Here is a 111,826-nt window from a genome sequence, read left to right as displayed (position 1 = left end):
AACTGCTTGTCTTGGTCAACGCCGAGTCGCTCCCCACCGACCACCCCACCACCGAAGACGACGGCGACACAGACGACGTGGCCGACGACACCGCCGCCGACCATGACGTTGACCACGACGCTGGCGATGTGGCCGATGACACAGATGACACCAGCATGGACGGCGATGACAACACCACCGATGCCGCCCACGACGACGGCAACGCGGCCGACGATACTGCTGACCCGGACGATGCCGACGGCGCGGATGACAACGGCCGGGCCGACATCCGTGGCACGGAAGAGCCCAGCGCGGACGGTGCTGGTGGCTTCGGTCGGCACGGCGGCGAGAACATCGGTCACCGGGCCCGGGAGCGATCCGCGCAGGCCTCCTCCGCGACACGGCACCAACGGCAACCGGAGTCGGGTGATCGAGGGCGTCGGTTGTTGCGGTGGAAGGTGCCGGGATTGTTGCTGGCCACCGGCCAACTCCTGTCCCCGACCGACATAGCGCGGCTGGCGCGTACCTCTACGTTGATGCGTCTGGTCATGGATGCCGACGGGCAAGTGCTCGACATGGGGCGTGCCGTACGGCTGGCCACCGGTGCGCAGCGCAAGGCTGTCTTCGCCCGATACGGCACCTGCTGGATCGACGGCTGCCCCCTCCCGGCCACCCTGTGCCAGATCGACCACGCCGACAACTGGGTAGCGGGCGGGTTGACCAACCTCAAGCTCCTCGGACCGGCGTGCCAGCACCACAACCGCGACCGCTACCGGCACCCCGAACGGTACGTACGCCGCCGGGAAGGCAAAGACCGCTGGGCCTACACCTACACCGGCCCCCGCTACCGAACCCGACGGCCGCCGCCGAGCACAGCGTCACCTCGAAAGCCGGCGTCATCTCCGACCGTCGTTCCACCCATGAGCGGAGATCCGCCCTGACGTAGGCCGCCCTGACGTGGGGCCGCTGAGACATGGGCCCCTGAAACATGGGCCACTGGCCAGGTGACCGAGGGCGGGCCAGCACGAAGGCGCGCAGAAACTCGCCCAGCTGCGGGAAGCGGAGCACAACGAGCGAGATCGCACGTCGTCCAGACGAGGGGTCTTCGCTTCATGAGTGCTGCCCATCACGAGGGTCCCGCCCGACCACGCGAGAGGAGATCACGCCGTGAAGCGGGGAAAGCCGCTCGTGTGCCAGATGCGGCCGGAGGATGTGACCGCGAATGCCTCGTACCCGTCGAGGGCCTCCACCCAGTCGCGGGCGGCGTCTCCCATGGCGAATGCGGCGGTGGCGTACGCGTCGGTGAGGGTGAGGCTCTGCCCTACCAGGGTTATCGAGGCCAGCGCGGTCGCCGGCCGGCCGGTGTGCGGGTCGACGATGTGCGCTCCCCGCTCGGCTGTGCCGGATGTCGCCACCGCGATGCCTTTGCCGGTGACGACGGCGACGAGTTCACCGGGCCGCAGGGGATGGGCGACGCCGATCCGCCACGGCCGGTCGGGAGCGGCGGAGCCGGTGAGCTGGACGTCGCCGCCGCCGTTGACGCAGTGGTCGGTCGCGCCTGCTTCCGTGATGATGCGCGAGGCGCGTTCGATTGCCCAGCCCTTCACCATGGCTGACGGGTCGAGGCGTCCGGCGGGCCGGGTGGTGAAATAGCCGCCCGAGACCCGGGACACCTTGCCGCACAATGCCAGGATCTCGGCGACCTCCGGGGGGCAAGCGGCCACAGTCGTCTCGCCCCTGTCCAGGCGACTGACGGCGCTGCCGCGCCGGTAGGTCGAGAAGACCGCGTCCACCTGGTGCAGCCATTCCACGGCCGCGGACAGGCCCTCAGGCGAATGGCCGGTCCGCACGTCGAACGAGACGACGGTGCCCATGACGTGTTCGGCGTGCCGCGTCACGCCTTGTCCAGGGCGCTCTGCAGGGACTGGATGTAGCCCTCGCTGGTGTACGTGGCACCCGAGACGGAGTCGATCTGGGCGGACTGGGCGGCCAGCGCCTCCTGGTTCAGGATCGGCAGCGCGCGGTCGTTGATCTCCTGGTCTCTGCGGTTGCCGTCCGGGGCCTGCAGCACCAGAACTTTGGTGATCTTCTTGCCGGAGAGCGTGATCTGCACCTGGACGGGTCCCCAGACCGTGTCGACGGCGTCGCCCTTGACCGCGTTGCCCCCCATGCTCTTCGCGCCGCCCGAAGAGCCGCCCGAAGAGCCGCCCGAAGAGCCGCCCGAAGAGTCGCCCGAGGAGCCGCCTGACGAACCCGACGAGCCCGACGAATCCCCCGAAGAGTCACTTGAGCCGGGATCGGGGCCCGCCACCGCGGAGAGAGGCTCGTCGCCTGAGGTGAGGCTGTGCGGTTTGAACGACAACAACAAAATCAGTCCCACGGCCGTGACGAGCACGGCGAAGATCGCTCTGCGCATGGTTTCCTCAGAACTCGAACGACTCGTGGTGGATGCGGCGGCCGGGCACGCCCGCCACCAGCAACGCGGGGATCACGCGGCCGGTCATGTCGGCCGGTCCGCACACGTAGACGTCATGATCGCGAAGATGGGGCACCAGATCCGACAGCGTACGGGGTGAGAACGCGTCGCCGACCACGCTGCGGGGGCCGACGCTGTAGAGGAGCCGGGCGCCTCGCCGGGCGGAGATGTTCTCCAGTTCGGCGCGGAACAGCAGGTCGCGGGTGCCCCGGGCCCTGTAGAGGAGCGTCAGGTCGCCGGGCTCCGCCGGGATCGACTCGAACAGCGCCCGCAGCGGTGTGATGCCCACCCCGGCGGCGATCAACAGCACCCGGCGCCGCCGGCGGCGCTCCGCCGTGAAGGAGCCGTACGGACCTTCGGCGATGACGCGCGTGCCGGGGCGCAGCCGGGCCAGGCTCCGGCTGTGGTCGCCGAGGTCCTTCACGGTGATGCGCAGTTCGCCGCGGCGGGGTGCGGCCGACAACGAATAGGGATTGGCCGACCACCACAGATCCCGGGTCAGGAACCGCCACCGGAAGAACTGGCCCGGCTGGATGTCGAGCCGGTCCAAGCGCCGCCCGGCGATGTGGACCGACACGACGCCCGGGCCCTCTGCGACGACCCGGCTCACCACGAAGCGATGCCGTACGGCCCGGCGGATCGGGGTGAGGAACCGGTACCAGAGCAGCAGCAGCGCGACGGCGATGTAGAGGGCGTACCACGCGAGGCTCGCCAGGCGGTCGCCGACGAACTCCGCGCCGTCCGACAGGACGTGCCCGAACGCGAGCCACGCCGCGAGATACGTGTAGAAGTGCAGGTGGAACCAGGTCTCGTAGCGCAGCTTGGGCCTGATCGCCCGGGCCGATATGACGCCGATTCCAACCAGCAGGAGGACGGCCGCGCTCGCCTTGAGCACGTCGGGATAGGTGAGGTTCAGCGTGACGGTCTCGCTGATCACGTTGTCGCCGTCGGCCACGGCGTATCCCCAGATGATCAGAAGAGTGTGGGCGACGGCCAGCCCGACGACGTACCGCCCGCCCATCGAGTGCCAGCGTGCGAGCCGGTCGGATCCGACGCCGCGCTCCAGGGCGGGGACGCGGGCCATGAGCGCGAGCAGCACCGTGATCGCGTATCCGGCCAGCAGTCCGGTGATGCGCCCCGCGCCGGTTATCCAGTCGGCCGGCCCGGCCACGACGGGGGTGTTCGACCACCACAGTCCCAGTACGGCGACCGCACCCGCGCCGATCGCTACAAGGACGGCGATCGGGCTCAACCCCTTCAAACCGGCGTCTCCTATCGTTCTCGGACTGCTGCTGTGGATCACCACCGTGCCATCCGAACCTCTGAAATGCCTTTGAACAGGATCAAGTGGGACGATTCAGAGCATTCTCAGAGCAAACCCAGAGGCCGGCACAGCGGTCAGTAAGGATTCATGGAGGCATGCAGGCCGTTCCATCCCCGACTCCCACGATGCTCCGACCTGACGGCACCCCCGTCCGGGTCCTCGTCGTCGACGACGAGCCCGACCTGGTCGAAGTCCTCAGCGCGGTCCTGCGCTACGAGGGCTGGAGTGTGCGCACCGCCTCCGACGGGCTGACCGCTGTGGCCGAGGCCCGCGAGTTCCGCCCCGACGCCGTGCTGCTCGACGTGATGCTCCCCGACATCGGCGGCCTGGAGGTGCTGCGGCGGCTCAGAGCCGAGGCCCCGCACGTGTGCGTGCTGTTCCTCACGGCCAAGGACGCGGTGGAGGACCGGATCGCCGGCATCACCGCCGGCGGCGACGACTACGTGACCAAGCCCTTCAGTCTGGAGGAGGTCCTGGCCCGGCTGCGGGGACTGCTGCGCCGCGCCGGCATGGCCCAGATCGCGATGGGCACGCCGCTGGTCGTGGGCGATCTCGTGATGGACGAGGACGCGCGTGAGGTCACCCGCGGGGGCTACTACGTCGAGCTCACGCCCACCGAGTTCGAACTGCTGCGCTTCCTGATGCTCAACCCGCGCCGGGTGGTCAGCAAGGCGCAGATCCTCGACCGGGTCTGGTCCTACGACTTCGGCGGGCAGGCGCACGTCGTCGAGCTGTACATCAGCTACCTGCGCAAGAAGATCGACGCCGGCCGGACACCGCTCATCCATACCGTCCGGGGGGTGGGTTACGTGCTCAGACCCGTAGAGCGGCGATGAGGAGGATCATTCCGCGCACCATCCGGGCCCGCCTGGTCGCCGGGGTGCTCGTGCTGCTCGCGCTCGCCTGTGCCGCGATCGGCGTGGCCACGTCGCTCGCGCTGCACGGATTCCTGCTCCAGCGGGTGGACCAGCAGCTGCCGGTGGCGGTCGGCAGGTTCGCCGCCAGCCTGGAGCATCACGCCGACAACGGTGAGCACGGCGACAGCAGGGGGCAGTCACCCGGCACGCTCGGTGTGCGCCTCCTGAACGGGAAGGTGACCGACGCCGCCGTGGTGACCACGGCGACCCGGCGCATCGACCTGTCCGCGTCCGACGCGGCCGTGCTGGCCGCGGTTCCGCTCGACGGCCGCCCTCACTCCGTCGAGCTGTCGTCCCTCGACGACTACCGTGTGGTGGCAGTGGCGGGCGCGGACGGCGACGTGCTGATCGACGGGCTCCCGCTGGAGGGCGCCAACGCGACCATGCACCGGCTGCAGATCGTCGAGGCCGCCGTCTTCGCCGCCGTCTTGCTGGTGACCGGCGTCGCAGGGGCGATGTGGGTACGGCTGTCGCTGCGTCCCCTGCAGCGGGTCGCGGCCACGGCTCGCCGGGTGACCGAACTGCCCCTGGCCAGCGGGGAGGTCGAGCTGCCGGAGCGCGTGCCGTACGAGGATCCGCGCACGGAGGTGGGGCAGGTCGGCGCGGCCTTCAACCGCATGCTCTTCCACGTGGGCGACGCCCTGGCCAGCAGGCAGGCGAGCCAGCAGCGCATGCGCACGTTCGCGGCCGACGCCAGCCACGAGCTGCGCACGCCGCTCGCGTCGGTGCGTGCGCACGTGGAGCTCGCCCGCCGCGACACCGCGCAGGTCCCCGAAGGCGTACGGCACTCCCTGGAGCGGATCGACGCGGAGACGGCCCGTATGCGCTCCATCGTCGACGACCTGCTCCTGCTGGCGCGGCTCGACGAGGGCAGGCCGCTGGCGCGTGACGAGGTCGACCTCAGCCGCCTGGTCATCGACGCCACCGGCGACGTGCGCGTGACGGCTCCCCGTCACCGCTGGAGGCTGGAGCTCCCCGAGGAGCCGGTGACCGTGACCGGGGACGCCGACCGGCTCCACCAGGTGATCGCCAACCTGCTCGGCAACGCCCGTTTGCACACGCCGGAGGGCACCACGGTGACCGTCGCGTTGCGGGCCCCCGCGGCCGGCACCGGAGCAGGCACCAGAGCAGACGCTGTGGAGCTGACCGTGACCGACGACGGCCCGGGCATACCGGAGGAGTCGCTGCCGGAGATCTTCGAACGATTCGTCCGGGTCGACAAGGCCCGCTCGCGGGCGTCGGGCGGCAGCGGACTCGGCCTGTCCATCGTGCGAGCGGTCGTCGCCGCCCACGAGGGGACCGTCGAGGTGGACAGCCGCCCCGGCCGTACGGTCTTCCGGGTGGTGCTCCCGGCCGGGTGACACTGGCCCGTTTTGCCCGGTCACGAGGGGTCCCCGGCCGGCTCGTGGCAGAGACCTTCACCCCTCTTTGCGCCAGGGTTAGGGGCCTCGCCTCGGGGTACGGCGGCACGCAGCGCTGGAAGGGAGGCGGGTTATGACCGACCAGATGATCAAAGGATCGCCGTCCACGGGCGAACTCGTCCGGCGCCTTTCCGAGGACGTGTCACGCCTCGTCCGCGGCGAGATGCGGCTGGCCAAGCTGGAGATGACGCAGAAGGGCAAACGCGCGGGCCGGGGAGCGGGCCTGTTCGGCGGCGCCGGCGCCATGGCCTTCTACGGCGGGGCGGCCCTGGTGGCGGCGGCCATCCTCGCCCTCGCCCTCGTGCTGCCCGGATGGGCGAGCGCCCTCATCATCGGTGTGCTGCTGCTGATCGTCGCCGCGGTGCTGGGAATGCTCGGCAAGGGCCAGGTGTCGCAGGCCGCGCCGCCGATGCCGGACCGGGCGATTCACGGGATAAAGTCCGACATCGAGGCCGCCACGCACAAAGTGTCCCGGTGACAGCCCCGCTGGCGCGAGCGGTCCGAGGGAGGCGTGATGGACTTCGAGCTCGACGAGGACCAGCGGTTGTTCCAGCGGACGCTGCGGGAGTTCGTCGAGAGGGACATCGTGCCCGTCGCCTCGGAGTGGGAGCGCAGCGGGCGTTACCCCGACACGATCATCGAGCGTTTCCGCGAGATGGGCCTGTTCGGCATCACCGTGCCCGAGGAGTACGGTGGGCTCGACCTCGACCGCGTCTCCTTCGCCCTGGTGTTCGAGGAGATCGCCCGCGGGTGGATGGGGGTCGCCGGCATCCTCGGCACCCACTCCCTGTCGACCTGGATGATCGCCCGTCACGGCACGCCCGAGCAGCGCAGCCACTACCTTCCCGACCTCGCCACCGGGGCCCGCCGTACCGGGATCGCCCTGACAGAGCCGGGGGCGGGAACCGACCTGCAGGGCATCGTCACCCGGGCGGTCAGGGACGGCGACCATTACGTGATCAACGGCACGAAGACGTGGATCACCAACGCCAGGCACGCCGACCCGCTGCCCGTGCTGGTGAAGACCTCCGTGGAGTCGCCGGCGCACAAGGGCATGTCGGTGTTGCTGGTCGACGCCTCGCGTGAGGGTTTCACCGTCGGAAGGGACCTGCCCAAGCTCGGATACAGGGGCACCGAGACGTGTGAGGTCGTGCTGACCGACGTCCGGGTGCCCGCGTCCTGCCTGCTCGGCGGCGTTGAGGGCAGGGGCATGCAGCAGGTGCTGTCGGCGCTGGAACTGGGGCGCGTCAACATCGCCGCGCGGGCCGTGGGCGTCGCCCAATGCGCCTACGAGGCGGCGCTGGAGTACGCGCAGCAGCGGCAGGCTTTCGGTCAGCCCATCGCCGATTTCCAGGCCGTGCAGCTCAAGCTGGCCGACATGGCCACGGAGATCCAGGCGGCTCGGCTGATGTCGTACTGGGCGGCTATGCGCTCGGAGGCGGGCGCCGCGACCAGCGAGGCCGCCATGGCCAAATATTTCGCCTCGGAGGTCGCGCTCAAGGCCACGGTGGAGGCCATGCGGATCCACGGCGGCTACGGGTACTCCGAGGATTTCGTCGTTGAGCGGCTCTACCGCGACGCGCCCCTGATGGCGATCGGCGAAGGAACCAACGACATCCAGCGCCTGGTCATCGCCCGCGCCCTGATCCAAGGCACCACCACCCTCGGCTGGTGACCAACCCCCGCCTGCCCGTGATCATGCAGAAGTTCGCCGGCATACGGCATGAGCTGCGAAAACCCTAGTCGTGATCATGCAGAAGTTCGGCCGGATGCCCGCTGACCTGCGCGTACGGCTTTCGTGATCATGCACGTGGCGCCGTCGTGCATGATCACGAACTGTGCCATGCCTGGTCAGGGGTGTTTCCCCGAACTTCTGCATGATCACGAAACGGGTTTCCCCAGGTCGGCGGGTATCTTCACGAACTTCTGCATGATCACGCCACATGGGGTGTGTGGTCACGCCATATGGGGGGCCACCTGGGTGTGTGATCACGGCCATAGGGTGAGGGGATGGGTGACGAGCGGGGCCTGGTGGCCGGGTGCTTGTTCTGTGAGATCGCGGCCGGGGACAGGCCGGCGCAGGTCGTGCACTCCGACGAAGTCGTGACGGCCTTCCTCGACGCGCGGCCGGTGTTCAAGGGGCACGTGCTGGTCGTGCCGCGCTTCCACGTCGAAACGCTCGCCGACCTCCCCGGCGACGTGGTGGGTCCCTTCTTCGAGCGGGTCCAGGCCGTGGCCCGGGCGGTCGAGGAGGGCATGGAGGCGGCCGGCACCTTCGTGGCCATGAACAACAAGGTCAGCCAGAGCGTGCCTCATCTGCACGTCCACATCGTCCCGCGGAACAAGAAGGACGGCCTGCGCGGCTTCTTCTGGCCGCGGGTCAAATACGCCGGCGACGCGGAGGCCGAGGAGACCGCCGACCGCATCCGCACGGCCTTAAAAAAATCTACAATGTAAAGGCGCCCGCACGCGAGTAGGCTCCGGCGGCGTGGAACCGCTCGTCGCCGCTCTCGTCGTCGCCGTCCTCGTCGCGGTTCCGGCCGCCGTCCTGTGGCGCGTGGTGCGCGGGCGCCGCGATCTCGGCAGCAGCCCGGCCGAGCGGGCCACGTTCGAGACCCTGCACACCGCGTCGCTGGCCGCGCCGCCGCTGCGGGCGGGGCTGACCTCGGCGGGGGTACTCAAGGCCTCACGCCACCTGCGCGAGCTGCTCGGCTCGCCCGCGATCGCCATCACCAACGGCGAGGAGCTGCTGGTCTACGACGGCGTGGGGGAGCACCACGCCCACGAGGCCTTCGCCCACGCGGCCGAGACGCTGGAGGACGGCCGCACCCAGGTGCTGTCGCTCGACTGCGGCCTGCCCGAATGTCCCGTCCGGCACGCCGTCGTCGTGCCTCTCACCACCGACGAGCGGGTCGTCGGCTCGCTCGCCGCCTACGGCGACCACGCCTCGGCCGGTCTCGTACGGGCCGCGCAGGAGGTGGCCCGGTGGGTCGACTCCCAGCTCGAGCTGGCCGAGCTCGACCGCTCGCGGACGATGCTCATGGAGGCCGAGGTCAGGGCGTTGCGCGCGCAGATATCGCCGCACTTCATCTACAACTCGCTCACCACGATCGCGTCGTTCGTGCGCACCGACCCCGAGCAGGCCCGCGAGCTGCTGCTGGAATTCGCCGACTTCACGCGATACTCCTTCCGCCGGCACGGCGACTTCACGACGCTGGCCGAGGAACTGCGGTCGATCGACCGTTATCTCACCCTCGAACGGGCTCGTTTCGGCGACCAACTGCAGGTGACGCTCCGCGTGGCGCCCGAGGTGCTGGCCGTCGCCGTGCCGTTCCTGTGCCTGCAACCCCTCGTCGAGAACGCCGTACGGCACGGCCTGGAGAGCAAGCCGGGCGTCGGGCACATCACGATCATCGCGGAGGACGCGGGCGCGGAGTGCGGCATCACCGTGGAGGACGACGGCATCGGCATGGACCCGGCCCGGCTGCGCAAGGTGCTGGCGGGGGAGGACCGGTCGGGCGCCGGCGGAATCGGGCTGGCCAACGTCGACGAGCGGCTGCGGCAGGTGTACGGCGACGAGTACGGGCTCGTGGTGGAGACCGGTCATGGGGCCGGCACGAAGGTAACGGTGCGGGTGCCGAAGTATCACCCCGGAGTTTCAGCCAATTGACGGGCTGTGATCGGGTCGTGATGACAGGAGGCGTTGACTTTCCGATGTCCGGGTCATCACTCTCTAGGGGATTCGTCGGTGAGAGGAGCGGAGCGTGACCGGCCTGCGGATCCTGGCGGTTGACGACGAGCAGCCTGCTCTGGACGACCTGTCGTACCTGCTGCGCGCCGACGCGCGCATCGGCGACGTGCTGACCGCGCGCGACGGGGCCGCGGCGCTGAAACTCCTCGACCGCGCGATCGCCGAGGGGCATCCGGTCGACGCCGTCTTTCTCGACATCCGCATGCGCGGCCTGGACGGCGTCGTGCTGGGCCGGCTGCTGACCCGGTTCACGAGCCCGCCGAAGATCGTGTTCGTGACGGCCTACGAGGACCACGCGGTCGACGCGTTCGAGCTCAAAGCCGAGGACTATCTGCTCAAGCCGGTCAGGCCAGAGCGGCTCGCGGAGGCGATCAGGCGCGTCTGCGGGAGCCGTACGGTCGTCGACGCGGTGCCGCGGGCCGACACGATCCCGGTCGAGCTCGGCGGGGTGACCAGGTTCGTGACCAGCGCCGAGGTGAGGTACGTGGAGGCGCAGGGCGACTACGCCCGCCTGCACACGGCGACCGGCAGCCACCTGGTCCGCATCCCGCTTGCCGCGCTGGAGGAGCGCTGGGCGTCGGCGGGATTCCTGCGGGTGCACCGCAGCCATCTGGTCGCGGTCAAGCACATCGACGAGCTGCACATCGATTCGGGCAAGTGCGTGGTGCGCGTCGGCGGCACGGAGATCCCGGTCAGCCGACGCCACACCAGGGAGTTACGCGACCTGCTGGTACGGCGGGCCCGCAAGGCCAAACGGGAAGAGTGAGCGATGACGGGCAAGCCACGCAGGGTCGTCGTGACCAGCCCGCGCACGGCGGCCGCACGCAGGCCGCGTCACCCGCTGACGCGTGAGATCGACGAGCAGACGCGGCTCGGCGAGGTCTACATGGGCTCGCTGGTGCGCACCCAGTTCCGGCTCGCGTTGTTCGTGTGCACGTTGCTGGCGTGCCTGGTCGGCGGCCTTCCGCTGCTGTTCTTCCTCGTCCCCGAGTTGCGCTCCGCCCAGTTGCTCGGCCTGCCGCTGCCGTGGGTGGTGCTCGCCGGGCTCATCTATCCCGCGTTCATCGCGGGCGCCTGGCTGTACGTGTGGCAGGCGGAGCGCAACGAGCGTGACTTCGCCGACCTGGTGGAACGCCGGTGAGCATCGCCGCGATCGTCCTCGTGGCGGTGGCCACGATCCTCATCGGCGCCTTCGGCATCCGCATGTCGCGCACCACGTCGGACTTCTACGTGGCGTCCCGCACGGTCTCGCCGCTGTGGAACGCCTCGGCGATCGGCGGGGAGTATCTGTCGGCGGCCTCGTTCCTCGGCATCGCGGGGCTGCTCATCACCTACGGCGCGGACATGTTGTGGCTGCCCGTCGGGTGGACCGGGGGCTATCTCGTGCTGCTCGTGCTCGTGTCGGCGCCGCTGCGCAGGTCCGGGGCCTACACGCTGCCCGACTTCGCCGAGGCGCGGCTGGAGTCGATGGCGGTGCGCCGGGTCTCCAGCGTGCTGGTCGTGCTCATCGGCTGGTTCTACCTGATGCCGCAGTTCCAGAGCGCCGGGCTGGTCCTCCGTACGATCACGGGCGCGCCCGAATGGGCGGGGGGCCTGGTGGTGGCGGGGGTGGTCGCGGCCAACGTGCTGTCGGGCGGCATGCGCTCGATCACGTTCGTGCAGGCGTTCCAGTACTGGCTGAAGCTCACCGCGCTGGCCGTGCCCCTCGTGTTCATGCTGCTCGCGTGGCGGTCGGACGGATTCCCCGGGCTGCCGCCCGGCGACCCGTGGGCTCTGCCGCTGCACGGGCGCGAGCATCCCCTCTATGAGACCTATTCGCTGATCCTGGCGACGTTCCTCGGCACGATGGGGCTGCCCCACGTGCTGGTGCGGTTCTACACCAACCCCGACGGCCGGGCGGCCCGCCGTACGACCCTGGTGGTCCTGACGCTGCTCGGGGCCTTCTATCTCATGCCTGCGATCTACGGCTACCTCGGCAGGGTGTACGGCCTGCCGGCGACCGACACGGTGGTCCTGTCACTGCCCGGACATCTGGTCGGCGGCATGGGCGGCGACCTGCTGACGGCGCTGATCACGGCGGGGGCGTTCGCGGCGTTCCTGTCCACGTCGTCGGGGCTGACCGTCTCGGTCGCGGGAGTGATCGCCCAGGACATGCTGCGCGGGGGGGTGCGCTCCTTCCGCGTGGCGACCGTCCTGGCGGTCGTGGTGCCCTTCGCCCTGGCCGGCATGTCACGTTCGATGCCGGTCGCCACGGTGGTCGGCCTGGCGTTCGCGGTCGCCGCCTCGTCGTTCTGCCCGCTGCTCGTGCTCGGCATCTGGTGGCGCAGGCTGACGACGATCGGCGCGATGGCGGGCCTGCTCATCGGCGGGGGGCTGGCCTGCGCGGCGGTGCTGGCGACCATCACCGGCGGGCCCGACACGGGCTGGGCGGGGGCGCTGCTGTCGCAGCCCGCCGCCTGGACGGTGCCGGTGGCCTTCGCCGTCATGGTGGTGGTCTCACTGCTCACTCCGTCACGGGTGCCGCCCGGCGTCGCCCGCACGATGGTGCGCCTGCACACCCCGGAGACGCTGAACGTCGACCGCGGCGACTGGCGGCCGCGCTCGGTGTAGCTGCTCGGTTTAGCTGCTCGGTCTGACCCGCCGTTCGGCGCGCGCAACCGACCTTTCGTCGCGGGGCACTCCAGGCGAGCGAGCGGCCGGTACGGCTGGGCGACGCGGCGGCGTACGGGTCTCGTAAGAGGGAGAGCGCACTCCTACGTTGAAGTGATCCAGATCACTTGTCGAAGGAGGGCATGTGACCGTACAACACGACTCATCGGTGTACGAGGACATACAGAGCAGCGCTCAGTTCCAGGAGTTGCGCCGCCGGTATCGTTCCTGGGCCTTCCCGATGACCGTCGCGTTCCTCGCCTGGTACCTGCTCTACGTGGTTTTGTCGGGCTTCGCCCGGGGCTTCATGGGCACCAAGCTGTTCGGCGAAATCAACGTCGCGCTGGTCTTCGGCGTGTTGCAGTTCGTATCCACGTTTTTGATCGCCTGGGCGTACTCACGTCACGCGGCCAAGAAGCTCGACCCGCTCGCCGACGAGCTCCGCGGACAGGTTGAGGAGAAGAGCCGGTGAAGCACGAGACCCTCGCCACCATCCTGTTCCTCGTGTTCGTCGCGGGAACCCTGGCGATCACCTTCTGGGCGAGCCGCAACACGAAGACCGCCACCGACTTCTACGCCGGCGGCCGCTCGTTCAGCGGTGTGCAGAACGGCCTGGCGATCGGTGGCGACTACATGTCGGCCGCGTCGTTCCTCGGCATCGCCGGGATCATCGCATTGTCCGGCTACGACGGGTTCCTCTACTCGATCGGCTTCCTCGTCGCCTGGCTGGTGGCGCTGTTGCTCGTCGCCGAGCTGATGCGCAACTCCGGCAAGTTCACCATGGCCGACGTGCTCGCGTTCCGGATGTCCCCGCGTCCGGTCCGCACGGCCGCCGGAGTCTCCACGATCGTCGTCAGCATCTTCTACCTGCTCGCGCAGATGGTCGGCGCGGGCGCCCTCGTGGGCCTGCTGCTGGGCATCACGTCGGAGTCCGGCAAGGTGTGGACGATCATCGCCGTCGGCCTGCTGATGGTGATCTACGTCGTGATCGGCGGCATGAAGGGCACCACCTGGGTGCAGATCGTCAAGGCCGTCATGCTGATGACCGGCGCCGCCCTGGTGACGCTGCTCGTCCTCGGCAAGTTCGGCTTCAACCTGTCGACTCTGCTCGGTGACGCCGCCGCGCAGAGCGGCAAGGGTGACGCCTTCCTCAACGCCGGTCTCAAGTACGGCACCGAGGCGCAGGGCATCTGGGGCAAGATCGACCTGATCAGCCTGGGCCTCGCGCTCGTGCTGGGCACGGCGGGCCTGCCGCACATCCTGATCCGCTTCTACACCGTGCCGACCGCGAAGGACGCTCGCAAGTCGGTCATGTGGGGTATCGGCATCATCGGCGTCTTCTACCTGCTGACCCTGGTCCTCGGCTTCGGGGCCGCGGCCGTGGTCGGCTCGGAGAAGATCGCAGCGGCGAACGCGGCGGGCAACACGGCCGCGCCGCAGCTGGCCGAGGCCATCGGGGCGGACATCTTCGGCGAGGTGGGCGGCACGATCCTGCTCGCCGTCATCGCCGCGGTCGCGTTCGCCACGATCCTCGCCGTCGTCGCCGGCCTCACCCTCGCCTCCTCGTCGAGCTTCGCCCACGACCTGTACGCCCACGTCTTCAAGAAGGGCCAGGTCACCGACAAGGAGGAGGTGCGGGTCGCGCGGATCGCCGCGTTCGTCATCGGCGCGATCGCGATCGCCCTCGCCATCCCCGCCCAGTCGCTCAACGTCGCCTTCCTGGTGGCCCTGGCCTTCGCGGTCGCGGCCTCGGGCAACCTGCCGGCGATCCTCTACAGCCTGTTCTGGAAGAGGTTCAACACCGCCGGCGCGGTTTCGGCGATCTACGGCGGCCTCATCTCGGCCCTCGTCCTGGTGATCTTCTCGCCGGCCGTCTCCGGAGCGAAGACCGCGATGTTCCCGGACGTCGACTTCCACCTGATCGAGCTGTCAAACCCTGGCATCTTCTCGATCCCGATCGGCTTCCTGTGCGGCTACCTCGGGACGATCTTCAGCAAGGAGTACAACGCGTCGAAGTACGCCGAGATCGAGGTCCGCTCGCTCACCGGCGTCGGCGCCGAACAGGCCACCGAGCACTGACCTCCTGACCCCTACCCCTGGGCCCGGCCGCGACCTCCCCTCCCGCGGCCGGGCCTTGTGGTGTCCACAGGGTTGCGTCTTCGTGACGGCATGGTGTTGAGGCTCCAGGTATGGCATGGTCTGCCTGTGGAGGGCTTACTCGAAACGGGCGGGGCGCGCACCCGCATCCTCGACGCCGCCGAGGAGCTGTTCGCGGGCGGCGGATACGACGCGACGCCGACGGCCAGGATCGCCGAGCTCGCGGGTGTGCCTAAGGGGCTGGTCTTCCACTACTTCCCCCGCAAGATCGACGTGCTGGTCTCACTCGTCGACGAGCGCACGGCGGTCACCGAGGAGGACGTCGAGGCGGTTCCCGGTGACGCCGCGGGCGCGTTGTCGAAGCTGGCCCGCATGATTCCCCTGCGGGCTTCGCCCGACATGCGGCGCATCCTGTTCCGGGAAGCCGACACCCACCGTTCGGTGCGTGAACGGATCGGCCGGCTCAACGCCGAGATCATCAGACGGGCGAGGTTCGCCCTGGAGCTCGCGCTGCCGGGCAGCAGAGGCGACGCCGCCAGGCTGGAGGCCGCGGCGGCCACGTTCGCGGCCGTCCTGCTCTACCAAGAGAGCCTGTGCACGCTCACGGGGCACCACATCGACCCCGACGCGGTGGCCGAGTTGATCGCACACGCCCTGGGTTAGGCCGGGATCTTCTCCCGGACGGTCTCCTCGGCGGGCCCGGCCTTCCTCGACCTGGCCTGTTCCGGCACGATCTCCTCCGGTGCCGATGGGACCTGCGCCTCCGGCACCAGCTCCAGCAGTTCGTCCATCGCCTGACGCAGATGGTCGATCAGCGACCACGCGTCGGGCACCCGGGACGGGCACGCGACCACGCCGAAGTCGAGCCGCCCGCCGTACGACACGCAGGTGATGCTGATCCCGCCGGTGACATCCGTGATCACCGACATCGGGTGGTAGGAGAGCATGCGCGCCCCGCACAGGTACAGCGGGGTGCGCGGGCCCGGCACGTTGGAGACGATGAGGTTGATACCCGCCCCGGCCATGCCCGCGAGCCGGAAGATCGCGGGGGTGGCCAGCGCGGAGAACGCGGCCGGGAACATCGCGCACACGTCGCTGAGCCAGGTCCTGTGGGACATCGCGAAGCGCCGTTTGGCGGCGGCCATGGTGGAGCGCACGGTCGCCAGCCGTTCCTTCGGGCAGGCCACGTCCGTCGCCATCGGTGTGATCATGGCGGAGATGCGGTTGCCGATCGTGTCGCCGCCCGGCAGGCGGACCGCGACGGGCACGGCCGCGATCAGGGGCCGGTCGGGCAGGGCGCCGTGGTCGGAGAGCCAGCCGCGCAACGCCGACGAGCACAGCGTCATGACGACGTCGTTGGGGCTCATCCCGAACGACCGGGCCACCTTCCTGACGTCGGTCATCGGGACCGACCCGAAGGAGACGGCGCGTTCCGCGGAGATGGGCCCGTTGAACGGCGTGCGCGGCGCGACCAGGGGCGGCAACTCGGGCAGGGGCCTGTCGTCGCCCGTCACCCGGCGGGTCACCTCGGCGATGAGCCGCGCGCCCGGCAGCGCCGCCACGACCGGGATGGCGTCGAGGTCGGCCGCGGCGCGGGCGATCGAGCGCAACGTCTCGACGGGCTGCACGATCGAGCGGGCCACCGCCCCGGCCAGCATCGGCAGCAGTCCCGGCGCCCTGGGCGGCTCGGGCTCGGCGGGGGCGGGAGCCGGAGCCTCGATGAGGCGGGGTTCGGGGGAGGGGTCGAGAAGGGTGGACAGGATCTCCGACCCGGAGACGCCGTCGATGGCGCAGTGGTGGACCTTTGTGTAGACGCCCACGCGCCCGCCCGAAAGGCCGGTGATGAGGTGCAGCTCCCACAGGGGTCTGCTCCGGTCGAGCCGGCGGGCGTGGATGCGTGCGACGTGCTCGGCGAGCTGCCGGTCGTCGCCCGGCGCGGGAAGCGCGGACTCGTGCACGTGCTCGTCGAGGTCGATGTCGCGGGCCTCCACCCAGTACGGCCGGTCCAGTCCGTACGGCAGGCCCGCCAGCTTCATCCGCAGGGGAGGGGCGAGGTGGATGCGTTCGCGCAGCAGCCCGATCAGGCACTGCCGGGTGAGGGCGCCGGTCGGGGTGGACGACGGGTCGAGGATCGCCAGCCCGGCCACGTGTGCGGCGGTGGTGCTCGACTCGACGCTCAGGAACTGGGCGTCGAGTGCCGTCAGCTGGCGCATGCTCGTCCCCTCTGCTCGCCTCCGGAGAGTGACAATAATCGCGGCAGAGAGTTACCGAGACATTTCGCCGTCATCTCCTGGAGATTCCTTCAGCACGACGCGCTCCGATCTCGCGTCGTCCGCGAAACGTCGCCTGGCTGACTGCGGGTGACATTCCCCGATCTCGCTGGTGGGATGCCCCATGGTGTCGTATGCCGTCCGCAAAGAAGATCAGTGCCCGAGATGGGTGAGAAGGCGGTCGAGTGGCCAGGTGTTGACCACGTCCTCGGTGGTGAGCCAGGCCCGCTGGGCGATTCCGACGCCGAACCTCTGGTGTGCGAGGTGGGGGATGGCGTGGGAGTCGCTGTCGATGGAGAACTTCACGCCGTGGTGGCGCGCGAGCCGTACGAGGTCGGAGGGAAGGTCGGCCCGGTCGGGAAAACTGTCGATCTCCATGATCGTCCCGGTGCGCGCGGCGGCGCGGAAGACCGCGTCCCAGTCGGCGTCCACCGGAGGACGCTTGCCGATCTTGCCCGTCGTCGGATGGCCGATGATGTGGACGTGCGGGTTCTCGCAGGCGGCGATGAAGCGGCGGGTCATCTCCTCGCGCGGCTGGGTGAAGTGCGAGTGCACGGAGGCGACGCAGACGTCGAACCCGGCCAGTACGTCGGCCGGCCAGTCGACCGACCCGTCCGGCGCGATGTTGAGCTCGGTGCCGTGTAGCAACCGCATGTCCGGATATTTCAGTTGAAGGGCGGCTAGCTGGGCCCGCTGTTCGAGGGCCTTGTCGAGAGTCATGCGCTGCATGGCCAGGTCGGGCGCGTGGTCGGTGACGGCGTAGTACGCGTACCCCCGCAGCGCCGCCGCGGCCACCATGTCCTCCAGCGAGGCGATCCCGTCGGTGAGGTCGGTGTGGGTGTGCAGGTCGCCCTTGACGTCTTCCAGGCGCACCAGTTCGGGCAGTTCCCCGCGCAGCGCCGCCGCGACCTCGCCGCCGTCCTCCCGCAACGCCGGGGGCACCCACTGCATGCCCAGCGCCCGGTAGATGTCCTCCTCGGTCTCCGACGCGATGACGTTGTCGTCGCCGTCGAACAGGCCGTACTCCGACAGCTTCCAGCCCTTCTTGACGGCCATCTCGCGGATGCGGACGTTGTGCTCCTTGCTGCCGGTGAAATACACCATGGCCGCGCCCCACGACCGCTCAGGCACGAGCCGCAGGTCCACCTGGAGCCCGCGGTCGGTGCGCACCGAGGTCTTGCGCTCGCCGTTCGCGATCACCTCCGTGACGTACGGCTGCCGCACGAACGTCTCCATCAGGCCGGCCGGGCCGACCGCCAGGATGTCGATGTCGCCGATGGTCTCGCGGCTCCTGCGCAGCGACCCGGCGAATGCGATCCGCTCCGCGGGGAGCGAGGCGATGACCCGCTCGGCGAGGTCGGTCGCGATGCCGAGGTGCACCCGGCCGCCCGAGCTCTCCATCTGCTCGATGCCCTTGAGCAGGTTCTCCTCGGTCCTGGCGCCGAAGCCCCGCAGCCCCGTGAGCCGGCCGGCGCGGATGGCCTCGGCGAGCGCGTCCGGCGAGTCGATGCCGAGCTCCTGGAAGAGGAACAGCGCCTTCTTCGGCCCGAGCGAGGGGATCCGGGTGAGCCTGCGCACCCCGTCGGGCACCTTGCCGCGCAGGTCGTCGAGCTGGCGGAAACTCCCGCGCGCGAGGAACTCCTCGACCTTCTTGGCGATCGCCTCGCCCACGCCGGGGATCTTCCGTACGTCGGTGCTCCTGAGGTCCTCGGGGAAGCCCGCGATGGACTTCGCCGCCTTCTGGTAGCTGCGCACCCGGAAGGCGTCGCCACCCGTCAGCGCGAACAGGTCCGCGTACTCCTCGAGCGCCGCCGCCGCCTCGTCATTCGCCCGTCCCATGGAGATCAGCGTACGGCCCGGGGGAGTCCCCCGGGCCGGAGCGTGCCGGGATCAGAACTGCTGGGGCCGGGTCTGGTAGGGCTCCTCGAGGAAGGCGATCTCGTCCTCCGACAGCTTGAGCGAGGCCCCGGCCAGGGCGTCGGCGACGTGGTGCTCCTTGGTGGCGCCCACGATCGGCGCGACCACGGCGGGGCGGCTGAGCAGCCAGGCCAGGGCGACCGAGGCGGCGCTCGTGCCCCGGTAGGCCGCGGTCGAGGCCACCCGCTCCATGATCGCGGCGTCGCCGTACCCGCCGTAGAGCTGCTCCTGGCGCAGGCGGTCGCCGTTCATGCCTTGGCGGGTGGTTTCGGCGGGAGCGCCCGCGCGGGCGAGCAGGCCCCGGGCCAGCGGGCTCCACGGGATCAGGCCGACGCCCTGGTCGAGGCAGAGCGGGATCATCTCCCGCTCCTCCTCCCGGTGCAGCAGGTTGTAGTGGTCCTGCATGCTGACGAACCGCGTCCAGCCGCCCCGCTCGGCGGTGTGCTGCGCCTTGGCGAACTGCCAGGCCCACATGCTCGACGCCCCGATGTAGCGGGCCTTGCCCGCCTTGACGACGTCGTGGAGCGCCTCCATCGTCTCCTCGACCGGGGTCTCCGGGTCGAACCTGTGGATCTGGTACAGGTCCACGTAGTCGGTGCCGAGCCGCTCCAGCGAGGCGTCGATCGCGGACATGATGTGCTTGCGCGACAACCCCGCGTCGTTCTTGCCGGCGCCCGTCGCGAAGTAGACCTTCGTGGCCAGCACGTAGTCGTCGCGGCGGGGGAAGATCTTGCGCAGCAAGCTGCCGGTGACCTGCTCGCTGACGCCACCGGAATACACGTCGGCGGTGTCGAAGAAGGTCACGCCGCCCTCCGCCGCCTGGCGGACGATCGGTTCCGCGTGCTCCTCATCGAGCACCCAGCCGCCCCACGACGCCGGGTCGCCGTAGCTCATCATGCCGAGGCAGATCCGCGACACCTTCATTCCGGTGGAGCCGAGCCGTACGTAGTCCATGTCCGCTCTCCTTGGATCATTCGGAGACCCATGACTATCGCGGAAGGGATCATCGTGTCAGCAGAAATCCGGCGGCGCGAACCATACCGAATCCCGTAGAACTACCGGATGGGCACATTCGAGATAAGGCGGCCGGAACTCGCCGACGCGGCGGCGATCCACGAAATGGTGGCCGAGCACGACGTGGCGGTCATCGGCCGGGCGGACATGACCCTGGCCGACGTGGCCGACCTCCTGGAGGAGCTGGACCTGGCCGCCGACAGCTGGCTGGTTCTCGATGGGGAGAGGCTGCTCGGCTGGGGCTGGGCCCAGCGCCACGTGGTCAGCCCGAACGTCGACATCGACGTGCAGTCCAGAGACTCCCAGGCGGCGGCGTGGTTGTGGGACGCGGTGCTCGAACGGGCGCGGCGGCTCGCCCGGGAGGCGGGCCACGACCACGCCCGGGTCGACGTCAACGTCTACCGGCAGGACGCGGCCTTGGGGGCCGCCGCAGGGGAGAGGGGATTCGCCCCGGCGACGAGCTTCCACCGCATGCGGATCGACCACGCGGGGGCCGAGCCGGCGTCGCTGCCCGGCGTGACCGTGGAGACGGGTTCACCCGGCGACGAGGACCTGAAGCGTACGGCTCACGCGATCCAGCAGGAGGGTTTCGCCGAGCATTTCGGGTTCGTGCCGAGGACGTTCGAGCAGTGGGTCGCGGCGATCGAGTCGTCCAGCGCTCACGACTGGAACCAGCTTCTCGTCGCCCGGGCCGGCGGCGAACCGGCGGCGATGCTGCTCGGCACCGACCATTTCGTGTCCGACGACAACTGCGGATACGTCCGCACGCTCGCCGTGCGGCCGGCCTTCCGGGGGCGAGGGCTCGGCAGGTTGCTGCTTCGTGAGGCGTTCGCCGCCGACGAGCGGCGGGGGCGGGTGGGGACCATCCTGCATGTGGACGCGGGCAACACCACCCCCGCGCTCGACCTGTACCTGTCGGTCGGCATGCGCGCCGTGCTCGACATCGACGTGTGGCGTGCGGAGCTCAGCGTCTCCTGAGGAGGGGCAGCGTGGCAACGCCCGCGGCCAGGGCGGAGGCGGCCAGCCCCACGGAGGTCACGCCGATGGCGTGCGCCGACGGCGTCAGGCTGAGGAACAACGTGCCGAAGGCGGCCACGCCGACCACCTGCCCGAGTTGGAGCATCATCGCCATCAGGCCGCTTGCGTCCGGCGCCTCCCCAGGGGGAACGTGCGACAGGGCGACGGTCATCATGGGGCTGAAGGCGCCCGCCATGCCCGCGCCCAGCAGGGCGAACAGCAGCTCCATCGCCACCTCGTGGTGGCCGCCGTCGGACATGACGGCCGCGAGGCCCAGTTCGGCGAGTGCGGTGACGACGGTGGCCGTCACGATCAGCGGCCGGTGCAGCCGGGCCGGCAGCCGCTTCCAGTGGAGGCTGACCAGGCCGAACAGCGCCGCGGCGGGGATGAACAGCAGGCCGGCCCGCAGCGGGCTGTCGCCGAGCGCGCCCTGGAGGTGCAGCGCCGAGCTGAAGAGGAACCCGGCGTAGGTGACCATCACCAGGAAGATGCCGATCGCGGCAGGGGTGACCCCGGGTGTGCGCAGCAGGCGGCCGGGCACCAGCGGGTGCCGGGCACGCCGCTCGGCGAGCAGGAAGAGGCCGAACACGACGACCGCGGCCCCCATGGAGATCCAGCCCCACAGCGGCCAGTCCTCCTCGTGGCCGAGCACGAGCGGCACGACCAGCAATGACACGGCGAGCGACAGGGTGATCAGCCCGGGTAGGTCGAGGCCCTGCTCGCGGGGCATGTGCTCCTTCGGCAGCAGGCGGGCGCCCACGATCAGCAACACGATGCCGATCGGCACGTTGACGAGGAACACCGGCCGCCACGAGGTGCCGAAGAGGTCGGCGGTGACCAGCAGGCCGCCGAGTACCTGGCCCACGACGGCGGCGACAGAGATGACGGCCGCGTAGACGCCGATCGCCTTGAGGCGGGCCGCTCCGTCGAAGGCGATCTGGATCAGGCTGAGCACCTGCGGAACCATCAGGGCGGCTCCCGCGCCCTGAAGGAGCCGGAAAACGATCAGCAGGGTCGCCGACGGGGCGATCCCGCACATGAGCGAGGCGACGGTGAAGAGGGCCAGGCCGTAGAGGAACAACCTGCGGTATCCGGACAGGCCCCCGAGCCGTGCGCCGGTGATGAGAAGCATCGCGTACGCGATGGTGTATCCGGAGATGACGAGTTCCAGGGCGGAGCCGCTCGCGTTCAGATCCGCGCGCATGGTGGGCGCCGCGACGTTCACGATGGAAACGTCGAGGATGGCCATGAACTGCCCGGCGAGGATGACGGTGAGCAGCCATGTTCGGGACCGCTGAACCGGTCGGACATGTGTTGCGACAGTGGTCATAGTGTCATGATGGGGACATATGGATACCGGTAACGAGTGCCTGCTCATACTGGTACTGACACCACCTGGCAACGTGTATGAGGAGGCGGCTGTGGCGGCATCCACCGTCAGGACCAGCGGCGGGACGACCGTCAAGCGAGACGCCCTCGCCTCGTTCCTGCGGAGCAGGCGCGAGCGCATCACCCCGGCGGCCGTCGGGCTGCCCCCCGGGATCCGCCGGCGTACGCCGGGGTTGCGCCGCGAGGAGGTCGCGCTGCTGGCCGGAGTCGGCGTCACCTGGTACACGTGGCTGGAGCAGGGCCGCCCCATCAACGCGTCCGTGCAGGTGCTCGACGCCATCGCGAGCACCCTGCGGCTCGACGCCGCCGAACGGGAGCACCTGTATCGGCTGGCCGACCTTCCTGAGGTGGTCGACCACAACACCGGCGAGGAACTGGGACCCGAGGTCCACCAGATCCTCGACCATCTGAGCCCGATGCCGGCGTGCGTGTACAACAGCAGGTACGACCTGCTGGCCTGGAACGACGCCTACGCCGCGATGCTGCCCACGTTCGTGCGCCAGCCGGTGTGCCGGCGCAACGTCGTGTGGCAGCTCTTCGCCATGCCGCCCTGCTGCTGCCCGATCCTCGACCGGGAGGAGGAGCTGCCGCAGATCGTGGCCACGCTGCGCGGAGCCTTCGTCCGCCACTCGGGGGAGCCCGCGTGGACGGGACTGGTGTCCCAGCTGTCCGCCGAGAGCTCGGAGTTCGCCCGGCTGTGGGCGAGGCACGACGTGGCGCGGCCGGGCAGCCGGACGAAGATCTTCGACCACCAGGCGATGGGGATCCTCAAGTTCGTCACCACGACCATGGCGCTGCCGGCTCCGCAGGAGGCGCGCGTGGTCGTCTACACCCCCATGGACGAGCAGGCCCGCGAGCGCGTGGCCTGGCTCATCGAGCACCCGTTCGTGCCGGAGTGCGACGTCCACGCGCCTGGGGCCTCCCCCTGCGAACCGGCCGAAGACGACGCCGCCTAGTCCTCCAGGACCGTCCGGCCGATCGCCTCGTAGCGGGTCCTGTCCCTGGCCCGCAGGGTCAGGCCGATGACCAGCCCGGCGACGACGATCGCGCCGACGACGTAGGGGATGGCGGTGTAGACCGGGCTGTCGGCCGCCGCGCCCGCGGCGAACTTGAGGTTGGACACCAGCAGGTAGACGACGTAGGCCATCCCGGCCGCGCCGATCGCCGGGGCGGCGAGGGTGCGCCACCAGTTGCGCGTCTCGGGGTGCTCGCCCCTCACGTGGAAGTACCAGATGACCGCCACGGAGCAGATCGTCTGCACCAGCAGGATCATCGCCGTGCCGAGGATCGCCATCAGCCCGTAGAGGTGGAAGTAGGCCACGTCGGGCGCCGACTTGGTCGGCTTCTGCAGGATGAAGAAGGCCAGCGTGACGACGAAGGTGATCGCGGTCTGCACCATCGAGGCGACGTGGGGCGACTTGTGCACGCCGTGGGTGGCCCCGAGCGTACGGCGAAGCCCCGGCGTGAGGCCCTCGCGGCCGATGGCGTAGATGTAGCGAGAGGCGGCGTTGTGGAAGGCGAGCGCGCAGGCGAAGGAGCCGGTGACCGCCAGCACGAGGTAGACGTCCTTGGCGAAGCCCCCGAGGTTCGCCTGGGTGAGTCCGTAGAACAGGTCGAAGGCGTTGCCCGTGCTGCCGCGGGAGACCGCGATCGACTGCGCCTCGCCGTTGCCCGCGACGGTGAGCCAGGAGACGACGGTGTAGAAGACGCCGAGGCCGATGACGGCGATCATGGTCGCCCTGGGCACGATCTTCTTGGGGTCCTTGGACTCCTCGCCGTACACCGCGGTGGTCTCGAAACCGATCCACGACCAGAAGGCGAAGAACAGCCCGAGGGCGGCGCTGCCGGTGATGCCGGCGGCCGGGTCGTCGGCCACGGCGCGGAAGGCGTTGACCGGGTTGAGCACGTCGGGAACCAGGCCGTCCGGGCCACCGCCCTTGATCAGCACCGACAGCCCGAGCAGCGTGAGGATCACGATCTCACTGACCAGGAAGACGCCGAGGACCTTGCCGGAGATCGAGATGTCGAAGTACCCGAGCGCCGCGATGATCGCGATGCCGATGAGGGCGTAGACGATCCAGCTGATCTTCAGTCCGAAGAAGCCCTCCAGCATGCTGCCCGCGAAGGAGGCGAAGATGCCGATCAGGGACGCCTCGAACACGATGTAGGCGGCCGTGGCGAGGAGGCCGGAGACCAGGCCCCAGAGCTGGCCGAGCCCGTGGGAGATGAAGCCGTAGAACGCGCCCGTGGCGGTGATGTGCCTGGCCATGGCCGTGTAGCCGACGGAGAAGATGCTCAGCACCACGGTCGCGAAGAGGTAGGCGGCGGGCACGCCCGCGCCGTTGCCGAAGCCGACCACGATGGGCACGTTGCCCGTCATCGCGGTGATCGGCGCCGCGTTGGCCACGGCCATGAACAGGACGGCGAACAGGCCGATCGACCCGCTCTTGAGGCGCTGGACCTCGCCGTCGGGCCCACCGCCCCGCCGGCCTGCCGTGCTCGCTGATTCCATCGTGCTCATCGGAATGGAGCCTCCTGCCGTCCGGACCCGCAAAGGTTCGCGAATCGTCGCATTCGCCCCAAAGCACCTGCAATACTTTTCGTGTTAACCCTGTGTTGCACGGGAAAGCCCTGCCACCCTGCAAGCCGGGCTGACGGTGTGCCTCCCTGCGGCGGTAAACGCAGGTTAAGGCGCTGGTCAAGGGTCGTGGCGGGCGATTGTTGTGCGACCCTGCAATTCCTTGACACATGATCGATGGCGGGAGTACAAACCACCCAGCACGGCGCATGTAACCGCTTTCTCCGCGGTTTGGTGGTTTCCACCCGCCGGAGCCTAACCAAGCCTGCTGTACGTCACCGAATGAGGTGGACAGGATCTTCACCGTAGAAGAGGCCAGGTCACTGTTGCCGAAGGTGCTCGAGCACGTTCGCGAGCTGGTCACGTTGCGTGCCGATCTTGCGGAGCTGTCCTACGACCTGAAGCAGTCGGGCTCGTCCGACATCGGAGGGCTTGCGGAGTCCAAGGCGTTCGAGGCCAGGATGGACGAGATCCTCAGCTGGTTCGCCGCCGAAGGCATGGAGATCAAGGGCGTGGCGCCCGTGCTCATCGACTTCCCGGCCGTGCTGGACGACGGCGTGTCGGTCCGCCTGTGCTGGATGGAGGGCGAGGAGGAGTTGGGGTGGTACCACCGCAGCGAACTGGGCTTCGCTGGCCGCCGGGTGCTGCCCGCCGAGTCATGAGGAGGGCCCGCTCCGGCGGCTGAGACCGCCGGGCTAGTCCGTCAGGTCGTCGAAGTCGGGCAGCCCGCCCAGGGCGGCCCCGTACCGCACGCACACCATCCGGGCCACGGCCTCGTGGGCACCGAGCGGTTCCGAGCAGCCCGCCTCGATCGATTCGGCGGCCGCCGCGATGCGCTCGTTGTCGACCTCGGGCCCGATGACGTAGGGCGCCACCGCCAGCCGGTTGGCGCCGATCTTGCGCAGCCGCTCCGCCGCGTCGCGGACCGTCGGCACGCCGTCCAGCGCCGCGGACACCACCGGCAGCGTGAGCCGGGCGGCCAGCAGGACGACGACGCTCCTCTCGGCGTCGCGCGCCGCCTCGTCGCCCCCCGCGGTCGCCACGATGATGCCGTCGACCGGCGAGGTGACGTTGAACAGCCGCATGCGGTCGGCGCGGGCCAGCCCCGCCTCCGACAGCCGGATGTGCAGGGACTCGGCCAGCAGCGGATGCGGGCCGAGAGGCTCGGTGACCCTGACGGTCGCCTCGCTCTGCGTCACGGCGTCCCGTACGGCGCGCACCACGCGGGGGTGGGGGCCGGTGACGAGCGGGACGACCACGGCGGCCGGTCCGTCGCCGGAGCGCTCGGCGGCGATGGCGGAGAACTCGGAGACCAGGTCGGCGCCGCCGTCCCCGAGGGAGACGAGACGAAGGTCGATCTGCGGGTTGTCGAGCTGGATGACCGAGGCGACCTCGGTCGCCACGTCCTCGGCCTTCCCCGGCACCGCCAGAACCAGAGCGGGCGCGTCCGCCGGCATGGTCGCCGGCAGCGGCCGCCGGTGGCGTCCACTCCCGATTCGGGATGATCGCTCCCGTGTAGGGAGCTTTGGCGGGTCTTCGTGACCTTCGTTCACATCGGCGGATTCTAGGGCGAATTACTGCCAATGGCAGAACCAACGCGCGGCTTGTTGCCGACGGGTGATCATTTCCGGGCCCGCACCTTCTCGCTGGACCGGTCCGCGAGGCCGTCAGGAGCGTTCTCCCGATCGCCCGTGGTCGGGGCGGGATCGGGCGGCGAAACCCGCCGCAGGAGGCTCTCAGCCTCGCGCGCGGGCGTGAGAGCCTGGGCGGGCACGTGAGAGGGAGACAGATGATCTCGGTTTTCGGTAGCGCCAACATGGACCTCGTCGCCTACGCCGCGACGGCCCCCCGGCGCGGTGAGACGGTGACCGGCACGGCGTTCGCGACCGTTCCCGGAGGCAAGGGCGCCAACCAGGCGACGGCGGCCGCCAAGGCGGGCGCGTCCGTCGCGTTCCTCGGCGCGGTGGGCGACGACGCCTTCGGGCCGGTCATGCGCGGCGCGCTGGAGTCGGCCGGCGTCGATGTGAGCCGCCTGAGGGTGGTGCCCGGCTCGTCGGGCATCGCCCACATCGTCGTGGACGGCGAAGGCGGGAACTCCATCATCGTGATCCCTGGGGCGAACGGCGCCGTCAAGGGGCCCACGCCGGACGACGCCGCGGTGATCGCACGTTCCGACGCGCTGCTCCTCCAGCTGGAGCTCCCCATGCCTGCCGTCGTGGCCGCCGCGCGTGCCGCGGGCGACGTCCCCGTCGTGCTCACCCCGGCTCCGGTGCAGGACCTGCCGGCCGAACTGCTGGAGGTCGTCGACGTCATCGTGCCGAATGAGCACGAGGCCGCCGCGATCACCGGCCAGGCCGACCCCGCCCAGGCGCTGGACGCGCTGCTGGAGCTCGTCCCCGAGGCGGTCGTCACCCTCGGGTCGCAAGGAGCCCTGTACGGCTCCCGCGGCGGCGAGCGCCTGCACGTGCCGGCCGTACCGGTGCGCGCGGTGGACACGACGGCGGCGGGCGACACCTTCGTCGGCGCGTTGTGCGTGGCCCGCGCCGAGGGGCGCACGTGGGAGGCGGCGCTGCGGTTCGCGGCGACCGCCGCGGCGCTGTCGGTGCAGCGGGAGGGCGCGACCACGTCGATGCCCACCCGCGCCGAGATCGACGCCGCCATGGCGGGCTGAGGCGGCCCGGCCTCGTTTGTCGCAGGGCGCCGATTTTGGGAACCTGTGACGTTCAGGCGAGACGGGAGTGTGCATGGGGGTCCATGATTTGTCCGGAGGGGCCGCCGTGCTCGCCGACGTCGAGGAGGCCGCCCGCCGGGCGTTGCGCCGCTACGACGTGTCTCCGGAGGCGACTGTGCGCCTCACCAACGTCTCGGAGAACGCCACGTTCACGGTCGAGGACTCCGGCGCGCGGGCCATCCTGCGCGTCCACCGGCTCGGCTACCACTCGCCGCAGGCCATCGCGTCCGAGCTCGACTGGGCGCGGGCCCTGCGTGAGGACGCAGGGGTGCGCACGCCGAGGGTGATCCCGGCGCGCGACGGGTCGCGGATCGTCAGCGTGGCGTCCCCCGGCGCGGGCACCCGCGAGTGCGTCATGTTCGAGTTCCTGCCCGGCGGCGAGCCGGCGCAGGAGCGCCTGGTCGAGCACATGGAGCCGCTCGGCGCGGTCACCGCCCGCATGCACGCGCACGCGCGCGAGTGGGCGAGGCCGCCCGCGTTCACCCGTTTCCACTGGGACGTCGAGGCGGCCTTCGGCCCTGCTCCGCGCTGGGGCGACTGGCGGGACGGCGCGGGCGTGGACGGTGAGGCGCGGAAGGTCCTGGCCCGGCTGGAGGAGGTGCTGCCCGCCCGGCTCGGCAGGTTCGGCTCCGGCCGGGAGCGTTACGGGCTCATCCACGCCGACCTGCGCCTGGCCAACCTGCTCGTCGACGACGAGCACGGCACCAGCGTCATCGACTTCGACGACTGCGGCATGGGGTGGTACCTCTACGATTTCGGCGCCGCCGTCAGCTTCATCGAGCACGACCCCCGGATGCCCGAGATGATCGACGCGTGGGCGCGCGGCTACCGTACGGTGCTGGACCTTCCGGCGGCCGACGAGGCGGAGATCTGGACGTTCGTCATGTTCCGCCGCCTGCTGCTGGTGGCCTGGATCGGCTCCCACCCGGCCGTCGACATCGCCCGCGAACTGGGCGCCGGATACACCCGGGGCGCCTGCGACCTCGCCGACCGCTACCTCACCCACTTCGCGTGATCATGCAGTTCGTCAGCGTGATCGAGAGCGACGGCGACGTATCGTGGCGGCATGACGCTGGAGGTCGACGGCAGGGAAGTGAAGATCACCAATCCCGACCGGGTGGTCTTTCCGCAGACCGGGCACACCAAGCGGGATCTGATCGCCTACTACCAAACCGTCGCCGAGGGCGCGCTGCGCGGCGTCGCCGACCGGCCGGTCATCCTGAAGCGATTCGTCCACGGCGCTGACCAGGCCGCCTTCTTCCAGAAGCGGGCGCCCGCCAAACGCCCCGCGTGGGTCGACGTGGTCGAGCTGAGCTATCCCTCCGGCCGCACGGCCGACGAGGTGGTCATCCGCGACCTCGCCCACCTGCTGTGGACGGTCAACCTCGGCTGCGTCGACCTCAACCCCCACCCCGTGCGCGCCGACGACCTCGACCATCCCGACGAGCTGCGCATCGACCTCGACCCGGTGCCCGGGATCGGATGGGACCAGATCGTCCGGGTCGCCCTGGTGGCCAGAGACGTCCTGGAGGAGCACGGGCTGGCCGCCTGGCCCAAGACGTCCGGCTCCCGTGGTTTCCACGTCTACGCGCGCATCGAACCCCGCTGGCCCTTCCGTGACGTACGGCGGGCCGCCGAGGCGGTGGCGCGCGAGGTGGAGCGGCGCGCGCCCGGCATCGCCACCAGTCGCTGGTGGAAGGAGGAGCGCGAAGGGGTCTTCCTGGACTTCAACCAGAACGCGCGCGACAGAACCGTGGCCTCGGCCTACTCGGTGCGCCCCACCGGCCTGGTCTCCGCCCCCCTCCGATGGGACGAGGCCGAGGGATGCGACCCCGAGGCGTTCACACTCGTCACGATGCCCGACCGGTACGGCGAGGCCGGCGACCCGTGGGCGGGCATGGATGAGGAGGAGGGCTCACTCGACGGCCTCCTGGAGCTGGCCGACGGGCAGGAGCCGCGGCCGGCGCCGCCCAAAGGCACCGGACGGCGCACGCCGACCATGCCGGTCATCGAGATCGCCAGAGCCGAGACCAAAGACGAGGCGATGGCCGGGTTCGAACGCTGGAAGGACCGCCACCCCGGGGTCGCGGAACGCCTTCAACCGGCCGACGTGCTGGTCGACTCGATGCGCGGGCGCAGCTCCACCTGGACGCGCATCCGCGTCAACCTCCAGCACGTGCCCGAGGGCGAGCGGCCCGCCCAGGAGCCGCTCGAGGTCGACTACGACCCCTGGCGCGGCCGGTAGACGTCCCACAGCTCCCCGAGGAAGAACCCGCAGAAACGGGCGATCGCCTCCGCGCCGTCCGGCCCCGCCGTACGGAAGGTCGTCAGCATCTTGACCAGGTCGGGCAGCTGGATGTGCAGCGTGCCCGCCGCGAGGACCTTGGCGTCGTCGTCCTGGCCCTCCTCGACGTGGCCTTCCAGCAGCCGGGTGAACAACGTCGAGGTGTCCAGCCACAGCCGCGTCGGCGGCCCGTGGTGCACGTCCTTGGCGCCCGCGAGCGTGCGCGGCCGGTTCTGGTCGTCGTAGAAGTGCAGCCGGTAGCGCATCTCCCTGCGGTCGGGGGAGCCGCCCGCCACGAACAGGTTGAACGTGCCCCGCGCGATGGGGCGCCTGCCTCCGCACATGCCGGTCTCGATCCACCCCTCCGCCCTGGCCTCGTGATCGGGCTCCGACAGGAACCGCTGCACGTCGTCGGCGGTGATCGTGATACGGAACATGAACCGGTCGGTCTCCGACGTGCCCATCCGCGAATGCGGGTCGGTACGGCCGACGCCGAGGGTTCCGCGCATCTCCTCGACGAACCATAACGAGGTGGGGTCGCCGGGGGATCCCGCGTCCCAGGCGGGAGGCACGACCGGGGCAGGAGCGGTGCGCCGCTCCCTGGTCTCCAGGATGCGCGTGGCCATGCGGTCCGACAGCGCGGCGATGGTGAGTGCGGGGTTGGCCCCGACGGGCCCGGGCATGGCGGCGCCGTCGGCGATGTAGAGCCCGGGATGGCCGAAGACCTCGCCGTAGGGGTCGCACACGCCCTCGCCCGGATGGCGGCCCATCGGCGCGCCGCCGAGCGGGTGCACCGTCATGACGCGCTCCCGGCCCCACGACGGGCTGTCGGCGTATTCGGCGCCCAGCACGTCGCCGATCCGCCGCATCGTCGCGCGCACCCGTTCGAAGTAGGCCCCACTCGTCTCGGCCGTCCAGACGACGTCGAGTTTGCCGTCGCGCAGGCGCAGGCTTCCGTCGGGCACGTCGCGGCCCATGCCGAGCAGCGGCAGCGAGCTGCCCGACAGCTCGCCCCTGCCGATGAGTCCCGAGATCTCGGCCGACAGGTTGCTGTCGTGCCGCATCAGGGCGCGCAGCCGATCCATGACGAACCGGGCCGCGCGGCCGAGCTCGCTGCCCATGTCGGCGCCCTCGACCAGGTAGTCGACGAATGCCGGGTAGCCGCCGTCCTCGATGTAGGCGCCCCGGCCCTCCTCGCCGTCGGCCAGCCTGATGGCGCTGGTGATGACCGGGCCCCTGCTCGCGGAGATCGGCCGGGTCCTGGTCCTGTCCGTGGCTCTGAGCAGGAACGACAGCAGGTCGCCGTTGCCCGAATAACGGGATCCGAGCATCGAGCTCAGGCCGGGGAAACGTGTGCGGTTCTTCAGCAGCAGCGACGACGTTCCGTACGTGCCCGCGGCGAGAATCAGGCGGTCGCAGCTGATGGCGTGCGGGCCGGTCCACCGCGGCGCGCCGGGGGAGTCGTCGCCTTCGGGCCTCGGCATGTGCTCGACGTACTCGACGTCGTAGCCGCCGCCAGGCCGGGGCCTGATGCCCCGCACCTCGTGGAGCGTGCGCAGGTCGGCGCCGCTGCGGCGGGCCGCCGCCAGGTAGGTGTGGTCGAGGCTGTTCTTCGCGCCTTCGTTGCAGCCGATGTTGCACTCGCCGCACAACCGGCATGTACGGCGGGGCACGCCGTGCGCGCTGCCGTACTCGGGATCGACGATCGGCAGTCCCAGCCCGGGCTCCTCGCCGGGGGCGGGCGCGAAGCTGACCGCGAGCGGCGGCAGCCGCCAGTCGAGCCCGAGTTCGGCCGCGGCGTCGCGCATCGCGAGCGTCTTCAGGGTGTCGCCGTAGGCCGGCCGCCCCAGCGGGTACGGCGTGGCCCCGATCATGCGCTCGACCACGTCGTAGTGCGGGTCGAGGTCGGCCCGGCTCACCGGCCAGTGCTCGTACCCTCCGCCGGGCACGGCCTCCTCATGGACGAACCAGCTCTCCTCCTTGCGGAGCAGCACGTTCGCGTAGATGAGCGAGCCTCCGCCGAGGCCGCTGGAGACCACCGAGTCGCAGTCGCGGAAGCTCCAGACGTCGAACATGCCGTACAGGCCGGCGTCGGGATCCCAGAACGCCTGGCCCAGTTGCGACGGGCTACGCGGGAAGGACCCCGGCGGGTACGGCCGGCCCCGCTCCAGCACCACGACCGACAGACCCGCCTCGGCCAGCCGGTAGGCCGCCACCGCACCGCCGAACCCCGAGCCGACAATCACCGCGTCGACGTGTTCCATCTATCCGCTTTCCGTTTCGTTCGAGCAAACCGGTGCCGCCCCCCCGGCGGCACCGCCCCCTCTGCGTGTCCTGGTCCGGATCAATGGCGTTTGATGAAGTCCAGGATGTGCGGGAACACGTCCACGTGCGCGTCTTTGCCGATGAGCGGGTCGATGTGCCCATATCCGGGCAGGATCCGGAGCTCATGCAGCCCGGGCGCCGCCCTGGACACCAGCTCGTGGCACACGATGTTGGAGTCGGTGAAGACGTCGTTGTGGTCCCCGGTGATGTACAGGATCGGGGTGGTCACGCCGGCGGCGCCCGTGAGGTAGTCGTCGGGCAGGTCGGCGTGACGGGGATCGGCCGGGTCGAACTTCACGGCCCGGCCCGCCGCCACCATCTTGTGGACGTGGCGGTAGTAGTGCAGGTCGCACGCGCCGTTCAGGTCGGCGAGCCGCTCGTGGACATGGGTCTCCGGGCGCAGGTTCCCGTGCCGGTACATCGCGGGTTTGCCGCTGCCCCACATGAAGCTCTGCATGTGGCAGGCCGGTTCCGCGCACTCCGGATGCATCGCCGACACCGCCTTGGCGAGCAGCCACCTGCGGGTCAGCAACGGCGCGTCCTTGAACCTCGGATCCAGGTACGACAGGCCCGTGCCGTACTCCATCAGCACGGGCCCGAGTGACAGCTTGACCTTGGCCCACGGGTGCACACGCGGCACCAGCCCCACGCTGTTGGCCACCAGGCTCGCTATCCCGTCGACCATGCCGGCGAACAGGCTCATCTGGAACGACACCGACCCGAGGCAGTGGGCCACCACGTGTATCCGCCGCGCCCCCACATGGCGGCGGAGTTCACGCAGTGCTGCCGGGTAGTCGAAGTGGGCGATGTCGTCCAGCGTGTGCCGCCGGGTCTCCACGTTGTACGGAAACCGGTTGCTCATCCGGAAGTCCAGCGCCCACACGTCGTCGTACCCGTTGTCATGCAGGAACCCGACCAGGTTGGTGTGCTCCGGCATGATGAACATGTCGCTCGACGAGGTCAGGCCATGGATGAGCAGGACCACGTCGTCCGGCGACCCCTCGTCCGGACGGTCGGCCCGGCAGTACCGGGTCAGCGTGAGTCCCAGCTCATCCTCGGTGGCGAACGGATGCACCGAGACCTCGGCACCCCGCACGCCGTCAAGCGTGAACCGGGGAATGCGGTGCTCCATGTGATCGACCTCCTTGGCCCAGGAGAACCCTCCCAATACGGCAGGGTCCGGCGGCATCGTGGAAAACCCGTACTTACGGGAAGGGGTCCGTGCGGCCCGTTCAGTGGTGCCGGTTCAGGGCCGCCGGTTCAGGGCCGTGGCCACGCCGACCCGGGACGACACCTCGAGCTTGGTGAAGATGCGCGACAGGTGGGTCTCGATCGTGCGCACGCTGAGGAACAGGCGCTGCGCGATCTGCTGGTTGGTCAGCCCCTCCGCGACGAGCTGGGCCACTTGCAGCTCGCGCGGCGACAGGCCGAGCGCGTCCTGCCCCCGGCCCTGCTGCCCCGGCTGCGAGCCCGACGCGGAACCGCTCACGCGCACGCCGAGACGGCGCAGCTCGCGGTCGGTCTGCGCCTTGAGGCCCCGCGCCCCGCACGCGTCGAACGCGGCGGCGGCCGACCTCAGGCTGTCGCGCGCGAGGGAGCGCTCACCCGCCTCCAGGTGGGCGAGGCCGGCGACGAGCAGAGCCCGCCCGGCGTCGAGGTCGCGCTGCCCCTCCGACAACATCCGGGCGGCCTGCGTCGCGGCGGCGGCCGCGGCGGCGGGATCCTTGCCGCGCAGCGCGTGGGCGCGGGCCAGCGGCACGGTGCCGGAGAACGCGGGCAACCCGGGATCGTCGAGCGCGGCCGCGCGCGCCGCCCACGCCATCGCCCCGGCCTCGTCGCCGCGCGCGGCCGCGGCCTGCGCAAGCACCTCGCACGAGACCATCAGCGTCGCCCGGTCGAGCCGCGGGGAGTCGAACCGGTCGCACGCGTCGAGCACCGCCTCGGCGCCCTCGTCGAGCCGCCCGGAGTTGACGAGCGCCTGCCCCCGGGCGTAGCGGGCGATCGCGCCCCAGACCTCGCCGCCGCCGACGCCGCGGTGCACCGCCTCTTCGCCCGCGAGGATGGCCGCGTCGTCCTCGCCCGCCCACGAAGCGGCCAGGCAGACCTGAGTGAGCGCGAAGACGAGCTGCTGGCCGGAGTCGAGCAGCCGGGCGCCCTCGACCGACTCCTCCGCGGTCGCCCTGGCCTGGGGCAGCCGGCCCATCATCACCAGCGCCCGCGCCTTGCCGGCGAGCAGGTTGGTGAGGATGTAGCTCTGGCCGGTCGCGCGGGCGACCCCGGCCGCCCGGTCGAAGTGCCGCAGGGCGTCGCCGTACCGGCCGAGGTTGATCTCCGCCCAGCACAGCCAGGCGATGGCGTCGAGCCACTCGGCGAGGTGGTCGTCGGGGACGGCGGCGAGCAGCCGGTCGGCGGCCTGGGCGTAGGTCAGGGCGTCGGCGGCCCGTCCCGCCGCGTAGGCCGGCATCGGGCGCAGCGCGGCGACGGCCACGGCGAGCCCGGGCTCCCAGTCGTCGGCCGCGTCCGGCATCAGGTCGAGCACGGCCTGCGCGGCACGGAAGTCGACCCGCATCAGGCTCTCCGCGACCAGCCGCATGCGCAGGGGCACCGCGGCGGCGGCCCGGGGGTTGGGCATGCGGCTCAGCTCGTCGAGGAGGAGGGCGCGGGCCTCCTGCGGCCGGTCGAGCTGGCGCTCCATCAGGGCGCACACGCGTGCGGCGCGGCCACGCCGCGCGTAGTCGTCGTAGGGGAGCAGCCGCAGCAGCTCGCGCGCGGTGTCGCGGCCCTCGGCCAGCCTGCCGCTGACTCCTTGCGCCCAGCTCAGCTCCATGAGCACGGCGAGTCGCTCCTCGCGCGTCGCGAGGTCGTCGGGCATCAGCCGGAGCGCCGCCTGCAGCCAGTGGGCCGAGGTAGAGGGCGCCTGCGCGATCACCGAGCGGGCGGCGGCGAGGAGCACGCCGACCGCATGGGTGTCGCCGAAGGCGCCCGAATGCTGCACGTGATGGGCCTGCACGACGGGCGGCGCGCCGACCTCGGCGAGGTGGGCGGCGATGCGCGCGTGCGCGCCGACGCGCCAGCCCGCCGCCGCGGACTCGTAGGCGGCCCGCCGCACCAGCGGATGCCGGAAACGGAACCGGCCCCCGCGTGCCCGGACGATGTCACGCTCGACCAGTTCGTCGATGGCCCCCAGTGCCGCGTCCTGCGGCACCTCGGCCGCCACGGCGGCGATCGCCGGCTCGAACTCGTCGGCGGAGACGGCGGCGGCCTGCGCGACCCGCTGCGCCGTGGACGACAGGTGTTCCAGCTCCACCCGGAGGACGGCCAGCACGGTCGGCGGCAGCTCGCCCACGTCGGTGTGGTCCATCCGGGCGAGTGCCTCGAGGTAGAAGGGGTTGCCCCCGCTGGCCTCGTACAGCGCCCTGCCCCTGACCCGGCTGATCTCGTCGCCGAGGAACTGCTCGACCTCGGCCTGGCTGAGCGGGCCGACCACGACCTCGTGCCCGCGCTGCCCGGCGGCGCCGACGAGCATGGCCAGGCGGGGCGGGGCCTGCGCCGGGCGGTAGGCCGCGGCCAGCAGGACGGGCCCGGCCGGGGGGTGCCTCACGATGTGGTCGAGGAACTCCATCGAGCCCTCGTCGGCCCAGTGCACGTCGTCGAGGATGAGGACGAGGCCGGTCGTCCCGGCCAGCGTGTCGATCATCTCGCGCAGGGCGCGGAAGAGGCGGTAGCGCGCCAAGCTGCTGCGGTCGGTGATGGGGACCTCGCGGCCCTCTTCGGACGCCAGCGCGGGGAAGACGCCGGCCAGCATCTCCGCCTGTGCCGTCCCGACCGCGCCCACCACGTCGGCGCGCCGGGAGTGGAGGTGGTCGTCGAGCGCGTCGACCAGTGCGCTGTACGGCAGGACCTGCTCGTATTCGGCGGCGCGCCCCCACAGGGTCGTGAAGCCCTCCTGGCCCGCCAGGGTCACCAGCTCCGACAGGAGCCGGGTCTTGCCCGCGCCGGGGTCGCCCACGAGCGTGAGGAACCGGAATCCGTCGCCGATGCCGAGCGCGCCGCGCAGGGCGCCGAGCGCCTCCTGCCGGCCCACCAGGGGGGAGGGGGATCCGTTCACGGGAGCGCCGACTACGGCCGGCGTGGTCGTACGACCGTCCATTCCCACCCCACAGAGCCGGGGAACCGTGCGCGGTCCCGACCGGCGGCACCGACATTCGTTAGTAAACGCACTTTACAGATCATGCTCCCCCCACACCGGACACACAACGCCATTAACCCCCGAGGGAAATTATTCGAAAAGAAACCGGTCAGTTCATCGGTTTCCGGGGTCAGCGGCTCGGCGCAGGGTACGGGGAGCGCGTCCGAGCAGCGTTGTCCGCAGCAGTGTGTGACCAGCCGTGTGAACAAGGTCGTTCGAGCGTTCCCTCGGAGGTGCCAGGTGCCGGAGCCCATCGCCGACGGCTGGGGGAGGCGCACGCCGTACGGGCCTCCGGGTGGAGTGGAACGGCTGGCCGCCGCGTTGCCGGGACGCCTTCGCGACTGCCTGCCGGCGGAGATCGGCCTGGGCAGCCCCTGGCCCGTCCGGGTCGACATCCTGCTGGACGAGGGCGTCACCGAGGCCGACGTCGACATGTGGGTGCAGGGCGTCTCCCCGGTCCACGCCGACGCGCTGGACATCGCCGTCAGCGACGGCCGTGTCGTGGGGCTGCGCGGCAGTGCGGCCGACCGGGCGGGCCACGGCAGGCTCGACCCCGGAGACCGGCACGGCGGGCACGCCGACGCGGGCCGGCTGACCCGCCCCCTGGTCAGGGAGGGCGGCCGGTTGGTCGAAAGCGACTGGCAGACCGCCATGGGCAGGATCGTCTCACGCTCGAAGGAACTGCTCGACCGTCCCGGAGGATGGGGTCGCTTCGGCTTCTACACGGGCGGGCGGCTGCTGCTGGAGGAGCACTACACGCTCGCGGTCATCGCGAGGGCCGGGATCGGCACCCCGCACCTCGACGGCGGCACCCGCATCTGGGCGGCGACGGCGGCCGCGGCGTTCACGGCCAGCTTCGGCGCCGACGGGCAGCCCGGCTCCTACACCGACGTCGACCACTGCGACGCGATCGCGCTGTGGGGCCACGACATGGGCGAGTCCCGCGTGTTGTGGGAGCGCATGCTCGACCGCAGGCTCGGCCCCCGGCCGCCCGCCATGGTGGCGGTCGACCCGGGCGACTCGCGGGCGGCCAAGGAGGCCGACGTGCACCTCGCCGTACGGCCCGGCACCTACGTGGCGCTGGCCGACGCGCTGCTCCACGAGCTGATCGCCGGGAACCGGTACGACCCGGCGTACGTGGACGCCCACACCGTCGGCTTCCCCGAGGTCTGGCGCGTCGTGGAGGCCTACCCTCCCAAGCGCGCGGCCGAGATCTGCGGCGTGAGCGCCGCGCAGATCGAGCAGGCCGCCGAGATCCTCGGCTCGTCGCAGCGCCTAGTGTCGGCGATGTTCCAGAGCTTCTACCGGTCGAACCAGGCGACGGCGGCGGCCTGCCAGGTCAACAACCTCCACCTGCTGCGCGGCATGCTCGGCCGCCCGGGGGCGGGGGTGTTCCAGATGCGGCCGTCGGCGCAGCACGCGCGTGAGACGGGAGTCGGCGGCGACCTGCCGGGGATGCGCAACTGGGACAACCCGCGCCACGTGGAGGAGCTCGCCGAGCTGTGGAACGTCGACCCCGCCGTCGTCCCGCAGGGGCCGCCGACCCACGCCATGCAGATCTTCCGCTACGCCGAGCAGGGGTCGATCGAGCTGCTGTGGATCTCGGCCGCCGATCCCGCCGTCACGCTGCCCCACATCGACCGCGTCCGCAGGACGCTGGAGGGCGCGGACCTGTTCGTCGTCGTGCAGGACACGGTGCTGACCGAGACGGCGCGGCTGGCCGACGTGGTGCTCCCCGCCGCGGGATGGGCGGAGAAACGCGGCACCGTGACCGGCGCCGACCGCACCGTGCACCTGTGCGACAAGGCGGTGGAACCGCCGGGTGAGGCCCGACCCGACCTCGACATCTTCCTCGACTACGCGGGCCGGATGGGCCTGTGCGACCGCGACGGAGCCCCGCTGGTCGGCTGGCACGATCCGGAGTCGGCCTTCGAGGCGTGGAAGGCGTGCTCGAAGGGCCGCCCGTGCGACTACACCGGCATCACCTACGAGCGCCTGCGTGCCGGCGGCGTCCAGTGGCCCTGCACGCCGTCGTCCGGGCACGGGGCCGAGCGCCTGTACGCCGGGGGACGCTTCCCCACCGAATTCGAGCACTGCCAGACCTTCGGCCACGACCTGGCGACGGGAGCCGAGTGGGGGGCCGACCGTTACCGCGCCACCGACCCCCGCGGGCGCGCGTTCCTCCACGCCGCGGAGCACGAGCCGTCGCCCGAGGCGCTCGGCGACGGGGTTCCGCTGTATTGGGACCCGGTCTCCAAACAGCCGGTGTTCAACGTCGCCGCCGTGCCGGCGACCAAAGCCGCCGAAGCCGCGGAGATCGGAGGTGAGCAGGCGGAGGGTGTCGTGTCCCTTGAGGTCTCCCAACGGCTAGAGGAGGTATGAGCGATGCATCTCGCCCACTACCTGCGGCTGCTCCACCGGTCCCAGACCGCGCTGGCCGAGGCTTTCCGCGAGATCAGACGTGGCCATCCTCACGAACCCGATATGTACGGCGTATGCGAGCGCCTGGCCGTACAGTGCGGCGACCACGCGCGGCGGGTGGAACCGTTCGTCCGGCGCTATGAGGCGTGGACGTCGCAGGAGCCGGAACGGCTGCACCGTCCGCTGTTCGCCGGTACCCGGCCCGGAGGCCTCGGGCTCCTGCGCGACCTGCACGACCTGTACCTCCTGGCCACCGAGTGCGACATCGCCTGCACGATGATCGCCCAGGGGGCGCGCGGCACCAGAGACGACGAGCTGCTCGACGTGGTCCGCCGCTGCGGGGGCGAGCTCGCCGTCCAGCTGTCGTGGCTGCGCACCCGGATGAGGCACGCGGCGCCCCAGGCACTGGTCGTCGCGACCTGACCCCGGCTCCGCGAGGTAGCGTGAACGCCGTCCAAGCAAGATCCTTCGAAGGGGGATCAGGGTGGCGGAGGACGGCGCGGAGCCCGCGGTGCCGCTGCGCGGCAACCGGGGATTCCTGATCTTCCTGGTCGTTCAGACGTTGTCGTCCGCCGGCGACTCCTTCTCCCTGGTGGCGCTGCCGCTGCTCGTGCTGCACACCACGGGGTCGGTCACTCAGATGGGCCTCGTGACCGCGCTCGCGGGCGCGGCGGCCATCGTCTCCGGCATGTTCGCCGGGGTGCTGGCCGACCGGGCGGACCGGCGCCGCCTGCTCATCGCCTGCGACGCCCTCCGCGCCGTCCTCTACGCCGTCGTCCCGCTCGCCTGGGTGCTGGCGGGGCCGCAGATGTGGCTGATCTACCTTGTCGTCCCGCTCGGCGCCGCCCTCGGCATGGTCTTCCAGGTGACCTACGTCGCCGTGGTGCCGGCGCTGGTCGACGAGAGCCAGATCATGACGGCCAACAGCCGCCTCTACGGCGCCTACGCCGTGGCAGGAGTCGCCGGGCCCGCCCTGGCCGGGACGGTCTCCGCGCTGACGGGTCCCGCCGGGGCGATCGCCGTCGACGCCGCGACCTTCGCCGTGTCGGCCGCCGGGTTGTGCCTGGTACGGCTGCGCACGCGGGCCTCGTCGCCCTCCGTGCCCGTCGAGAGCCGTACGAGTGTGGTGGGGGGCTTCCTGGCGGGTGTGCGGTTTCTGTGGCGGCACCCGGTGCTGCGCGCCCTGACGGTGCTGTTGTCGGTTCTGACCTTCGTGACGCACGGCATGACCGACGTGGTGATCTACCACCTCAAACACGACCTGGAGCAGCCCGACACCGCGGCCGGATATGTGCTGGCGGTCGCGACCGCCGGGACGCTGGCCGCCGCGCTGCTCGCACCGCGTGTGCGCAGGACGCTGGGTTTCGGCGTCTCGTGGATCGGCGCCTGGGCCGTGTGCGGCGTCGCCGCGGGCGGGATCGGCCTGGCCACGAGTGTGCCCCTGGTGGCGCTGCTGACCTCGGTCTACCTTTTCTGCACGGCCACCGCCGGGATCTCCTCGATGACGCTGCGCCAGGAGGTGACCCCCGACGCTCTGCTCGGCCGGGTCACGTCGGCCTTCTGGACGGTGCACTCGGCGCTCGGGCCGATCGGCGCGGCGGCGCTCACCTTCGCCGCCGGCCGGTGGGGCGTCGCGGTGGCGGCCCCGGCGGCCGGGCTGGTGTGCGTGCTGATCGCCGTGTGCGCGACCCTGACCCCGGTCCGGTCGTCGCGCCCGGAACAACTCAGCGGCGAAGCGACATGATCCTTTGAGGAAAGAAAGATCCCCGCGCCGGACCGGCTCGGGGATCGGGTGAATCATTTCCTGTGGGCGATACTGGGATTGAACCAGTGACCTCTTCCGTGTCAGGGAAGCGCTCTCCCGCTGAGCTAATCGCCCGGGTGCAGTTGCCTGCTTACTACGAGCGGAAGACGGGATTCGAACCCGCGACCCTCACCTTGGCAAGGTGATGCTCTACCACTGAGCCACTTCCGCATTGTCGCGAGATGAATCTCTCGCAACGCCCGCCTAACTCTAGCGGACTCGGCGCGGTGCCGTCGCCATCGCGCCGGGCCGGGACACGGGACGGATCTTGTTCCACGTGATGTCACCGGGATGTCACGGCGGTGGTGCCCCGCCTGTTTACCTTCGGGCAGTCGTGCTTGGAGGTTGGAGATGCGCAGACTGACGGGCGTGCTCGCCGCCGCCCTGATCGCCGGCGTTCCGGCGTTCACCGGTGGGACGGCTTACGCCGACGATTCCCACAGACACGGGGTTCCCCCCGGTTACCAGACGACCGTCCCCGGCGAATCGGTCGAGGCGGACAGGTCCGACCGGACGATCGCACCGGGCATCGTCCTGACCTCGTTCGACACGTTCGGGCGTGCGGGGTGGATGCGGGCCCACGTGCTCAATGCCGACCTGTCGGATTCACGGGTCGACGTCGGGCTCGTCGGCGGCAAGCTGACCGAGACCCAGGCGTTGTCCAAGGCGGCCGACGCTCAAGGCGCGGTCGGGGCGGTCAACGGCGACTACTACGACATCAACCAGACCAACGCCGTCATCGGCCCCCAGGTCAGAGACGGCCAGTTGAGCAAGGCGACCACCCAGGCGGGCACGGTCGCGGCGATCGGCGAGGACCGGGTGGCCCGGCTGGCGAACGCCCTGCTGGAGGGCACCGTCACGGTCGCCGGGACCGCCCGCCCCGTCGCCTCCCTGAACACCGCCTCGATCCCGGCGAACGGGATCTCGGTCTTCACCGACCAGTGGGGCTCCGGCCTGCGCACGCTGATCCCGCACTCGGGCTCCCTCGTCGAGCTCGTGGTGACCGGCGGCGCCGTCAGCGCGGTGAACCAGACAGTCACCACCGCACCGGTGCCGAGCGGCGGGCTCGTGGTCGTCGCCCAGGGCGGCGCGGCCGCGCAACTGGCCGCCGCCAAGGTGGGCGACCCGGTGAGCCTGGACGTCGGCCTGCGGACCGACTCCCCGTCCACGCTGCGCACCGCGCTGGGCAGCGGCGAGGTCCTCGTCAGGAACGGCGAGCCGGTCGACTTCCCGCCGTCCACCGGCAACGACGCGCCGAAGCCCCGCACCGCCATCGGCTGGGCCGACGGAGGCCGGCGCCTCCTCCTCGTGACCGTGGACGGCTCCGCCAACTTCTCGGCCGGCCTCAGCTTCGACGAGACGGCCAGGCTGCTCGTACGGCTCGGCGCACAGGAGGCCTTCATGCTCGACGGGGGAGGCTCGTCCGACATCGTGGCGCGCACGCCCGGCGACGCGGGCGTCAGTGTGGTCAACACGCCTTCGGATGGCGGTGAGCGGCCGATCCCGAGTGGTGTCGGCCTCTTCGCGAAGAAGGGTTCCGGCACGCTGAAGGGCATCGCCGTCAGCACGGCCGCCGACCGCGTCTTCCCCGGCCTGACCCTCGGCGTCTCCGCCGCCGGGCACGACGAGTCGTACGCTCCGGTCGCCTTCGGCCGGAACAAGGTCCACTGGGACGCGGGCCGTCTCGGCACGGTGCGCGACGGCGTGCTGCGCGCCGAGCGCCCGGGGGAGGGGGCCGTCGAGGCGGAGGCGGGCCGGGCGCACGGCAGCGCGGACGTCCGCGTGCTGGGCGACCTCGCCTCCGTGAAGTTCAGCGCCCCCAGCCTGACCCTGGACCCCGGAGGTTCCGGCTCCGTACGGATCACCGGGTTCGATGCCGACGGCTTCGACGCGCCCGTGGCCGCCCGCGACGCCGACCTGTCGTATGACTCGGCCGTGGTCAAGGTGGAGCCCCAGAGTGACGGGTCGCTGAAGGTCACGGGGCTGGCGGCGGCCGACGGCTCCGGTACCGCGATCACGGCGGCCGTCCAGGGCAGGACCGCCCGCCTCCCGGTCGCGGTCGGGCTGAAGCACGTGCCGCTCGCCGAGTTCGGCGCCGCCGAGGGCTGGGGCGTCTCCACGGCCAAGGCCACGGCGTCGGTCGCTGCCGTGAGCGCCGCCGATCGGCCGGACGCGCCTGCGGGCAACCAGGCGGTGCAGCTGACTTACGACTTCCGTGGCACTTCGGGCACCTCCGCCGCGTACGCCGTGGCCAGGCCTGCCCCGATCACGTTGCCGGCCGGCACCAAGCGGCTGGGCCTGTGGGTGTACGGGGACGGCAAGAGGCACTGGCTGCGGGCCACGTTGCGGTCGCAGGGGACGACGAACGTGCCCTTCACCTTCGCCTCCGTCGTGGACTGGACGGGCTGGAAGTGGGTCGAGGGCGCGCTGCCGGCGGGCTTCTCCGAGCCGATCACGCTCACCAACGTCTACATCGTCGAGACGTCCGACCTGGCCAAGGACGCCGGGCAGCTGAAGTTCGACGCCCTCACCGCGCTGGTCGGCCAGGACCTGTCCGCGGACGTCCCCGTCGAGCCGGATCCCTTCGTCCTGGAGCAGGACGACATCGCCGGCCGGCGGTGGCGTTTCGCGATCATGTCGGACCTGCACGTCGGCAGTGCGGGAGGTCCGGCGTCGTTCGCCGCGCAGCAGGCCGCCGAGGCGCTGAAGCAGGCGGTCGCCGCCAAGCCGGACTTCATCGTGATAAATGGCGACTTCGTGGACAACAATGCGCCGGCCGACTTCGCGCTGGCGCAGCAGATCCTCGCGGCGAACGTGCCGGCGAGTCTCCCGGTGTACTGGACCCCGGGCAACCACGAGTCGGGGGCCACGGCCACGGGCACGCTCGACAACTTCCTCGCCACCGGCCGGCCGGCGCACCAGGTCTTCGACCACAAGGGCACCCGCTTCATCCTGCTCAACACCACCCTGGGCGGTCTGCGGGCTTCGGACTGGTCGCAGGTGCCGCTGCTCCAGCAGGAGCTGGCGAAGGCGACGAAGGACCGTTCGGTGGAGTCGGTGGTGGTCGTCTTCCACCATCCGCTGCACGACCCGAGCGGCGCCGGCGCCTCGCAGTTCTCCGACCAGATGGAGGCGGGCCTGGTGGAGCAATGGCTGGCGGACTTCCGCGAGACCTCCGGCAAGCCGGTCGCGCTGTTCACCGGGCACGCCCACACGGCCGCCGCGGGCCGGGCGGACGGCGTCCTCGAGGTGACCACCCCGTCGGTGGGCAAGACGCCGTACAGCTCCGCCGACAAGGGCGGGTTCTTCGGCTGGGACCTGGTCGACGTCGACGCCACACCCGGCAGGATCCGGCCGGGCCTGCCGAGCCCGGACACCCGCGACTGGCTGACCGCCCGGGTGAACCCGCTGTTCGACAAGGTGTCGCTGGCGGCCCCCGGCTCGCTGGCGGCGGGCGCGACGGCGGAGGTGTCGGCCACCGGGACCACCACAGGGTTCGGCCTGACGTTCCCGCTGCGTTATCCGGCCAGCGTGACCTGGAGCGGAGACCGCGGACTCGCCGTCGTCGCGTCGGCCGCGCAGGTCGCGGCGGCGGGGCGGCGCCACGGCGTCGCCGCCGTGCTCGACCTCTCCACCGGCAGGCTGACCGCCGTACGGCAGGGGCAGGCGACGATCACCGTGTCCTCCGGCGATCAGTCGGCGTCGGCGACCGTCAGCGTGACCGCCTCCCGCTGAACGACCGGGCCCGGGGCACTCGCCGTCCCGGGCCCCGGTCGTCTCGGCCGTCCGGGTGGAAGACTGGAGCCATGGCTCATTCGGACACCCATGTGCACGAGTCTGACCCGGCCTGCGCCGTGGCCCACGGGGAGGCGGCCCCGCCGCAGGGCGACCGCGTCCTCGTGGCCGTCTTCGCGTCGCCGGTGGCCGGCTATCTGCTGCGGTATGGGGCCGATCTCGGCTATCGCGGCATCCTCCTGGAGCCCGACCTCGATCTCGCCGAGAAGGTGCGTGCGGAAGAGCCCGCCTTCGAGGTAACGGGCAGCCCGCCGGCCGGCCTGGACGGCACCGCGGACGTCGTCGTCACCGACCACCACCGCTCCGAGCTCGGACCCGTGCTGCGCGACCTGCTCGCCTACCCGCCCCGGTGGATCGGGGTGATGGGCAAGCCGTACCACCCGGCGCCGCACGAGGTGGCGCTGGCCGAGCTGGGGGTGCCGCCCGAGACCGTCGCGCGGGTCCACCGGCCGATCGGCCTCAACATCGGGTCCCGCACTCCGCCGGAGATCGCCGTCGCCACGCTCGCCGGCCTGATCGCCGACAGGAACGGCCGGCCGGGCGGCTTCGCGTTCTGACGGGCCGCAGGGCCCCTCCCGTTGACCCCGCCGCCGGCGCGTGCGCAGGATCGAGGCGAGAGCGGACGAGAGAGGGTGATCCCATGGCGAAGGTGCTGATCATCACCGGCGACGCGGCGGAAGATCTCGAGGTGATGTACCCCTACCAGCGGCTCCTCGAGGAGGGGTACGAGGTCGACATCGCAGCGCCGTCGACCAAGAAGCTTCAGTTCGTCGTGCACGACTTCGTCGACGGCTTCGACACCTACACCGAGAAGCCGGGCCACGCGTGGCCGTCCGACGTCGCCTTCGCCGATGTGCGGGCGGCCGACTACGACGCGCTGGTCGTGCCCGGCGGTCGTGCCCCGGAGTACATCAGGAACGACCGGGACTGCCAGGAGATCGTGCGGCACTTCGCCGACGCCGGCAAGCCGATCGCGGCGCTCTGCCACGGTCCACTTGTCCTTGCGGCGGCGGGCGTGCTCAAAGGCCGCGAGAGCAGCGCGTACCCGGCCTGCGCGCCCGACGTAGAGCAGGCGGGCGGCACGTGGGTCGACAGCGAGGCGCACGTCGACGGCAACCTCGTGACAGGCCGGGCCTGGCCCGACCACCCGGCGTGGATGCGGGCGTTCCTCAGGGTGCTGCGCTCCGCCGTACCGGCCTCCTGAGAGGCATCTCACAGAGAGAGCCCGCCCCTTCCTGGCGGGCTTTTTCTGTGTCAGGAACCCCTTAGAGACTGATCCTGCCCGAAAACGGGCAAGAAACTTGATAGTCGGCATCCGTACTGCGTTAAGGTCCTGGTCTGTGTCCACGGCACGGCATCCCTTCGAGGACCTGATCGGCCATCTCACCAGGACGACCATGCTCGGCCCCGGTGAGGCGGCGCGTGTGGTCGCCGACGTCCTGGCGTACTTCGGCGAGCCCGTCGACGAGTACGTCAGGCGGCGTCACGGCGAGCTCAAGGCGAAGGGACTGACCAACGACGAGATCTTCCCGAGAATCTCCGCCGAGCTGTCAGGAAGGCGTGTCGCGGCGCCGGAGCTGTCCCTCCGCCAGCTCCGAAGGATCGTCTACGGATAGGGAGCGAATATGTGCGGAATCGTCGCTTATGTCGGGTCACAGGACGCGGCGCCCATCCTGCTCGAAGGGCTCCAGCGCCTGGAATACCGCGGCTATGACTCCGCAGGCCTCGCCATCGTCAACGCCAAGAGCCTGCGCACGCGCAAGGTCAAGGGCAGGGTGGCCGACCTGGCGGCAGCCGTACCGGCACGATTCAAGGGGACCACGGGCATCGGCCACACCCGCTGGGCCACGCACGGAGTTCCGAGCGACGTCAACGCGCACCCGCACCTCGACGGACAGCAGCGCATCGCCGTCGTGCACAACGGCATCATCGAGAACGCCGACGAGCTGCGCCGTCACCTCGAGGCCGACGGCGTCGTCTTCGACAGCGAGACCGACACCGAGGTGCTCGCGCACCTGATCGGCAGCACCGTCAAGGACACCGAGACCCTGGAGGAGGCGGTCCGCAGGGCGCTCAAGAGCGTCGTCGGCACGTACGGCATCGCCGTCGTCGACGCCCAGCGTCCCGGCGAGATCGTGGTCGCCCGCAACGGCAGCCCGATCGTCCTCGGCATCGGCGAGAAGGAGATGTTCGCCGCCTCCGACGTCTCCGCCCTGATCCGCTACACCCGTCAGGTCGTGCACCTGGAGGACGGCGAGCTCGCGGTCCTGAAGGCCGACGGATTCAACACCTTCACCAGCGACGCCAGGGAGACGGCGAAGGAGCCGTTCACCGTCGACTGGGAGGCCGGGCACTACGACAACGGCGGTTACGAGCACTACCTGCTCAAGGAGATCTCCGAGCAGCCCGACACCGTCGCCCGCACCCTGCGCGGGCGCATCGACGACCGTTTTCATATCGCCCACCTCGGCGGGCTCAACATGGACCCGCGGGAGACCCGCTCGTTCCGCCGCGTGAAGATCATCGGCTGCGGGTCCGCGTACTACTCCGGCCAGATCGGGGCGCAGCTCATCGAGGAGCTGGCCCGCATCCCCGCCGACGCGGAGCCGGCGTCGGAGTTCCGCTACCGCAGCCCGGTCGTCGAGCCGGACACCCTCTACATCGCGATCAGCCAGTCGGGGGAGACCTACGACACGCTCGCGGCCGTACAGGAGCTCAAGCGCAAGGGCGGCCGCGTGCTCGGCATCGTCAACACGGTGGGCAGCGCGATCGCCCGCGAGTGCGACGGCGGCGTCTACCTGCACGCGGGGCCGGAGGTGTCGGTCGCCTCGACCAAGGCGTTCACCTCGACGGCGGTCGCGTTCGCGCTGATCGCCCTGCACCTCGGCAGGGTCAGGGACCTGTCCCCGGCCGACGGCCGGCGGATCTGCGAGGGCCTCAAGCGGCTGCCCGAGCAGATCAAGGAGATCCTCACCCAGGAGGAGCACATCCGCACGCTGGCGATCAAGTACGCCGAGGCTCCCGGAATGATGTTCGTCGGCCGGGTCCGGGGCTACCCGGTCGCCCGCGAGGGCGCGCAGAAGCTCAAGGAGATCTCCTACGTCCACGCCGAGGCCTACCCCGCGAGCGAGCTCAAGCACGGCCCCCTCGCGCTGATCAGCCCCGAGCTGCCGACCGTGGCGGTCGTGCCCGACGACGAGCTGCTCGACAAGAACCTCACCACTCTGGGGGAGATCCGGGCCCGCCAGGGACGCATCCTCATGGTGGGGCACCGCACCGCCGAGGCCGCCGACGACTGCATCGTGGTCCCCAAGAACGAGACCGAACTCGACCCCATCCTGCTGACCATCCCGCTCCAGATCTTCGCCTACCACGCGGCCGTGGCCCTCGGCCGTGACGTCGACAGGCCGAGGAACCTGGCCAAGAGCGTCACGGTCGAGTGAGCATGGTCGCGGAATATAGTCACATGGTGTGATTGGTCGTATTCTGTCGGTATAAGTCCTGGGGGGAGGACGCCGACGTGCGACGCCGTACGGTCCTGGCGCTGGGGGCGGGGGTGCTGGCCCTCGCGGCGGGATGTGGCACCGGCGACCCGCCGATCCAGCGCGAGATCGACTTTGTCGTTCCCGGGCCGTCGGGAGGGCGCAGCGAGAGGATCGCCCGCCTGATGAAGGCGGTCATCGAGCGGCGCGGGTGGGCGCGCACGGTCGGCATCAGCAGCCAGCCGGGCGGTGGCGGGGCGCTCGCCATCTCCCGGTTCTTCGCGGGCGGCCGCCAGAGCGACCTGATGGTCGCCGACCCCGCGCTGGTGGCCGTCGCGGCGATGGACAGGACCAGGCCCCTCGCCTCCGGCACCTGGCCTCTCGCCAGGCTGGCCGGGCAGTGGGAGGTTCTGGTCGCCGCCCCCGGCTCACGGTTCCGGACTTTTGAGGATTTCGCCACAGCCCTGTTGCGGGATCCCTCCGGACCCAAGGTGGGCGGCGGAGTCGCCGGAGGCGCCGACCACCTCCTGTACGGCCTGACCGCCCAGGGGCTGGGCGCCGACGTCCGGTTGCTCGACTACACGGCCTTCGCCGACTGCGCCCAGGCCGTCGCGGCGGTCCTCGACGGCAGGATGGCCCTCGGGTTCGGCGCCCAGCAGGATGTGGCCCGCCACGTCGCAGCCGGGCGGCTGCGGCCGCTCGCCGTGTCGTCCTCCGAGCGGCTCCCCGGCGTGGACGCCCCCACGTTCATCGAGGCCGGGGTCAGCCTTGTCTACGCCAACTGGTGGGGCCTGCTCGGCTCCCGCCGCCTCGACGACTCCCAGCGTGACGCCCTGCTCGACCTGTGCCGGTCAGTGGGCGAGTCGGCCGTCTGGAGTCAGGCCTGCACGGCCCAGGGATGGGCCCCGATGTACCTGGCCGGAGAAGATTTCCGCCAGTGGCTCACCGCCGAATCCGCCCGCACCAAGCAAGTCCTCACAGGCCTCGGCCTCCTCTAGCCCCCTCCCAACCCGTAGCCCCCCTCAACCTGTAACCCCCTCAACCTGTAACCCCCTCAACCTGGCCGTGATCATGCAGAAGTTCGAGGATCGGCCGTCTGACGTGCGCCGATGTGGTTGGTGATCATGCAGAAGTTCGGGGATTTGGGCCCTGAGCTGCGTAAACCCGTTGCGTGATCATGCAGTAGTTCGAAGAGTGTGCGCCTGGCCTGGGCGAGCGCCGTACGTGATCATGCGCGAGCCTTGGGACTGCATGATCAGGTACGGCTTTCGCCCTGGTGGGCCGTCATGTGGGCGAACTTCTGCATGATCACGAATGGTATTCGCGCGGGTCGTTCGAGGTACGAGCGAACTTCTGCATGATCACGCAACGGGTTTGCGCAGGTCGTGCGTGGTCCTCCCGAACTTCTGCATGATCACGCCCAAGGGGGAGGGGGCGGGGAGGGGGACGGGAGAGGGGGTGAGGGGGCCGTACCTTAGAGGGGCTGAGAGCCGACCGTGACGGTGCTCTCGGGCGCAGGAAGAACCAGGACGAGGACGAGGGGAGGTGCGCTCTCCTGTCCGTCGCATGGAACTGGGGCACGCTGGCGGCCGCCGTGGTCGGCGCCGTCGTCGCCGTCGAGCTGGTCAGGCGGGTGCTGAAATCGCGGCTGGTCGGGGACCGATGGTCGCTCGCCGGCCCTGTCGTCCGCCGGTGCACGTGGCCGGGGTTCGCCTCGGCCGTCCTCGCCGCCGCCAACGCCGTCTACACGCCTGACATGACCGGCCCCCGGGCGGACGGCGTGCTCCGGCACGGCTTCACCCTGCTCCTGATCCTCTGCGTGACCTGGCTGGTGATCCAGGCGGCCTACGCGGTGACCGACGTGGTCCTCGATCACCTGACGAAGGTCGAGGGCGACGCCAACCGGAGGGCGAGGCGGATCCGCACCCAGATCACCCTCGTCCGCCGGATCTCTGCGGCCGTGGTGGTGGTCGTCGCGCTCGGCGCGATGTTGTTCACCTTCCCCGAGGTCCGGGCGCTCGGCGCGGGGCTGCTGGCCTCCGCCGGCATCGCGGGCGTGGTCGCCGGCATCGCGGCCCAGTCGACGCTGGGCAACATGGTGGCCGGGCTCCAACTCGCCTTCAGCGACGCCATACGGCTGGACGACGTGGTCGTGGTCGAGAACGAGTGGGGCAGGATCGAGGAGCTGACCCTCACCTACGTCTCCCTGCGGTTGTGGGACGAGCGTCGCCTGATCCTCCCGGTGTCGTACTTCACCACCAACCCGTTCGAGAACTGGACGCGCCACGAGAGCCGCATCCTCGGCAGTGTCTACCTGCGCGTCGACTGGGCCGTGCCGATCGAGGAGATGCGTGCCGAGCTCTATCGCGTGCTGCGGGACAACCCGCTCTGGGACCAGAAGGACTGGACGCTCCAGGTGACTGACATCACGCCGGGCGGCCTGGTCGAGCTGCGCGCGCTGATGAGCGCGGCCGACTCGGCGAGCGCGTGGGACCTGCGGTGCGACGTGCGCGAGCACCTGGTGACGTTCGTACGGGAGAAATACCCGGAGACGATCCCACGGCTGCGCGTGGAGTCGCTGGACAGGTCATGACGTGTTCGACGGGCGCAGCACCCGGGTGCCGCCGGCGATGAGGGCGGTGGCCAGCACCCAGCCCGCCACGACGATGCCGTTGGCCAGCCACTGCGTCCAGCCGACCGGCTCCCACGCGCCGCGCTGCTCGAACACGCTCACGGGCGCGAGCAGGTCCACGGTGTAGGTGAAGGCGTTGAAGTGACGGGTCTCGTCGAGAGAGATCTTGGCCGGCTGCCAGTGGGAGAAGACTCCGGTGCCCGCGGCGAGGAGCAGGACGGCCCACAGCGCGGCGAGCCAGGGGCGGTAGCCGTACCCGACGACGAGGTCGAGCAGCCGCCCCCACAACCGCCCGGGCAGTTTGAGCGTCCTGCGCCGGGCCCGTTGTTTGGCCAGCAGCACCCGCCGGGCGTCCGTCTCGTGCCCGATCCTGCGGTAGTAGGCCGCCAACTGCTCGTACGGCTGGGGCCGGTATCCCTCGGGGTCGCGGCTGACCCATGAGAGCCGGTCGGCCAGTACGGCGAGGCCGCGCAGGGACTCGTAGGTCGTGCCGTTGAGGTGCACGTGCCGGGGATAGCCGTCCGGGCGGTCGAGCAGGACGCCGATGCGGGAGAAGGCCAGGTTGACATCTCCCTCGATCGACTCGGGCGTGAGGATCAGCTCGTCGACCTGCATGTGGCTCAGATGGAGGGCCCGTCCCGGCGCTTTGACCACGGCCCGGTCGAAGGACAGCACCCCCGAGATGCGTGCGCCGCGCAGCCGTACCGTCCCGGACGCGGTGAAGCCGGCGCCGAGTTCGGCGGCGGTGGCCTGCATGTGGTCGGCGTAGACGGCGTGGGAGCCGGGGGCCGCGATCTCGGCGCCTTCCAGGTAGAGCCCGCTGTTGAAGTGGGCTCCGATGAATCGCAGCCCGCCGGTCGTGTGGAGGCGGCGCAGGAAGGCGCCTCCGTCCACGGTCAGGCCGCCCGCCCAGACGGCCACCGAGGTCTGGGCCACCGGCTCGCCGTGCCGTGGCTCGGTGTAGGACGGGCCCCAACCGGCCAGGTCGTGCTTCCTTTCGGCGGTGCGGACGACGGGCGATCCGACGCTGGCGCGGGTGAGCCTGAGCTGGCCGGTGATGTGGGCGTTGTCCAGGCGCACTCCCTCGGTGATCGTGGATCCGTCGAGGTCGAGCAGGCCGTCGACCGTGGTGCGGCCCGCGCGTAAGCGCCTGATGTGGCAGTTGCGGAGGCGCAGCCCCCGGGTGCGGGCGTCGTTGAGGGAGACGATCCCCATGTGGCATCGCAGCAGGTGGAGCCGGGCGGTGATCGTGGCGTCGGCGAGGTTGAGTTCACCGACGATGCGGGCACCGGCGAGCCGTATGCCGGGCACCTGGCCGGGTTTGTCCTCGCTGCCGATCAGCAGGGAGGCGAGCACCTCCGCGCGGACCGATCGCTCGGGGCCCCAGGTGTGGCCCTCGGCGGGGTCGTCGTCGGGGCTGACGCGCAGGTCGACGGGGGCCCCGGTGGCGTAGGACTCCCATACCTTCCGCTCAGCCGCGTTGAGCCGCCAGAAAGGCCGTGATCTTCCCACATGCCGGACTCTATCGGCATATTTGCCACCTGAGTCGAGACCGGGGCTACGGACTGCAGTCGCAGTCGCAGTCGCAGTCGCAGGGGCAACAGTCGCAACAGGCACTGCAGTCGCAGCAGTCGCCGCCGAGTCGGCAGCGGTCGGTCCAAGGTTCGTCGCGATGGCTGCTCCACGGAGGGCGGTACAGGCCGCAGGTCACGAAGGTGAGCAACCCCGCTCCGGCCGACCTCACCGGTCCCGGGCGCGTGTGCCGCACGGCGAAGGCCCGGTCCACGGCCCTGCGGGTCTCGCCTGCCAGGAGCGCCTCGACGAGGTGCCGCTCCCGCAGGTCCAAGCCCCGTACGGCCAGGCCGAGCCCGTGCACGGCGTCGTCGCAAAGCCGCCTGGTCTCGGCGAGCGAGGTGCCGGTGGCCGTGAGCGGGTTGTATCGCCCGCGTGCCCGGTCGTCCTCCAGGTCTTCCACGGCGTCGAGCAGGTGGGCGATCCGGCCGAACAGGCGCCCGGCCTCGCGGAGGTTCTCGGCGTTGTGCGGGGTGCTCGCGAGGATCGCGGTGTGGGCGAAGGCGGCGGCCGCGGCCTCCTCGGTCGGTTCGGTGAGCCGTGGCAGAGGAAGGCCGCCCGTGGCCTCCAGCACGGCCTGCCGTTCGGCGGCGGCGGTGAGCACGCGCGTGTCGAATCCGATCGACGCGGCGTCCCGCTCGGCGGCGGCGGTCCAGGACGTCGCGACGCGCCGGAGCGGGGCTCCGGCGAAGCGGCGTCCGGCCGGCCCGTCGCCGTCAACCGCGTGGTCGCGGATCTTCCCCGCGGCCAGGGCCAGCGAAGCAACGGCCGCGAGCCGGGACCCCTGGTCGCGGGAGGCGATCACGTCGGCGGAGCGGAATCCGCGCAGCGCGCAGGGGCCCGCGGTCCGATGCGCGGGCGGCCGGTCGGCCTGGGCTTCGGTCAGGACGGACAGGACGAGCCCGTCGTAGTTCGTCGCGGCCCTCGCCACCTGCCCGTGCCGGTCGCGCAGCGTGAGGCACAGCCCGCACAGGTGGGCCCGCCAGGCGCTCAGAACGGCCGCGCAGGAGTGGTCGGCGCACGGCCGGAGGATGCCGAACATCGATGCCCTTCTCGAGACAGGCGTACAGGATCTTACGGGCCCCGTTCGGCGCACAATTAGGGGATGAGGGGTGCTAACGGGTTCAAAGTGCTTATCGATGGCCACATCGCCACGCTCGTCATCGACCGGCCGGAGAAGCGGAATGCGATGACGGCGGCGATGTGGCGGGAACTGCCCGGCCTGCTTGCCGAACTTGCCGCGAACCCGGAGATTCGTGTTCTCGTGCTTACCGGAGCAGAGTCCACATTTTGCGCCGGTGCGGATATATCGGAAATTGCGTCACTTGGACATGAAGGTGATGACACCGGGCTCACGGCCGCCGCCGAACAGGCGCTGGCCGAGTTCCCGAAACCCGTGATCGCCGCGATCGAGGGCTACTGCGTGGGCGGCGGATGCCAGCTCGCCGTGGCCTGCGACATCCGGATCGCCTCCTCCGGCGCCCGGTTCGGCGTCACTCCCGCGAGACTCGGGATCGTCTACCCGCTGGGCGCGACCCGGCGCCTGGCGCGGCTGGTCGGCCCGTCGGCGGCCAAGCTCCTGATCTTCTCGGCCGAACTCGTCGACGCGGGCAATGCCGTACGGATCGGGCTCGTGGACGAGGTGGTGCCACCGGATGAACTGGACGCCCGTGTGTACGGCCTGGCCGCCACGATGGCGGAGCGGTCACGGCTGACCCTGACGGCCGCGAAGCAGATCATCGACGGCCGCGCGGGTGAGGCCGACTTCCTGGCCTGGCAGCGGGAGTCCGTCGAGAGCGGCGAATTGGCCGAAGGCCTCAACGCATTCGGGGAGGGGCGTTCCCCTCGATTCTCTTGGGATGCAAAATAGGCATAAACGGGACTCGCAGTGGTAATGACCCTGTGAGGTGTGTGATGTCACAGAATCCATTCGCCAGGTTCGTCAGATGGCTCGGACTTGACAGGAATCCGCTCCGTCGCCGGTGTGACCGGGTCGAGGGGCTGGTCCGGCTTGCCGCCGTACTGGGCGTGATCGTCGCCGTGGTCTGCGGTGTGATCCTCGGCTTCCGCGAGTTCGGCGCCGGAGTGCGGACCGAGGCGCAGGAGGCGCGAGCCCGGCATCTGGTGAGTGCGACCCTGACCGAGAACGTGTCCGCGCCACGCCTGTCGGCGGCCGGGGCGGCCGTCGGCCACGCGCCGGCCGTGTGGAAGGCCCCGGACGGCACCGAGCGGACGGGCACCATCGATGTGAGCCCGACCAAGGCGGCCGGCGACAGCGTGCAGGTCTGGGTCGACGACCGCGGCGCCCTCACTCAGCGGCCCCAGGACAGGGAGACCACGATCGTCGCCGCCCTGACAGTGGGGACCGGAGTCCCGCTGACCGCGGCGGCCTTCCTGGCGATGCTGGTCGTGGTGACCCGCTCGGTGAACCAGCGGCGCGCCCGCCGCGTGTGGGAGGCCCAGTGGACGGTCGTCGAGCCCATGTGGCGGATCAACGGCCGGTGAGCGGGCTCAGCGGTCGACGATCTCGTTCTTCCCGATGACCACGACGCCGCTGCGCGTCACGGTGAAGCGCTTGCTGTCGTATTCGAGGTCGAAGCCGATCCTGGCGCCGTCGGGGATGACCACGTTCTTGTCGATGATCGCCCGCCGTACGACGGCACCTCTGCCGATCTTCACACACCCCATCAGGACCGAGTCCTCGACGTGCGAGTGCGAGTGGAGCACCACGCCGGGAGAAAGGATCGACCGCAGAGCGGTGCCGCCCGAGACGATGACGCCGGGTGAGACGATCGACTCCAGCGCGTGGCCGATCCGGTCCCCCTCGTTGTGCACGAACTTCGCCGGAGGCAGCGGTTCGTTGCCGGTGTAGATGGGCCACCTGTCGTTGTAGAGGTTGAAGACCGGGTGGACCGAGATGAGGTCCATGTTGGCCTCGTAGTAGGCGTCCAGCGTCCCCACGTCGCGCCAGTAGCCCCGGTCGCGGTCGGTCGAGCCGGGCACCACGTTGTGGGCGAAGTCGTACACCTCGGCCCCGCCGCTCTTGACGAACATCGGGATGATGTTGCCGCCCAGGTCGTGCCTGCTGCTCGGGTCGAGCGCGTCCTCGCGCAGGGCCTCGATCAGGGCCTGGGTCTTGAAGACGTAGTTGCCCATCGAGGCGTAGATCTGGTCGGGCGCGTCCGCCAGGCCCACCGCGTCCTTCGGCTTCTCCTTGAAGGCGACGATGCGCCGGCCCGACGGGTCGGTCTCGATGACGCCGAACTGGTCGGCGAGGTCGAGCGGTTGCCGGATCGCCGCGACCGTGACGTCGGCGCCGGAGTCGATGTGCTGGTCGACCATCTGCCGGGGGTCCATCCGGTAGATGTGGTCCGCGCCGAAGACGATCACGTGGTCGGGCAGTTCGTCGTAGATCAGGTTCAGGTTCTGGAACAGCGCGTCGGCCGATCCGGAGAACCAGTGAGGCCCGAGCCGCTGCTGGGCGGGGACGGGAGTGACGTAGTTGCCCAGCATCGCCGACAGCCGCCACGTGCGGGAGATGTGCCGGTCGAGACTGTGGTTCTTGTACTGCGTCAGCACCACGATCTGCAGGTAATGCGCGTTGGCGAGGTTCGACAACACGAAGTCGATGAGCCGGTAGATCCCCCCGAACGGGACGGCCGGCTTGGCCCGGTCCGCGGTCAGCGGCATCAGCCGCTTCCCTTCACCACCTGCGAGCACGATCGCGAGGACCTTCATAGGGAGGACCTTAACCCCCCAAAGGCTCGACAAACACCCGGACGGTACGACCTAAGCTCCTGGTATGCGTGTCGATCTGCTGAGCCGTGAGTATCCACCCGATGTGTACGGCGGTGCCGGAGTCCATGTGGAGTACCTCGCACGGGAGCTGCGCGAACTGGCCGACGTACGGGTGCGGTGCTTCGGAGAGCCCCGTCAGGAGCCCGGGGTGACGGCCTATCCCGTCCCCGGCGGTCTGTCGGAGGCCAACGCGGCCCTCCAGGTGCTGGGGGTCGACCTGGAGATGGCCGCGGGATGCCAGGGAGCGAGCCTCGTGCACAGCCACACCTGGTATGCCAATTTCGCCGGGCACGTGGCCAAGATGCTGTACGGCACGCCCCACGTCGTCACCACCCACAGCCTGGAGCCCCTGCGCCCCTGGAAGGCCGAGCAACTCGGCGGCGGCTACACCCTGTCGTCGTGGGCCGAGCGCACGGCCCTGGCGGCCGCTGACGCGATCATCGCGGTGTCCGAGGGCATGCGGCGTGACGTGCTGTCGGCCTACCCCGAGATCGCGCCCGACCGGGTGACGGTGATCCACAACGGCATCGACACCGAGGAGTACGCGCCCTCCCACGGCACCGAGGCCCTCCTGCGCCACGGCATCGACCCGGCCCGGCCGTACGTCGTGTTCGTCGGCCGCATCACGCGGCAGAAGGGCCTGGTGCACCTCCTGCACGCGGCCCGCTCGTTCGACCCCGGGGCGCAGCTCGTGCTCTGCGCGGGAGCCCCGGACACCCCGGAGATCGCCGCAGAGGTCACGGGCCTGGTCGAGGGCCTGTCGGCGGCCAGGGACGGCGTCGTCTGGATCCGCGAGATGCTGCCCAGGCCCGAGGTCATCCAGATCCTGACCCACGCGGCGGTCTTCGTGTGCCCGTCGGTCTACGAGCCCATGGGCATCGTCAACCTGGAGGCCATGGCCTGCGAGACGGCCGTGGTGGCGACCGCCACGGGCGGCATTCCCGAGGTGGTCGCCGACGGCTCGACGGGCCTGCTCGTGCCGATCGAACAGGGACCCGACGGCGAGCCGCACGATCCGGACATGTTCGCCGCGGCCATCGCCGAGCGGGTCAACGGCCTGCTGCGCGACCCCGAGCTGGCCGCGACCATGGGCAAGGCGGGCCGCAGGCGCGCCGTCGAGCACTTCTCCTGGCGGGCGATCGCCGAGCAGACCCTGAAGCTCTACACGCGGGTCACGGACGCCGGGGCTCGATCATCGTGATCCCGGCGACCCCGCCGTGCGACAGTGCCGTCAGCGCCGAAGGCGCCTCGCCCAGCCCGATGGTGCGGGTCACGAGCAGGTCGGGCCGCAGCGTGCCCGCGGCGATCATCTCCAGCATCGGCGGGTAGGCGTGGGCGGCCATGCCGTGGCTGCCCACGATCTCCAGTTCGTGTGCGATCACCCGGCCCATCGGCAGCTCGGTGGCGCCGGGCAGCAGGCCGACCTGCACGTGGCGGCCCCTGCGGCGCAGGCTCGCGATCGAGGCCGCGCAGGTGGCCGCGCCGCCCAGGGCGTCCAGGGAGACGTGCGCGCCCTCGCCGGTGATCTCCCGCACCTCGGCGGCGGTGTCGGCCGAGCCGTCGGCGCGCACGCATTCCGCCGCGCCGAACCGGGCGGCCAGGTCGAGCGCGGCGGGGGAGACGTCCACGGCCACCACCCGGGCTCCCGACGCGGCGGCGATCATCACGGCTGACAGGCCGACGCCGCCGCACCCGTGCACGGCCACCCAGTCGCCGGCCCTGACCCCGCCCTGGGCCACGACCGCGCGGAACGCCGTGGCGAACCGGCAGCCGAGGCTCGCCGCGGTGGCGAACGCCATGCCGTCCGGCAAGGGCACGAGATTGACGTCGGCATGGCCTATGGCGACCTTCTCGGCGAAGGAGCCCCAGTGGGTGAAGCCCGGCTGCGTCTGGCGCTCGCACACCTGGTGGTCGCCGGCCGCGCACTGCCGGCATGTGCCGCAGGCGCAGATGAAGGGCACCATCACCCGGTCGCCCGGCCGCCGGGTGGTCACACCCGGACCGACCGACTCGACCACTCCGGCCAGTTCGTGGCCGGGCACGTGGGGCAGCACCCGGATGTCGTCGTCGTGACCCATCCAGCCGTGCCAGTCGCTGCGGCACAGCCCGGTGGCCTCCACCCTGATCACCGCGCCCTCCGGGGGAGCGACGGGGTCGGCGACCTCCCGCACCTCGGGTTCCGCGCCGAACGCCTCGTAAACCACCGCGCGCACGTGTTCTCCTGACGGTTCCGACTTGCCCGTTTCATCTGGTCATGCCTGATAAATCATGCCTTGCTGATCTGGGTACGCTGGACCGGTGATTGCGATCGACCGGGTCCGGATGGCCTTCACCGACAGGCACGGCGGCGTGAGCGCCGAGCCGTACGGCTCTCGCAACCTCGGCGGGGCGGTGGGAGACGATCTCGCGGCCGTGGCGGACAACCGGCTGAAGACCGCCGCCGAGTTCGGCGTCGGCCAGGTGGTGTTCATGCGCCAGGTCCACAGCGCCGACGTGGCCTACGTGGCCGAGCCGTACGGGGACGACCCGCCCGAGCTGGACGGCGTCTTCACCGACCGGGCCGGGCTCGGGCTGGCCGTGCTGGTCGCCGACTGCGCGCCGGTGCTGGTCGCCGATCCCGTCGCCGGGCTGGTCGGCGGCGCACACTCCGGACGGCCGGGCACCGAGGCAGGGATCGTCACCGCCCTGGTCGAGGCCATGGCGGACCACGGAGCGGAGCCGGCGAGGATGGTCGCGGCCATCGGGCCGTGCGCCTGCGGCCGCTGCTACGAGGTGCCCGCGGACATGCGCGAGCGGGTCGCCGCGCGGGTGCCCGAGATGTGGGCGACGACGAGCCGGGGCACCCCCGCGCTGGACCTCAGGGCCGGAATCGAGGCGCAGTTGCACAGGGCCGGGGTGTCCGACGTGCGCCACGACGGGCGGTGCACGATCGAGACAGCCGACCTGTACTCCTATCGGCGCGAGGGCCGGACCGGCCGCTTCGCCGGATACGTGTGGCTCCAGGGCTGACGAACAGGGCCGATGAGCAGGGCTGAGGATCAGCGTCCCGTCATCCGGCACGCCTCCGCCCACAGCTGCGACTCCATCGCCGTCTCGGCCTGCGGCGGCGTGCCCATCAGCTCCAGGCAGTCGTCGATCGTCCTCGCCAGCAGATCGCGCAGCAGCGGGTCGGGATCGAGCACGCACGCCTGCGCGATCCCGCGGACGGCGAGTTGCACGGTGTTCGGCGCGGCGTACCGGCGGAATCCCTTGGCCGAGATGCGCACCCCGCGCCTGAAGGCGAAGGCCCACCGCATGGCCTCGGGAACCTCCTCCAGCGCCTTGCGGCTGGAGTCTTGAAGGCTGCCCTCCGGCCTGCCGTCCAGCCCGGCCAGCACGTGCTCGGCCGAGAGGATCGACACCGCCATGGCGAGCTGACGCTCGTGCGCCACCACCGGCAGGGCGGAGGTCGCGCACCGCAGGGCGATGTGCGCGTCGATCCGCAGGTCGTCGCCGGTCAGCCCGATGACGGACGGGATCAGCCCGGCCAGCTTGGGGCGCGCCGCGTCGGAGGTGTGATCGTTGACGAGCCGGGCGAGCCCGGCCAGCAGCGGGTGGGTGCACGACGGGTGGTCGCTCCACCGTTCACCGGCCAAGAAGGAGGCGAGTTCCATGAAACAGGCGCCCTTGCTGGGATTGCGGTGCTTCCCACGCGAGAGCACTGGCATTGCTTGGGGCATCTGACCGTGCATGAGCTACTCCCACCAGAATCGCCCATCATGTCCCTTCCAGTGTGCGCTCAGGCGGCCGCTATGAGAAGAACCCTGCGAGCCTGGGCATGGAAGAGACACGTCAAGACCCTGTACGGCAGGCCTTCCCGGGCGTCTCTGGTGGGAGGAGATCGGCTGGGAGGAGATCAGCCGCCGCTCTTGCGGCGGAAGGAGCGCCGGCTCGCGGCTGGGCCCTGGGCGCCGTGGACCTTCGCCGAGCCCTTGCCCTGGCCGCTGGAGTTCGCCTCGGCCTGGGAGCGCCGTTTGCGCTCCAGGGCCTCGCGGAACTTGCGCTTCATCTCGTCCTCAGCCGGTTCGGGCTCGGCTCCGGACTCCGGTTCGGTGGCAGCCATGAGGACCTCCTGCTGAGAGGGAAACCACCATGCGGCGTGAACCCGATGGTGTGAGGATCACTCTATCGTCACCGGTCAGACACCTGATGACAGGAGGTGCGCTTCTGTCAGGAGATGCGATGGCAAACGGTCAGGAAAAAAGTGGTGGGCGATACTGGGATTGAACCAGTGACCTCTTCCGTGTCAGGGAAGCGCTCTCCCGCTGAGCTAATCGCCCGTTGAAACATCAGAGGTGGAGACGGGATTTGAACCCGTGTACGCGGCTTTGCAGGCCGCTGCCTCGCCTCTCGGCCACTCCACCGAGGGAGGCCCCAGCACAAAAAGACCTCTCGGAGCGGAAGACGGGATTCGAACCCGCGACCCTCACCTTGGCAAGGTGATGCTCTACCACTGAGCCACTTCCGCGTGACGCCTTGCGGCGACGAGGTAACTGTATCTGGTTTTCACCGCCGGTGCGTACTCATAACCGCTCGGCCGACGATCTCCGGAGGGCGCGATCCGCGCCGCGCTCGATCGCGGGGAGCATCATGAAGATTTCGAGGATCCGGGTGAGCCGGTGCACCTCGTTGCGGTGGAAGGCCGGCCCCTCGGCCCTCGCCAGCACGAGGGACAGGGCCAGCGGGGGGAGCGGCGCGATGATCACGTGCAGGCCGGAGGGGAGTGTCCGGGCGGCAGGGCGTGGCTCAATCTCGTCGGGCAGCGTGACGTCCTCGGGGGCGCGCCAGCTCGAGTAGACGACCGCCCGCGGAGTCCGCTCGGTGGCGGCCGCGGCCCAGTCGGCGCTGAACAGCACCGGCATGGAGTCGATCAGGGTGGCCAGGGCCCGGTCGCCCGCGCTGGTGAGGAACTTGAGGATCTCCAGCTCCGGGTAGGTGCCCGGGGCCTCGCGTGTCGACCATATCCCGTCGATCCGCACGCCGTCGACGCTCTCCAGCGCCTGCACCAGGTGCTCGCGCGGGGCCGCGTCCGGCCAGTAGACGGTGAAGTCGTCGAGCGCCCGGCCGTCGCCCCGGTCGAGCACGACCACCTGGGTGATGTCGGCGCCGACCGTTCCGAGCGCCCGGGTGACCTGTCCGAGCGATCCGGGACGGTCCGGCAGGCCGATTCTCAGTCTCAGAAGCATGATGACCTCCCCCGACCTCAATCAGCCCAGCGTAACCGGACAAAAGACCCACGTCCATGATCTTGCGCGTTCACTCTCCGGACCGGGCGAAAATGAAGATGTGAAAATCGGGACGTTCGAGGTCTGGCCCCCCGTGGTGCTCGCCCCCATGGCGGGCATCACCAACATCGGTTTCCGCAGGCTCTGCCGGGAGCAGGGCGGCGGCGTCTTCGTCTCCGAGATGATCACCTCGCGGGCACTCGTCGAGCGGGTGCCCCTGACCTTCCAGATGATCAGGTTCGGCGACGACGAGTCTCCCCGCAGCATCCAGCTCTACGGGGTGGACCCCGCCGTGATCGGCAAAGCGGCCCGGATGATCGCCGAAGAGGATCTGGCCGACCACATCGACCTCAACTTCGGTTGTCCCGTGCCCAAGGTCACCCGGCGCGGCGGCGGAGCGGCCCTGCCGTACAAGCGGAACCTGCTGCGGGCCATCCTGCGGGAGGCGGTCGGGAACGCCGGAAGCCTGCCGGTCACGATCAAGATGCGCAAGGGCATCGACGACGACCACCTCACCTACCTCGAGGCGGGCAGGATCGCCGTCGAGGAGGGCGTGTCCGCGGTGGCCCTGCACGCCCGTACGGCCAAGCAGCACTACGGCGGAACGGCCGACTGGGACGCGATCCGGCGGCTGAAGGAGGCCGTGCCGGAGATCCCGGTCCTCGGCAACGGCGACATCTGGAGCGCCGACGACGCGCTGCGCATGGTCGCCGAGACCGGCTGCGACGGCGTGGTCATCGGCCGGGGCTGCCTGGGCCGTCCCTGGCTGTTCCGCGACCTCGACCGGGCCTTCGAGGGGGAGGCCGAGCGCACACGGCCCACCCTGGGAGAGGTGGGGGCGATGATGCTCCGCCACGCCGAACTGCTGTGCCAGGTCATCGGGAGTGAGCCGCACGGGCTCGCCGACTTCCGCAAGCACGTGGGCTGGTACCTGAAGGGGTTCACCGTCGGGGCCGAGGCCCGCAGGGCGCTGACCGGCGTCGCGAGCCTCGCCGAGTTCGAGCGGCGCGTCGCCGAACTCGACCACGGCCAGCCGTGGCCGGACGACGCCGACGGCCCCCGCGGCAAGAGCGGGGAACGGGCCAAGGTCCAGCTGCCCCACAACTGGCTGGACGACTCCGAGGACATGACCGTGCCCGGGGCCGAGGCGGAGGACGCCACGTCGGGTGGCTGAACGGTCACGTGATGTAACTGTGATCAGAACATGACTTGCCGGGGTCAGGTTCCGGCGTAGCGTTCGGTCAAGGGTCGGCGGCATGCCTCACGCGGGGGTCGAGACGCTTGACGGGGACGGATCACGAGACCCACCGGGAGCCCGGCCGCCGGACGCCGCCGGTCGAGGACCTGATCGCGGAGTTCGACGCGGAACGGCCGGGCAGACGCCTTCCGCCGCGCGTGGCCGCGGGGGTCACCGTCGTCGCACTGGGCCTGTCCCTCTACGCGCTGTACTGGACCTTCCGGCCGGGGCCCGTCCTGCCGTACCGGATGGTCTTCCTGGCCGTGGTGCTGCCGCTGGCCTTCGTCTGCTACAAGCCCCGCGGGAGCGGAGGCGACCGTCCCTCGCCTCTCGACTGGGCGCTGGCGGCGCTGTCCCTGGCCGTCTGCGCCTATCCGCTCGCCGTCTTCGACGACCTCATCCGCCGCACGTTCGCGCCGACCGTGCTCGACGTCGCCGCCGGAGCGGTGCTGACGCTGCTGGTGCTGGAGGCCTGCCGCCGCACCGTCGGATGGATCCTGCCCGCCGTCTGTCTCGGGTTCGTCGCCTACGCCTACTACGGCGGCTACCTGCCGGCGGACTGGGCGATCGGGCACCGCGGCTACGACCTGGAGCGGATCGTCGCCTCGTTCGTGATGGGCACGGAAGGCGTGTACGGCGTGCCGCTCGACGTGGCCGCCACCTACATCATCCTGTTCACGATCTACGGCGCGGTGCTCGACTGTTCCGGGGCGGGCAAGTTCTTCGTCGACGTCTCGTTCGCGGCCTTCCGCCGCTCCCGGTCGGCCCCCGGCAGGACCGTCACGCTCGCGGGATTCCTGCTCGGCACGGTGAGCGGGTCGGGAGTGGCCACCACCGTGAGCGTCGGCAGCGTCGCCTGGCCCATCCTCAAGCGGGCCGGCTACCCCCGTGAACAGGCCGGTGGAGTGCTCGCCGCCGCCGGCATCGGAGCGATCCTGTCGCCGCCGACCCTGGGCGCGGCGGCGTTCATCATCGCCGAATACCTCCGGGTCGGCTACCTGACCGTGCTCGTCTACGCCGCCATCCCCACGGTGCTCTACTACCTGGGGATCTTCCTCGCGATCGAGATGGACGCGCGCAGGTACGGCACCACGGCGGCCGTCCCCGACGGCCCCCGGGCCTGGGACCTGGTCAAACGGTTCGGCTACCACTTCAGCTCGCTGTTCGTGATCGTCGTCTTGATGGCGCTCGGCCAGTCGCCGCTCCGTGCGGTCGTCTACGCCACCGCGCTGGCCTTCGCGTTGTCCTTCCTGGACCGGGAGCGCCGCCTCACCCCCCGGCGGGCGGTCCGGGCGCTGGCCGCAGGCGCCACGGGCATGCTCCCCGTGGCGGTCACCTGCGCCGCCGCCGGCACCATCGTCGCCGTCGTCACGCTGACCGGGCTCGGGTTGAAGGCGGGCTCTTTGATCGTCGGCCTGTCCGGGGGTGTGCTCGCCATAACGGCGATCGCCTGCGCCGTGGCCGTGCTGGTGCTGGGCCTGGCCGTACCGGTGACGGCGTCGTTCGTGATCGCGGCCGTCATCATCGGGCCCGCGCTGCTCGAACTGGGAGTCACCCGGGCCGAGGCGTACATGTTCGTCTTCTACTACGCCGTGTTGTCGGAGGTCAGCCCGCCCACCGCGTTGTCGGCCTTCGCCGCGTCGGCCATCACGGGCGGCAACGCCCAGCGCACGATGCTCGCGACCTGGAAGTACACCCTTCCGGCCTTCCTCGTGCCGTTCGCGTTCGTGCTCACCCCCGCGGGCTCGGCCCTGCTCGCCCAGGCGCCTGCGGAGAAGGTCCTGCTCGCCGTCGCCGTCTCCTGCCTGGCCGTGGCGGCCCTCGCCGTGGCCACAGGGGGCTGGATGCTGGGCCCGGCCGGGCTCCTCGAGCGCGCGTTGTGCGCTGTGGCGGCCGTGCTGCTGCTCGTGCTGTCGCCCGTGCCCGTCATCGCCGGACTGGCCGTGGCGGTGCTCGCGCTCGGCGTGCATCTGGTCCTGAGAAAACCGGTTACGGCAAAGAGGGAGGCGTCCCCGTGAGAGGCACGAAGGCACTGAGGCGGCTCGTCGCGCTGGCCGCGGCGGGCGCACTGATCGCCGGTTGCGGCGGAGACAGGTCGGGCACGCAGGGCGGCGGCACCCGGTTGTCGATCGCCACGGGCAACACCACCGGCGTCTACTACGTGCTCGGCGGAGGGCTGGCCGAACAGATCGGCAAGAACATCCCCGGCTACCAGGCGACCGCGGAGGCGACCGGCGCCTCGGTGGAGAACATCCAGCGTGTGGTCAAGGGGCAGTCCGACATCGCGTTCACCCTCGCCGACACCGCGGCCGACGCGGTCGCCGGCACAGGCTCGTTCGGCGGCCCGCACCCGATCCGCGCGATCGCGCGCCTCTACGACAACTACACGCACGTGCTCGCCCGGGCCGACGTGGGTGTGAAATCCGTCGCCGACCTCAAGGGCAAGCGCGTCTCCACCGGCTCACCGAACTCCGGCACCGAGGTCATCGCCCTCCGCCTGCTCGCCGCAGCCGGGCTCGACCCCGACAAGGACGTCGCCCGTCAGGCGCTGTCCCTGCCGGAAACCGTGCAGGGCCTCAAGGACGGCACGCTGGACGCGCTGGTGTGGTCGGGCGGCCTGCCCACCGCCGGCATCACCGATCTGGTGACCGGCATGGGCGACGACGTGGTGTTCGTGCCCCTGGACGACCTGCTGGGCGCCATGCGCGGCGCCCACGGCCCTGTCTACGTCGGGGGAGCCATTCCCAAGGCGACGTACGGCACGGCGTCCGACGTGCCGGCCATCGCCGTGCCGAACCTTCTCGTGGTCAACGAGAAGATGGACCCGGCGCTGGCCGAAAACCTCACCCGGCTGCTCTTCGACCACAAGGCCGACCTGGAGCGGGTGCACTCCGCCGCCAAGGACATCACGCGCGGCAACGCCCCCAAGACGGAGCCGGTGCCGCTCCACGACGGCGCGAAGAAGTACTACGGCGTCACAGGCGGGTGAGCCCCGTGACGTGCAGGACGGCCTGGCCCTCCTCGTCGGAGGCGGCCAGGTCGACCTCCGCGCCGATGCCCCAGTCGTGATGTCCCGCGGGGTCCTCGATGACCTGGCGGACCCGCCACAGCTCCTTCTCCTCCTCGATCTGGAGCAGTGCCGGGCCCCGGGCGGCGGGCCCGGTGCCGATCTCGTCGTGCTCCTCGTAGTAGGCGTCGAGCCCGGACGCCCAGTCGGTGTCGGGATAGAGCTCGACCAGTTCCTCCTCCCTGTCCAGCGCGGCCAGCTCCACCATGCGGAACATCGCGTTGCGCACCAGCACCCGGAAGGCCCGCGTGTTGGCCGTGACCGGCCGGGTCCGGGTCTCCAGCACGTCGCGGGCCTCCAGGGCCTCCGACGGGTTGGCCAGCTTCTCCCACTCGTCGATGAGGCTGGAGTCGACCTGCCGGACGAGCTCGCCGAGCCATTCGATGAGGTCGATCAGGTCGTCGCTCTTGAGGTGCTCGGGCACCGTGCGCGACAACGTGCGGTAGGCGTCGGCCAGATAACGCAGCACCGTGCCCTCCGACCTGGCCAGCTCGTAGAACTGGATGTAGTCGGTGAAGGTCATCGCCCGCTCGTACATGTCGCGCACGATCGCCTTGGGGCTGACCGTGTGGTCGCCCACCCACGGGTGCCCGCGCCGGTAGGTCTCGTAGGCGCCGAACAGCAGGTCCGACAGCGGCATCGGGTAGGTGACCTCGGCGAGCAGCTCCATGCGCTCCTCGTATTCGACGCCGTCGGCCTTCATCTGCGCGACGGCCTCGCCCCGCGCCTTGTTGAGCTGGGCGTGCAGGATCTGCCGGGGATCGTCCAGCGTCGACTCGACGATCGAGACGATGTCCAGGGCGTAGGTCGGCGACTCGGGGTTCAGCAGCTCGAAGGTCGCGAGCGCGAACGTGGACAACGCCTGGTTGAGCGCGAAGTCCTCCTGGAGGTCGACCGTCAGGCGCGCCCTGCGGCCGTGCTCGTCGGGCTCCTTGAGCGTCTCGACGATGCCCCCGGCGAGCAACGACCGGTAGATCGCGATGGCGTGGCTGATGTGCCGCCGCTGCGCCTTGCGGTCCTCGTGGTTGTCGGTGAGCAGGCGCTTCATCGCCTGGAAGCAGTCGCCCGGCCGGTTGATGACCGACAGCAGCATGGCGTTGCTCACCTTGAACCGCGAGGTCAGCGGCTCGGGCTCGGCCGTCTGGAGCTTCTCGAAGGTCTCCTCGTTCCAGCCGACGAAGCCCTCCGGCGGCTTCTTACGCGCGTAGCCGCGCCGCCGCTTCGGATCGTCGCCGATCTTGGCCAGGGCCCGCTCGTTCTCGATCACGTGGTCGGGTGCCTGGCATACGACGTATCCGACCGTGTCGAACCCGGCCCGGCCGGCCCTTCCGGCGATCTGGTGGAACTCCCTGGCTCGCAGCCGCCGTACCCGGTTGCCGTCGAACTTCGACAACGCCGTGAACAGCACGGTCCTGATGGGCACGTTGACGCCCACGCCGAGGGTGTCGGTGCCGCAGATGACCTTCAGCAGGCCGGCCTGGGCGAGCCGCTCCACGAGCCTGCGGTATTTCGGCAGCATCCCGGCGTGGTGCACGCCGATGCCGTGCCGTACGAGGCGGGACAGGGCCCGGCCGAACCGGGTGGTGAAGCGGAAGTTGCCGATCAGGGAGGCGATCGCCTCCTTCTCGGCCTTGGTCGACATGTTGATGCTCATCAGCGCCTGGGCCCGCTCCATCGCGGCGGCCTGGGTGAAGTGCACCACGTAGACGGGGGCCTGCTGCGTGGACAGCAGCTCCTCGAGGGTCTCGTGCAGCGGCGTCAGCCGGTAGGAGTAGATCAGCGGCACCGGACGCTCGGTGTTCTTCACCACCGCGGTCGGGCGTCCCGTACGGCGGGTGAGGTCCTTCTCGAACCGCTCGACGTCGCCCAGCGTCGCCGACATCAGCACGAACTGGGCCTGCGGCAGCTCGATCAGCGGCACCTGCCAGGCCCAGCCGCGGTCGGACTCGGCGTAGAAGTGGAACTCGTCCATGATGACGGTGCCGACGTCGGCGTCCGCGCCGTCGCGCAGCGCGATCTGGGCGAGGATCTCGGCGGTGCAGCAGATGATCGGCGCGTCCGCGTTGACCGAGGCGTCGCCGGTGAGCATCCCGACGTTCTCGGTGCCGAAGATCGCGCACAGATCGAAGAACTTCTCCGACACCAGGGCCTTGATCGGCGCGGTGTAGAAGCTGACCTCGTCGCGGGCCAGCGCGGCGAAGTGCGCGCCCGCGGCGACCAGGCTCTTGCCCGACCCGGTCGGCGTGGAAAGGATCACATTGTTGCCGGAGACGACCTCGATCAGTGCCTCCTCCTGCGCCGGGTAGAGCGTGAGCCCCCGCTCGGAGTTCCACGCGACGAAGGCGTCGAACAACGAGTCCGGTTCCGAGTCATCGGGGAGGTGGCGAAGGAGGCTCATAATTTCACTCACCTTCCTATCCTGCCGAAACGTCGGCGCTGCTTCGACCGGGACACGACCGGCACACAGTGGGCAACAACCGGCCAAGCTGCGTCAAAGCGCGTGGCGTAGGGAGAACGTCCCAGGTCAAAGCCACAAACTAGCGTCATGGGGGAGATGAGGGCCGGGTTCGCCTCACGGCGTCGCGGCCGGATCGTCGACGCGCTGCTCGCGCTGGCCGTGGTCGCGTACACCATTCCCCACACGTTGTTGCGGCCGTACCACTGGTTTCCCGTGCCGCCGTGGCTCGCGGTCGTGTCCGCCGTAGTGGCCGCCCTCACCCTGCTCGTACGGCGGCGCGCCGTCTGGCCCTCGATCGTCGGCGCGATCGCCTGCGCGGCCCTCACGGGACAGGGGGCGGCGCTGGCGGCCGCCGCCTATTCGATGACGGCCGTGGGCGGGGTCGCCCGGTGGCGGCCGGTCGCCGCGGGCCTGGCGGCGGTCTTCGCCGCGACGGACTACCTGGGCGCGGGCCCCGACGGGATGTTTTTCATGAGCGCTTTCCACGCCCTGGTCTTCGTCTTCCTGCCGGCGATGATCGGGCAGGGGGAGCGGCGATTCCGCGGGTTGGTGCACGAGCTGAACGACACGATGTGGCTGCGCGAGGAGCAGGCCGCCTCACGCGAACGCCGCCGCATCGCCGGCGAGCTGCACGACACCGTGACCCACGCGGTCACCGTGATGGTTCTCAACGCCGGCATCATCCAGGACAACGAGGATCCCGGCGAGATACGCAAGCTGGCCAGGGGCATCGAGGACAAGGGCGTGCGCGCCCTGACCGAGCTGCGCGAGCTGCTCACGGTGCTGCGCCGCTCGGACCTGCCCGCCTCGGCGGAGGGGCTGGACGCGATCGCCAAGCTGGTCGCCGAGGGCAACGCCACCGGCCTGCGAATCTCCCTCGACCTCGACGTGCCCCCGGGCACCCTGACCCGGCAGGCCGAGCACGCCTGCTTCCGCGTGGTCCAGGAGGGCCTCAACAACGTGCGCAAGCACGCTCCGGGCGCCCAGGTGCGGGTGGTCTGCGAGGTGTACGACGACGTCGTGAGCGTCTCCGTGGTGAACGGCCCCTGGGAGGGGCGGCCGAGGCGCCGGCACGACGTCCTGCTCCAGTCGGGCTTCGGCCTGGTGGGGCTTAAGGAGCGGGTCAACCTGGTCGGGGGCTGGCTCACCTCGGGGCCCACGCCGGAGGGCGGATTCGCCCTGACGGCCCGCATCCCCCGGCACCTGCCGGACGGGGCCCCCTGACCGCCGGAGCGGAGCCCCGGGGGGTATCGGCGATCCCAGCATGCGCGGGTCTCTCCCGGGCCGCCCGCCGGCCCCCGAAGGTGGGTCGCATGACGACAGCATTGATCACAGGTGCGAACAAGGGGATCGGTTTCGAGATCGCCAAGGGGCTGCGCGCGGCGGGCGTCACGGTGCTGGCCGGTGCCCGCGACCCCGGCAGAGGGAGAGAGGCGGCCGAGCGGCTCGGCGCGACGTTCGTCCAGCTCGACGTCACCTCGCCCGGCTCGGTGGCCGCCGCGGCGGAGCTCATCGAAAAGGAACACGAAGTGCTCGACATCCTCGTCAACAACGCGGGCATCGCGCAGGGTGGTCCCACGCCCAGTGGGACGCCTTTGGAGACGACCCGGCGGGTTTACGAGACCAACGTGTTTGGGGTCGTCGCCGTGACCAACGCCATGGTGCCCCTGCTGCGCAGGTCGCCGGCGGGACGCATCGTGAACATCTCGAGCGAGGTCGGCTCGCTCACGTTCGCCTCCGACCCGGACAGCCCCTTCTACTGGCTCAACGGCGTCGCCTACCAGTCGTCCAAGACCGCGCTCAACATGATCACGTTGTGCTACGCGAAAGAGTTCAAGGACACGGCGATCAAGGTCAACGCCTGCAACCCCGGCTACTGCGCCACCGACCTCAACGGGCACTCCGGTCACCGGACCGCCGAGCAGGGCGCCGCCGTCGCCATACGGCTGGCTCTGCTGGGGGAGGACGGCCCCACGGGGGCCTTTCTCGAGGACGAGGGCGCGCTTCCCTGGTAGGCGGGCGGCCCGGGCCGGCAGGCGCCGGCCCGGGCGAATCGTCAGACGCGCTCGAGCACGACCACCGGGATCACACGGGAGGTCCGGGTCGTGTAGACGTCGTAGTCGGGCCAGACGGCGGTCATCGTCTGCCACATGCCGGGCCGCTCCTCGGGGGTGGCGGTGCGGGCCCTCGCCTTGAACCGGTCGCCCTTGATCTGGAGCTCGACCTCGGGATCGGCCACGAGGTTCTTGTACCAAAGGGGGTGGTCGTCGGCGCCGCCCTGGGAGGCGACGAGCAGATAGGCGTCGCCGTACTCCTGGTAGATCAGCGGGGTGCTGCGCTTCTCACCCGACTTGCGGCCGGTCGTGGTGAGGATCGCGATCGTGGTGCCCCGCCATTCGTACCCTTCCTCGCCGTCGGTCGCGAGATAACGCTCGAGGTGCTCCTTGCCGAACATGCCCGTTCACCTTTCCCTCTGCTTATGAGAGTGGTCAACCGGCGGGCGCCTCGATCAATTCCAGGGCGACGTCGAGGGCGGCCGCCATGCGCTGCTCGTCGGTCAGCGTGTCGTCGACCAGGACGAACCAGGTCGCGTGCAACGCGAAGATCGCCATCGAGCGCTTGAGCCGGACGGCGGTCGAGTCGCCGGGATCGCAGAGCACGCTGAGGAGATCGGTCATGCTCTCGCGCATCTCCTCGGCCTTGCCGTGCCCGCGGAGGGCGGTCTGGTTGCGCTCCATGAACCGCATGACCTCGTGGTGGCGGCGCCGGGTCATGTCCGCGGCGTATCGCCTGATGATCTCCCGCCGGGTCTCCGGAGTGCGGGGCTGCTCCTTGGCCCAGGCGACGAGCCCGTGGACGGAGTCGAGCCGGTCCTCGAAGAGGCTGGCGACGATGTCCTCTTTGGTCTTGAAGTGGTAGTAGAGCGCGGCCTTGGTCACCCCGAGAGCCTCGGCGATCTCCCGCAAGGAGGTGGCCTCGTAGCCCTGTTCGGTGAAGAGCTTGATGGCGACATCCTGGATGCGGGTACGCGTGTTGGTTTGTGCACCCATGTCTGTTTGCCCCTATTTAACTTGACGGCCGGCAAGTAAGGAGAATACCTTAGTCCGTGCGCTAGCCGGTCGGCTAGTAAGTCTCTCGAGGGGGCACTCATCTGATGACGGAAACCGCGGCCGCGCCGGCGCGGTCCAAGGAAGTAATGGTCGTACTCCCCGGCCTCGTGCTGGCGATCATGCTGGCGATGCTGGACAACATGATCGTCGGTACCGCGATGCCGAGGATCGTGGCCGAGCTCAACGGATTGGAATACTTCACCTGGGTGACCACGGCATACGTCCTGGGCACCACGGTATCGACCCCGATCTGGGGCAAGCTCGGCGACCTCTACGGGCGCAAGAACATCTTCCTCGGTTCGATCATCCTGTTCCTGATCGGCTCGGCCCTGTGCGGCATGGCCGGCTCCGCCTTCTTCGGCGGCACAGGCGACGGCATGACCGAGCTCATCGCGTTCCGCGCGCTGCAGGGTCTCGGCGCGGGCGGCCTCATGGTCAACGTGATGGCGATCATCGGCGACCTGGTCCCGCCGCGCGAGCGCGGTCAGTACCAGGGCATCATGGCTGCGATGATGTCGCTCGCGATGATCGCGGGCCCGCTCGTCGGCGGCTTCATCACCGACCACCTGAACTGGCGCTGGGCGTTCTACGTCAACCTGCCGCTGGGCGGCGTCGCCCTCCTGTGGCTGATCGCCAAGCTGCACCTGCCGAGGAAGCGCACCGAGCACCGCATCGACTGGTTCGGCGCGGCCGTCCTCACCGTCGGCATCACCGCCCTCGTGCTGATCACCTCGTGGGGTGGTCAGGCGCACGGCTACGCCTGGGGTTCCTGGCAGATCATCGGCCTCATCGTCCTCGCGGTGGTGGCGCTCGCGCTGTTCATCCCGATCGAGCGGCGCGCCGCCGAGCCGATCATGCCGCTGCACGTGTTCAAGAACCGCAACTTCTCGCTGGTGTCGGTCGTCGGCTTCCTGCTCGGCTTCGCGATGTTCGGCGCGATCAGCTTCATGCCGCTGTTCCAGCAGACCGTCCAGGGCGCCTCGGCGACCAACTCCGGCCTGCTCCTTCTGCCGATGATGGGCGCGATGATGGTCGTGTCGCTCTTCGTCGGCCGGGCGATCACCAAGACCGGCAAGTACAAGGTCTACCCGGTGATCGGCGGCGTCATCATGGCGGTCGGCATGTGGCTGCTGTCGCTGCAGGACGTCAACACCACCACCCTGCAGACCGGCATCTTCATCGCCGTGCTCGGCCTCGGCATGGGCTTCCTGATGCAGACCAGCATGCTGATCGCGCAGAACAGCGTCGAGCAGAAGGACCTCGGCGTGGCCAGCAGCGCCTCGACGTTCTTCCGGTCCATCGGCGGCTCGTTCGGCATCTCGCTCTTCGGCGCGATCTTCAATGAGCACCTGACGAAGAGCCTCACCGAGAAGATCGGCCCGGAGGCCGCCGCGGCGGTCAGCGCGAGTGGCGGTCAGATGAGCACGGCCGCGCTCGGCCAGCTGCCTCCGCAGATCAAGGCCGGCTTCCTGGAGTCGCTTGCCGGCTCCATCAGCTCGGTCTTCGGCTGGGCGGTCGTGTTCGCCGTGCTGGTGCCGATCGTCGCCTTCTTCATCAAGGAGATCCCGCTCCGGGGCGGCAACTCCACCCAGAGTGAGGAGCAGCAGCCCCTCGCTCTCGCCGTCGAGTAACGGCTTGTTCAGCACGTACCTTCCGGGAGACGTGTACGGCTCACGCCCATCGCGGGCGTGAGCCGTACCACGTCTTCTTGCGTTTCATCTGCCTGTCACGCGGAGTGCTCCGTGCGGTCGGCCGACCAGTCCGTGTGGAACGAGCCCTCCCGGTCGACCCGCCGGTAGGTGTGGGCGCCGAAGAAGTCCCGCAGGCCCTGCACCAGCGCCGCGGGCAGGCGGTCCCTGCGCAGGCCGTCGTAGTAGGCGAGCGCGGACGAGAAGCCCGGCGTCGGCACGCCGATCGTCGCCGCCGTGGCGACCACGCGGCGCCAGGCGTCCTGCGCCTCCGACAGCGCGCTCGCGAACGTGGGGTCGACCAGCAGTGTCGGCAGCTTCCGGTCGGCGTCGTAGGCCGCGCGGATCCGGTCGAGGAAGCGCGCCCTGATGATGCACCCGCCGCGCCAGATCGTGGCCATCGCGCCGAGATCGATGTCCCAGCCGTACTCCTTGCTGGCCTCGGCCATCTGGTCGAAGCCCTGGGCGTAGGCGACGATCTTCGATGCGTAGAGCGCCCGCCGCACGTCCTCCACCAGGTCGGCGTGTACGCCGGCCTCCGGCTTGGCCGTCGCGTCCGGCCCGGCGAGCCCGCGTGCCGCGGCCCGCTGGTCGGGGTGGCCCGACAGGGCGCGCGAGAACACAGCCTCGGCGATGCCGGTCACCGGGACGCCCAGGTCGAGGGCGCTCTGCACCGTCCAGCGGCCGGTGCCCTTCTGCTCGGCCTGGTCCACCACGACATCCACGAACGGCCTGCCGGTCGCCGCGTCGACGTGGCCGAGCACCTCGGCGGTGATCTCGATGAGGTACGACTCCAGTTCGCCCCGGTTCCACTCGCGGAAGATCTCGGCGAGCTCGGCCGGGCTGAGCCCGAGGGCCTGCCGCAGCAGGTCGTAGGACTCCGCGATGAGCTGCATGTCGGAGTACTCGATGCCGTTGTGGACCATCTTCACGAAGTGGCCCGCGCCGTCGGGGCCCACGTGCACGCAGCACGGGGTGCCGTCGACCTTGGCGGCGATGTCCTCCAGCAGCGGCCCGAGCGTCTTGTAGGCCTCGGCCGCGCCGCCGGGCATGATGCTCGGCCCGTTGAGCGCGCCCTCCTCGCCGCCGGAGATCCCCGTGCCCACGAAGTGCAGGCCGCGCTCCTTCAGCGCCGCCTCGCGGCGGCGGGTGTCCTCGTAGTTGGCGTTGCCGCCGTCGATGATCATGTCGCCCGGCTCCATGTAGGCGGCCAGCTCCTCGATCACCGCGTCGGTGGGCGCTCCCGCCTTCACCATGATGATCGCCTTACGCGGCCGGTTGAGGGAGGCGACGAACTCCTCGACCGACCCTGAGGGGAGGAAGGCGCCCTCGCCGGCGTGGTCGTCCATGAGCTGCCTGGTGCGCTCCTCGGTGCGGTTGTGCACCGCGACCACGTATCCGTGATGAGCGAAGTTCCTGGCCAGATTGCGCCCCATCGTGGCGAGTCCGGTCACTCCGATGTCTGCCTTTTCCATGCTCCAGTCATATACCTGGCGGACGGGTCGCGGTGGAAGCGGGAGGGCTGATCCCGAGTCACGGTTTGCATGGGTCGCCTATCATGACAAAACCCGGCTAATCCGACAGGTTTTCTATAGAGATGGCAGTCGGTGCCGGGAAATGCTTGGCAGTCGCCTTGTTCCTCTGTTAAGAGGAGGGATGCCCGAGGCCGGGCTGACCATGGTCATCACGTGAATCAGTCAAACATGTGAGTCAACGGAGAGATCGAGTGTTCATACCGAAGCCGGAGCGGTCAGTCGTCGCGGTGCCCCCGCCGGGGGACGGGCCCGGATTCTGGGCCGGCGCACCCAGTGCCGTCAGCAAGGACGGATGGATCTACCTCGCCTACCGGCTCCGGCGGCCCATCGGCGCCGGTCGCGGATATGCGATCGAGGTGGCCAGATCGGCCGACGGCGTGCGTTTCGAGACCCTGCTCACGATCACCAAGGAGCAGATGAACACCGAATCCCTGGAGCGGCCCACGCTCGTGCTGACGCCCGAGGGCATGTGGCGCCTCTATCTGAGCTGCGCCACCTACGGCACCAAGCACTGGCGGGTGGAGGTCCTCGAGGCGGCGGACCCCGCCGAGTTCGACCCCGCCGTCGCCAAGGTGGTCCTCCCCGGAGACCTCAAGACAGGGGTCAAGGACCCCGTCATCGTGCACCACGAGGGCCTGTGGCACCTGTGGGCGTCCTGCCACCCGCTGGAGGACGCGCAGGAGGCCGACCAGATGGTCACCGACTACGCCACCAGCACGGACGGGCTCGACTGGGCCTGGCAGGGCACGGCACTCGACCGGCGGCCCGGCTTCTGGGACTCCCGCGGGGTCCGCGTCAGCGAGGTCACCTTCACCGGCGAGACGGTCATCGCCTACTACGACGGCCGGGCCTCGGCCGAGGAGAACTACGAGGAGCGGACCGGCGTCGCCATCGGCCCGGACCCCTCCACGCTGACCGCGACGGGCACCGGCCCTGCGGCGCAGTCGGAGTACGCCGGCGGAGGCCTGCGCTATCTGAGCGTCGTGCCCGTGCAGGGCGGCCACCGGCTCTACTACGAACTGACCCGTGAGGACGGCGCCCACGAGTTGCGGACCGAGCTGCGCTGATCCCGCGGCCCGCCTAGGCCGGCCTCCCCTTGGGCCGGCCGTTGCGCGCCTGCCGCTGGCCCGACGGCCGGGTGCCCACGAGGCCGCCCGACCGCTCGCGCGGGCGCAACCAGTCGCTGAAGTCGTCCCCGGTGACCTCCTGGAGAAGGGCGATGTCGGCGGCGAAATAGGACAGCAACTCCTGCCGCTGGGCCCATGTGAGCGGTTGCCGCGCCTGCCCGTTCCGCTGCAGGAGCGTCTCCAGGGGGGCCGTGAGCCGTTGCCCCAGGAACCGGTCGCCGAGCCGTACGAGCTGGGAGAGCAGCTCGTGGCGGCGCGTTTCCGGAGGGTGCGCCGTGACGTTCTCGCGGGGCACCTCGTCGACCAGCCCCGGTTCGACGCCGAGGAAAACGCAGATGCGGTCGAGGGTGTCGGCCGGGCGATCGACCAGGTCGCGGTAGCGGAAAAGCAGCACCTGCTCGCGCGGGAACAGGCTGAACAGGTGCCCGAGCTGCTCGCCGTACCTGCCGAGTGAGACGTAGTGCCAGAACGGCGCCCAGCCCGCGGCGATCCGCTCCCGCTCCCGGGCGCAGGCCTCGACGATGTCGCCGATCGGCTCCAGCCCTGCCGACCAGAGGTGGGTCCAGTTGGAGTGGGCGCGCTCGACGGGATCGCGCAGGGTGACGATCAGTCGGGCGTCCGGTATCGCGTCCCTGATCCGCCGCTGAGCGACCAGGTCGTAGAGGTAGAACGGGGTGGATTCGCCCCGGAGCGCCCCTGGTGGCGCACCGGCGAACAGCGCCTCATAGTCGGCCCGTCGCCATACGTGCTCGCGGTAGGTCTCCGCGTCGCCGGGGCCGCCTCTCGCCGGCGGCGGCCCGTCGGTCAGGAAGAACTTGGGCTCCTTGACGGCCGACATGTGCAGCGCCGGATGACGGGCCAGCGCGGTGTGCAGGGCGGTCGTCCCGGCCTTCGGTACCCCGATCACCAGGAAGTCAGGAAGGGCCATGTCGCAATCCTCCATCTTCCCTACAAAAATAGTTGGAAATATCACCTCCTGCTAAGTGTTGTTCGGAGTTGGTGTACCACCAAGTGGCGGGCTCTACCGCGTGGGGCATTTTTCGCATCATCGGCGGTGATCGTCGGTAGTGTGATGGTCATGATCCACCAGGATCCGGAGGAAAGCCGCGATCAGCGTGCGGCAAGGGCCGTCTACGGCACTGATCGAGGCCGGCGGCCCGGGCTACGCGGACCTGGAGGCCCTGTCATGAGGAGAGCCGTCCTGGCCTCGGCCCTGCTCGCGCTCTCGTCGTCGGCCGCGGCCTGCCAGGGCGGAGGGGAGCAGGCCGAGGGCTGCGCCGGGACGGACCGCTCCGGTGCGGTCCACATCCTCCAGGGCGGCACCTACCCCCTGCCTGAGGGCGCCCGTGCCGCGATCAACTCGGTCACCGGACAGCAGGCCACGCTGACGCTGCTCGGCGGCGCGGCGGGCGAACCGGGAACGGTGAACGTCAAGGTGGGTGACAAGTTCACCGTGGCCGGCCACGGCTTCGAGGTGGTTCAGATCTGCGCGGCCCGCGTCGCCGTCATCGGCTCCTGAGGGCCCGGGGGCGGCCTCGCCGTAGATCTCGAACCAGACGTCGTTCCTGCCGTCCTCCCTGACCAGGCCCCACCGGTCCGACAGGGCGTCGAGCAGCGGGATGCCGCGCCCGCCGGTGCCGTCGGGGACCGCGTGGCCCGCGCACGGCGGCCCGGCCGACCCGTCGTCCTTGACCGTGATCCGCACCCTGTCGGGCAGGCGGGAGACGGTGATGACGAACGTGCCGCCCTGGCCCGACCGGGAATGCACGACCGCGTTGGTGACGATCTCGCTGGCCAGCAGTACGCAGTCGTCGTGTCGTGGGTGATCGCGGCCCAGCACGGCCGACACCAGTCTGCGCGCGTGCCGCACCTGCTCGCGCGCGCCGGCGAGCCGGGCCACGCGGTTGCCCGCCCCGTCCCCCGAGATCTCCATCGAACCTCCTCTGTCGTCCCACCGATAGGACGCCCCCGAATCGGAGGGAGATGTCACAGGAAGGTATGAGTGTGGTTGCCTGCGTGGAATGTCCTCGAGCCATCTGTGCCGAATAATTCCTGAAATGAGAAACAGGTCCGGGAATGTGGCGCCGACGACAGATGTCTCAGGAAAGGTGACCGAACCGCGAGAGACATCGTTCTCCGGCAGCACCGCGTGGAAGCAGCGTCTCGAGACGCCGCTGCGGGAGTTCCTGCGCACCGAGACGGGCAGCGCCGCCATCCTCCTGACCGCCACGATCGCGGCGCTGGCGTGGGCCAACATCGATCTCAGGTCCTATGAGGCGGTGTGGGGTGCCCCGCTGTCGGTACGGCTCGGCGACGTGGGCGTCTCCCAGGACCTGCGCCACTGGATCAACACCGGTCTGATGACGTTCTTCTTCTTCGTGGTCGGCCTGGAGGCCCGCCGCGAGTTCGACATGGGGGAACTGCGCGACCGGCGCAGGCTCGTGCTTCCGGTCCTCGCCGGCATCGGCGGCATGGTCGTGCCCGTCGCGATCTATCTGGTGTTCAACGGCGGCGGGCCGTCGGTGCACGGCTGGGGCGCCGCGATGTCGACCGACACCGCCTTCGCGCTGGGGATGCTCACCCTGGTCGCCTCCCGCTTGCCCTCCCGGGCGCACACCTACATGCTGACGGTCACCGTCGTCGACGACCTGATCGCGCTGTGCGTCATCGCGTTCTTCTACAGCGAGCACGTGTCGCCGTATCCGCTGCTGATCGTCGCCGTGATCTTCGCGCTGATGCTGCTGCTCAAGTCCAGGTCCGTACGGCAGGGCCTGGTCTACGCCGGGCTCGGCGTGGCCGCCTGGGTCGGCCTGTTCGAGTCGGGCGTCGAGCCCGTCGTCATCGGCCTGGCCATGGGCCTGGTGACCGGCGCGTCGCCGGCGGCGAGGGACGACCTGGAGCGGGCCACCGACCTGTTCCGGTCGTTCCGCGAGCAGCCGACCGCCGAGCTGGCCCGCTCGGCGAGCGTCGGGGTCGCCAAGGCGGTTTCGCCGAACCACCGGCTCCAGCAGCTCTACCACCCGTGGACGAGCTACGTGATCGTGCCGTTGTTCGCGCTGTCGAACGCGGGCATCCCGCTCAGCGGGGAGTTCCTCTCGCGGGCCATCACCTCACCGATCACGCTGGGCATCCTGATCGCCTATGTGGTGGGCAAGCCGATCGGCATCATCGGCTCAACCTGGCTGGTCACGCGGCTCAGCCGCGGCCGGGTGCGCCCGCCGGTCGGCTGGGCGGCGGTCGCGGGCGTCGGCACGATCGCCGGCATCGGGTTCACCGTGTCGTTGCTGATCGCCACGCTCGCCTTCACCGGCGCCGAGCTCGAAGAGGCCAAGTTCGGCATCCTCGCGGCCGCGTTGTGCGCCTCGCTCATCACGTGGATCGTCTCGCGGGCCACGGCTCTGCTGCGGCCCAAGACGCGGGCGCGGGTGCTGCTCGGGACGGCGGAGAGCATCGTCGACCTCGTTGCTCCCGTCGATCCCGATCGCGACCACATGCGCGGCCCCGAGGACGCCCCGGTGACGCTCGTGGAATACGGCGACTTCGAATGCCCCTACTGCGGCCTCGCCGAGCCGGTCGTCCGCGAACTCCTGGCCGACTTCGGCGACCTGCGCTACGTGTGGCGGCACCTCCCGCTGCGCGACGTGCACCCGTCAGCCCAGCTCGCCGCCGAGGCCGCGGAGGCGGCGGCCGAGCAGGGATCCTTCTGGGAGATGCACGACCTGCTTCTCGCGCACCAGGGCGACCTGAAGGTGAACCAGATTCTGTCCTACGCCGAGGAGATCGGCCTGGACCTCGAACGCTTCCGCCGGGATCTGAAGGAGCACGTGGGGGCCGACCGGATCGCCGAAGACACGGACTCGGCCGACTTGAGCGGCGTGTCGGGTACTCCGACGTTCTTCATCAACGGGCGGCGGCACCACGGCGCCTACGACATCACGACGTTGTCGGCCGCCGTCCGGTCGGCCCGGGTGCGGGTGGCCCTGAGGTCGTAGGCGCCGGCGGCAGTTCAGCGGGCGGGGGAGGAGCCGTTGGCGCTGAGCGCGGGCTCGGGCACCGATATGGCGGGGAAGGTGCCCGTGTCGACGATGCCGTGCTCGTGATAGGCGGCCTCGATCAGCGCGTGCGCCTTCGGCTCCAGCTTCCACAACGCGCGGAACTCCCTGGCGGTGTCGACCGGTACGCCGACCTCCTCCGCGATGTCGGCCGCCCTGGGCACCCACTTCTGCTCGATCTGCTGGTCCCAGTAGTCCCGGGCCGCCCGGATCCATGCGCCGCGCTGGGCGGGGTCCACGACCGGCGGAGGGGCGTCGGCCGCCCGGATCTCGTCCTCGTCGTCGACCGCAGGGGCGGCGGCCCCCGCGGGCAGCGCGGGATGGACGAGTACGGCATGCGGCTCGACCACCGCCACGGCCTCCTCCGCCTCCGGGGCCCATGGAACGGGCGGGTTCAGGTCGATGAGGGCGGCGGTGTTATAGAGCGCTCCAATCTGGGACAAAAGCGCCTCCTGCCGGTTTTCGTCGACCGCCAGGCCGGTGTATTCCACGGCCCGGTCCATCGCCTTGTCGAGCTTGAGGAGGGCGGCGCGCATCTTCCTGTCCGACGCCCCGGCTTCGCGGAGCGCGCGGGCGCGCTTGGCCGCCAGGGCGACGCGGGTGAGCCTGCGGTGGGCGTCCACCTCGCTCGCGGTGCGGTCGCTCGCCTCGGCCAGGCCGACCCGCACCAGCACGCGCTCGGGCGTGAGCCGCCAATTGATGCGGGCCCGCCCGGTGATGCGGTGCCGCTCGATCGCCATGCCGCGCTCCCACAACCAGGCAGCCACGAGCGGTGCGGCCAGGCGGAAGATCGCCTCGGCGAGGCTGTCGGCGTCCATGCTGGACAGCACAGCGGAAAGGCAGGTGAGGGCCCATACGGCGATGCCGTCGATGCCGGCCGAGTAGTTCTCGCGCATGTTGCGGCGGGCCCGGACGGCACTGGTGATCACGGCCACTTCGATGAAGGCGAAAAGCAGCAGTCGCAGCGGGCCGTCGAATTTGAGCACGTCACCGGAGAAGCGCCACATGCCCTGCGCGGAGACGCCGGTGGCGATGCTGGCGGCCACGATCGTCAGGATGTCCTCCGCCGGGCGGCCGGCGGCGTAGCGGCGGACGAGCCGGCTCACCGAGCGGTAGGCGGCGCGCAGCACGAAGAAAATCAAGGTCAGGAGCGCGAGGGCGAGCACGCAGATGATGACGGTGCCGACCGGATGGTCCGATGTGAAAGTGGTGATTTGATCAATAGGTGGCATCAGTCACTGTCTTTCGATCTCCGACAGGATATCTAGGAGATCATTCCAGAATGTGGGCATCGTCCGGGGCGAAACGCCTGCTCACATTCGTGACTGCGCTTATTGCGGTGATTTGTGGGATATCGAGGTCATGCCAGCCAGGCGTCGATTCCGCGGAGAAGCCGCTCCTTCGTCGCGGCCGGGGCGAAAGACGAGACCACCGACGCCCGGGCGAACTCGGCCATCACGGCTTCGCCGTACCCGAACGTCTCCGCGACCTGGGCGTACTCCTGCGATAGCGACGTGCCCACGATCGACGGCACGTCGGTGTTCAGCGTGACGACCAGCCCCGCCTCGCGCAGCCGGGGGAGCGGGTGGGCGGCGAACGACGGGACGAACCCCAGGGCGACGTTCGACGTCGGGCACACCTCCAGGGGGATCGCCCGCTCGCGCACCTCGGCGACGAGGTCGTCGTCGTCCAGCACGCGGATGCCGTGGCCCAGCCGTTCGGTGCCGCCCGGCGCGATCGCCTCCCGGATGCTGTCGGGGCCGCACGCCTCGCCCGCATGGTGCACCACGTGGAGCCCCGCCTCGCGTGCGGCGTCGAACACTTCGGTGAACGGCGCCGCCGGATAGGTCTCCTCGCCGGCCAGCCCCACACCGACGACGCCGCCGGCCGCGTAGCGGGTGGCCAGCTTCACCGTGCGCCACGCCCGGTCGAGTGAACGCCGCCGCGAATGGTCGAGCAGCACCCGGGTCTCCACGCCGTGGGCCGCTCGTCCCTCCGCGAGGCCGGCCAGCACGGCCTCCAGGGGCATCTCCAGGTCGCCCAGGCGTTCGCCGTGGGAGGCGGCCGTGAACGTGACCTCCGCATAGCCCGTGCCCTGCGCCGCCTCGTCCTCGCAGAACTCCGCCGCGATCCGGTGGAAGTCCTCAGGCCGCCGCAGGCAGTGCCGTACGAGGGAGTTGTGGTCGGCGAACTGCCGGAATCCGGAGAAGGCCGCGTCACCGGGGTGGCCGGGGACGTCCACGCCGTTCGCCGCTCCGATCTCTCTGAGCGTCTCCCATCTGACCGTGCTCTCCAGGTGAACATGCAGGTGGGCCTTGGGGAGGCGGGTGAGGTCGCGCACGGGTACCGACGCTAGAGAAGGACCGCGTCCGCTCGCACCTGATTTGTTCACCCGTGTCGCTTCATGAGCCGGACTGATCGTCGTGTTCGCAGGTCAGCGAAGGGAAGCCTTCTTTACCCTGAACGCATGCTGCAGAAACCCGCGGAAATCATGGGCCGTGACCGTGAGTGGGAGATCCTCTCGGATTTCCTGCGACCACGTCCCGTCGACCGCCCAGGGACGGCGATCGCGGCGGTGACGGGTCGGCGCAGGGCGGGGAAGACCTATCTGCTCCAGGAGTTCGTACAGCAGGCCGGGGGTCTCTACTACGAGGCTCGACAGGAGGACGGCCTGCTGGAGGCGCAGGGACGGCTGCGAGCGGCGATCGCCGAGTACGAGCCGGGCCGGGCCGCCGAGATCGGCACGATGCCGCTCGGCCAGTCCGACACCTGGGACCGACTTCTCGAGCTGGCGATGGACCTCACCTTCGCGCGCAGGACCGACGACATGGTTCCGCCTGTCGTCATCGACGAGTTTCCGTACCTGCTACGCGAAACCCCCGTGCTGCAGTCGATCCTTCACCAGCTCTACGACAGCCGCATGCTGCGGCCGACCCCCACCCGCGGGATCAAATTCGGGTATTTCGACCGGGCCATTCACGGGAAGCTGCTGCTGTGCGGCTCGGCGATGTCGATCATGCACGAGCTGGGACACGGCTCCCGGCCGCTTTTCGGCAGGCTCGCCTGGACGATGACGGTCAAGCCGTTCGACCACGTCGACATGGCCCGCTTCTGGAGGATCGAAAACCACGAGGTAGCCCTCCTCCTGCATGCCGTCATTGGCGGCGCCCCGGGATACCTCGATCTCACGGAGGAGCGGACGGGTTTGCGTCCGCCGCGGACCCTGGCCGAGTTGGACGCCTGGATCGTGCAGACGATGTTCACCTCGGAGTCAGGCCTTTTCACGGAGACCGAGATCTGGCATCTCCTCAGAGAGGACCCGCGGGCGGGGGACAAGGCGATCTACCAGCAGGCGATGGAGCAGATCGCGGACGGTGCCACGACGGCGGCCCAGGTGGGCGGGCGGCTCGGCAAGCCCAAGGAGGAGCTGGAGCCGATCATCGACCGGCTGGTCGCGATGGGATACGTCGAGGAGCGCCAGGAGTTCTTCCCGAACAGCAAATACGTCTTGCGGCTGCGCGATCCCGTCGTGCGGTTCCACTACGCGGTGGTCGAGCCCGCCATGCGAATGCTCGGTGGGGGCGAGCTGGACGCTCCGGAGGTCTGGAAGCGCCTCGCGGGCGCCTTCCGCTCCCAGGTGCTCGGCCCGGCCTTCGAGGAGGTCGTCGACGTCACCGCTATGCGACTGCTCCGCAACCGTGGCATCAAGGTGGGCGACTACGGCTGGACGGTCGTGCACGACCCGGACGTCAGGAAGAACTGCGAAGTCGATCTCGTGGGGATCGAGGAGTTCAGGCTTGCCCGGCACAAGGACGCCCCGGTCGTCGTGATCGGCGAGGTGAAGGCGACCCAGCGCAAACGCGGCCGGCAGGACCTCGAACGCCTGCGCCGGATCCGTGACCTCCTCGCCCGGCAGCGCCCCGCCGCGGACGCCAGGCTCGCCCTCTTCTCGATGTACGGATTCTCCGACGCACTGGTCGAGGAGGCCGAGCGCGCGCCGGACGAGGTGCTCCTCTTCGATCTGGACGACGTGTTCGCCTGGGGTCAGATGCCCAGGGGTCAGATGTCCGGGGGTCAGATGTCGAGGTTGAGCCGGGCGAGTGGCTCGACCAGCTCCTCCTCCTCGTAGCGGAGGTGTGACAACAGGGCGTCGGACAGCAGGTCGACCTGCTCGCGCACGCCGCCGAGCTGCTCCGGGTCCTCGATCATCGCGACGAGCGCAGCGTCCAGCCCGGTCAGCAGGCTCGCGATGACCTCGTGCTCCTCCTCCAGGCGTTCCACCACCGGCGCAAGTTCCTGCTCCGCCTGGGCCAGCATGGGGAACATGTGCTCGTCCTCGATGGTGTGGTGGGTCGTCAGCAGGCGGCAGTAGGACGCGCAGAAGGTGCCGAGGGTCCAGTAGTTCTGCCGCATCGTGAGCTGGTTGATCATCGAGCGGAGGGCGGCGGCGTCGCCCTGGCCGTCGGCGACCTGCTCCAGGGCGTCCCTGATCTGCGCCAGTTCCTGACGCAGGTGGTCGTGGATGAGCACCAGGCGCTGCCCGTTGGCACGCTGGGCGGGAGGCAGCGCGTTGATGTCGCGCTTGGGCGACCGCGGCCGGGTCGTCTCGTCGAGCACGGTCACGGGCGCGAAGGCCGTGTGCTCCTGCTGCGGCGCGGGCGCGCCCGTCCCGCGCTCGCGGCCCACGGCCTCGCGCACCGCGGGTGCGACCTCCTGGGCGAACGTCTTGAGGTCGCGGTCGTCCCCGCTGGCCAGCACGAACACGCTCATGCCGTACCGCAGGGCGAGCTCGGTGAGCTGTTCCGCCCACACGGACGGAGGGCCGGACAGGAAACCGCCGCCCGACATGCCGGAGAAGTGGCCGTTGACGTTGTAGACGCGCCGGATCTCGGCCGGGTCGCGGCCCACGCTCTCGGCGGCGGCGTCGATGATCGCGGTCATCGCGTCCAGCTCGGACGGAGCCGCGTACCCCGACGAGGGCACCCAGCCGTCGCCGAGCCGCCCGGTCAACTCCAGCATCCGCTGCTTGTAGGAGCCGATCCACAGGCCGATCTCGTGCGCGGGGAACGGCCCCGGCCGGGCGCCGTCCAGGGTGTAGTGCCTGCCGTTCAGGGAGGCGGCCTGCCCGGGCGTCCAGAGCGCGCGGATGACCGCGATGGCCTCCTCGAGCGCCTCGACCGCCTCCGCGGGAGTGCGGCGCGGGCCGCCCATGGCCGCGATGCCGTCCCAGAACCCTCCCGCGCCCAGGCCCAGCTCGACCCGGCCGCCGCTCAGCAGGTCGAGGGAGGCCGCGCTGCGGGCGAGTACGGCCGGCGGGCGCAACGGCAGATTGGCCACGTCAGGAAATAGCCGGATTTGCGACGTACGGGCCGCGAGGACGGACAACAGGGTCCAGGTGTCCAGGAACGACGGCTGGTAGGGGTGGTCCTGCACGCCGATGATGTCCAGCCCCACCTCTTCGGCCATCGTGGCCTGCCGTACGAGCCGGTGGTGCCCGGCCGCGTCCGGCGTGAGGAACGCTCCGAACCACAGTTCGTGCCCGAAGTCAGCCATCGTTGTCCGTGCCTCTCCCGAGCCAGCGATCTCCCCATGCGACCAGTGGTTGCACGGCGAGAGCCAGCTCCTTGCCTCGCTGCGTCAGTGTGTAGGTGATCTGGACGGGGGTCGTCGGCTGCACCTCGCGGACCAGCACCTCGGCGGCGTCCAGCTCGCGCAGGCGCTGGGCGAGCACCCGGTCGGAGATGCCGGGCACCGCGGCGAGGAACTCGCTGTAGCGGCGCGCACCCTCCTGCGCGGCCATCAGGATGGCGCCGTTCCAGCGCCGCCCGACGAGCTCGATCGCGGCTTGGAACGAAGGGCAGCGCGCCTCGAAATCATCTTTTGTCGTCATGAATCAAATCACCGCCGGACAGCATAGCTTACTTTCGAGAAGTTACTTACATTGTGGAAGTGTCCTGGTATGGCATGATCTCTCGCCATGGAGCTCCAGATGCCGGAGGGCGCCGTGTTGTCGGTCGTGACCGGCTCCCGTGCCTACGGGCTGGACGGTGAGGAATCCGACGTGGACCGGCGGGGCGTCTTCGTGGTCCCCACGCCGATGTTCTGGCGTCTCGACAAGCCGCCCACGCACGTGGACGGCCCCATGCCCGAGCAGTTCTCCTGGGAGATCGAGCGCTTCTGCGTGCTGGCGATGCGGGCCAACCCGACCGTCCTGGAGTGCCTGTGGTCGCCGATCGTCGAGCACACGACCCCGGTCGGCGAGGAACTGCTCGCGATCCGGCGGGCCTTCCTGTCCCGGGCAGCCGAGCGCACGTTCGCGGCCTACTCCGACGACCAGTTCCGCCGCCTGGAATCGCGGGGGCCGCAGGGGCCCGACGCCCGGTTCGCGGGCGAGCTCCGCTTCAGGAAGATGGCCATGCACCTGCTGCGTCTGCTGGCCGGCGGCCTGCACCTGGTGCGCCATGGTGAGCCGCTCGTCCGCGTCGACGACCGCCTCCGCGAGCGCCTGCTCGCCGTACGGCACGGCGAGACCGGCTGGCAGGAGGCGAGGCGCTGGCGCGCGGAGCTGACCGGCGAACTCGCGGCGGCGACAGAAGAAGGGAGCGCGCTCCCCGAGGAGCCGGACAAGGAAGTGATCGAGGATTTCCTCGCCCGGGTACGGAGGTCGGCGCTGTGACCGCCGTGCTGCCGGGCTGGCTGGACCGCATTCCGGGCGAGCAGCCGCATCCGCTCGCCTTCGCGACGGTCAGCGGCGCGCACCTGTACGGCTTCCCGTCCAGGGACTCCGACGTCGATCTGCGCGGCGTGCACATCCTGCCCGTCGAGGACGTCGTCGGGCTGCGGCCGGGGGAGGAGACCGTCACCCGCTCCTGGGTGCGCGAAGGCGTCGAGGTCGACCTGGTCACCCACGACCTCGCCAAGTTCAGCCGGCTGCTGCTCGGCCGCAACGGATACGTGCTCGAGCAGCTGCTCTCGCCGCTGGTGGTGGCCTCGTCGCCGGTCCACGAGGAGCTCACGGCCCTGGCCCCGGCGTGCCTCACCCGCCATCACGCCCATCACTACCTCGGGTTCGCCCGCACCCAGCGGCGGCTGTTCGCCAAGACGGGCGAGCTGAAGCCGCTTCTCTATTCGTTCCGGGTGCTGCTCACGGGCATCCACCTGATGCGGACCGGCCGGCTCGTCGCCGACCTGACCGGGCTCATGGACGGCGGCCCGCCATACCTCGCCGAGCTGGTCGCGGCCAAGCGCGCGGCCGAGCACGGCGCACTGCCCGGCGACGCCCCCGGCGCCGACGTCCTGGACCGCGACCTGGACGCGCTGACCGCCGAGCTGGAGGCCGCACGCGACCACTCCCACCTGCCGGAACGGCCCTCCGCGCAGGACGCTCTGCACGATCTGGTCGTACGGACCCGCCTGTCTGACCCCCCACGCTGACAATTCGGACACGCTGGATATGCTGACCTCTGCAAGATCAAGAGAGAAGTATCAGGGGAGTCCTCTTTTGAGGCGAGACCGCCGATCCTGGGCCTTTGATCCGACCACGCCCAACGTCGCGCGTTTGTACGACTACTACCTGGGCGGCAAGGACAACTTCGCCGCCGACCGCGAGGCGGCGGAGCGCATCCTGTCCGTCGCCCCGGAGCTCAGACTCGCCGCCCGTGAGAACAGAGCCTTCCTCGGCCGCGCCGTACGCTTCCTTGCCCGCCAGGGCATCACCCAGTTCCTCGACATCGGCACCGGCCTGCCCACACAGGGCAACGTGCACGAGGTGGCCTCCGAGGTCGTCGAGGACGCGCGGGTCGTCTACGTGGACAAGGACCCGGTCGTGCTCGGCCACGCCAGGGCGCTGCTGGCCGAGGCGGACGGGCACACCGTGGTCGTCGAGGGCGATCTCCGCCGGCCCGAGGACATCCTCGAGAACGAGGACGTCGTCAAGGCCATCGACTTCGGCCGGCCGGTGGGCCTGCTCCTCGTCGCGATCATGCACTTCATCCGTGAGGAGGACGATCCCGCGCGCATCGTCGCGACCCTGCGCGACGCGCTGCCCCCGGGCAGCTACTTCGTCATGTCGCACGGCACCCGCGACGCCCGGGCCGAGGCGGTCACGACGGGCACGAAGGTCTACGAGAACGCCGCCGCTCCTCTGGTGCTGCGCAGCCGCCTCGAGATCGAAGCACTGTTCGACGGGTTCGACCTGGTGGATCCGGGCCTGGTCTGGCTGCCGCAGTGGCGACCTGACCAGCCGCATCTGTTCGACCCGCCCGAGAGGTCACTCATCCTCTGCGGCGTGGGCCGCAAGACCTGACAGCGAGGATCCCGCGTGGAGATCGGTCTGGCACTCGCCCAGTACGGGCGTTTCGCGTCACTCGACAGCGTGCGGCACGTGGCGCGGGAGGCCGAGTCGCTCGGATTCGCGAGCCTGTGGGTCGGCGACCGCCTCATGACCCCGCTCGCGCCCAAGGATCGCTATCCCGGCGGAGACGGCACGATCCCCGAGGCCCACCGGGTCTTCCTCGATCCGATCGCCGTGCTGTCGGTCGCCGCCGCGGTCACCACGCGTGTACGGCTCGGCAGCAGCGTGCTCAACGCCTGCTGGTACCCGCCCGTCCTGCTGGCCCGCTCGCTCGCCACGGTCGACCAGCTGAGCGGCGGCCGGCTGCGTGCCGGGCTCGGCCTGGGCTGGTCGTCCGATGAATACGCGGCCGTCGGAGTGCCCTGGCGATCCCGAGGGTCGCGCCTGGACGCTGTCCTCGACGTGCTTCACGCCGTCTGGACCGCCGATCCGGTGGCGTACGAGGACGACCGATGGGCGATCACGCCCAGCCACATCTTCCCCAAGCCCGCGGGTAGGCTCCCGGTCTACCTGTCCGGGTTCACCCCCGCCGCGCTGGAACGGGTCGGGCGCAGAGCCGACGGCTGGCTGCCCGCGGCGTTGCCGATCCCGGTGCTGACGTCCATGTGGGACACCATCCGCGAAAGCGCGCGGCGGGCGGGCCGCGACCCCGACGAGATCCGGGTGGCGCTGCGCTGCAACCCGATCGTCACCGAGGAGCCCGCCCCCGACGCCCGGGTGCCGCGGACGGGGACGGTCGCGCAGATCGCCGGCTACCTGTCCGCCGTGAAGGCCGCGGGAGTCCATGAGGTCTTCGTGGACCTCCAGCTCACCGCCCGCGACGACGACCACCTGCTGGAGCTCGCCCAGGCATTCCTCGCCGCCCTATGACCTGAAGGCCGGGCCTCCGCCATCGGCGGCGGCGCCGGCATGTGTGCCGCCCACATTGATCGGTCTCCCGCGCCGGGCGAACGTGTGCCCGAACAACCGTAGAGGGAGATGCGATGAAACGACGTTCCTGGGGGCGGCTGTCAGCGGCGCTGGGCCTGATGGCGGCCACCCTGCTCGCGACCCCGTCCTCGCCCGCCGCCGCGACGACCTCGGTCACGCTGGAGGCCGCCTACACATCCGGGATCCAGAACGGCTGGGCCCGCGTCGAGCGCTACAAGGACAACTCCAGCGGCTTCCAGGCGGAGACCTATCCGTCGGACGGGCGCGGCGACCAGACGGGCCAGACCAAGCACTTCTTCGGCGACGTCGCCCGGCCGCACTCCTCGCGCTTCCTCCTCTATTCCGCGCCGGGATGGCAGACCGGGACCAAGCCCGTGCCTGTCCTGCTGGTGCACGGCGCCAACCAGACCGCCGACCAGGCATGGGCCAACCCGAACGCCGCGGGCGCGTACGGCTGCGGCCAGGCGAGCTGCCCGACGACGGGGCTCATGCAGAGCCTGAACGGCAAGGGCTACAAGGTCTTCGCGATCGGCTTCCCCCACACGACAGGTGACGGCTACTACTGGTCGGAGCAGATCGGCGACGCCGTCGCCCTGATCCGGGCGAAGACGGGCGCGGCGCAGGTCGACGTGGTCGGCTGGTCCAAGGGCGCGTTCAACGCCCGCATGTACGTCTCGTCCCTGCGCAAGTCGTGGGGTACGCCGTACGCGGGCGACGTGCGGAAGCTGATCCTGCTCGGCGGCCCCAACAAGGGATTCGACTGGGGATATCGGCACGGCTGGACCCACGATTTCGCGATATTTCCGGAATGTGGGGGCACGCTCAACGCGCCCGCTCCGCACACCAAGATGGTCTGCTACGGCCTGTGGCGCACGCACACCGACCTGAGCTACGAGGGCGACGCCTATCCCGGCTCCGACGACATGCTCTACCGCTGGGACGACGTCTATCCGCTGCCGGTCACCGAGCAGGACTGGTACACCACCTACTACGGGGGCACGGGCTTCTACACGGCCGGCCGCGGCATCCAGTACGCGATCGACCGGGGATCGCTGGTCGTGCCGCTGATCAACGCGGGGACTCCCGCGAGCGTGCCGGTCTACCAGCTCTGCGGCAACACGCCCGACATGGCGCTTCTGCACAACGAGCACACCGGGCCCTCCGACGGCGCGGTGTTCGTCGCCAGCTGCACCGCCCCCGACGGGATCGCCAACCGCGCGACCCCCGCGATCCTCGGCCTCAACCACCTGGAGCTGGGCTGGGCCTCCTCGGCGATGAACCAGGTCGCGACCTGGCTCGGCTGATCCGGTCCCGCGGGCGGGCCGGCGACGACCGGGGGCAGGGATGACCGATAATGGCTCCATTCGCTAGCACTCCAGGAGACCCCGGTGACCAGCCCACTCGAGAGGGACAACCTCGATCTCGCCACGAGCGCCCAGGAGCTGGCAGACAGTGCTCCCGCCGGCTCACTGCGCCAGGCGGCCGCCAAGTCGCTTGCCATCACCTTGGCGACCACCCGCGACATGACCCAGGCGCGCAGCGCTCTGGACGGCGTCGCCCCCGACGACGTGCGCCAGGCGGCCCTCGATCTGTTCGACCAGCTCGCGGGGCACGCCTGACCCGGTGAACCATCCGCCCCGCCGCTCGAGCGGCGGGGCGGTCTCATCAGGTCCGGAACCGGTCCGTACGGCCCGGCCTCACGAGGCGGCGCGCGGCCCGGAGGCCGAGGCGAGCCCGGGAGGCGCGGCGGCGAGGGCCGTCTGGATGGCCTCGATGAGGGCGAGCGCGGCTTCCTCGGTGAGCTCGACGGCGACCCGCGCCGACGGGCCCTCGCCCGGATTGGTGAAGTCGATGTTCAGGGTGTGCTCGTGGCACGCGTGGAACGGGTGGTCGACGTAGACCGCGCCGTCACTGACGGTGAACCAGCCCGAGGCCCCCTTCGCGGCGCCGTCGAGCTTGATCTTCTTGGTGAGATACGTGCACATCGTGGCTCCCGTCAGGCGCTCAGGTGACGGCCGTAGAAGTCGAGGATCTTCTTCCATCCGTCCACGGCGGCCGCGGGACGGTAGGAGGGCCGGTCGACGGCGAAGAACGCGTGGCCGGCGTCCGGGTAGCTGTGGAACTCGTGCTCCTTGCCCAGCTTGTCCAGCTCGGCGGACAGCACGCCGACCTCCTCCGGCCCGGGGAAGGAGTCGTCGGCGCCGAACAGCCCGAGCAGCGGAGCGGACAGGTCGCCGGCCTTGGAGATCAGCGAGGTCACCTTCATGCTCATCTCCGCGGGCGGCTCGTTGACCACGAAGGCGCCGTAGCAGTCCACGGCCGCGTCGATCTGGAGCGAGCAGGCGGCGAGGAACGACTGCCGCCCGCCGGAGCAGAAGCCGATCACGCCGATCTTGCCGTTGGCGTGGTCGAGCCCGTTGAGGTAGGCGGCCGAGCCCGCGACGTCGCCGACGAGCTGCTCGTCGGGCACGCCCCCCTTGGCACGTGCGGCGGCGGCCTGGTCGTCGGGGCTGACGCCCGCGCCCTCCCGTGAGTAGAGGTTCGGGCAGACGGCCGCGTAGCCGTTGACCGCGAAGGTCCGGACGATCTCCTTGTTGGCCGCGTCGTAACCGGGCATGTGGTGGATCACCACCACACCACCACGCGGCGTGTCACTGAGAGGGCGGGCCAGGTAGGCCTCGAGCTCCGCGCCCTCGTGCCCGGTCAGGGCGACCGTGCCGGCCCAAATGGCGTCGTTCATCGTGTTTCCTCTGTTCGATCACGCCGCGGGAGCCGTTCCCGCAGGCGGGGTGGGATTCGTGTCAGGCGATGCTGCGTCGGCGATCATCAGATCATGTGCCGGTTACTCGGCGCTTCCGGCCGTCGAACAAAGAGGCGGCCGCCCCGACCACCATCATGACGGCGGCGGCGGAGAAGACCACGAACAGCCCCTGGTGGACGGGGCCGGAGATGAGATTCGGGAAGAACTCGTTGCCGGTGAGCCTGGCCTGCGTGGCGGGGGGAAGAGCGTGCAGCACGTCGGGCGGCAGGATGGTCTTCACCGGGTTGAACCCGAGGAACGCGGCGAACAGGCTGCCCACCGGCGGCAGGTGGCCGATCGACTCGGCGACGCCCGCGGGCACCCCGGACGACTCGAGGCCCGAGGTGAGCGCGTTCGGCAGCCCGGTGGCGAGGCCCACGATGAGCAGCGAGAAGAACACGCCGATCGACAGGGCCTGGCCGGAGTTCTGGAAGGTGCCGCGCATTCCGGCGGCGGCGCCCCGCTGGTTGGCCGGCACGCTGCTCATCACCCGCGAGGTGTTGGGCGAGGAGAAGATCCCCGAGCCGATGCCACTGATCGCCAGGAGCGCGGCGAACACCCAGTAGGGGAAGTCGACCGGCAGCACCATAAGGCCGACGAACGCGGCGGCCACGATGATCAGCCCCACGGAGGCGAACAACCGCTGGCCGTACCGGTCGGACAGATAACCGGACACCGGGCCCGCGGCCAGGAACCCCACGGTCAGCGGCAGCATGTAGATGCCCGCCCACAGGGGGGTCTCCTCGAAGGCGAAGCCGTGCAGCGGCAACCAGATGCCCTGCAGCCAGATGATCAGCATGAACTGCAGCCCGCCGCGTCCGATCGCCGACAGCAGTACGGCGAGGCTGCCCGCGGAGAACTGCGGGATGCGGAACAGGGACAGCTGGAACATGGGGTCGGCGACCTTGGTCTCGATCACGCAGAACACGGCCAGCAGCAGCACGCCGACGCCGATGCCGGTCAGCACGTAGGGGTTGGTCCAGCCCGTGGCGTGCCCGCCGTACGGCTGGATGCCGTAGGTGATGGCGGCCAGCACGACGCCCAGCCCCGCGGCGAAGGTGATGTTGCCCGGCAGGTCGAGCCGCCCGGGGCGGCGCTCGCCGAGTTCGCGCAGGGACGCGTAGGACCAGATGGTGCCGGCCAGGCCGATCGGCACGCTGACCAGGAACACGACCCGCCAGTCCCATTCAGCGAGCAGGCCGCCGATGATCAGGCCGAGGAACGATCCGGCGATCGCGGCGACCTGGTTGACGCCCAGTGCCGTGCCACGCTGCTCCGTCGGGAACGCGTCGGTGAGGATCGCAGTCGAGTTGGAGAACAACATCGCGCCGCCCACGCCCTGCACCAGACGCCAGCCGATGAGCCAGAGAGCCCCGGACCCGCCGTGGAGGGGGTCGACCGCCAAGGCGATCGAGGCGATCGTGAACACCGCGAACCCGCTGTTGTAGATCCGCACCCGGCCGAACATGTCGCCGAGCCGCCCCGCGGGCACCACCAGCACGGCGGAAACCAGCAGGAAACCCATGATCATCCACAGCAGGTAGCTCACGTTGCCCGGCTCAAGGGGGTTCAGCCCGATCCCCCGGAAGATCGCCGGCAGGGAGATAATGACGATCGACGAGTTCACGGTGGCCAGGAGCATGCCCACCGTGGTGTTGGAGAGCGCCACCCATTTGTAGCGGGGGTGGTCGCGGTCGAGTCGCCTGGCCTTGCCCGCCTTGGGGGCGTCCGTGGAGCTCTTCGCATCAGACATGCGTGCTCATCCTCCTCGGACCAGATAGTAGTTGCTTTGACTAACTAACTACTCACCGGGAGGGGGCATGCCCGTACGGCACGGCAGGGGAGAACAAAAAAGGCGATCACGCAGGAAACGCGTGATCGCCAGAGGAAATGTGGTGGGCGATACTGGGATTGAACCAGTGACCTCTTCCGTGTCAGGGAAGCGCTCTCCCGCTGAGCTAATCGCCCTCGATCGACCAGAGGTGGAGACGGGATTTGAACCCGTGTACACGGCTTTGCAGGCCGTTGCCTCGCCTCTCGGCCACTCCACCGTGTGAAGCTCCGAGCGGAAGACGGGATTCGAACCCGCGACCCTCACCTTGGCAAGGTGATGCTCTACCACTGAGCCACTTCCGCGTGCCGCCCGCCGGGGGCGAACTCACGCGTTGAACTTTAGCGAATCTCCACCCACTTCCCAAAATCAGCACAGGCGCATGCTTCGACGGGGGACGAACCATGCGTGGGTTAGCGTCGAAACATGCCCGCCGAATACATCGCCAGGGATGCCGAGATCGCCCCGGTGGCAGCGCTGATCGCCGACCCCACCCGCGCCGCCATGCTCACCGCCCTGCTGGACGGCAGGGCGCTCGCGGCGGGTGAGCTGGCCCGCCTCGCCGGGGTGACCGCCCAGACCGCGAGCACCCATCTGGCCCGGCTGCGCGACGGCGGGCTGGTGACCATGATCAGCCAGGGCAGGCACCGCTACTACCGGCTCGGCGGGCCCGACGTCGCCCACGTGCTGGAGGTGCTGGCGGCGATCAGCGGCCGGCCTGCCGTACGGTCGCTGCGGGAGTCCCGGCAGGCCCGCATGTTGCGGGAGGCGCGCACCTGTTACGACCACCTGGCGGGGCGGGTCGGCGTCGAGCTCTACGACGCTCTTCTGCGCGAGGGCCGCCTGATCGAGCCCGCGGAGGGCGCGCTGGAGGTCACCGCGCGGGGGCGGGACCACCTCGCCGGGTTCGGGATCGACGTCGACGCCGTACGGCTCAGGCGCCGCAGGTTCGCCCCCGCCTGCCTCGACTGGCTGGAGCGGCGGCCCCACCTCGGCGGAGCGCTCGGCGCGGCCCTGCTCGACCGCCTGCTCGACCTGTCGTGGCTGGAGCGGGGGGCCGCGCGCAGGGCGCTCCGGCTGACCCCGGAGGGAAGGCAGGGCTTGGAGGAGACCTTCGGATGTAAGGAGCTAACATGCAATACGCTGGTTACCATGGACGGCCGGGTCGCCGGCGGGCCTTCGAGCACGGACAGAGCCCCTGAGGCTCCAGGAGAGTGGGACGATGCACGACAGCGTGGCCACGGCGGTCGGGCCTGAGCCCCTGACCTTCGGCGACGTCATCCGGGTCGCGAGAGACGGCGCGCCCGTCCGCCTGACCGACGATGCGATCGCCGAGATGGCCGCCTCGCGCGGCAGGATCGAGGATCTGGCGGAGGCCGACACCCCCGCCTACGGCGTCTCGACCGGCTTCGGCGCGCTCGCCACCCGCCACATCGACCCCTCGCTGCGCGCGCAGCTCCAGCGCAGCCTCGTGCGCTCCCACGCGGCCGGTTCGGGTCCCGAGGTGGAGACCGAGGTCACCCGGGCGATGATGTTGCTGCGGCTGCACACGCTGGCCACCGGCCACACCGGGGTGCGGCCCGTGACCGCGAGGGTCCTGGAGTCGCTGCTGAACGCGGGCATCACCCCCGTGGTCCACGAATACGGCAGCCTCGGCTGCTCGGGCGATCTGGCCCCGCTGTCCCACGTCGCCCTGACGATCATGGGGGAGGGCGTCGTCCGCACCGCGGACGGGCAGGTCAAGCCGGCGCAGGAGGCGCTCAAGCAGAGCGGCATCGAGCCCGTCGAGCTGGCCGCGAAGGAGGGCCTGGCCCTCATCAACGGCACCGACGGCATGCTCGGCATGCTCGTCCTGGCCATCCACGACCTCACCATGCTGCTCAAGACGGCCGACGTCAGCGCCGCGATGAGCGTCGAGGCGCTGCTCGGCACCGACTACGTCTTCTCCGCCGACCTCCAGGCGCTGCGCCCGCATCCGGGCCAGGCGGCGGCCGCGGCCAACATGCGCGGCCTGCTCGACGGCTCGGGCATCATGGCGTCGCACCGGGACGGCTCGTGCACTCGCGTCCAGGACGCGTACTCCCTGCGCTGCGCGCCGCAGGTGGCGGGCGCGGCACGGGACACCGTCGCACACGCCGCGCTCGTCGCAGGCCGCGAGCTGGCGAGCGCGATCGACAACCCCGTGGTGCTGTCCGACGGCCGGGTGGAGTCCAACGGAAACTTCCACGGGGCTCCGGTGGCCTACGTGCTGGACTTCCTGGCCATCGCCGTCGCCGACGTGGCGTCGATCGCCGAGCGCAGGACCGACCGCATGCTCGACGTGGCGCGCAGCAACGGGTTGCCCGCGTTCCTCGCCGCGGACCCCGGCGTCGACTCCGGCCACATGATCGCGCAGTATACGCAGGCCGCCATCGTCTCGGAGCTGAAGCGACTGGCCGCCCCTGCCAGTGTTGACTCCATCCCGTCCTCCGCGATGCAGGAGGACCACGTGTCCATGGGCTGGTCGGCGGGGCGCAAGCTGCGCAGGGCCCTCGACGGCCTGACCCGGGTGCTGGCCATCGAGGTGCTCACCGCCGCCCGCGCCATCGACCTGCGGGCCCCGCACCGGCCGGCGTCAGGGACCGGCGCGGTGGTCTCGCTGCTGCGCGAGTCGGTCTCCGGCCCCGGCCCCGACCGGTTCCTCGCACCCGAGATCGAGGCCGTCGTCGAACTGGTGGCGAGCGGCGCGGTAGTAGCCGCCGCGGAGGCCGCCACCGGTCCGCTCGCCTGAGGGGCTCAGCGCCAGTAGTCGTTCGCCGCGGCGATGGTGGCGAACTCGATCGACACCACGTGGGCCGCGGAGGTCAGGCTGTCGGGGTCGTTCGCGTATTCGCCGCGGCTCTTCCTGAGCACCTCGACGTCCGGTTGGATCGCCCGGATGGTGTTTCGCGCCAGGAGGACGGCCAGGGCCCGGCCGTCCTCGGGGCTCGCGGTGATCAGGGAGTTGCCTGGTACGAGTTCCATCACGCCCCCGATATGTCACGATAAGTACTCATTCGAGTACGGATCGTAGCATTAGGTCAGGAGGCGACGGCGACCACCTCGATCTCGATGAGCAGGCCGGGCTGGAACAGCCGCGGGACCTCCACGGTGGTGCTCGCCGGAGGCTCACCCGTGAAGTAGCGGCCGCGGACGCCGGCGTACTCGCCGAGCCGCGTCATGTCGGTCAGGAACGTGCGCACGTGTAGCACCCGGTCGAACGACGAGCCCTGATCGGCGAGGATGCGGCCGAGGTTGGCGAGGATGAACTCGCTCTGGCGGCCCATGTCGCCTTCGCCGACGACCTCGCCGTTCTCGTCGAGGGCGACCTGACCGGAGACGAACAGGAGGTCGCCGGTGCGGGTGGCGTGGGAGTAGCGCCCGTTGGTCGCCGGCACGGACGCCGGATTGATCTTCCGTACGGCAGGCGCCTGCGTGGGCCGGGCGAGAGCCGCATCGAAGATCGCGGTGATGTCCCTGCTTCCCATGCCGGCGCGCTCGGCCGCGGCCAGCCGGTCACGGGCTGCGGCCGCGATCGTCTGCACCGCCCCCGGCCCCTCGGTGGACAGCCACATGTCCTTGGCCGCGAGGCCCAGCGCGTAGCCGGTCTCCGGAGGGCCCGACTCGATCGCCGGGCGCACCCGCTCCACCAGCCCGGCCAGGGGCGTGCCCGCCAGCACGTCGAGCAGCAATGTGCGGTCGACGCCGAGGCCGTCCGCGTAGGCCAGCGTCTCGGCGATCATGACCTGGGCCGGCACCATCGCGCTCATCACGGCCAGTTTCAGCGCCGCTCCCGCGCCGAGGGGTCCGGCCTCCCGCACGGCTCCGAAGACCGTCAGCACGTCGCGGACGCGGGCCACGTCTTCGGGAGCGCCTCCGGCGAAGACGGCCAGCGTGCCCTCGGCGGCGGGCCGCACGCTCCCAAGCACGGGCGCGTCGACGAGCGCCACGGTCTCCGGCAGCAGGTCGCGCACCTTGGCCACGGCCTCGGGACCGATGGTGGACATCTCCACGAGCACCGAGCCCGGCCGCAACCCCGGCGCCGCGGCCCGTACGACCTCCTCCACCGCGGCGGGGTCGCTGAGCATGGTCACGATCAGTTCGGCGTCCGCGACGGCCTGCGCGGGGGATTCGGCGACGGTCGCGCCAGGAAGCTCCGTCGGCGTCCGGTTCCACACGGTCACCTTGTGGCCGGCGCCCACCAGCCGTCTGGCCATCGGGGCGCCCATGCGCCCCAGTCCCAGGAAAGCAATCATGCGAGGACGCTATGGGCCGGCCGTGCCATTCCACCAGCGACTAGATTTCATGTATCTCATGCCTCTCGCTCATGGTTGGAATGATGCTCGAAACGGACATGCTCCGGCTGCTCGACGTCGTGGCCCGCACCGGATCCTTCACGGCGGCCGCCGTCGAGCTCAACTACACGCAGTCGGCCGTCTCCCGGCGCATCGCGTCACTGGAGGCCGAGGCCGGCGGCCCGCTCTTCGAGCGGCTGCCCCGCGGTGTACGGCTCACGCCCGCCGGCCACGTTCTGCACCGGCACGCCCGTGACGTGCTGAAACGCCTTGATCGGGCAGGGGAGGAGCTGGCAGCCATCCGGCACGGGACGGGCGGGCGGCTCAGGGTCGGCGCGTTCGCGTCGGCCAACGCCGTGCTGGTCCCGAATGCGCTGCGCGACTTCCGGGCCGTTCGCCCCGGCGTCGAGGTCACCCTGGTCGAGGGCTTGAGCGGCGAGCTCATGGACGGCGTCAGGGAGGCGGCGATCGACATCGCGGTGGTCAGCGACTACTTCTCCGATGTCGCCCTGGGGGATGAGACGGAGATCACGCCCCTCATGGAGGACGAACTCCTGGTCGCCCTGCCCGCCGATCACCCGCTGGCCGGGGGCGACGTGGTCGACCTGCGCGACCTGCGGGACGAGAGCTGGATCGCGGGAGCCCCTCCCGACGGAGCGACCACCTTGGGAGAGGCCTGCGCGCGGGCCGGTTTCGCGCCCCGCGTCGACGTCAGGATCGGCGAATGGACCGGCAAGCTCGGATATGTGGCCGCCGGGCTCGGGGTGACGATGGTCCCCGCCATGGCCGTGCCCGCCGTACGGGGGGATCTGGCGCTGCGCAGGCTGGGGCAATTCGCCCCGCGCCGCACCGTCTACGCGGCCCTGCCGCGGCCCGCTCTGGCCTCGGCCCGGGCGCTGCTCGGGTTTCTCCAGCACGGCCAGGATGGGCTTTTCACCGGAGATTAGGTTGATTGGGACAATGGGTCCGTGCACGATGCGTTCGCCCATATAGGTGGCTACCTCGCCACCGGACTCCGAGACGTCACCACCGATCTCGCCGCCCTCGACGGCTCCGGCTGGTGGGCCGTCGTCGCGACCTACGAGGGCAAGGTCACGTGCGCACGTTTCGACGATGTGCGGCCCGCTCCGCTGCCCGTGCCGCCGCGCCCCTGGCAGGGTCCCGCGCGAAGCGCCTGGCGCAGCTCGCTCGACCAGGACGGCTACGAGCGCGGCGTCCGGCGGATCAGGGACTACATCGAGCAGGGCGAGGTCTACCAGGCCAACCTCTGCCGCGTGTTGTCCGCGCCGCTTCCCCACGCAGGCGGCGACGCGGACCCGCTCGCCCTGGCCGTACGGCTGGCGGCGGGCAACCCGGCTCCGTTCGCCGCGGTGATCGACGTGCCTGGACTGTCGGTCGTGTCCGCGTCCCCGGAGCTGTTCCTGTCGCGCAAGGGCGACGTCGTCGAATCCCGGCCGATCAAGGGGACCGGGGCGACCGCCGGAGACCTCCTGGAGAAGGACTATCCGGAGAACCTCATGATCGTGGATCTCGTCCGCAACGACCTCGGCCGGGTCGCCGCGGTAGGCTCGGTGACGGTGCCCTCACTCTTCGAGATCGAGGAACACCCCGGCCTCGTGCACCTGGTGTCCACGGTGCGGGCGACGCTGCCCGCCGGGATCGGGTGGCCGGAGCTGTTCGCCGCCACCTTCCCCCCGGGCTCGGTGACCGGAGCTCCGAAATCCACGGCGCTGCGCATCATCAACGAGCTCGAACCGGAGCCCCGGGGGCCGTACTGTGGGGCCGTGGGCTGGGTCGACGCCGACCGGCGCGAAGGCGCGCTGGCCGTCGGCATCAGGACCTTCTGGATCGAGCACGACATGATCCGGTTCGGCACGGGGGCGGGCATCACGTGGGGCTCCGACCCCCGGCTCGAATGGAACGAGACCGAGCTGAAGGCCGCCCGGCTCATCGGACTGGCGTCCCGCGACGAGCCGGAAGCAGAGAGATGGAGTTGAAGATGGCTGTACCCATCTGGGTGAACGGGGACCTCCTGGACCCCGACAAGGCCGTGGTCTCGGTGTTCGACCACGGGCTCATGGTCGGCGACGGCGTGTTCGAGACGGTCAAGAGCGTCGAGGGGGAGGCGTTCGCGCTCACCCGTCACCTCGACCGGCTCGCCCTGTCCGCCAAGCGCATGGACCTCCCCGAGCCCGACCTGGCCGCGATCGCCGACGGCGTGCGCCGCACGCTCGCCGCCGCGCCCAAGTGGCCGCTGGCCCGGATCAGGATCACCTACACGAGCGGGCCGGGCCCGCTCGGCTCCGACCGCGGGTCCGACGGCACCACCGCGATCGTCATCGTGGGCGAGCAGAAGCCGTTCCCGACGACCGGCGACGTCGTCGTCGTGCCGTGGCCGCGCAACGAGCGCGGGGCGCTCGCGGGCGTCAAGAGCACCTCCTACGGAGACAACGCCAAGGCTCTCGCCTACGCCAAGGAGCGCGGCGGCGGTGAGGCGATCTTCGAGAACCTCGCCGGCGACCTGTGCGAGGGCACGGGCAGCAACATCTTCATCGTGACCGGCGGGCGGCTGGTCACGCCGACGCTGGACTCCGGCTGCCTGGCGGGCGTCACCCGCGCGCTCACGCTGGAGTGGTACGGCGGCGAGGAGGCCGACGTCCCGATCTCGGCGCTGTACGAGGCCGACGAGGCGTTCCTCACCTCCACGACGCGCGACATCCAGCCGATCCGCCTGGTGAACGGCAAGGCGCTGCCGCAGGCGCCCGGCCCGGTCACGCTGGCCGCCATGAAGGCGTTCGCCGAGCGGTCGGCCGGCGACATCGACCCCTGACCGTCGACCCGTGAGGCCCGCGCTTCGCCGGGCCTAGCCGTACGAGCGCTGGGTCTGGGCGTTCAGCTCCGTCATGCGGACAGCCTTCGCCGGATCGGTGAGGGGGTCGTCGAGGCGCAGCACGTCCAGGCCCTCGGTGATGTCGCTCGAATAGATGTGGCCGTTGTAGTAGTACGCCGACCAGGAACCCGCGAAAGCGCGAGGGAGCGGTCCCCGCTCGAAGTAGGCGATCTCCTTGGGGTGGTCGGAGTCGGTGAAGTCCCAGACCGACACGCCGCCCATGTACCAGGCCTGGACCATGACGTCCCGGCCTGGCACGGGGATGAGCGAGCCGTTGTGCGCCACGCAGTTCTCCTTCGCGTCCTGCACCCGGGGGATCTTGAAGTAGGCGTGCCGTACGAGTCGGCGGTCGGGCGTGAGCTCGTAGACGGCGTCCGCGCCCTTGGTGGGGTCGTCGGAGGCGCCGCAGGTCGGGGCCAGCCCGCCGCCTGACTCGTCGCTGAATACGATCTTGGTCCCCGCATTGTTGAACGTGGCGGAGTGCCAGATGGAGAAGTTGTCCCTGTCGCTGACGATCTGCAGCACACGGGGGGCGACGGGGTCGGAGATGTCCATCAGGACGCCGTCGCCGAAGCAGGCCCCCGCGGCCAGGCCCTTCTCTGGGTAGGCCGTGATGTCGTGGCATCCGGCCGCGAACGATTCGTCCTCGGGCCGCTGCTCGGGGAACAGTTCGGGCGTGGCCACGACCCGTGCGGACCGCGGGTTGGCGACCGGGACCTCCACGATGGAGATGTTCTCGTGGGGCGCGGGGCAGCTCTCGGAGCCGGGAACGGGACCGGGGGAGGAGACGTAGAGGTACACGGTTCCCGTGTCCTTGCCCGGGACGATCGTGTGGGTGTGGGAGCCGCACTCGGTGCGCACGGCCGAGACGTACCTCGGATGGGCCTTGTCCGAGATGTCGAAGATCCGGATGCCCTCCCATCCGGAGGGGTCCTCGGGCCCGGTCGGCCCGCCCGCGCACGTGTCGTCCGTGCGCGGCTCGTCGATCGACAGGAAGAGCAGGTCTCCGGAGACCGAGATGTCGTTCTGCACGCCCGGGCAGGCCACACGGGTGACCACCTCGGGGTGCGCCGGGTCGCCGATGTCGTGAACGGCGAAGCCCTCGTAGTTGCCGACGAAGGCGTAGTCGCCCTGGAACGCGAGATCGGTGCCCCACGCCTCCGGCACGTCGAAGGGCGCGTCGAGCGGCACGTTGGCAAGCAGTCGCATGTTGGCGCTGTGCCCGATCTCCTCCGGGTCGAGCACGCGCGCCGGGGCCGCGCTCGGGGAGGCCGTCGTGCCCGCCTGGGGCGGCGTGGTGGTGCACGCGGCGGCCGCGCACAGCGCCGCGCTCAGGGCGACAGCCGGAAGGGTCACGCGGATCGCTCGCCTCACGGTGCTCCCCAATTCACGTTTATGCAGCAAGCCCTATTTGTAATGCAATATCCGGTTATGCTTTTCGCTGGAAACTGATCCAGTAAGGAACCTATGTCGGGCTCACGGCGGGCGCGCGATGCTTTCGTAACGCTTGTATTGATATCGGGGGCGTTGTTTTCAGGCCCACTGCTCGCCGGTTGTTCCTCTGCCGAGCCGCCGCCCCCGATCGTGGCCGGTTCGCAGGCGCCGGTGATCCTCCCCGGCGCCCCGGGAGACATCGGGTGACCAGGCCGCACACGAGGGCGAACCTCGCGCGGACACCGATTCTCATGGGATCCGGTACCCCGTCCCGGGGACGGTCTCGATGACCGGAGGATCGCCGAGCTTGCGACGGAGCTTCACCATTGTCGTCCGTACGACGTTGGTGAACGGGTCGATGTGCTCGTCCCAGACCTTCTCCAGAAGGGCTTCTGTGGAGACGACGGCGCCGGCGGCACGGAGCAGCTCGGCGAGCACGCCGAACTCCTTGCGGGACAACGGGACGTAGCGGCCGGCGCGGAAGACCTGCCGGTGGGCCCAGTCGAGGCTGATGTCCGCCCGTTCCAGCAACGGCGGATCGGCGGGCCTGGCCCGCCTGCCGAGCGCGTGCACCCGGGCGACCAGTTCCTCGAAGGCGAACGGCTTCGTCAGGTAGTCGTCGGCCCCCAGCGTCAGCCCGGCGACGCGCTCCCTGACGTCGCAGGCGGCGGTGAGCATGAGGATGCGGACGGCACAGTCGCCGCCGGCGAGTTTCCTGCAGACCTCGTCGCCGTGCACCAGCGGAAGGTCCCTGTCCAGAATGAGCACGTCGTAGTCGTGCACGAAAAGCCGCTCGAGTGCGGCCTCACCGTCGTAAGTCACATCGACGGCCAGCGCCTCGGCGCGTAACCCCTCCGCGATGGAATCCGCGAGCCGGCGTTCGTCTTCCGCGATGAGTACGCGCACCGCGTTCCTCCCCGATTATTCGACACGTCCCCCGACGCATCATTTCAAAAGCGGCATAACGTGATCATAACCGTATGTGTTAACTGCCGCGTTATCAGCCGTTCGCTGAACTCCTCGTCACGCCGGAATGGCCCGGCCGTTCGACGGGGGAATCAGCATGACCGTTCACGAAATGACACCGGAGGCCACGGCCGACCGACGACCGCTTCCCCGGGACCCGTACGGCAAGGCGCGGGCGTTGTTTCGCCGGCACCGGCTGTTCACCCTGGTCATCGCGCTGGCCGCGGCATTGCGCATTCTCATGATGGCCGGGTATGCGACCGCACAGCTCTATTGGTATGACTCGTTCACCTATCTGGACACGGCCAACCATCTTGCGCCGTCTGGGGCCTTCCATCCGGCCGGATATTCGTTCTTCCTCCGGCTGCTGGCGCCTTTTCACAGCGTGATGCTGGTCGCCGGAGTGCAGCACGCGATGGGCCTGGGCGTGGGCCTGATGATCTACCTGCTGCTCCGCCGGGCCGCGCTGCCCGCCTGGGGAGCGGCCGCCGCCACCGTGCCGGTTCTGTTCGATCCCGCGTTCCTGCGGCTCGAGCACGCGGTGCTGTCCGACATGCAGGTGATCTTCCTGACCGTCGCCGCGCTCGCCCTGCTGCTCTGGAGGGCGCGGCCGCCGATCTGGGCGTGCGCCGCGGCGGGCGCGGCCCTGGCCGTCGCCGGGCTGACCCGCACGATCGCCGTGCCGGTGCTCGGCCTGGCCTTCCTGTACCTCCTGGTGCGGCGCATGGGCCGACGTCGCCTAGCCGTCCTCGCCGTGGCCGGAACGCTGCCGCTGCTCGGATACGCGACCTGGTACCACCAGCACAACGACAGGTTCGCGCTCAGCGGTGCGGACGGCGTGGCCCTGTGGGCCCGCTCCATGACCTTCGCCGACTGCTCGGTGATCAAGCCGCCGGTCGAGGAGGCGAAACTCTGCCCCAACGGCACGATGGCCGACGCCGCCTCCGAATACGTCTGGGCGCCCGGAGCCTCGCTCAACGTGCTCCCCGGCGGCAGGTTCGCCAACAACGACCTCGCCAGATCCTTCGCCCTGCACGCCATCGCCGCGCAACCCCTCGACTACCTCGGCGACGTCGTGCGCGACACCTCACTCGCCTTCGCCCGGAAGCCCGTCGCGCATCCGCTTCGGACCAACCCGGCGCTGAGCTTCTTCCATGGGTCGTCGGAGCTGCCGGACTATCCGCTGGTCGGGAAGGTGCGCGCGGAATACGACTCCGACATCCGCGGGCTCGCGTCGGTCGAACCGTACGGGTCGATCCTCGCCGCCTATCGGTATCCGACGTTCCTGCACGGCCCGTTGTTCGGCCTCGCGCTGATCGTCGGTGTGGCCGGCATGCTCGCCGGGCTCGGCAGGCGACGAGATGTGACGCTGTTGTGGGCCGTCTCGATGTTCCTGCTCGTGGCGCCGGTGGCCACGCTCGACTTCGACAACCGGTACGTGCTTCCCGCGGTGCCGGTGGCCTGCCTGGCCGCCGGGCTGGCGGCCAAATCCCTCGCCGAGCGGATTTCACGGATGCGCGGATCGGGCTGAGTCGCGGTCGCCCGGGTGTGCCGTCTGGGCGGGTCAAGAGCTCCAGAGCATGTTGATGAGCTCGTCGTCGAGATCCATGAAGTCGGTCTCGCGTCCCGCGGGGACGAGCTCGTAGGTGCGGTGGAGGAATTCGGTGAGGGGAGCGAGGGGGACTTCGAAGAGGGCCTGTCCGAACGGCGAGGTGAGGCTGATGTTGAGCGTGCGCTCGCCGTCGGCCCGGGCCGGCCAGACCTGGACGTCTCCGTCGCCCACGCGCCGGACGATGCCGACGGTCAGGAGCTCGCGCGCGAAGATCCACTCGACGGGCTCGTCATTGCCCACATGGAAGGCCATGCGGATGGCGTAGGGGTCTTCGGCTGTGTAACACAGACCGGCGAGGAGGGGGACTGTCGTTCGGTCGGGGACCACAAGCCGAAGGCCCAGCTCGGCAGAGACGGTGGTGCTGTGCATCGTCAGCCAAACCTTTTCGTCGTCGGGTCCCCTAAACAGGGGCTGTCACTGCATCGATGGTGGGCTTCGTCCAGAGCTCGTTGCTACGAGTCGAACGAAGAGACCCGTAGGAGAGATTCCGCCTCCAGGCCCTTCTGTAACGCAGATCACAGCTTGACATTCGGTCATCTACCTGCGCAAACATCACCAACGGGCACATGTTTGCGCGGGCTTTACCTGTTCTTTGACCCCTCCTGGCGGAGCTATTGCGGGCAAAGGATCTTACCTGGTGCGTAACGGTCGAGCGAGGAGCATCACGATGCTATGACACCACACCGTCACGCCGCGGACTCTCCGCAGAACCTTTCGCCGCCATTGGGGAACATCGGACGAAGGGGGCGGGCTGATCGTGGTTTCGCCAGGAGTCCGTGGATTGCGGTATGGTTTCTCCGTCGGCGCCGCGAGGTAGCCGATCATCCCGGGCGATTAGCTCAGCGGGAGAGCGCTTCGTTCACACCGAAGAGGTCACTGGTTCGATCCCAGTATCGCCCACCATGTTGTCGCAGTTCAGAGGCCGGATCCCGTTTACGGGGGTCCGGCTTTTTGATCGTCTGACCCCGATCTGACCCCCGGATCGACCGTCACTCGCTGTCTCGGTCCGTCAGTGATCCGCCTTCGCCGGCACGTGGTTGTGCGGGATCGGCCCATCGTGGTGTTCGATCGGAACCGTGAACGCGCCGAAGGTGATTCGGCTTTTAGATTGGTCGGACCGCTGTCCCAGCGAGTGGCGAGGCAGACGAACAGCACATATGACCCATCGGGCTGATCATGCACATCCATGGCGAGGTCGGGCATGGTGATCGAACGGTCGCACTGTGCGATGAATCGGCGACTATCCTCTGAAATCCTGACGTATGGCTGCTCATGCGGATAGGTGTTCAATGGATCAGCCAGTGCCCGCTTCAGTGGTCGCGGGCAGTATGACAACCGAGCCGCCTGGGTCTTCTTCCCGCAGGGATTGTGGACGCGTCGCTGTTGTGAAGCGCCACGCTCGCCAGGGTGCGGAATGGCCCGAACTGTGGCGCGCCCACCGCTGGTGAGTATTTGGACCAAGTGGCCCAGGCTGGGGGTCAAGGGGTCGCAGGTTCAAATCCTGTCGTCCCGACTCTGTTTCGGCAGGTCGGAGCCACAGTATCCATGATTGGATACTGTGGCTTTTCGCTTGTGTCACCCAGGTGTCACCCAAGCTCGACGTCTCGGGGGCTGTCGTCGGGTGACAGATCTCTCTCCTGAGTGCCACCGCGTTCGCTGGTGGTTTCGTGCGTCGCCGGGCAGGCCGTGTTCAAACGAAGAGCGAATCTACGTCGTAAAGGACGGCTCGGGCACTGGCGGGCCCTTGGGTCGTCAGGTGGCTGTCACCCACTCTGCCTCCAGGTCGGGGAAACGCCCCGACCAATCGCACCCGGTCGAGCTTCATCTGCTGGGCGATCGGCTCGGCGCGCAGCAGCTTGCCCTGCTTGGCGTCAACGTGTGGACCGCTGGCGCGAGGTTCTTCGGCGGGATCTCCCCGTCTCGCTACATGCGCCTCCCATGAGTCCGTCGACGACATAACCCTCTGATAGGGCGTGGGTGATCCACACCCGGTTGTCGTCGCCGAGGAACCACCGATGACGTCGGCGGTGTTGCGGCCGCCGCCGGACGTGTCGACCGGCACGGTGATCCGCTGCGGTTCGACACCATCGCCCGGGTGGCGGAGCAGTTGCAGCAGTTCGGCCGACACCAGCGCACCCTCCGCCGGCCTGGCCCGCGAGTCATGGATCGGTCGGAACCGGTGGCCGCGGACTGCCCTCCAAGATCGCGCGCAGCACCGCCTTCAGTTTGGTGCGGACGTCAGCCCCTGACTGACCTGGCCTCCGGGATTCAGGCCCGTACCCGCAATTCAGTCACTGCACAATCTCAACTGCCACAGACGAACCGCCCATCCGCGGGGCGCGGATGGGCGGTGTCTGCGGACGTCATGGCGGTCGTACGCCAACTGGGGTGATCAGTCGCGTGCCGGCGCGAATACTCGCGCTGACCGCCGCGATCTGGCACAACGACAAGACCGGCCAACCCATCAAGCGATCCCTGATCGCTTACGACCACTAATAGTGATCAAAGCGCTTGGAATCGATCATCTAGAGTCGCCGCGCGATCGGTGAGGAACGGTCGCGGCAGCGACGACTCAGCATTCCAGTCTCCTCGCATGGTCGACGTCGCCGGTGTCTCCTCGGCACCGTGTCGCACGGGGATCATCGACCGACGGTCGGCGCCTCCACCTCGACGCGCCCGCGTTCTACAACGAGTGTGACCGGCCCCACGAGGCCGGACGGGTTCAACGGTGCGGTTCGGCTGACGCCGAAGGTCTGTCCGTTGTACCGGGTCGAGTAGGTCTCGGTGACGCCGGGCTGCAGGTCGCCGATGATGCGGTTCGCCCACCCGTTCGTCACACGCACCTCTAGCGTATTGGCGCCCTGGCGCAGGGCGTCGGTGACGTCGATGCGGTACGGCGCGCGCCACGCAATGTCCAGGTCGACACCGTTGAGCCTGACTTCGGCGATCTCGTGGGCCGCGCCGAGGTCGATGAGGACCCGTGCGTCACCGAGGACCTGCGGGTCGAGGTCGGTGGTCAATGTCGTCTTGTAGACGAGCGTGCCGGAGTAGTACCTCACATTGGTGTCCGGGCTCTGCGACAGATCCGTGAGCGCAGACAGGCTGAGCGCGGCGGGCGTGCCACGAGGTGGTGAGAACGTGACGTCCCAGCCGCTATCGGTCGGGGTGTGGCTCTGCTCGGTGATCGCGGGGACCGTGACCCTTGTCGGTCGACCCTTGCCGACGATTACGAAGATGGACTCTGCCGCGCCAAGCGTGAGCGGGAGTACTGTGCGGCCAGACCGGCTGTCGAAACTCGTCAGCGATGCCTTGCCGGTGACCGCGTCCCAGAGCTCCACTGTCTCACCCACGGCGCGCAGGCTGAGCGTCGTAGTAACGGGATTTGACCGGTCGTTGTTGACCACGAAGTAGATGTCGGCTTTGGTGGTCGACTTGTGCACCATCGTCAACGGACTGGACTTCGGCTCAAAGCTCCAGTCTGGTGCGACGCCGACCCGCTCCAGCGCCTCATCGGGCGACAGGCCGGTCATCACGTAGCCGTTGCCCACTCTCCGCTTGGTCTGTGTGCCGTCTCCCCACAGTTGCGTGGCAATCTTCTGGAACTGCTTGTCGTCATCCGCGAGACTCGGAGACATCGTCGGCTTTCGCCCGCAGATGGCGACGCCCGACCGAACGAGTTGTGCGATCTTCTTCAGCACGTCCAACGTGAACCGGTCAGACATGCCACCGAGATACAGCAGGCGATAGGTCGCACCCGCCTTCGTGACGAGCGTTCCGGCCTTGCTGTGCAGTTCGTCGAGGATGATCTCGTCGTTCACGAAGTCGTACTGGCAAGTGCGAGGAATGTCCGGTTGGGTGCCGGTACCGTCAGGGGCAGGCTGCCATAGGCCGCTCACTGGCGCCTCCTGCCCGTAGAAGTAGGCGACGTCGGCGATGTTCGTGCCCTGGTTGAGCAATCCGGACGTGCGAGCCGTCCACGCAACGAACGGCGCAGCGACCTCGGACCACGTCTGGTTGCGGGTGAAGTACCAGCCGACGCCGAGGCTCGTGCCAGGGCCCCCATCAAGTGCCTGCAGATCCGTGCTGTGGAAGACGAAGCGCGTGGCTCCGGCTGCCAGCACCTGATCCAGGAAGGGCTTGATGTCGCGCGGCATGAACCGGATGGTCGCGAACGTGAGCGTCTCGGCGGCGGCGTACTCGCGGCCATACACGTGCTGTACCGACGAGGCGCCCTTCATGTCCAGACGGAACTGCTCGCTGAACACCAGTGAGGGACCCGTGGCGGTCCGGCCTGCGCCCATCGGGATATCAGCCCGGCTGCGTATGCGCGTATCGTCGCCGAACCAGCCGCGGCGGTCCTCCTGCGCCTCGGCGTAGAAGCGCTTGAGGCCCCGCTCATGGATGACGTCTTTGATGGTGCCGTAGTGGTTGTCGGCCAGCGACTCCGCGAGCGTTTTGCGCCAATCCCAGAGGAACTTGTCGGTCTCACGAGCGTTTTCGACCACGACGCCCACCAGTGCCGGAAGCCACGGCTTCGCGTCGTAGCCGCGTCTCGCAGCGAACTGTTCGAGGACCGTCTCGGTCCACGTCTGGTAACCGGCCTCGTAGCTGTCCGTCAAGAAGCCGCTCAAGCCGTGGACACCAACGAAGTCCTTGGGGAGGAACGACAGGAACTGGTCGAGGTAGGTGTTCACGTACCGACGAACCCGTTCTGGGTCGAGCTTGTCGACCTCGAGTCCGGTTGCGTCGGGCGGCGCCGGTCGGTTCTGATGTCCGGTAAGGCTGTATCCGAGCCGGACGACGACCCACCGCCCCGCTGGGGGCGTCCACCGAAGTGTCCCGGTCGCGCCGTCCATCAGGGACGTCACGTCGGTAACGGACGACTTCGCCACGCCGCGTAATTCCCCATCGGGGGAGTCGATGAGGTAGAAGTTGCCGACCTGGCCGAAGCCTGCCTTGTGCTCCCATTTGTGGACGGTCGGGACGGTACGAGGCTGGAGCTTCGTGATCTGTAGGGGGTTGGCCGTGGTCACGAAGACCGCCCGCCAGTGCCGGGCCGGTGCCGCGTCAGCGATCGCGACCGACCGCTGCGCGCCGATCACGATGTTGCTCCCAGTCTGATCCTTCAGCGCGATGTCGTCCGACCAGGTGGCGCCGTCGTCGCTGCGCTGGACTTGAACGGTCGTGTTGCCCTGCTCGATCAGAACCTGCCAGCCGCCGAAATCCCCGCCGTTGAGGGCAACGGCCATGCCGCGCAGCGCGATGGGAGCGTCGAATTCGAATCGGACCCACGAGGACCCGTTCACCGGGGACAGGAAGGTCGGATCCGTGATGGCGTCGTTGAGGACCTTTGCGGCATCTTCTGTCGAGAGCTTGACGCCGCTGTCGCCGTTCGTCGTCGTCTGTCCGTTTGCCGTGGCTCGGTATCCGCTGAAGAAGACTTGCGGGTTCAATGATGCCGGCGCCACAGCGTCGTCAACCCGATAGGCGAAGACGGCTTGGTCCTTGTAGTAGGTCGGCACGCCGGCGGTTGACCTGTCGAGGAACGTGCCGCTGGCAGTCGGCGGCTGTGGAAGCGGCACCGTTACCGGCGCGCCGCCGTCGACCCATGTCTCGGTCCAGACGTGCTTCTTCATGCCGTCCTCGGCAGCGACGAAAGGCGCCCCGGTGATCGACCACCCGGCCGATGACGTGACCGCGGCCTCCAGGCCGCGGGCTGCCGCACCCTCGATGGCGATCTTCAGCGCTGTCTTGTGCTCCTGCGACATGTACGCCACTGGTGATGGAACGTAGGGCGCTCCGCCATTGCCTGTGAACTGGTGGAACCCCCCGAGGCCGACGCGCTTCATCCAGTCCAGGTCCTTGAGGACTCCGTCCGTTGTGATGTTCGGAGACATCCAGTGCCACCAGCCGTGCGGTCGCCAAGCATTTGGCGGAGCCTTGAACGCGCTGAGCAAGAGGGCGCGACTAGTGACCCCTTTCTCACCCACAGCCGCGACCGCCGAAGCACCACCCGTCATTGTCCCGATTGCAGCGGCCGCTGTGGCGCCGGCAACACCGTGCAGCACCTGCCTTCTGGTTACGGTCATTCCCGAGTCCTTCCTATGGTCTGTGCCCAATCGCTTGGGCGTATCGCTTGATAGGCATTCGCATGGCTTCTGGCGGGCCCGGGCTCAGCCCGGGCCCGACGCCCTCTCCGCGCGGTGGCTACTTCTTGGACCACCCGCCAAGTGACCTTCTTGCCGGCCGCCTCGAAGTCGGCGCCGCCCAGGTAGTCGACCACCAGCTTGTGGGTGCCCAAGCCTTGCTTGGGCAGCTTCAGGACGACCTTGCCCGAGGTGTCGACCGTGCCGCGGGGTCCGCGTCGGACGCGCTGCTGTCGTTCTGCATGCACAGTTCGACACCCCGGAAGCCGCCGTCGTAGAGGTCTTGGATCTGCTGCAGCAGCGTCTCGTCAGTCTGCGAAGCGTCGCCAAGCCACCAACGCACATCCGTGCTGTAGATCCGGTCCGGGTCGATGTACTTGCTCTCCAGGTCCTCCGCAAACGCCGAGCTCTCGGTGGTCGCTGCGGTCCTTATGCCGGCCGACTTCGCCTGCGTCTCGGTGGTCTCGAACTTGACGACTTGGGCGTCGGCCGACGTGGCCTGCGCCGTCGTCACGGGCGTGAGCGCGCTGGCACCAAGCCCGATCGCGAGGGCGGCGATGCCCAGGCGAGCGGTCGGCCACCTGCCGAACAACCGGACGAAAGTTCCTGTCAACGGCTATTCCAATCTTCGAACCTGGACGCCCGGCTCTACGTCGCACCGGGCGGCGTGACCGCCGCCACGCTTCTGCAGCGAACCGTTTCAAAGGGACAAGGCCACCCCCGTGAAACTGCGAGCATCCATTCATATGCCTGAGCTGGATCAACTCGTCCTCGTCGATCGTCGCGATGTCGCGTACGGATGAGCCGGCCGTCGCGCAAACCTCCGGAAACTCGACCGTGAGGCCGCGGATCGCGAGGGCAGGAGCCGGGGCGGTCTCGACTGAACGGCTCATTCGGCGGGCTCCAACCAACGGCATGGGGGTATATGAATCGTTTCAATAGGTGCTGCATTGTGAAGCTAGGTCCGACCTCTGTATGTGTCAAGAGTCACATCGTCATCGTTCTGGCAGCATCGAACCGGGGTGCAATCTGATTTACGCCTATAAATCCTGGTCACGCCCTCACCGCGACCGACGATCGATTGGAGCACCTGCGCAGGCGCGGCATCCCAATCGTGCTGCTCGACCGCCAGGCGACCGACGACGCGCAATGCTCAGTCGCTGTGAACGATGGCAATCCCC

General features: G+C 69.9%; 95 protein-coding genes, 9 tRNA genes and 1 pseudogene. 56 read left to right on the top strand and 49 right to left on the bottom strand.

Going from position 1 to position 111,826, the window contains the following annotated elements:
- Positions 1-341, bottom strand: a 341-nt coding sequence (locus Pth03_RS28995; protein ID WP_203947579.1) for a hypothetical protein, incomplete at its 3' end; no start/stop codon positions are given.
- Positions 342-446: 105 nt separating this feature from the next.
- Here Pth03_RS28995 and Pth03_RS28990 point away from each other — a divergent pair.
- Positions 447-920: an HNH endonuclease signature motif containing protein gene (locus Pth03_RS28990; protein WP_203947578.1), complete on the top strand. Its 474-nt coding sequence runs from the start codon at positions 447-449 to the stop codon at positions 918-920.
- A gap of 219 nt (positions 921-1,139) precedes the next feature.
- On the opposite strand, the gene Pth03_RS28985 is transcribed toward Pth03_RS28990, so the two are convergent.
- Genes Pth03_RS28985 through Pth03_RS28975 form a run of 3 tightly spaced genes read right to left on the bottom strand, consistent with a single transcriptional unit; the run spans position 1,140 to position 3,716 of the window.
- Positions 1,140-1,877 carry an FAD:protein FMN transferase gene (locus Pth03_RS28985; protein WP_239119451.1) on the bottom strand — a complete coding sequence of 246 codons (738 nt, stop codon included), beginning with the start codon at positions 1,875-1,877 and terminating at the stop codon, positions 1,140-1,142.
- Complete coding sequence (locus Pth03_RS28980) at positions 1,874-2,395, bottom strand: FMN-binding protein (RefSeq protein WP_203947577.1); 522 nt, start codon at positions 2,393-2,395, stop codon at positions 1,874-1,876. Before Pth03_RS28980 ends, Pth03_RS28985 begins: the two co-directional genes overlap by 4 nt.
- Before the next feature lie 7 nt (positions 2,396-2,402).
- Positions 2,403-3,716 (bottom strand): ferredoxin reductase family protein, encoded by a 1,314-nt coding sequence (locus Pth03_RS28975; protein ID WP_203947576.1) that lies wholly within the window; start codon positions 3,714-3,716, stop codon positions 2,403-2,405.
- 188 nt (positions 3,717-3,904) lie between these two features.
- Here Pth03_RS28975 and Pth03_RS28970 point away from each other — a divergent pair, with 188 nt between their 5' ends.
- The 12 genes from Pth03_RS28970 to Pth03_RS28915 all read left to right on the top strand — a co-directional run bounded on the left by Pth03_RS28970 (position 3,905) and on the right by Pth03_RS28915 (position 15,277).
- Complete coding sequence (locus Pth03_RS28970; RefSeq protein WP_203947575.1) at positions 3,905-4,615, top strand: response regulator transcription factor; 711 nt, start codon at positions 3,905-3,907, stop codon at positions 4,613-4,615.
- Positions 4,612-6,057 carry a sensor histidine kinase gene (locus tag Pth03_RS28965; protein WP_203947574.1) on the top strand — a complete coding sequence of 482 codons (1,446 nt, stop codon included), beginning with the start codon at positions 4,612-4,614 and terminating at the stop codon, positions 6,055-6,057. Before Pth03_RS28970 ends, Pth03_RS28965 begins: the two co-directional genes overlap by 4 nt.
- Before the next feature lie 133 nt (positions 6,058-6,190).
- The gene (locus Pth03_RS28960; protein ID WP_239119450.1) at positions 6,191-6,595 is read left to right on the top strand and encodes a phage holin family protein; all 405 of its coding nucleotides are present in this window, start codon (positions 6,191-6,193) and stop codon (positions 6,593-6,595) included.
- A gap of 36 nt (positions 6,596-6,631) precedes the next feature.
- Positions 6,632-7,792 (top strand): acyl-CoA dehydrogenase family protein, encoded by a 1,161-nt coding sequence (locus tag Pth03_RS28955; RefSeq protein WP_203947573.1) that lies wholly within the window; start codon positions 6,632-6,634, stop codon positions 7,790-7,792.
- A gap of 335 nt (positions 7,793-8,127) precedes the next feature.
- Complete coding sequence (locus Pth03_RS28950) at positions 8,128-8,574, top strand: HIT family protein (protein WP_203947572.1); 447 nt, start codon at positions 8,128-8,130, stop codon at positions 8,572-8,574.
- A 31-nt stretch (positions 8,575-8,605) separates the two neighbouring features.
- Positions 8,606-9,787, top strand: coding sequence for a sensor histidine kinase (locus tag Pth03_RS28945; RefSeq protein WP_203947571.1), 1,182 nt, complete (start codon positions 8,606-8,608; stop codon positions 9,785-9,787).
- Positions 9,788-9,881: 94 nt separating this feature from the next.
- On the top strand, positions 9,882-10,634 hold the full coding sequence (locus tag Pth03_RS28940; protein ID WP_203947570.1) for a LytR/AlgR family response regulator transcription factor: 753 nt from the start codon (positions 9,882-9,884) through the stop codon (positions 10,632-10,634).
- A gap of 3 nt (positions 10,635-10,637) precedes the next feature.
- Positions 10,638-11,009 carry a hypothetical protein gene (locus tag Pth03_RS28935; protein ID WP_203947569.1) on the top strand — a complete coding sequence of 124 codons (372 nt, stop codon included), beginning with the start codon at positions 10,638-10,640 and terminating at the stop codon, positions 11,007-11,009.
- Positions 11,006-12,478 carry a sodium/solute symporter gene (locus tag Pth03_RS28930; protein WP_203947568.1) on the top strand — a complete coding sequence of 491 codons (1,473 nt, stop codon included), beginning with the start codon at positions 11,006-11,008 and terminating at the stop codon, positions 12,476-12,478. The genes Pth03_RS28935 and Pth03_RS28930 overlap by 4 nt, the downstream gene beginning before the upstream one ends.
- Positions 12,479-12,662: 184 nt before the next feature.
- On the top strand, positions 12,663-12,989 hold the full coding sequence (locus Pth03_RS28925) for a DUF485 domain-containing protein (protein ID WP_203947567.1): 327 nt from the start codon (positions 12,663-12,665) through the stop codon (positions 12,987-12,989).
- Positions 12,986-14,596: a monocarboxylic acid transporter gene (locus tag Pth03_RS28920; protein ID WP_203947566.1), complete on the top strand. Its 1,611-nt coding sequence runs from the start codon at positions 12,986-12,988 to the stop codon at positions 14,594-14,596. Before Pth03_RS28925 ends, Pth03_RS28920 begins: the two co-directional genes overlap by 4 nt.
- A 126-nt stretch (positions 14,597-14,722) precedes the next feature.
- Positions 14,723-15,277 (top strand): TetR/AcrR family transcriptional regulator, encoded by a 555-nt coding sequence (locus Pth03_RS28915; RefSeq protein WP_239119449.1) that lies wholly within the window; start codon positions 14,723-14,725, stop codon positions 15,275-15,277.
- Here Pth03_RS28915 and Pth03_RS28910 read toward each other — a convergent pair.
- The 3 genes from Pth03_RS28910 to Pth03_RS28900 form a co-directional block, all read right to left on the bottom strand.
- Positions 15,274-16,827, bottom strand: coding sequence for a WS/DGAT/MGAT family O-acyltransferase (locus tag Pth03_RS28910; protein WP_203947564.1), 1,554 nt, complete (start codon positions 16,825-16,827; stop codon positions 15,274-15,276). The two genes, Pth03_RS28915 and Pth03_RS28910, sit on opposite strands and share 4 nt — an antisense overlap.
- A gap of 210 nt (positions 16,828-17,037) precedes the next feature.
- Entirely contained in the window at positions 17,038-18,723 is a 1,686-nt protein-coding gene (polX, locus tag Pth03_RS28905; protein WP_203947563.1) for a DNA polymerase/3'-5' exonuclease PolX, read from the bottom strand.
- Positions 18,724-18,774: 51 nt separating this feature from the next.
- The gene (locus Pth03_RS28900; RefSeq protein WP_203947562.1) at positions 18,775-19,755 is read right to left on the bottom strand and encodes an aldo/keto reductase; all 981 of its coding nucleotides are present in this window, start codon (positions 19,753-19,755) and stop codon (positions 18,775-18,777) included.
- A gap of 108 nt (positions 19,756-19,863) precedes the next feature.
- Between Pth03_RS28900 and Pth03_RS28895 the strand changes: the two genes are divergently transcribed.
- Positions 19,864-20,793 (top strand): GNAT family N-acetyltransferase, encoded by a 930-nt coding sequence (locus tag Pth03_RS28895; RefSeq protein ID WP_203947561.1) that lies wholly within the window; start codon positions 19,864-19,866, stop codon positions 20,791-20,793.
- Here Pth03_RS28895 and Pth03_RS28890 read toward each other — a convergent pair.
- Positions 20,780-22,162 (bottom strand): MFS transporter, encoded by a 1,383-nt coding sequence (locus Pth03_RS28890; protein WP_203947560.1) that lies wholly within the window; start codon positions 22,160-22,162, stop codon positions 20,780-20,782. The genes Pth03_RS28895 and Pth03_RS28890 overlap by 14 nt on opposite strands.
- A 91-nt stretch (positions 22,163-22,253) precedes the next feature.
- On the opposite strand from Pth03_RS28890, the gene Pth03_RS28885 reads away from it, so the two are divergent.
- Positions 22,254-23,177 (top strand): helix-turn-helix transcriptional regulator, encoded by a 924-nt coding sequence (locus Pth03_RS28885; protein WP_239119448.1) that lies wholly within the window; start codon positions 22,254-22,256, stop codon positions 23,175-23,177.
- Here Pth03_RS28885 and Pth03_RS28880 read toward each other — a convergent pair.
- On the bottom strand, positions 23,174-24,742 hold the full coding sequence (locus tag Pth03_RS28880) for an APC family permease (RefSeq protein WP_203947558.1): 1,569 nt from the start codon (positions 24,740-24,742) through the stop codon (positions 23,174-23,176). The genes Pth03_RS28885 and Pth03_RS28880 overlap by 4 nt on opposite strands.
- Positions 24,743-25,086: 344 nt before the next feature.
- On the opposite strand from Pth03_RS28880, the gene Pth03_RS28875 reads away from it, so the two are divergent.
- Positions 25,087-25,461 carry a DUF2203 domain-containing protein gene (locus Pth03_RS28875; protein ID WP_203947557.1) on the top strand — a complete coding sequence of 125 codons (375 nt, stop codon included), beginning with the start codon at positions 25,087-25,089 and terminating at the stop codon, positions 25,459-25,461.
- Positions 25,462-25,494: 33 nt separating this feature from the next.
- Here Pth03_RS28875 and Pth03_RS28870 read toward each other — a convergent pair whose 3' ends face one another.
- Complete coding sequence (locus Pth03_RS28870) at positions 25,495-26,256, bottom strand: sirohydrochlorin chelatase (RefSeq protein ID WP_203947556.1); 762 nt, start codon at positions 26,254-26,256, stop codon at positions 25,495-25,497.
- Positions 26,257-26,588: 332 nt separating this feature from the next.
- On the opposite strand from Pth03_RS28870, the gene Pth03_RS28865 reads away from it, so the two are divergent.
- The 3 genes from Pth03_RS28865 to Pth03_RS28855 all read left to right on the top strand — a co-directional run bounded on the left by Pth03_RS28865 (position 26,589) and on the right by Pth03_RS28855 (position 29,775).
- Entirely contained in the window at positions 26,589-27,470 is an 882-nt protein-coding gene (locus Pth03_RS28865; protein WP_203947555.1) for a ribokinase, read from the top strand.
- 73 nt (positions 27,471-27,543) lie between these two features.
- Positions 27,544-28,545 (top strand): phosphotransferase enzyme family protein, encoded by a 1,002-nt coding sequence (locus Pth03_RS28860; RefSeq protein ID WP_203947554.1) that lies wholly within the window; start codon positions 27,544-27,546, stop codon positions 28,543-28,545.
- A gap of 51 nt (positions 28,546-28,596) precedes the next feature.
- Positions 28,597-29,775, top strand: a complete 1,179-nt coding sequence (locus Pth03_RS28855) for a DNA polymerase domain-containing protein (RefSeq protein WP_203947553.1) — start codon at positions 28,597-28,599, stop codon at positions 29,773-29,775.
- Here Pth03_RS28855 and Pth03_RS28850 read toward each other — a convergent pair.
- From Pth03_RS28850 to Pth03_RS28840, 3 genes are all read right to left on the bottom strand, one after another.
- Positions 29,751-32,078, bottom strand: coding sequence for an FAD-dependent oxidoreductase (locus Pth03_RS28850; protein WP_203947552.1), 2,328 nt, complete (start codon positions 32,076-32,078; stop codon positions 29,751-29,753). The two genes, Pth03_RS28855 and Pth03_RS28850, sit on opposite strands and share 25 nt — an antisense overlap.
- An 80-nt stretch (positions 32,079-32,158) precedes the next feature.
- Positions 32,159-33,271: an alpha/beta fold hydrolase gene (locus Pth03_RS28845; RefSeq protein ID WP_203947551.1), complete on the bottom strand. Its 1,113-nt coding sequence runs from the start codon at positions 33,269-33,271 to the stop codon at positions 32,159-32,161.
- 114 nt (positions 33,272-33,385) lie between these two features.
- Entirely contained in the window at positions 33,386-36,289 is a 2,904-nt protein-coding gene (locus tag Pth03_RS28840; RefSeq protein ID WP_203947550.1) for a helix-turn-helix transcriptional regulator, read from the bottom strand.
- A 279-nt stretch (positions 36,290-36,568) separates the two neighbouring features.
- Between Pth03_RS28840 and Pth03_RS28835 the strand changes: the two genes are divergently transcribed.
- From Pth03_RS28835 to Pth03_RS28825, 3 genes are all read left to right on the top strand, one after another.
- Positions 36,569-38,710 carry a molybdopterin-dependent oxidoreductase gene (locus tag Pth03_RS28835; protein WP_239119447.1) on the top strand — a complete coding sequence of 714 codons (2,142 nt, stop codon included), beginning with the start codon at positions 36,569-36,571 and terminating at the stop codon, positions 38,708-38,710.
- A 3-nt stretch (positions 38,711-38,713) separates the two neighbouring features.
- Entirely contained in the window at positions 38,714-39,172 is a 459-nt protein-coding gene (locus Pth03_RS28830; RefSeq protein ID WP_203947549.1) for a hypothetical protein, read from the top strand.
- 61 nt (positions 39,173-39,233) lie between these two features.
- Positions 39,234-40,493: an MFS transporter gene (locus Pth03_RS28825; protein WP_203947548.1), complete on the top strand. Its 1,260-nt coding sequence runs from the start codon at positions 39,234-39,236 to the stop codon at positions 40,491-40,493.
- 63 nt (positions 40,494-40,556) lie between these two features.
- On the opposite strand, the gene Pth03_RS28820 is transcribed toward Pth03_RS28825, so the two are convergent.
- Positions 40,557-40,628, bottom strand: a tRNA-Val gene (locus Pth03_RS28820).
- Positions 40,629-40,652: 24 nt separating this feature from the next.
- Positions 40,653-40,724: transfer RNA gene (locus Pth03_RS28815), tRNA-Gly, on the bottom strand.
- A gap of 180 nt (positions 40,725-40,904) precedes the next feature.
- Between Pth03_RS28815 and Pth03_RS28810 the strand changes: the two genes are divergently transcribed.
- The 7 genes from Pth03_RS28810 to Pth03_RS28780 all read left to right on the top strand — a co-directional run bounded on the left by Pth03_RS28810 (position 40,905) and on the right by Pth03_RS28780 (position 50,423).
- Positions 40,905-44,288, top strand: coding sequence for a phosphodiester glycosidase family protein (locus Pth03_RS28810; protein WP_203947547.1), 3,384 nt, complete (start codon positions 40,905-40,907; stop codon positions 44,286-44,288).
- Positions 44,289-44,359: 71 nt separating this feature from the next.
- The gene (locus Pth03_RS28805) at positions 44,360-44,905 is read left to right on the top strand and encodes an XdhC family protein (protein ID WP_203947546.1); all 546 of its coding nucleotides are present in this window, start codon (positions 44,360-44,362) and stop codon (positions 44,903-44,905) included.
- 83 nt (positions 44,906-44,988) lie between these two features.
- On the top strand, positions 44,989-45,552 hold the full coding sequence (locus tag Pth03_RS28800; protein WP_203947545.1) for a DJ-1/PfpI family protein: 564 nt from the start codon (positions 44,989-44,991) through the stop codon (positions 45,550-45,552).
- A gap of 136 nt (positions 45,553-45,688) precedes the next feature.
- Positions 45,689-45,964 (top strand): hypothetical protein, encoded by a 276-nt coding sequence (locus Pth03_RS28795; RefSeq protein ID WP_239119446.1) that lies wholly within the window; start codon positions 45,689-45,691, stop codon positions 45,962-45,964.
- A 9-nt stretch (positions 45,965-45,973) separates the two neighbouring features.
- Entirely contained in the window at positions 45,974-47,791 is a 1,818-nt protein-coding gene (gene glmS, locus Pth03_RS28790) for a glutamine--fructose-6-phosphate transaminase (isomerizing) (protein ID WP_203947544.1), read from the top strand.
- A gap of 77 nt (positions 47,792-47,868) precedes the next feature.
- Positions 47,869-48,828, top strand: a complete 960-nt coding sequence (locus tag Pth03_RS28785; protein WP_203947543.1) for a Bug family tripartite tricarboxylate transporter substrate binding protein — start codon at positions 47,869-47,871, stop codon at positions 48,826-48,828.
- A gap of 596 nt (positions 48,829-49,424) precedes the next feature.
- The gene (locus Pth03_RS28780; protein ID WP_239119445.1) at positions 49,425-50,423 is read left to right on the top strand and encodes a mechanosensitive ion channel family protein; all 999 of its coding nucleotides are present in this window, start codon (positions 49,425-49,427) and stop codon (positions 50,421-50,423) included.
- Here the strand turns inward: Pth03_RS28780 and Pth03_RS28775 are convergent.
- Both Pth03_RS28775 and Pth03_RS28770 read right to left on the bottom strand, forming a co-directional pair.
- Positions 50,418-51,974 carry a hypothetical protein gene (locus Pth03_RS28775; RefSeq protein ID WP_203947542.1) on the bottom strand — a complete coding sequence of 519 codons (1,557 nt, stop codon included), beginning with the start codon at positions 51,972-51,974 and terminating at the stop codon, positions 50,418-50,420. The two genes, Pth03_RS28780 and Pth03_RS28775, sit on opposite strands and share 6 nt — an antisense overlap.
- Before the next feature lie 46 nt (positions 51,975-52,020).
- Complete coding sequence (locus Pth03_RS28770; RefSeq protein WP_203947541.1) at positions 52,021-53,076, bottom strand: DUF5685 family protein; 1,056 nt, start codon at positions 53,074-53,076, stop codon at positions 52,021-52,023.
- An 87-nt stretch (positions 53,077-53,163) separates the two neighbouring features.
- Here Pth03_RS28770 and Pth03_RS28765 point away from each other — a divergent pair, with 87 nt between their 5' ends.
- Positions 53,164-53,904, top strand: a complete 741-nt coding sequence (locus Pth03_RS28765; protein ID WP_239119444.1) for an enoyl-CoA hydratase/isomerase family protein — start codon at positions 53,164-53,166, stop codon at positions 53,902-53,904.
- Between the two features lie 44 nt (positions 53,905-53,948).
- Entirely contained in the window at positions 53,949-54,539 is a 591-nt protein-coding gene (locus Pth03_RS28760; protein WP_203947539.1) for an Rv1733c family protein, read from the top strand.
- Between the two features lie 6 nt (positions 54,540-54,545).
- Here the strand turns inward: Pth03_RS28760 and glgC are convergent, their stop codons facing one another.
- Entirely contained in the window at positions 54,546-55,772 is a 1,227-nt protein-coding gene (glgC, locus tag Pth03_RS28755; RefSeq protein WP_203947538.1) for a glucose-1-phosphate adenylyltransferase, read from the bottom strand.
- A 64-nt stretch (positions 55,773-55,836) separates the two neighbouring features.
- Here glgC and glgA point away from each other — a divergent pair, with 64 nt between their 5' ends.
- Positions 55,837-57,033 carry a glycogen synthase gene (gene glgA, locus Pth03_RS28750; protein ID WP_203947537.1) on the top strand — a complete coding sequence of 399 codons (1,197 nt, stop codon included), beginning with the start codon at positions 55,837-55,839 and terminating at the stop codon, positions 57,031-57,033.
- On the opposite strand, the gene Pth03_RS28745 is transcribed toward glgA, so the two are convergent.
- Positions 57,005-58,045: a zinc-dependent alcohol dehydrogenase family protein gene (locus Pth03_RS28745; RefSeq protein ID WP_203947536.1), complete on the bottom strand. Its 1,041-nt coding sequence runs from the start codon at positions 58,043-58,045 to the stop codon at positions 57,005-57,007. The genes glgA and Pth03_RS28745 overlap by 29 nt on opposite strands.
- Before the next feature lie 109 nt (positions 58,046-58,154).
- Here Pth03_RS28745 and pgeF point away from each other — a divergent pair, with 109 nt between their 5' ends.
- Positions 58,155-58,841, top strand: coding sequence for a peptidoglycan editing factor PgeF (gene pgeF, locus Pth03_RS28740; RefSeq protein WP_203947584.1), 687 nt, complete (start codon positions 58,155-58,157; stop codon positions 58,839-58,841).
- Between the two features lie 29 nt (positions 58,842-58,870).
- Here pgeF and Pth03_RS28735 read toward each other — a convergent pair whose 3' ends face one another.
- The 6 genes from Pth03_RS28735 to Pth03_RS28710 form a co-directional block, all read right to left on the bottom strand.
- On the bottom strand, positions 58,871-59,485 hold the full coding sequence (locus tag Pth03_RS28735; RefSeq protein WP_203947535.1) for a hypothetical protein: 615 nt from the start codon (positions 59,483-59,485) through the stop codon (positions 58,871-58,873).
- 242 nt (positions 59,486-59,727) lie between these two features.
- On the bottom strand, positions 59,728-59,934 hold the full coding sequence (locus Pth03_RS28730; RefSeq protein ID WP_203947534.1) for a DUF5302 domain-containing protein: 207 nt from the start codon (positions 59,932-59,934) through the stop codon (positions 59,728-59,730).
- Positions 59,935-60,076: 142 nt separating this feature from the next.
- Positions 60,077-60,151, bottom strand: a tRNA-Val gene (locus Pth03_RS28725).
- Between the two features lie 13 nt (positions 60,152-60,164).
- Positions 60,165-60,235: transfer RNA gene (locus Pth03_RS28720), tRNA-Cys, on the bottom strand.
- Positions 60,236-60,267: 32 nt separating this feature from the next.
- Positions 60,268-60,339 (bottom strand) — tRNA-Gly (locus Pth03_RS28715).
- Between the two features lie 55 nt (positions 60,340-60,394).
- On the bottom strand, positions 60,395-61,057 hold the full coding sequence (locus Pth03_RS28710; RefSeq protein ID WP_203947533.1) for an ACT domain-containing protein: 663 nt from the start codon (positions 61,055-61,057) through the stop codon (positions 60,395-60,397).
- Between the two features lie 100 nt (positions 61,058-61,157).
- Between Pth03_RS28710 and dusB the strand changes: the two genes are divergently transcribed.
- The 3 genes from dusB (at position 61,158) to Pth03_RS28695 (ending at position 65,322) form a co-directional block, all read left to right on the top strand.
- Complete coding sequence (gene dusB / locus Pth03_RS28705; RefSeq protein ID WP_239119443.1) at positions 61,158-62,270, top strand: tRNA dihydrouridine synthase DusB; 1,113 nt, start codon at positions 61,158-61,160, stop codon at positions 62,268-62,270.
- A 107-nt stretch (positions 62,271-62,377) separates the two neighbouring features.
- Entirely contained in the window at positions 62,378-64,351 is a 1,974-nt protein-coding gene (locus tag Pth03_RS28700; protein WP_203947532.1) for a TRAP transporter permease, read from the top strand.
- On the top strand, positions 64,348-65,322 hold the full coding sequence (locus Pth03_RS28695) for a TAXI family TRAP transporter solute-binding subunit (protein ID WP_203947531.1): 975 nt from the start codon (positions 64,348-64,350) through the stop codon (positions 65,320-65,322). The genes Pth03_RS28700 and Pth03_RS28695 overlap by 4 nt, the downstream gene beginning before the upstream one ends.
- Here Pth03_RS28695 and Pth03_RS28690 read toward each other — a convergent pair.
- Entirely contained in the window at positions 65,309-67,798 is a 2,490-nt protein-coding gene (locus Pth03_RS28690; protein WP_203947530.1) for a DEAD/DEAH box helicase, read from the bottom strand. The two genes, Pth03_RS28695 and Pth03_RS28690, sit on opposite strands and share 14 nt — an antisense overlap.
- Before the next feature lie 147 nt (positions 67,799-67,945).
- Here Pth03_RS28690 and Pth03_RS28685 point away from each other — a divergent pair, with 147 nt between their 5' ends.
- On the top strand, positions 67,946-69,082 hold the full coding sequence (locus tag Pth03_RS28685; protein WP_203947529.1) for a sensor histidine kinase: 1,137 nt from the start codon (positions 67,946-67,948) through the stop codon (positions 69,080-69,082).
- Positions 69,083-69,171: 89 nt separating this feature from the next.
- Positions 69,172-69,873, top strand: a complete 702-nt coding sequence (locus Pth03_RS28680; RefSeq protein WP_203947528.1) for an SDR family oxidoreductase — start codon at positions 69,172-69,174, stop codon at positions 69,871-69,873.
- A 41-nt stretch (positions 69,874-69,914) separates the two neighbouring features.
- Here the strand turns inward: Pth03_RS28680 and Pth03_RS28675 are convergent, their stop codons facing one another.
- Together Pth03_RS28675 and Pth03_RS28670 are read right to left on the bottom strand one after the other, a co-directional pair.
- Positions 69,915-70,313 carry a nitroreductase family deazaflavin-dependent oxidoreductase gene (locus tag Pth03_RS28675; RefSeq protein WP_203947527.1) on the bottom strand — a complete coding sequence of 133 codons (399 nt, stop codon included), beginning with the start codon at positions 70,311-70,313 and terminating at the stop codon, positions 69,915-69,917.
- A gap of 34 nt (positions 70,314-70,347) precedes the next feature.
- Positions 70,348-70,908 carry a TetR/AcrR family transcriptional regulator gene (locus tag Pth03_RS28670; protein ID WP_203947526.1) on the bottom strand — a complete coding sequence of 187 codons (561 nt, stop codon included), beginning with the start codon at positions 70,906-70,908 and terminating at the stop codon, positions 70,348-70,350.
- A 104-nt stretch (positions 70,909-71,012) separates the two neighbouring features.
- Here Pth03_RS28670 and Pth03_RS28665 point away from each other — a divergent pair, with 104 nt between their 5' ends.
- Complete coding sequence (locus Pth03_RS28665; protein ID WP_203947525.1) at positions 71,013-72,599, top strand: MDR family MFS transporter; 1,587 nt, start codon at positions 71,013-71,015, stop codon at positions 72,597-72,599.
- Between the two features lie 95 nt (positions 72,600-72,694).
- On the opposite strand, the gene gnd is transcribed toward Pth03_RS28665, so the two are convergent.
- On the bottom strand, positions 72,695-74,131 hold the full coding sequence (gene gnd, locus Pth03_RS28660) for an NADP-dependent phosphogluconate dehydrogenase (protein ID WP_203947524.1): 1,437 nt from the start codon (positions 74,129-74,131) through the stop codon (positions 72,695-72,697).
- 251 nt (positions 74,132-74,382) lie between these two features.
- On the opposite strand from gnd, the gene Pth03_RS28655 reads away from it, so the two are divergent.
- Positions 74,383-75,258 (top strand): hypothetical protein, encoded by an 876-nt coding sequence (locus Pth03_RS28655; RefSeq protein WP_203947523.1) that lies wholly within the window; start codon positions 74,383-74,385, stop codon positions 75,256-75,258.
- Between the two features lie 13 nt (positions 75,259-75,271).
- On the opposite strand, the gene Pth03_RS28650 is transcribed toward Pth03_RS28655, so the two are convergent.
- Positions 75,272-76,246 carry a sulfotransferase family protein gene (locus Pth03_RS28650; protein ID WP_203947522.1) on the bottom strand — a complete coding sequence of 325 codons (975 nt, stop codon included), beginning with the start codon at positions 76,244-76,246 and terminating at the stop codon, positions 75,272-75,274.
- A gap of 234 nt (positions 76,247-76,480) precedes the next feature.
- Positions 76,481-77,251 carry an ATP-binding protein gene (locus tag Pth03_RS28645; RefSeq protein WP_203947521.1) on the bottom strand — a complete coding sequence of 257 codons (771 nt, stop codon included), beginning with the start codon at positions 77,249-77,251 and terminating at the stop codon, positions 76,481-76,483.
- A gap of 175 nt (positions 77,252-77,426) precedes the next feature.
- Between Pth03_RS28645 and nhaA the strand changes: the two genes are divergently transcribed.
- Complete coding sequence (nhaA, locus tag Pth03_RS28640; protein ID WP_203947520.1) at positions 77,427-79,310, top strand: Na+/H+ antiporter NhaA; 1,884 nt, start codon at positions 77,427-77,429, stop codon at positions 79,308-79,310.
- A gap of 14 nt (positions 79,311-79,324) precedes the next feature.
- Here nhaA and Pth03_RS28635 read toward each other — a convergent pair whose 3' ends face one another.
- Together Pth03_RS28635 and add are read right to left on the bottom strand one after the other, a co-directional pair.
- A complete protein-coding gene (locus Pth03_RS28635) occupies positions 79,325-80,602 on the bottom strand; it encodes a hypothetical protein (protein ID WP_203947519.1) in 1,278 nt (425 codons plus the stop codon).
- 128 nt (positions 80,603-80,730) lie between these two features.
- On the bottom strand, positions 80,731-81,711 hold the full coding sequence (gene add, locus Pth03_RS28630; RefSeq protein WP_203947518.1) for an adenosine deaminase: 981 nt from the start codon (positions 81,709-81,711) through the stop codon (positions 80,731-80,733).
- Between the two features lie 126 nt (positions 81,712-81,837).
- Here add and Pth03_RS28625 point away from each other — a divergent pair, with 126 nt between their 5' ends.
- A complete protein-coding gene (locus Pth03_RS28625; RefSeq protein ID WP_203947517.1) occupies positions 81,838-83,499 on the top strand; it encodes an AAA family ATPase in 1,662 nt (553 codons plus the stop codon).
- Here the strand turns inward: Pth03_RS28625 and Pth03_RS28620 are convergent.
- Both Pth03_RS28620 and Pth03_RS28615 read right to left on the bottom strand, forming a co-directional pair.
- Complete coding sequence (locus Pth03_RS28620) at positions 83,445-84,923, bottom strand: LLM class flavin-dependent oxidoreductase (RefSeq protein WP_203947516.1); 1,479 nt, start codon at positions 84,921-84,923, stop codon at positions 83,445-83,447. The genes Pth03_RS28625 and Pth03_RS28620 overlap by 55 nt on opposite strands.
- Positions 84,916-85,260 (bottom strand): winged helix-turn-helix transcriptional regulator, encoded by a 345-nt coding sequence (locus Pth03_RS28615; RefSeq protein ID WP_203947515.1) that lies wholly within the window; start codon positions 85,258-85,260, stop codon positions 84,916-84,918. The genes Pth03_RS28620 and Pth03_RS28615 overlap by 8 nt, the downstream gene beginning before the upstream one ends.
- An 87-nt stretch (positions 85,261-85,347) precedes the next feature.
- Here Pth03_RS28615 and Pth03_RS28610 point away from each other — a divergent pair, with 87 nt between their 5' ends.
- From Pth03_RS28610 to Pth03_RS28585, 6 genes are all read left to right on the top strand, one after another.
- Positions 85,348-86,046 carry a nucleotidyltransferase domain-containing protein gene (locus tag Pth03_RS28610; protein WP_203947514.1) on the top strand — a complete coding sequence of 233 codons (699 nt, stop codon included), beginning with the start codon at positions 85,348-85,350 and terminating at the stop codon, positions 86,044-86,046.
- Positions 86,043-86,804: a nucleotidyltransferase domain-containing protein gene (locus Pth03_RS28605; protein WP_203947513.1), complete on the top strand. Its 762-nt coding sequence runs from the start codon at positions 86,043-86,045 to the stop codon at positions 86,802-86,804. Before Pth03_RS28610 ends, Pth03_RS28605 begins: the two co-directional genes overlap by 4 nt.
- A gap of 19 nt (positions 86,805-86,823) precedes the next feature.
- Positions 86,824-87,675: an SAM-dependent methyltransferase gene (locus tag Pth03_RS28600; protein ID WP_203947512.1), complete on the top strand. Its 852-nt coding sequence runs from the start codon at positions 86,824-86,826 to the stop codon at positions 87,673-87,675.
- 15 nt (positions 87,676-87,690) lie between these two features.
- Positions 87,691-88,593: a TIGR03619 family F420-dependent LLM class oxidoreductase gene (locus Pth03_RS28595; protein ID WP_203947511.1), complete on the top strand. Its 903-nt coding sequence runs from the start codon at positions 87,691-87,693 to the stop codon at positions 88,591-88,593.
- Positions 88,594-88,706: 113 nt separating this feature from the next.
- Positions 88,707-89,957 (top strand): esterase/lipase family protein, encoded by a 1,251-nt coding sequence (locus Pth03_RS28590; RefSeq protein ID WP_203947510.1) that lies wholly within the window; start codon positions 88,707-88,709, stop codon positions 89,955-89,957.
- Between the two features lie 84 nt (positions 89,958-90,041).
- On the top strand, positions 90,042-90,272 hold the full coding sequence (locus Pth03_RS28585; protein WP_203947509.1) for a hypothetical protein: 231 nt from the start codon (positions 90,042-90,044) through the stop codon (positions 90,270-90,272).
- 78 nt (positions 90,273-90,350) lie between these two features.
- Here the strand turns inward: Pth03_RS28585 and Pth03_RS28580 are convergent, their stop codons facing one another.
- From Pth03_RS28580 to Pth03_RS28555, 6 genes are all read right to left on the bottom strand, one after another.
- Positions 90,351-90,638, bottom strand: a complete 288-nt coding sequence (locus Pth03_RS28580) for a DUF6295 family protein (RefSeq protein WP_203947508.1) — start codon at positions 90,636-90,638, stop codon at positions 90,351-90,353.
- 11 nt (positions 90,639-90,649) lie between these two features.
- The gene (locus Pth03_RS28575; RefSeq protein ID WP_203947507.1) at positions 90,650-91,393 is read right to left on the bottom strand and encodes a dienelactone hydrolase family protein; all 744 of its coding nucleotides are present in this window, start codon (positions 91,391-91,393) and stop codon (positions 90,650-90,652) included.
- Positions 91,394-91,484: 91 nt separating this feature from the next.
- Complete coding sequence (locus Pth03_RS28570; RefSeq protein WP_203947506.1) at positions 91,485-93,206, bottom strand: MFS transporter; 1,722 nt, start codon at positions 93,204-93,206, stop codon at positions 91,485-91,487.
- A 140-nt stretch (positions 93,207-93,346) separates the two neighbouring features.
- A tRNA-Val gene (locus Pth03_RS28565) sits at positions 93,347-93,421 on the bottom strand.
- A 12-nt stretch (positions 93,422-93,433) separates the two neighbouring features.
- Positions 93,434-93,504 (bottom strand) — tRNA-Cys (locus Pth03_RS28560).
- A gap of 13 nt (positions 93,505-93,517) precedes the next feature.
- Positions 93,518-93,589 (bottom strand) — tRNA-Gly (locus tag Pth03_RS28555).
- A 121-nt stretch (positions 93,590-93,710) separates the two neighbouring features.
- On the opposite strand from Pth03_RS28555, the gene Pth03_RS28550 reads away from it, so the two are divergent.
- The gene (locus tag Pth03_RS28550) at positions 93,711-94,541 is read left to right on the top strand and encodes an ArsR/SmtB family transcription factor (protein WP_203947505.1); all 831 of its coding nucleotides are present in this window, start codon (positions 93,711-93,713) and stop codon (positions 94,539-94,541) included.
- On the top strand, positions 94,507-96,054 hold the full coding sequence (gene hutH, locus Pth03_RS28545) for a histidine ammonia-lyase (RefSeq protein ID WP_203947504.1): 1,548 nt from the start codon (positions 94,507-94,509) through the stop codon (positions 96,052-96,054). The genes Pth03_RS28550 and hutH overlap by 35 nt, the downstream gene beginning before the upstream one ends.
- A gap of 5 nt (positions 96,055-96,059) precedes the next feature.
- On the opposite strand, the gene Pth03_RS28540 is transcribed toward hutH, so the two are convergent.
- Together Pth03_RS28540 and Pth03_RS28535 are read right to left on the bottom strand one after the other, a co-directional pair.
- Positions 96,060-96,287, bottom strand: coding sequence for a hexameric tyrosine-coordinated heme protein (locus Pth03_RS28540; RefSeq protein ID WP_203947503.1), 228 nt, complete (start codon positions 96,285-96,287; stop codon positions 96,060-96,062).
- A 56-nt stretch (positions 96,288-96,343) separates the two neighbouring features.
- Positions 96,344-97,558, bottom strand: coding sequence for an NAD(P)-binding domain-containing protein (locus Pth03_RS28535; RefSeq protein WP_203947502.1), 1,215 nt, complete (start codon positions 97,556-97,558; stop codon positions 96,344-96,346).
- 80 nt (positions 97,559-97,638) lie between these two features.
- Between Pth03_RS28535 and Pth03_RS28530 the strand changes: the two genes are divergently transcribed.
- Genes Pth03_RS28530 through Pth03_RS28520 form a run of 3 tightly spaced genes read left to right on the top strand, consistent with a single transcriptional unit; the run spans position 97,639 to position 100,427 of the window.
- Complete coding sequence (locus Pth03_RS28530) at positions 97,639-98,544, top strand: LysR family transcriptional regulator (protein ID WP_239119441.1); 906 nt, start codon at positions 97,639-97,641, stop codon at positions 98,542-98,544.
- Positions 98,545-98,565: 21 nt separating this feature from the next.
- Complete coding sequence (locus Pth03_RS28525; protein WP_203947501.1) at positions 98,566-99,594, top strand: chorismate-binding protein; 1,029 nt, start codon at positions 98,566-98,568, stop codon at positions 99,592-99,594.
- 2 nt (positions 99,595-99,596) lie between these two features.
- Positions 99,597-100,427 (top strand): aminotransferase class IV, encoded by an 831-nt coding sequence (locus Pth03_RS28520; protein WP_203947500.1) that lies wholly within the window; start codon positions 99,597-99,599, stop codon positions 100,425-100,427.
- 33 nt (positions 100,428-100,460) lie between these two features.
- Here the strand turns inward: Pth03_RS28520 and Pth03_RS28515 are convergent, their stop codons facing one another.
- Together Pth03_RS28515 and Pth03_RS28510 are read right to left on the bottom strand one after the other, a co-directional pair.
- Positions 100,461-101,861 carry an LVIVD repeat-containing protein gene (locus Pth03_RS28515; RefSeq protein ID WP_239119440.1) on the bottom strand — a complete coding sequence of 467 codons (1,401 nt, stop codon included), beginning with the start codon at positions 101,859-101,861 and terminating at the stop codon, positions 100,461-100,463.
- 309 nt (positions 101,862-102,170) lie between these two features.
- Complete coding sequence (locus tag Pth03_RS28510) at positions 102,171-102,827, bottom strand: response regulator transcription factor (protein WP_203947499.1); 657 nt, start codon at positions 102,825-102,827, stop codon at positions 102,171-102,173.
- A gap of 157 nt (positions 102,828-102,984) precedes the next feature.
- On the opposite strand from Pth03_RS28510, the gene Pth03_RS28505 reads away from it, so the two are divergent.
- A complete protein-coding gene (locus Pth03_RS28505) occupies positions 102,985-104,418 on the top strand; it encodes a phospholipid carrier-dependent glycosyltransferase (protein WP_239119439.1) in 1,434 nt (477 codons plus the stop codon).
- Positions 104,419-104,451: 33 nt separating this feature from the next.
- Here the strand turns inward: Pth03_RS28505 and Pth03_RS28500 are convergent, their stop codons facing one another.
- The gene (locus Pth03_RS28500) at positions 104,452-104,868 is read right to left on the bottom strand and encodes an SsgA family sporulation/cell division regulator (RefSeq protein WP_203947498.1); all 417 of its coding nucleotides are present in this window, start codon (positions 104,866-104,868) and stop codon (positions 104,452-104,454) included.
- Positions 104,869-105,327: 459 nt separating this feature from the next.
- Between Pth03_RS28500 and Pth03_RS28495 the strand changes: the two genes are divergently transcribed.
- Positions 105,328-105,402, top strand: a tRNA-Val gene (locus tag Pth03_RS28495).
- Between the two features lie 787 nt (positions 105,403-106,189).
- On the opposite strand, the gene Pth03_RS28490 is transcribed toward Pth03_RS28495, so the two are convergent.
- Positions 106,190-106,627 (bottom strand): hypothetical protein, encoded by a 438-nt coding sequence (locus Pth03_RS28490; protein WP_203947497.1) that lies wholly within the window; start codon positions 106,625-106,627, stop codon positions 106,190-106,192.
- A gap of 233 nt (positions 106,628-106,860) precedes the next feature.
- On the opposite strand from Pth03_RS28490, the pseudogene Pth03_RS28485 reads away from it, so the two are divergent.
- Positions 106,861-106,995: pseudogene (locus Pth03_RS28485) on the top strand (IS982 family transposase); the annotation flags it as partial.
- A gap of 143 nt (positions 106,996-107,138) precedes the next feature.
- On the opposite strand, the gene Pth03_RS28480 reads toward Pth03_RS28485, so the two are convergent.
- Positions 107,139-110,519 (bottom strand): glycosyl hydrolase, encoded by a 3,381-nt coding sequence (locus tag Pth03_RS28480; protein ID WP_275413237.1) that lies wholly within the window; start codon positions 110,517-110,519, stop codon positions 107,139-107,141.
- 298 nt (positions 110,520-110,817) lie between these two features.
- Positions 110,818-111,258: a hypothetical protein gene (locus Pth03_RS28475; protein WP_203947495.1), complete on the bottom strand. Its 441-nt coding sequence runs from the start codon at positions 111,256-111,258 to the stop codon at positions 110,818-110,820.
- Between the last annotated feature and the right edge of the window lie 568 nt (positions 111,259-111,826).

This window comes from Planotetraspora thailandica (assembly GCF_016863335.1).
GTDB lineage: Bacteria > Actinomycetota > Actinomycetes > Streptosporangiales > Streptosporangiaceae > Planotetraspora > Planotetraspora thailandica.
This window is presented reverse-complemented; position numbering and strand designations above follow the sequence as displayed.

Bases quoted from the DNA above. Each gene is read 5' to 3' on its own strand.
- Pth03_RS28980 (WP_203947577.1), bottom strand. From the start codon at position 2,395: ATGCGCAGAGCGATCTTCGCCGTGCTCGTCACGGCCGTGGGACTGATT.
- Pth03_RS28970 (WP_203947575.1), top strand. From the start codon at position 3,905: ATGCTCCGACCTGACGGCACCCCCGTCCGGGTCCTCGTCGTCGACGAC.
- Pth03_RS28965 (WP_203947574.1), top strand. From the start codon at position 4,612: ATGAGGAGGATCATTCCGCGCACCATCCGGGCCCGCCTGGTCGCCGGG.
- Pth03_RS28960 (WP_239119450.1), top strand. From the start codon at position 6,191: ATGACCGACCAGATGATCAAAGGATCGCCGTCCACGGGCGAACTCGTC.
- Pth03_RS28955 (WP_203947573.1), top strand. From the start codon at position 6,632: ATGGACTTCGAGCTCGACGAGGACCAGCGGTTGTTCCAGCGGACGCTG.
- Pth03_RS28950 (WP_203947572.1), top strand. From the start codon at position 8,128: ATGGGTGACGAGCGGGGCCTGGTGGCCGGGTGCTTGTTCTGTGAGATC.
- Pth03_RS28935 (WP_203947569.1), top strand. From the start codon at position 10,638: ATGACGGGCAAGCCACGCAGGGTCGTCGTGACCAGCCCGCGCACGGCG.
- Pth03_RS28910 (WP_203947564.1), bottom strand. From the start codon at position 16,827: ATGCGCCAGCTGACGGCACTCGACGCCCAGTTCCTGAGCGTCGAGTCG.
- polX (WP_203947563.1), bottom strand. From the start codon at position 18,723: ATGGGACGGGCGAATGACGAGGCGGCGGCGGCGCTCGAGGAGTACGCG.
- Pth03_RS28900 (WP_203947562.1), bottom strand. From the start codon at position 19,755: ATGGACTACGTACGGCTCGGCTCCACCGGAATGAAGGTGTCGCGGATC.
- Pth03_RS28895 (WP_203947561.1), top strand. From the start codon at position 19,864: ATGGGCACATTCGAGATAAGGCGGCCGGAACTCGCCGACGCGGCGGCG.
- Pth03_RS28890 (WP_203947560.1), bottom strand. From the start codon at position 22,162: ATGACCACTGTCGCAACACATGTCCGACCGGTTCAGCGGTCCCGAACA.
- Pth03_RS28880 (WP_203947558.1), bottom strand. From the start codon at position 24,742: ATGAGCACGATGGAATCAGCGAGCACGGCAGGCCGGCGGGGCGGTGGG.
- Pth03_RS28870 (WP_203947556.1), bottom strand. From the start codon at position 26,256: ATGCCGGCGGACGCGCCCGCTCTGGTTCTGGCGGTGCCGGGGAAGGCC.
- Pth03_RS28865 (WP_203947555.1), top strand. From the start codon at position 26,589: ATGATCTCGGTTTTCGGTAGCGCCAACATGGACCTCGTCGCCTACGCC.
- Pth03_RS28860 (WP_203947554.1), top strand. From the start codon at position 27,544: ATGGGGGTCCATGATTTGTCCGGAGGGGCCGCCGTGCTCGCCGACGTC.
- Pth03_RS28855 (WP_203947553.1), top strand. From the start codon at position 28,597: ATGACGCTGGAGGTCGACGGCAGGGAAGTGAAGATCACCAATCCCGAC.
- Pth03_RS28850 (WP_203947552.1), bottom strand. From the start codon at position 32,078: ATGGAACACGTCGACGCGGTGATTGTCGGCTCGGGGTTCGGCGGTGCG.
- Pth03_RS28845 (WP_203947551.1), bottom strand. From the start codon at position 33,271: ATGGAGCACCGCATTCCCCGGTTCACGCTTGACGGCGTGCGGGGTGCC.
- Pth03_RS28840 (WP_203947550.1), bottom strand. From the start codon at position 36,289: ATGGACGGTCGTACGACCACGCCGGCCGTAGTCGGCGCTCCCGTGAAC.
- Pth03_RS28830 (WP_203947549.1), top strand. From the start codon at position 38,714: ATGCATCTCGCCCACTACCTGCGGCTGCTCCACCGGTCCCAGACCGCG.
- Pth03_RS28810 (WP_203947547.1), top strand. From the start codon at position 40,905: ATGCGCAGACTGACGGGCGTGCTCGCCGCCGCCCTGATCGCCGGCGTT.
- Pth03_RS28805 (WP_203947546.1), top strand. From the start codon at position 44,360: ATGGCTCATTCGGACACCCATGTGCACGAGTCTGACCCGGCCTGCGCC.
- Pth03_RS28800 (WP_203947545.1), top strand. From the start codon at position 44,989: ATGGCGAAGGTGCTGATCATCACCGGCGACGCGGCGGAAGATCTCGAG.
- glmS (WP_203947544.1), top strand. From the start codon at position 45,974: ATGTGCGGAATCGTCGCTTATGTCGGGTCACAGGACGCGGCGCCCATC.
- Pth03_RS28770 (WP_203947541.1), bottom strand. From the start codon at position 53,076: ATGTTCGGCATCCTCCGGCCGTGCGCCGACCACTCCTGCGCGGCCGTT.
- Pth03_RS28760 (WP_203947539.1), top strand. From the start codon at position 53,949: ATGTCACAGAATCCATTCGCCAGGTTCGTCAGATGGCTCGGACTTGAC.
- glgC (WP_203947538.1), bottom strand. From the start codon at position 55,772: ATGAAGGTCCTCGCGATCGTGCTCGCAGGTGGTGAAGGGAAGCGGCTG.
- glgA (WP_203947537.1), top strand. From the start codon at position 55,837: ATGCGTGTCGATCTGCTGAGCCGTGAGTATCCACCCGATGTGTACGGC.
- pgeF (WP_203947584.1), top strand. From the start codon at position 58,155: ATGGCCTTCACCGACAGGCACGGCGGCGTGAGCGCCGAGCCGTACGGC.
- Pth03_RS28735 (WP_203947535.1), bottom strand. From the start codon at position 59,485: ATGGAACTCGCCTCCTTCTTGGCCGGTGAACGGTGGAGCGACCACCCG.
- Pth03_RS28730 (WP_203947534.1), bottom strand. From the start codon at position 59,934: ATGGCTGCCACCGAACCGGAGTCCGGAGCCGAGCCCGAACCGGCTGAG.
- Pth03_RS28710 (WP_203947533.1), bottom strand. From the start codon at position 61,057: ATGCTTCTGAGACTGAGAATCGGCCTGCCGGACCGTCCCGGATCGCTC.
- Pth03_RS28690 (WP_203947530.1), bottom strand. From the start codon at position 67,798: ATGAGCCTCCTTCGCCACCTCCCCGATGACTCGGAACCGGACTCGTTG.
- Pth03_RS28685 (WP_203947529.1), top strand. From the start codon at position 67,946: ATGGGGGAGATGAGGGCCGGGTTCGCCTCACGGCGTCGCGGCCGGATC.
- Pth03_RS28680 (WP_203947528.1), top strand. From the start codon at position 69,172: ATGACGACAGCATTGATCACAGGTGCGAACAAGGGGATCGGTTTCGAG.
- Pth03_RS28675 (WP_203947527.1), bottom strand. From the start codon at position 70,313: ATGTTCGGCAAGGAGCACCTCGAGCGTTATCTCGCGACCGACGGCGAG.
- Pth03_RS28670 (WP_203947526.1), bottom strand. From the start codon at position 70,908: ATGGGTGCACAAACCAACACGCGTACCCGCATCCAGGATGTCGCCATC.
- Pth03_RS28665 (WP_203947525.1), top strand. From the start codon at position 71,013: ATGACGGAAACCGCGGCCGCGCCGGCGCGGTCCAAGGAAGTAATGGTC.
- gnd (WP_203947524.1), bottom strand. From the start codon at position 74,131: ATGGAAAAGGCAGACATCGGAGTGACCGGACTCGCCACGATGGGGCGC.
- Pth03_RS28650 (WP_203947522.1), bottom strand. From the start codon at position 76,246: ATGGCCCTTCCTGACTTCCTGGTGATCGGGGTACCGAAGGCCGGGACG.
- Pth03_RS28645 (WP_203947521.1), bottom strand. From the start codon at position 77,251: ATGGAGATCTCGGGGGACGGGGCGGGCAACCGCGTGGCCCGGCTCGCC.
- Pth03_RS28635 (WP_203947519.1), bottom strand. From the start codon at position 80,602: ATGCCACCTATTGATCAAATCACCACTTTCACATCGGACCATCCGGTC.
- Pth03_RS28625 (WP_203947517.1), top strand. From the start codon at position 81,838: ATGCTGCAGAAACCCGCGGAAATCATGGGCCGTGACCGTGAGTGGGAG.
- Pth03_RS28620 (WP_203947516.1), bottom strand. From the start codon at position 84,923: ATGGCTGACTTCGGGCACGAACTGTGGTTCGGAGCGTTCCTCACGCCG.
- Pth03_RS28615 (WP_203947515.1), bottom strand. From the start codon at position 85,260: ATGACGACAAAAGATGATTTCGAGGCGCGCTGCCCTTCGTTCCAAGCC.
- Pth03_RS28610 (WP_203947514.1), top strand. From the start codon at position 85,348: ATGGAGCTCCAGATGCCGGAGGGCGCCGTGTTGTCGGTCGTGACCGGC.
- Pth03_RS28600 (WP_203947512.1), top strand. From the start codon at position 86,824: ATGCTGACCTCTGCAAGATCAAGAGAGAAGTATCAGGGGAGTCCTCTT.
- Pth03_RS28590 (WP_203947510.1), top strand. From the start codon at position 88,707: ATGAAACGACGTTCCTGGGGGCGGCTGTCAGCGGCGCTGGGCCTGATG.
- Pth03_RS28580 (WP_203947508.1), bottom strand. From the start codon at position 90,638: ATGTGCACGTATCTCACCAAGAAGATCAAGCTCGACGGCGCCGCGAAG.
- Pth03_RS28575 (WP_203947507.1), bottom strand. From the start codon at position 91,393: ATGAACGACGCCATTTGGGCCGGCACGGTCGCCCTGACCGGGCACGAG.
- Pth03_RS28570 (WP_203947506.1), bottom strand. From the start codon at position 93,206: ATGTCTGATGCGAAGAGCTCCACGGACGCCCCCAAGGCGGGCAAGGCC.
- Pth03_RS28550 (WP_203947505.1), top strand. From the start codon at position 93,711: ATGCCCGCCGAATACATCGCCAGGGATGCCGAGATCGCCCCGGTGGCA.
- hutH (WP_203947504.1), top strand. From the start codon at position 94,507: ATGCACGACAGCGTGGCCACGGCGGTCGGGCCTGAGCCCCTGACCTTC.
- Pth03_RS28540 (WP_203947503.1), bottom strand. From the start codon at position 96,287: ATGGAACTCGTACCAGGCAACTCCCTGATCACCGCGAGCCCCGAGGAC.
- Pth03_RS28535 (WP_203947502.1), bottom strand. From the start codon at position 97,558: ATGATTGCTTTCCTGGGACTGGGGCGCATGGGCGCCCCGATGGCCAGA.
- Pth03_RS28530 (WP_239119441.1), top strand. From the start codon at position 97,639: ATGATGCTCGAAACGGACATGCTCCGGCTGCTCGACGTCGTGGCCCGC.
- Pth03_RS28520 (WP_203947500.1), top strand. From the start codon at position 99,597: ATGGCTGTACCCATCTGGGTGAACGGGGACCTCCTGGACCCCGACAAG.
- Pth03_RS28505 (WP_239119439.1), top strand. From the start codon at position 102,985: ATGACCGTTCACGAAATGACACCGGAGGCCACGGCCGACCGACGACCG.
- Pth03_RS28500 (WP_203947498.1), bottom strand. From the start codon at position 104,868: ATGCACAGCACCACCGTCTCTGCCGAGCTGGGCCTTCGGCTTGTGGTC.
- Pth03_RS28480 (WP_275413237.1), bottom strand. From the start codon at position 110,519: ATGACGGGTGGTGCTTCGGCGGTCGCGGCTGTGGGTGAGAAAGGGGTC.